111 protein-coding genes and 5 pseudogenes (1 of these 116 cut by a window edge) are annotated in these 115,343 nt (G+C 41.0%); 62 read left to right on the top strand and 54 right to left on the bottom strand.

Translation table 11 applies throughout. The features are described 5' to 3' along the window. Positions 1 to 538 carry the beginning of a TolC family protein gene (locus ACQY3F_RS07655; RefSeq protein WP_428354281.1) on the bottom strand. It extends 794 nt beyond the left edge of the window, so 538 of the gene's 1,332 nt are visible here — the first part of the coding sequence; its start codon is at positions 536 to 538; the stop codon falls past the left edge of the window. Between the two features lie 386 nt (positions 539 to 924). On the opposite strand from ACQY3F_RS07655, the gene ACQY3F_RS07650 reads away from it, so the two are divergent. The 4 genes from ACQY3F_RS07650 (at position 925) to ACQY3F_RS07635 (ending at position 4,688) form a co-directional block, all read left to right on the top strand. Then, the gene (locus ACQY3F_RS07650; RefSeq protein WP_428354280.1) at positions 925 to 1,302 is read left to right on the top strand and encodes a VOC family protein; all 378 of its coding nucleotides are present in this window, start codon (positions 925 to 927) and stop codon (positions 1,300 to 1,302) included. Positions 1,303 to 1,330: 28 nt separating this feature from the next. Further along, the gene (locus ACQY3F_RS07645; protein WP_428354279.1) at positions 1,331 to 1,984 is read left to right on the top strand and encodes a TMEM165/GDT1 family protein; all 654 of its coding nucleotides are present in this window, start codon (positions 1,331 to 1,333) and stop codon (positions 1,982 to 1,984) included. Between the two features lie 754 nt (positions 1,985 to 2,738). After that, positions 2,739 to 4,052 (top strand): group II intron reverse transcriptase/maturase, encoded by a 1,314-nt coding sequence (gene ltrA, locus ACQY3F_RS07640; protein ID WP_428354278.1) that lies wholly within the window; start codon positions 2,739 to 2,741, stop codon positions 4,050 to 4,052. Between the two features lie 378 nt (positions 4,053 to 4,430). After that, a complete protein-coding gene (locus ACQY3F_RS07635) occupies positions 4,431 to 4,688 on the top strand; it encodes a hypothetical protein (protein ID WP_428354277.1) in 258 nt (85 codons plus the stop codon). Between the two features lie 573 nt (positions 4,689 to 5,261). Here ACQY3F_RS07635 and ACQY3F_RS07630 read toward each other — a convergent pair. Both ACQY3F_RS07630 and ACQY3F_RS07625 read right to left on the bottom strand, forming a co-directional pair. Further along, on the bottom strand, positions 5,262 to 6,623 hold the full coding sequence (locus ACQY3F_RS07630; RefSeq protein WP_428352976.1) for an IS1380 family transposase: 1,362 nt from the start codon (positions 6,621 to 6,623) through the stop codon (positions 5,262 to 5,264). 92 nt (positions 6,624 to 6,715) lie between these two features. Then, a complete protein-coding gene (locus ACQY3F_RS07625) occupies positions 6,716 to 8,104 on the bottom strand; it encodes a Fic family protein (RefSeq protein ID WP_428354276.1) in 1,389 nt (462 codons plus the stop codon). A gap of 614 nt (positions 8,105 to 8,718) precedes the next feature. Here ACQY3F_RS07625 and ACQY3F_RS07620 point away from each other — a divergent pair. Both ACQY3F_RS07620 and ACQY3F_RS07615 read left to right on the top strand, forming a co-directional pair. Beyond that, positions 8,719 to 9,936 carry an AAA family ATPase gene (locus ACQY3F_RS07620; RefSeq protein ID WP_428353803.1) on the top strand — a complete coding sequence of 406 codons (1,218 nt, stop codon included), beginning with the start codon at positions 8,719 to 8,721 and terminating at the stop codon, positions 9,934 to 9,936. Next, positions 9,937 to 10,599 carry a hypothetical protein gene (locus ACQY3F_RS07615; protein WP_428353804.1) on the top strand — a complete coding sequence of 221 codons (663 nt, stop codon included), beginning with the start codon at positions 9,937 to 9,939 and terminating at the stop codon, positions 10,597 to 10,599. It begins immediately after the preceding gene. A 574-nt stretch (positions 10,600 to 11,173) separates the two neighbouring features. On the opposite strand, the gene ACQY3F_RS07610 is transcribed toward ACQY3F_RS07615, so the two are convergent. Both ACQY3F_RS07610 and ACQY3F_RS07605 read right to left on the bottom strand, forming a co-directional pair. Next, positions 11,174 to 12,115, bottom strand: a complete 942-nt coding sequence (locus tag ACQY3F_RS07610) for a hypothetical protein (RefSeq protein ID WP_428354275.1) — start codon at positions 12,113 to 12,115, stop codon at positions 11,174 to 11,176. Between the two features lie 114 nt (positions 12,116 to 12,229). Continuing rightward, positions 12,230 to 13,567 (bottom strand): hypothetical protein, encoded by a 1,338-nt coding sequence (locus ACQY3F_RS07605; protein WP_428354274.1) that lies wholly within the window; start codon positions 13,565 to 13,567, stop codon positions 12,230 to 12,232. 235 nt (positions 13,568 to 13,802) lie between these two features. Between ACQY3F_RS07605 and tnpA (ACQY3F_RS07600) the strand changes: the two genes are divergently transcribed. The 5 genes from tnpA (ACQY3F_RS07600) (at position 13,803) to ACQY3F_RS07580 (ending at position 18,392) form a co-directional block, all read left to right on the top strand. Continuing rightward, entirely contained in the window at positions 13,803 to 14,120 is a 318-nt protein-coding gene (gene tnpA / locus ACQY3F_RS07600; protein WP_428352923.1) for an IS66 family insertion sequence element accessory protein TnpA, read from the top strand. After that, a complete protein-coding gene (tnpB, locus tag ACQY3F_RS07595) occupies positions 14,117 to 14,482 on the top strand; it encodes an IS66 family insertion sequence element accessory protein TnpB (protein WP_428353150.1) in 366 nt (121 codons plus the stop codon). The genes tnpA (ACQY3F_RS07600) and tnpB (ACQY3F_RS07595) overlap by 4 nt, the downstream gene beginning before the upstream one ends. Then, positions 14,466 to 16,163 carry an IS66 family transposase gene (gene tnpC, locus ACQY3F_RS07590; RefSeq protein ID WP_428354273.1) on the top strand — a complete coding sequence of 566 codons (1,698 nt, stop codon included), beginning with the start codon at positions 14,466 to 14,468 and terminating at the stop codon, positions 16,161 to 16,163. Before tnpB (ACQY3F_RS07595) ends, tnpC (ACQY3F_RS07590) begins: the two co-directional genes overlap by 17 nt. A gap of 764 nt (positions 16,164 to 16,927) precedes the next feature. Next, positions 16,928 to 18,124 carry an ISAzo13 family transposase gene (locus ACQY3F_RS07585; protein ID WP_428352931.1) on the top strand — a complete coding sequence of 399 codons (1,197 nt, stop codon included), beginning with the start codon at positions 16,928 to 16,930 and terminating at the stop codon, positions 18,122 to 18,124. 142 nt (positions 18,125 to 18,266) lie between these two features. Then, complete coding sequence (locus tag ACQY3F_RS07580) at positions 18,267 to 18,392, top strand: hypothetical protein (RefSeq protein ID WP_428354272.1); 126 nt, start codon at positions 18,267 to 18,269, stop codon at positions 18,390 to 18,392. Between the two features lie 244 nt (positions 18,393 to 18,636). Here the strand turns inward: ACQY3F_RS07580 and ACQY3F_RS07575 are convergent, their stop codons facing one another. From ACQY3F_RS07575 to ACQY3F_RS07540, 8 genes are all read right to left on the bottom strand, one after another. Continuing rightward, the gene (locus tag ACQY3F_RS07575) at positions 18,637 to 18,954 is read right to left on the bottom strand and encodes a CcdB family protein (protein WP_428354271.1); all 318 of its coding nucleotides are present in this window, start codon (positions 18,952 to 18,954) and stop codon (positions 18,637 to 18,639) included. After that, positions 18,954 to 19,199, bottom strand: coding sequence for a type II toxin-antitoxin system CcdA family antitoxin (locus ACQY3F_RS07570; RefSeq protein ID WP_428354270.1), 246 nt, complete (start codon positions 19,197 to 19,199; stop codon positions 18,954 to 18,956). The genes ACQY3F_RS07575 and ACQY3F_RS07570 overlap by 1 nt, the downstream gene beginning before the upstream one ends. A 325-nt stretch (positions 19,200 to 19,524) precedes the next feature. After that, on the bottom strand, positions 19,525 to 20,217 hold the full coding sequence (pdxJ, locus tag ACQY3F_RS07565; RefSeq protein ID WP_428357632.1) for a pyridoxine 5'-phosphate synthase: 693 nt from the start codon (positions 20,215 to 20,217) through the stop codon (positions 19,525 to 19,527). Positions 20,218 to 20,255: 38 nt separating this feature from the next. After that, positions 20,256 to 21,782, bottom strand: a complete 1,527-nt coding sequence (locus ACQY3F_RS07560) for a putative transposase (RefSeq protein WP_428354269.1) — start codon at positions 21,780 to 21,782, stop codon at positions 20,256 to 20,258. 15 nt (positions 21,783 to 21,797) lie between these two features. Continuing rightward, positions 21,798 to 22,802, bottom strand: a complete 1,005-nt coding sequence (locus tag ACQY3F_RS07555) for an IS630 family transposase (RefSeq protein WP_428353111.1) — start codon at positions 22,800 to 22,802, stop codon at positions 21,798 to 21,800. A 43-nt stretch (positions 22,803 to 22,845) separates the two neighbouring features. Further along, positions 22,846 to 23,091 (bottom strand): putative transposase, encoded by a 246-nt coding sequence (locus ACQY3F_RS07550; protein WP_428354268.1) that lies wholly within the window; start codon positions 23,089 to 23,091, stop codon positions 22,846 to 22,848. A gap of 59 nt (positions 23,092 to 23,150) precedes the next feature. Further along, entirely contained in the window at positions 23,151 to 23,534 is a 384-nt protein-coding gene (locus ACQY3F_RS07545) for a hypothetical protein (RefSeq protein WP_428354267.1), read from the bottom strand. After that, positions 23,479 to 23,613 carry a hypothetical protein gene (locus ACQY3F_RS07540; RefSeq protein ID WP_428354266.1) on the bottom strand — a complete coding sequence of 45 codons (135 nt, stop codon included), beginning with the start codon at positions 23,611 to 23,613 and terminating at the stop codon, positions 23,479 to 23,481. The genes ACQY3F_RS07545 and ACQY3F_RS07540 overlap by 56 nt, the downstream gene beginning before the upstream one ends. Positions 23,614 to 24,144: 531 nt before the next feature. Here ACQY3F_RS07540 and ACQY3F_RS07535 point away from each other — a divergent pair. The 3 genes from ACQY3F_RS07535 (at position 24,145) to ACQY3F_RS07525 (ending at position 25,440) form a co-directional block, all read left to right on the top strand. Beyond that, on the top strand, positions 24,145 to 24,423 hold the full coding sequence (locus tag ACQY3F_RS07535; protein WP_428354265.1) for a type II toxin-antitoxin system RelE/ParE family toxin: 279 nt from the start codon (positions 24,145 to 24,147) through the stop codon (positions 24,421 to 24,423). Beyond that, a complete protein-coding gene (locus ACQY3F_RS07530) occupies positions 24,423 to 24,728 on the top strand; it encodes a HigA family addiction module antitoxin (RefSeq protein WP_428354264.1) in 306 nt (101 codons plus the stop codon). The genes ACQY3F_RS07535 and ACQY3F_RS07530 overlap by 1 nt, the downstream gene beginning before the upstream one ends. A gap of 454 nt (positions 24,729 to 25,182) precedes the next feature. After that, positions 25,183 to 25,440: a type II toxin-antitoxin system RelB/DinJ family antitoxin gene (locus tag ACQY3F_RS07525; RefSeq protein ID WP_428354263.1), complete on the top strand. Its 258-nt coding sequence runs from the start codon at positions 25,183 to 25,185 to the stop codon at positions 25,438 to 25,440. Positions 25,441 to 25,535: 95 nt separating this feature from the next. Here the strand turns inward: ACQY3F_RS07525 and ACQY3F_RS07520 are convergent, their stop codons facing one another. From ACQY3F_RS07520 to ACQY3F_RS07505, 4 genes are all read right to left on the bottom strand, one after another. Then, entirely contained in the window at positions 25,536 to 26,645 is a 1,110-nt protein-coding gene (locus ACQY3F_RS07520) for an ion channel (protein WP_428354262.1), read from the bottom strand. Positions 26,646 to 26,648: 3 nt separating this feature from the next. After that, on the bottom strand, positions 26,649 to 26,852 hold the full coding sequence (locus ACQY3F_RS07515) for a hypothetical protein (RefSeq protein ID WP_428354261.1): 204 nt from the start codon (positions 26,850 to 26,852) through the stop codon (positions 26,649 to 26,651). Positions 26,853 to 27,061: 209 nt separating this feature from the next. Next, positions 27,062 to 28,635 (bottom strand): IS3 family transposase gene (locus ACQY3F_RS07510; protein ID WP_428354260.1). Its coding sequence is split into 2 segments (ribosomal slippage): positions 27,062 to 28,161 and positions 28,161 to 28,635, totalling 1,575 coding nucleotides; the frame shifts between segments, so codons are not numbered across the junction. Continuing rightward, positions 28,596 to 29,108 carry a hypothetical protein gene (locus ACQY3F_RS07505; protein WP_428354259.1) on the bottom strand — a complete coding sequence of 171 codons (513 nt, stop codon included), beginning with the start codon at positions 29,106 to 29,108 and terminating at the stop codon, positions 28,596 to 28,598. The genes ACQY3F_RS07510 and ACQY3F_RS07505 overlap by 40 nt, the downstream gene beginning before the upstream one ends. Before the next feature lie 379 nt (positions 29,109 to 29,487). On the opposite strand from ACQY3F_RS07505, the gene ACQY3F_RS07500 reads away from it, so the two are divergent. After that, positions 29,488 to 29,745 (top strand): hypothetical protein, encoded by a 258-nt coding sequence (locus ACQY3F_RS07500; RefSeq protein WP_428354258.1) that lies wholly within the window; start codon positions 29,488 to 29,490, stop codon positions 29,743 to 29,745. Between the two features lie 58 nt (positions 29,746 to 29,803). Here ACQY3F_RS07500 and pdxJ (ACQY3F_RS07495) read toward each other — a convergent pair whose 3' ends face one another. From pdxJ (ACQY3F_RS07495) to ACQY3F_RS07450, 10 genes are all read right to left on the bottom strand, one after another. Beyond that, positions 29,804 to 30,541 (bottom strand): pyridoxine 5'-phosphate synthase, encoded by a 738-nt coding sequence (gene pdxJ / locus ACQY3F_RS07495; protein ID WP_428354257.1) that lies wholly within the window; start codon positions 30,539 to 30,541, stop codon positions 29,804 to 29,806. Further along, positions 30,517 to 31,239 carry a DNA repair protein RecO gene (recO, locus tag ACQY3F_RS07490; protein ID WP_428354256.1) on the bottom strand — a complete coding sequence of 241 codons (723 nt, stop codon included), beginning with the start codon at positions 31,237 to 31,239 and terminating at the stop codon, positions 30,517 to 30,519. The genes pdxJ (ACQY3F_RS07495) and recO overlap by 25 nt, the downstream gene beginning before the upstream one ends. Before the next feature lie 188 nt (positions 31,240 to 31,427). Next, positions 31,428 to 32,624 (bottom strand): ISAzo13 family transposase, encoded by a 1,197-nt coding sequence (locus ACQY3F_RS07485; RefSeq protein WP_428352931.1) that lies wholly within the window; start codon positions 32,622 to 32,624, stop codon positions 31,428 to 31,430. Positions 32,625 to 32,726: 102 nt separating this feature from the next. Continuing rightward, complete coding sequence (gene era / locus ACQY3F_RS07480) at positions 32,727 to 33,608, bottom strand: GTPase Era (RefSeq protein WP_428354255.1); 882 nt, start codon at positions 33,606 to 33,608, stop codon at positions 32,727 to 32,729. Beyond that, complete coding sequence (gene rnc / locus ACQY3F_RS07475) at positions 33,605 to 34,288, bottom strand: ribonuclease III (protein ID WP_428354254.1); 684 nt, start codon at positions 34,286 to 34,288, stop codon at positions 33,605 to 33,607. The genes era and rnc overlap by 4 nt, the downstream gene beginning before the upstream one ends. Further along, on the bottom strand, positions 34,285 to 34,662 hold the full coding sequence (locus ACQY3F_RS07470; protein WP_428354253.1) for a DUF4845 domain-containing protein: 378 nt from the start codon (positions 34,660 to 34,662) through the stop codon (positions 34,285 to 34,287). The genes rnc and ACQY3F_RS07470 overlap by 4 nt, the downstream gene beginning before the upstream one ends. Before the next feature lie 22 nt (positions 34,663 to 34,684). Continuing rightward, positions 34,685 to 35,461 (bottom strand): signal peptidase I, encoded by a 777-nt coding sequence (gene lepB / locus ACQY3F_RS07465; RefSeq protein ID WP_428354252.1) that lies wholly within the window; start codon positions 35,459 to 35,461, stop codon positions 34,685 to 34,687. Between the two features lie 14 nt (positions 35,462 to 35,475). Continuing rightward, on the bottom strand, positions 35,476 to 37,278 hold the full coding sequence (lepA, locus tag ACQY3F_RS07460; RefSeq protein ID WP_428354251.1) for a translation elongation factor 4: 1,803 nt from the start codon (positions 37,276 to 37,278) through the stop codon (positions 35,476 to 35,478). Between the two features lie 114 nt (positions 37,279 to 37,392). After that, the gene (tusC, locus tag ACQY3F_RS07455) at positions 37,393 to 37,749 is read right to left on the bottom strand and encodes a sulfurtransferase complex subunit TusC (protein ID WP_428354250.1); all 357 of its coding nucleotides are present in this window, start codon (positions 37,747 to 37,749) and stop codon (positions 37,393 to 37,395) included. After that, entirely contained in the window at positions 37,746 to 38,279 is a 534-nt protein-coding gene (locus ACQY3F_RS07450; protein ID WP_428354249.1) for an RNA pyrophosphohydrolase, read from the bottom strand. Before ACQY3F_RS07450 ends, tusC begins: the two co-directional genes overlap by 4 nt. A 177-nt stretch (positions 38,280 to 38,456) precedes the next feature. Between ACQY3F_RS07450 and ACQY3F_RS07445 the strand changes: the two genes are divergently transcribed. From ACQY3F_RS07445 to ACQY3F_RS07390, 12 genes are all read left to right on the top strand, one after another. Beyond that, on the top strand, positions 38,457 to 39,140 hold the full coding sequence (locus ACQY3F_RS07445; protein ID WP_428354248.1) for an HAD family hydrolase: 684 nt from the start codon (positions 38,457 to 38,459) through the stop codon (positions 39,138 to 39,140). A 206-nt stretch (positions 39,141 to 39,346) separates the two neighbouring features. Further along, positions 39,347 to 41,428: a glycogen debranching protein GlgX gene (gene glgX, locus ACQY3F_RS07440; RefSeq protein WP_428354247.1), complete on the top strand. Its 2,082-nt coding sequence runs from the start codon at positions 39,347 to 39,349 to the stop codon at positions 41,426 to 41,428. Positions 41,429 to 41,807: 379 nt separating this feature from the next. Then, complete coding sequence (locus tag ACQY3F_RS07435; protein ID WP_428352972.1) at positions 41,808 to 43,169, top strand: IS1380 family transposase; 1,362 nt, start codon at positions 41,808 to 41,810, stop codon at positions 43,167 to 43,169. Positions 43,170 to 43,535: 366 nt separating this feature from the next. Continuing rightward, complete coding sequence (gene hslV / locus ACQY3F_RS07430) at positions 43,536 to 44,084, top strand: ATP-dependent protease subunit HslV (RefSeq protein WP_428354246.1); 549 nt, start codon at positions 43,536 to 43,538, stop codon at positions 44,082 to 44,084. 5 nt (positions 44,085 to 44,089) lie between these two features. Then, on the top strand, positions 44,090 to 45,409 hold the full coding sequence (hslU, locus tag ACQY3F_RS07425; RefSeq protein ID WP_428354245.1) for an ATP-dependent protease ATPase subunit HslU: 1,320 nt from the start codon (positions 44,090 to 44,092) through the stop codon (positions 45,407 to 45,409). Between the two features lie 2 nt (positions 45,410 to 45,411). Further along, positions 45,412 to 45,801: a gamma-butyrobetaine hydroxylase-like domain-containing protein gene (locus ACQY3F_RS07420; protein ID WP_428354244.1), complete on the top strand. Its 390-nt coding sequence runs from the start codon at positions 45,412 to 45,414 to the stop codon at positions 45,799 to 45,801. Between the two features lie 237 nt (positions 45,802 to 46,038). Continuing rightward, positions 46,039 to 46,788, top strand: coding sequence for a bifunctional demethylmenaquinone methyltransferase/2-methoxy-6-polyprenyl-1,4-benzoquinol methylase UbiE (ubiE, locus tag ACQY3F_RS07415; RefSeq protein WP_428354243.1), 750 nt, complete (start codon positions 46,039 to 46,041; stop codon positions 46,786 to 46,788). A gap of 91 nt (positions 46,789 to 46,879) precedes the next feature. Continuing rightward, the gene (locus ACQY3F_RS07410) at positions 46,880 to 47,503 is read left to right on the top strand and encodes a ubiquinone biosynthesis accessory factor UbiJ (RefSeq protein WP_428354242.1); all 624 of its coding nucleotides are present in this window, start codon (positions 46,880 to 46,882) and stop codon (positions 47,501 to 47,503) included. Between the two features lie 9 nt (positions 47,504 to 47,512). Continuing rightward, complete coding sequence (ubiB, locus tag ACQY3F_RS07405; RefSeq protein ID WP_428354241.1) at positions 47,513 to 49,063, top strand: ubiquinone biosynthesis regulatory protein kinase UbiB; 1,551 nt, start codon at positions 47,513 to 47,515, stop codon at positions 49,061 to 49,063. Beyond that, positions 49,064 to 50,404 (top strand): ATP-binding protein, encoded by a 1,341-nt coding sequence (locus ACQY3F_RS07400; protein ID WP_428354240.1) that lies wholly within the window; start codon positions 49,064 to 49,066, stop codon positions 50,402 to 50,404. 13 nt (positions 50,405 to 50,417) lie between these two features. Further along, entirely contained in the window at positions 50,418 to 50,960 is a 543-nt protein-coding gene (locus ACQY3F_RS07395) for a response regulator transcription factor (protein ID WP_428354239.1), read from the top strand. A gap of 5 nt (positions 50,961 to 50,965) precedes the next feature. Next, positions 50,966 to 51,961: a glycosyl transferase family protein gene (locus ACQY3F_RS07390; RefSeq protein WP_428354238.1), complete on the top strand. Its 996-nt coding sequence runs from the start codon at positions 50,966 to 50,968 to the stop codon at positions 51,959 to 51,961. A 165-nt stretch (positions 51,962 to 52,126) separates the two neighbouring features. Here the strand turns inward: ACQY3F_RS07390 and ACQY3F_RS07385 are convergent, their stop codons facing one another. Then, positions 52,127 to 52,756, bottom strand: a complete 630-nt coding sequence (locus ACQY3F_RS07385; RefSeq protein WP_428354237.1) for a PilZ domain-containing protein — start codon at positions 52,754 to 52,756, stop codon at positions 52,127 to 52,129. A 523-nt stretch (positions 52,757 to 53,279) separates the two neighbouring features. On the opposite strand from ACQY3F_RS07385, the gene ACQY3F_RS07380 reads away from it, so the two are divergent. The 4 genes from ACQY3F_RS07380 to ACQY3F_RS07365 all read left to right on the top strand — a co-directional run bounded on the left by ACQY3F_RS07380 (position 53,280) and on the right by ACQY3F_RS07365 (position 56,946). Then, a complete protein-coding gene (locus tag ACQY3F_RS07380; RefSeq protein WP_428354236.1) occupies positions 53,280 to 53,861 on the top strand; it encodes a hypothetical protein in 582 nt (193 codons plus the stop codon). Positions 53,862 to 53,954: 93 nt separating this feature from the next. After that, positions 53,955 to 54,374: an FKBP-type peptidyl-prolyl cis-trans isomerase gene (locus ACQY3F_RS07375; RefSeq protein ID WP_428354235.1), complete on the top strand. Its 420-nt coding sequence runs from the start codon at positions 53,955 to 53,957 to the stop codon at positions 54,372 to 54,374. A 110-nt stretch (positions 54,375 to 54,484) separates the two neighbouring features. Next, positions 54,485 to 56,680 carry a bifunctional 23S rRNA (guanine(2069)-N(7))-methyltransferase RlmK/23S rRNA (guanine(2445)-N(2))-methyltransferase RlmL gene (rlmKL, locus tag ACQY3F_RS07370; protein ID WP_428354234.1) on the top strand — a complete coding sequence of 732 codons (2,196 nt, stop codon included), beginning with the start codon at positions 54,485 to 54,487 and terminating at the stop codon, positions 56,678 to 56,680. Further along, the gene (locus tag ACQY3F_RS07365) at positions 56,671 to 56,946 is read left to right on the top strand and encodes an acylphosphatase (protein ID WP_428354233.1); all 276 of its coding nucleotides are present in this window, start codon (positions 56,671 to 56,673) and stop codon (positions 56,944 to 56,946) included. The genes rlmKL and ACQY3F_RS07365 overlap by 10 nt, the downstream gene beginning before the upstream one ends. A gap of 347 nt (positions 56,947 to 57,293) precedes the next feature. Here ACQY3F_RS07365 and ACQY3F_RS07360 read toward each other — a convergent pair whose 3' ends face one another. Continuing rightward, the gene (locus ACQY3F_RS07360; RefSeq protein WP_428354232.1) at positions 57,294 to 57,740 is read right to left on the bottom strand and encodes a DUF1249 domain-containing protein; all 447 of its coding nucleotides are present in this window, start codon (positions 57,738 to 57,740) and stop codon (positions 57,294 to 57,296) included. 7 nt (positions 57,741 to 57,747) lie between these two features. Then, positions 57,748 to 58,047: a PilZ domain-containing protein gene (locus tag ACQY3F_RS07355; protein WP_428354231.1), complete on the bottom strand. Its 300-nt coding sequence runs from the start codon at positions 58,045 to 58,047 to the stop codon at positions 57,748 to 57,750. Positions 58,048 to 58,604: 557 nt separating this feature from the next. Here ACQY3F_RS07355 and ACQY3F_RS07350 point away from each other — a divergent pair. The 6 genes from ACQY3F_RS07350 to tnpC (ACQY3F_RS07325) all read left to right on the top strand — a co-directional run bounded on the left by ACQY3F_RS07350 (position 58,605) and on the right by tnpC (ACQY3F_RS07325) (position 62,961). Beyond that, the gene (locus tag ACQY3F_RS07350) at positions 58,605 to 59,615 is read left to right on the top strand and encodes a tryptophan--tRNA ligase (protein ID WP_428354230.1); all 1,011 of its coding nucleotides are present in this window, start codon (positions 58,605 to 58,607) and stop codon (positions 59,613 to 59,615) included. 243 nt (positions 59,616 to 59,858) lie between these two features. Continuing rightward, a complete protein-coding gene (locus ACQY3F_RS07345; protein WP_428354229.1) occupies positions 59,859 to 60,140 on the top strand; it encodes a CopG family ribbon-helix-helix protein in 282 nt (93 codons plus the stop codon). Positions 60,141 to 60,142: 2 nt separating this feature from the next. Then, entirely contained in the window at positions 60,143 to 60,445 is a 303-nt protein-coding gene (locus ACQY3F_RS07340) for a type II toxin-antitoxin system RelE/ParE family toxin (protein WP_428354228.1), read from the top strand. A gap of 155 nt (positions 60,446 to 60,600) precedes the next feature. Next, on the top strand, positions 60,601 to 60,918 hold the full coding sequence (gene tnpA, locus ACQY3F_RS07335; protein WP_428352923.1) for an IS66 family insertion sequence element accessory protein TnpA: 318 nt from the start codon (positions 60,601 to 60,603) through the stop codon (positions 60,916 to 60,918). Further along, on the top strand, positions 60,915 to 61,280 hold the full coding sequence (gene tnpB / locus ACQY3F_RS07330; protein WP_428353150.1) for an IS66 family insertion sequence element accessory protein TnpB: 366 nt from the start codon (positions 60,915 to 60,917) through the stop codon (positions 61,278 to 61,280). The genes tnpA (ACQY3F_RS07335) and tnpB (ACQY3F_RS07330) overlap by 4 nt, the downstream gene beginning before the upstream one ends. 46 nt (positions 61,281 to 61,326) lie before the next feature. Next, complete coding sequence (tnpC, locus tag ACQY3F_RS07325) at positions 61,327 to 62,961, top strand: IS66 family transposase (RefSeq protein WP_428354227.1); 1,635 nt, start codon at positions 61,327 to 61,329, stop codon at positions 62,959 to 62,961. On the opposite strand, the gene ACQY3F_RS07320 is transcribed toward tnpC (ACQY3F_RS07325), so the two are convergent. After that, positions 62,944 to 63,123 carry a hypothetical protein gene (locus ACQY3F_RS07320; protein ID WP_428354226.1) on the bottom strand — a complete coding sequence of 60 codons (180 nt, stop codon included), beginning with the start codon at positions 63,121 to 63,123 and terminating at the stop codon, positions 62,944 to 62,946. The two genes, tnpC (ACQY3F_RS07325) and ACQY3F_RS07320, sit on opposite strands and share 18 nt — an antisense overlap. Before the next feature lie 85 nt (positions 63,124 to 63,208). Between ACQY3F_RS07320 and ACQY3F_RS07315 the strand changes: the two genes are divergently transcribed. Further along, entirely contained in the window at positions 63,209 to 63,463 is a 255-nt protein-coding gene (locus tag ACQY3F_RS07315) for an AbrB/MazE/SpoVT family DNA-binding domain-containing protein (RefSeq protein ID WP_428354225.1), read from the top strand. Beyond that, complete coding sequence (locus ACQY3F_RS07310) at positions 63,451 to 63,906, top strand: type II toxin-antitoxin system VapC family toxin (protein WP_428354224.1); 456 nt, start codon at positions 63,451 to 63,453, stop codon at positions 63,904 to 63,906. The genes ACQY3F_RS07315 and ACQY3F_RS07310 overlap by 13 nt, the downstream gene beginning before the upstream one ends. A 371-nt stretch (positions 63,907 to 64,277) precedes the next feature. Here the strand turns inward: ACQY3F_RS07310 and ACQY3F_RS07305 are convergent. Continuing rightward, positions 64,278 to 64,633 (bottom strand): annotated as a pseudogene (locus ACQY3F_RS07305) (hydantoinase B/oxoprolinase family protein). A gap of 398 nt (positions 64,634 to 65,031) precedes the next feature. On the opposite strand from ACQY3F_RS07305, the pseudogene ACQY3F_RS07300 reads away from it, so the two are divergent. The 9 genes and pseudogenes from ACQY3F_RS07300 to ACQY3F_RS07260 all read left to right on the top strand — a co-directional run. Next, a pseudogene (locus tag ACQY3F_RS07300) lies at positions 65,032 to 65,322 on the top strand (Tn3 family transposase); the annotation flags it as partial. A gap of 5 nt (positions 65,323 to 65,327) precedes the next feature. After that, the gene (locus ACQY3F_RS07295; protein WP_428354223.1) at positions 65,328 to 65,495 is read left to right on the top strand and encodes a Tn3 family transposase; all 168 of its coding nucleotides are present in this window, start codon (positions 65,328 to 65,330) and stop codon (positions 65,493 to 65,495) included. Further along, a pseudogene (locus ACQY3F_RS07290) lies at positions 65,482 to 65,796 on the top strand (Tn3 family transposase). Before ACQY3F_RS07295 ends, ACQY3F_RS07290 begins: the two are co-directional and overlap by 14 nt. A 446-nt stretch (positions 65,797 to 66,242) precedes the next feature. Then, positions 66,243 to 67,604: an IS1380 family transposase gene (locus tag ACQY3F_RS07285; protein ID WP_428352976.1), complete on the top strand. Its 1,362-nt coding sequence runs from the start codon at positions 66,243 to 66,245 to the stop codon at positions 67,602 to 67,604. A 283-nt stretch (positions 67,605 to 67,887) separates the two neighbouring features. Beyond that, positions 67,888 to 68,370, top strand: a complete 483-nt coding sequence (locus tag ACQY3F_RS07280) for a transcriptional repressor (protein WP_428354222.1) — start codon at positions 67,888 to 67,890, stop codon at positions 68,368 to 68,370. 114 nt (positions 68,371 to 68,484) lie between these two features. After that, a complete protein-coding gene (locus ACQY3F_RS07275; RefSeq protein WP_428354221.1) occupies positions 68,485 to 70,677 on the top strand; it encodes a TonB-dependent receptor in 2,193 nt (730 codons plus the stop codon). Between the two features lie 25 nt (positions 70,678 to 70,702). Further along, complete coding sequence (locus tag ACQY3F_RS07270; protein WP_428354220.1) at positions 70,703 to 72,070, top strand: hypothetical protein; 1,368 nt, start codon at positions 70,703 to 70,705, stop codon at positions 72,068 to 72,070. Between the two features lie 383 nt (positions 72,071 to 72,453). Next, positions 72,454 to 73,257, top strand: coding sequence for a hypothetical protein (locus tag ACQY3F_RS07265; protein WP_428354219.1), 804 nt, complete (start codon positions 72,454 to 72,456; stop codon positions 73,255 to 73,257). A gap of 347 nt (positions 73,258 to 73,604) precedes the next feature. Then, positions 73,605 to 74,171, top strand: a pseudogene (locus ACQY3F_RS07260) (GTP-binding protein); the annotation flags it as partial. A 31-nt stretch (positions 74,172 to 74,202) separates the two neighbouring features. Here ACQY3F_RS07260 and tnpA (ACQY3F_RS07255) read toward each other — a convergent pair. Next, a complete protein-coding gene (gene tnpA / locus ACQY3F_RS07255) occupies positions 74,203 to 74,412 on the bottom strand; it encodes an IS66 family insertion sequence element accessory protein TnpA (RefSeq protein WP_428354218.1) in 210 nt (69 codons plus the stop codon). Between the two features lie 74 nt (positions 74,413 to 74,486). On the opposite strand from tnpA (ACQY3F_RS07255), the gene ACQY3F_RS07250 reads away from it, so the two are divergent. The 5 genes from ACQY3F_RS07250 to ACQY3F_RS07230 all read left to right on the top strand — a co-directional run bounded on the left by ACQY3F_RS07250 (position 74,487) and on the right by ACQY3F_RS07230 (position 76,868). Further along, complete coding sequence (locus ACQY3F_RS07250) at positions 74,487 to 74,615, top strand: DUF1826 domain-containing protein (protein WP_428354217.1); 129 nt, start codon at positions 74,487 to 74,489, stop codon at positions 74,613 to 74,615. A 13-nt stretch (positions 74,616 to 74,628) separates the two neighbouring features. Next, complete coding sequence (locus tag ACQY3F_RS07245) at positions 74,629 to 74,847, top strand: hypothetical protein (RefSeq protein ID WP_428354216.1); 219 nt, start codon at positions 74,629 to 74,631, stop codon at positions 74,845 to 74,847. A gap of 133 nt (positions 74,848 to 74,980) precedes the next feature. Then, positions 74,981 to 75,385 carry a MerC domain-containing protein gene (locus tag ACQY3F_RS07240; RefSeq protein WP_428354215.1) on the top strand — a complete coding sequence of 135 codons (405 nt, stop codon included), beginning with the start codon at positions 74,981 to 74,983 and terminating at the stop codon, positions 75,383 to 75,385. Beyond that, positions 75,312 to 75,848, top strand: coding sequence for a phosphoribosyl-AMP cyclohydrolase (gene hisI / locus ACQY3F_RS07235; RefSeq protein WP_428354214.1), 537 nt, complete (start codon positions 75,312 to 75,314; stop codon positions 75,846 to 75,848). The genes ACQY3F_RS07240 and hisI overlap by 74 nt, the downstream gene beginning before the upstream one ends. A gap of 12 nt (positions 75,849 to 75,860) precedes the next feature. After that, complete coding sequence (locus ACQY3F_RS07230) at positions 75,861 to 76,868, top strand: CobW family GTP-binding protein (protein WP_428354213.1); 1,008 nt, start codon at positions 75,861 to 75,863, stop codon at positions 76,866 to 76,868. Here ACQY3F_RS07230 and ACQY3F_RS07225 read toward each other — a convergent pair. The 3 genes from ACQY3F_RS07225 to ACQY3F_RS07215 form a co-directional block, all read right to left on the bottom strand. Then, positions 76,841 to 77,128, bottom strand: a complete 288-nt coding sequence (locus ACQY3F_RS07225) for a DUF3299 domain-containing protein (RefSeq protein ID WP_428354212.1) — start codon at positions 77,126 to 77,128, stop codon at positions 76,841 to 76,843. The genes ACQY3F_RS07230 and ACQY3F_RS07225 overlap by 28 nt on opposite strands. An 11-nt stretch (positions 77,129 to 77,139) precedes the next feature. Continuing rightward, complete coding sequence (locus ACQY3F_RS07220) at positions 77,140 to 80,754, bottom strand: hydantoinase B/oxoprolinase family protein (RefSeq protein WP_428354211.1); 3,615 nt, start codon at positions 80,752 to 80,754, stop codon at positions 77,140 to 77,142. Positions 80,755 to 81,112: 358 nt separating this feature from the next. Next, complete coding sequence (locus tag ACQY3F_RS07215; RefSeq protein ID WP_428352972.1) at positions 81,113 to 82,474, bottom strand: IS1380 family transposase; 1,362 nt, start codon at positions 82,472 to 82,474, stop codon at positions 81,113 to 81,115. Positions 82,475 to 82,890: 416 nt separating this feature from the next. On the opposite strand from ACQY3F_RS07215, the gene ACQY3F_RS07210 reads away from it, so the two are divergent. The 3 genes from ACQY3F_RS07210 to lpdA are packed head-to-tail and all read left to right on the top strand — an operon-like array spanning position 82,891 to position 88,396. Then, positions 82,891 to 85,731, top strand: a complete 2,841-nt coding sequence (locus tag ACQY3F_RS07210; protein ID WP_428354210.1) for a 2-oxoglutarate dehydrogenase E1 component — start codon at positions 82,891 to 82,893, stop codon at positions 85,729 to 85,731. Beyond that, positions 85,728 to 86,942, top strand: coding sequence for a 2-oxoglutarate dehydrogenase complex dihydrolipoyllysine-residue succinyltransferase (odhB, locus tag ACQY3F_RS07205; protein WP_428354209.1), 1,215 nt, complete (start codon positions 85,728 to 85,730; stop codon positions 86,940 to 86,942). Before ACQY3F_RS07210 ends, odhB begins: the two co-directional genes overlap by 4 nt. A 14-nt stretch (positions 86,943 to 86,956) precedes the next feature. Then, on the top strand, positions 86,957 to 88,396 hold the full coding sequence (gene lpdA, locus ACQY3F_RS07200; protein WP_428354208.1) for a dihydrolipoyl dehydrogenase: 1,440 nt from the start codon (positions 86,957 to 86,959) through the stop codon (positions 88,394 to 88,396). Positions 88,397 to 88,706: 310 nt separating this feature from the next. On the opposite strand, the gene ACQY3F_RS07195 is transcribed toward lpdA, so the two are convergent. The 8 genes from ACQY3F_RS07195 to prs all read right to left on the bottom strand — a co-directional run bounded on the left by ACQY3F_RS07195 (position 88,707) and on the right by prs (position 95,258). After that, on the bottom strand, positions 88,707 to 89,171 hold the full coding sequence (locus ACQY3F_RS07195; protein ID WP_428354207.1) for a DUF1456 family protein: 465 nt from the start codon (positions 89,169 to 89,171) through the stop codon (positions 88,707 to 88,709). Between the two features lie 383 nt (positions 89,172 to 89,554). Further along, a complete protein-coding gene (locus ACQY3F_RS07190) occupies positions 89,555 to 89,773 on the bottom strand; it encodes a SlyX family protein (protein WP_428354206.1) in 219 nt (72 codons plus the stop codon). Between the two features lie 4 nt (positions 89,774 to 89,777). Beyond that, on the bottom strand, positions 89,778 to 90,092 hold the full coding sequence (locus ACQY3F_RS07185; RefSeq protein ID WP_428354205.1) for a pyrimidine/purine nucleoside phosphorylase: 315 nt from the start codon (positions 90,090 to 90,092) through the stop codon (positions 89,778 to 89,780). Between the two features lie 121 nt (positions 90,093 to 90,213). Next, positions 90,214 to 90,999, bottom strand: coding sequence for a nucleoside triphosphate pyrophosphohydrolase (mazG, locus tag ACQY3F_RS07180; RefSeq protein ID WP_428354204.1), 786 nt, complete (start codon positions 90,997 to 90,999; stop codon positions 90,214 to 90,216). Then, complete coding sequence (locus tag ACQY3F_RS07175) at positions 90,999 to 92,093, bottom strand: AI-2E family transporter (protein ID WP_428354203.1); 1,095 nt, start codon at positions 92,091 to 92,093, stop codon at positions 90,999 to 91,001. The genes mazG and ACQY3F_RS07175 overlap by 1 nt, the downstream gene beginning before the upstream one ends. A 28-nt stretch (positions 92,094 to 92,121) precedes the next feature. Beyond that, positions 92,122 to 92,475, bottom strand: a complete 354-nt coding sequence (locus tag ACQY3F_RS07170; protein ID WP_428354202.1) for a 6-pyruvoyl trahydropterin synthase family protein — start codon at positions 92,473 to 92,475, stop codon at positions 92,122 to 92,124. A gap of 331 nt (positions 92,476 to 92,806) precedes the next feature. Beyond that, entirely contained in the window at positions 92,807 to 94,168 is a 1,362-nt protein-coding gene (locus ACQY3F_RS07165; protein ID WP_428352972.1) for an IS1380 family transposase, read from the bottom strand. A gap of 376 nt (positions 94,169 to 94,544) precedes the next feature. Then, entirely contained in the window at positions 94,545 to 95,258 is a 714-nt protein-coding gene (gene prs / locus ACQY3F_RS07160) for a ribose-phosphate diphosphokinase (RefSeq protein WP_428354201.1), read from the bottom strand. A 164-nt stretch (positions 95,259 to 95,422) separates the two neighbouring features. On the opposite strand from prs, the gene ACQY3F_RS07155 reads away from it, so the two are divergent. Both ACQY3F_RS07155 and ACQY3F_RS07150 read left to right on the top strand, forming a co-directional pair. Continuing rightward, complete coding sequence (locus tag ACQY3F_RS07155; RefSeq protein ID WP_428353676.1) at positions 95,423 to 95,887, top strand: hypothetical protein; 465 nt, start codon at positions 95,423 to 95,425, stop codon at positions 95,885 to 95,887. Continuing rightward, positions 95,884 to 97,680, top strand: coding sequence for a putative transposase (locus ACQY3F_RS07150; protein WP_428357631.1), 1,797 nt, complete (start codon positions 95,884 to 95,886; stop codon positions 97,678 to 97,680). Before ACQY3F_RS07155 ends, ACQY3F_RS07150 begins: the two co-directional genes overlap by 4 nt. A gap of 29 nt (positions 97,681 to 97,709) precedes the next feature. Here the strand turns inward: ACQY3F_RS07150 and ACQY3F_RS07145 are convergent, their stop codons facing one another. Both ACQY3F_RS07145 and ACQY3F_RS07140 read right to left on the bottom strand, forming a co-directional pair. Then, entirely contained in the window at positions 97,710 to 97,895 is a 186-nt protein-coding gene (locus ACQY3F_RS07145) for a hypothetical protein (protein WP_428354200.1), read from the bottom strand. 11 nt (positions 97,896 to 97,906) lie between these two features. Beyond that, positions 97,907 to 99,442 (bottom strand): thymidine phosphorylase family protein, encoded by a 1,536-nt coding sequence (locus ACQY3F_RS07140; RefSeq protein WP_428354199.1) that lies wholly within the window; start codon positions 99,440 to 99,442, stop codon positions 97,907 to 97,909. Between the two features lie 169 nt (positions 99,443 to 99,611). Between ACQY3F_RS07140 and ACQY3F_RS07135 the strand changes: the two genes are divergently transcribed. Beyond that, positions 99,612 to 100,820 (top strand): hypothetical protein, encoded by a 1,209-nt coding sequence (locus tag ACQY3F_RS07135; RefSeq protein ID WP_428354198.1) that lies wholly within the window; start codon positions 99,612 to 99,614, stop codon positions 100,818 to 100,820. A 183-nt stretch (positions 100,821 to 101,003) separates the two neighbouring features. Here ACQY3F_RS07135 and ACQY3F_RS07130 read toward each other — a convergent pair whose 3' ends face one another. From ACQY3F_RS07130 to ACQY3F_RS07105, 6 genes are all read right to left on the bottom strand, one after another. Beyond that, a complete protein-coding gene (locus ACQY3F_RS07130) occupies positions 101,004 to 101,561 on the bottom strand; it encodes a GreA/GreB family elongation factor (RefSeq protein ID WP_428354197.1) in 558 nt (185 codons plus the stop codon). A 169-nt stretch (positions 101,562 to 101,730) separates the two neighbouring features. After that, positions 101,731 to 103,218 carry a hypothetical protein gene (locus ACQY3F_RS07125; protein WP_428354196.1) on the bottom strand — a complete coding sequence of 496 codons (1,488 nt, stop codon included), beginning with the start codon at positions 103,216 to 103,218 and terminating at the stop codon, positions 101,731 to 101,733. 436 nt (positions 103,219 to 103,654) lie between these two features. Continuing rightward, complete coding sequence (locus tag ACQY3F_RS07120) at positions 103,655 to 105,538, bottom strand: cytochrome c peroxidase (RefSeq protein WP_428354195.1); 1,884 nt, start codon at positions 105,536 to 105,538, stop codon at positions 103,655 to 103,657. 394 nt (positions 105,539 to 105,932) lie between these two features. Beyond that, the gene (locus ACQY3F_RS07115) at positions 105,933 to 107,306 is read right to left on the bottom strand and encodes a selenium-binding protein SBP56-related protein (RefSeq protein ID WP_428354194.1); all 1,374 of its coding nucleotides are present in this window, start codon (positions 107,304 to 107,306) and stop codon (positions 105,933 to 105,935) included. A 181-nt stretch (positions 107,307 to 107,487) separates the two neighbouring features. Then, the gene (locus ACQY3F_RS07110) at positions 107,488 to 107,760 is read right to left on the bottom strand and encodes a DUF4242 domain-containing protein (RefSeq protein ID WP_428354193.1); all 273 of its coding nucleotides are present in this window, start codon (positions 107,758 to 107,760) and stop codon (positions 107,488 to 107,490) included. Positions 107,761 to 107,869: 109 nt separating this feature from the next. Further along, positions 107,870 to 108,469: a TetR family transcriptional regulator C-terminal domain-containing protein gene (locus tag ACQY3F_RS07105; RefSeq protein ID WP_428354192.1), complete on the bottom strand. Its 600-nt coding sequence runs from the start codon at positions 108,467 to 108,469 to the stop codon at positions 107,870 to 107,872. 525 nt (positions 108,470 to 108,994) lie between these two features. On the opposite strand from ACQY3F_RS07105, the gene ACQY3F_RS07100 reads away from it, so the two are divergent. The 3 genes and pseudogenes from ACQY3F_RS07100 (at position 108,995) to ACQY3F_RS07090 (ending at position 114,738) form a co-directional block, all read left to right on the top strand. Continuing rightward, positions 108,995 to 110,275: a TolC family protein gene (locus tag ACQY3F_RS07100; RefSeq protein WP_428354191.1), complete on the top strand. Its 1,281-nt coding sequence runs from the start codon at positions 108,995 to 108,997 to the stop codon at positions 110,273 to 110,275. Then, positions 110,268 to 111,605 carry an efflux RND transporter periplasmic adaptor subunit gene (locus ACQY3F_RS07095; protein ID WP_428354190.1) on the top strand — a complete coding sequence of 446 codons (1,338 nt, stop codon included), beginning with the start codon at positions 110,268 to 110,270 and terminating at the stop codon, positions 111,603 to 111,605. Before ACQY3F_RS07100 ends, ACQY3F_RS07095 begins: the two co-directional genes overlap by 8 nt. Beyond that, a pseudogene (locus ACQY3F_RS07090) lies at positions 111,598 to 114,738 on the top strand (efflux RND transporter permease subunit). Before ACQY3F_RS07095 ends, ACQY3F_RS07090 begins: the two are co-directional and overlap by 8 nt. 31 nt (positions 114,739 to 114,769) lie before the next feature. Here the strand turns inward: ACQY3F_RS07090 and ACQY3F_RS07085 are convergent. After that, positions 114,770 to 114,991 (bottom strand): hypothetical protein, encoded by a 222-nt coding sequence (locus tag ACQY3F_RS07085; protein WP_428354189.1) that lies wholly within the window; start codon positions 114,989 to 114,991, stop codon positions 114,770 to 114,772. A 1-nt stretch (position 114,992) separates the two neighbouring features. Beyond that, positions 114,993 to 115,217, bottom strand: coding sequence for a YqaA family protein (locus tag ACQY3F_RS07080; protein WP_428354188.1), 225 nt, complete (start codon positions 115,215 to 115,217; stop codon positions 114,993 to 114,995). Between the last annotated feature and the right edge of the window lie 126 nt (positions 115,218 to 115,343).

Raw genomic sequence — 115,343 nt, 5'->3', positions numbered from 1 at the left:
TACGTTGTTCATTTGCGCTTAAAGAATATTGCGTTTTTAAAATTTTATAATAATTGTCCCTGACTTTTTTAACGATTTCCTGTCGCTGGGCACGAACCTGTTCTTCAGCAATATCTTCTCTGACTGCAAATTGATCAATAGATAAACCTATTTTATATAATTGCGATAAAGGTTGTTTAATGCCGGCAGATAAGACCGTGGTAAAGCCACGTTCCGAGACGATACTTACATCCTCAGTGGGAACAGCCCCAAACACTCCAGCCTCGTAAGTATAGGATTGCGGTGTGAGATTATAGGATTCGGAAAAATCAAAGTGTAACTGTGGGTAGCGTTTAGTTCGTTCAGCTGCAAGCGATGAGGCTGCTTTATGAACTTCCAGGCCAGCATTTTCCAATAACCTGTTTGCGTGTAAAGCCTGTTCCAGAGCCTGATTCATGGTGAGTAGCTCTGCATTGACACTATGACAGCCGAACAAGGCAAACAACAGGAAATTAATAGGCTTGGTTAGAATTTTGTATGGCTCTGCATACTTAAACATTATTAAGTTCCTTGTTCCTGAAAACTGAAAAAAAATTATACGTCACTCTCCACCTACACTGCCAACGGACATAAGGATCATATACCATGCAGTACATTATTACGTTTAATAACATACCAAAAACAATGATAGCTTCAAGATTGTTAAGTATTTTTTAGCAGTGTAATCAACACTGATTAAAAACATCCAAAAAATTGTATCACTCGCTCATTAATCTTGGCTTACAATACATTGTAAGCTAGCTAGACACTAGCCACCTAGCATAATTAAGTGATTGCTGCTTATCATGTGCGTGTTCTATTTTGAACTTCTAAAGTAATACTCAAACGACTAATACTTTTTCCTTGTATGATTATTCGCTACAAGTCTTAATGCAACTATATAAAATGAAAAAATTAAACTTTTTATTACATCACTCCAGTCTAATGATTTCTGATTTAGACGCTTCAATAAAATTTTATACGAAAATTGTTGGCTTGCAACAAATTGAACGGCCTGACCTAGGGTTCCCTGGTGCATGGTTTGAATTAGGAGAAAATCAGCAGCTACACATTCTATTATTAGATAATATAGATCCCACGACCGGACGACCTGAGCATGGCGGCCGTGATCGTCATGTAGCCTTAACGGTAGATGATTTTGATTGCGTACGTGAAAGCCTGGATGCAAATAAAGTTTTTTATACAATGAGTAAATCAGGGCGCAAGGCCTTGTTTTTTCGTGATCTTGATGCCAATGCAATCGAAGTAATCGGTCGTCATTAATTATTAGCCATTTGCGTAGCAATTGCTGATGGACTTTTCGCCTCTACATTCCGTTTTTCTGGACTGGTTTACACCCATTAGCACTAGTTATGTCTTAATTATTGCCGCTGAAATGGGTGATAAAAGTCAATTGGTTTGCATGACGCTAGCAGCACGTTATCGAGCAAAACCGGTGATATTTGGCGCCATCACGGCCTTTGCATTACTGAATACATTGGCTGTATTATTCGGCGTTGTTATTGCCAGCTGGCTTGCTGATTATATTGTCGCGGCTATCGTCAGTCTGCTATTTTTTGCTTTTGGCTTACAGGCTATATTCTTTAATGATGCAGAACAAGAAACAGTAGTACAGGAAAAAAGTGCTCATCATCTTTTCCTGACTACTTTTTTATTAATTACAGTGGCGGAATTTGGCGATAAGACACAACTCGCGGTGGTTGCATTAAGTAGTACCGCCCTACCCGCTGCTATCTGGATTGGCTCTACACTCGCCTTGGCAACGACGTCTGTTTTAGGTGTTATTGCAGGCAGAACCGTACTAAAGAAAATACCGCTACGCTTATTACACCAACTAAGCGGAGTGTTTTTTTTAATATTGGCAATTGTTGCGGCCTATCAAGCTTATCTTGGTTTTACGAAAACATTTGGCTCAACCGAGCAGTTTATATCTACATTACAATAGTGTATGACCCTAATACTGCTTACTTAAGATATAATACCTTAGTAAACAACACCTTATAATCGTAGATTGGGTTAGCTTATCAAGCGAAGCGCAGATAACGTAGTGTGACTGGCATGATAGTCAGCTAGTTGGTGAAAGTCCAGCCTTTGCCCTGTGAGAAGGGAAGAAGTAGGCGAAAGCAAGGGTGTCCAAAGAAACTCTCCATAGCTACCCAACAGGGAACCACGGTTATAGAGAGCCAATGCGGAATCTGAAGGAAGCTCTAGCCAAATCAATCACCTAAGCGAAAGTGAACCTTTGTAAGGCGGCAATCAGGGGGTAAGGTGTCTGCAACCACCAAAGCCCGACATTCTCACCGTAACGGGTTGTCGTATTGAAGGTAGGTAGATTGAGAAACGGGTGACTATCTTACCCAGTGAGGAGCCATCGGATTTGGGTCGGAGTAACTGCGACTCTTTAAGCCCTAAGCGCTACAGCAATGTAGTCGTTATGGACCGAGGGTTTTCAGATGAGGCCATAGTAATCGTAAAGTTCGGTGCCGATGAATCCATGGTGACATGGATGAGGGCAAAACATCGAATCAGCAACAGGGTGTTAGAGGTGAAGGGCGGAACACGTAGGCGGTCACGGCTGTTGATTATAGACTGGTGGTATGACATCTGCCTGAAAGGAGCAACTCACTATTCACAACGTATACTGTGAACGAATGGATTGTGCGAGATGCATGAAAGACCACTGCAAACGAAAGAGTAAAATGAACCAAAGAGACCTATTTGAAGAGGAACAAAGACTTTTCGAAAACCTATGCTCAACATTGTACTTGACTATAGGATTTGAACAGGTAAAGAAGAACAAAGGCAAACCCGGAATAGACGGGGTAAGCATAATGGACTTTGAAGCCAGTTTAGACGAAGAGCTAAGCCAGCTGCGACAGGAACTGACAGACTGGACTTACAAACCCTCGCCCGTACGTCGAGTAGAAATACCTAAGCCGCAAGGCCAGGGAGTACGACTACTTGGCATACCGACGGTACGAGATCGAGTGGTACAAGCAACCATGAAACTACTACTAAACCCTATTTTTGAGCGGGATTTTTCACAGCATAGTTACGGCTTTATCTCAGGACGAAGTCAGCACCAAGCCGTGCAAATGGCTCAACATATAATAAGAAGTGGTAAACCCTATGTGGTAGATATTGATTTATCGAAGTTTTTCGATCGAATCCACCACGACCGGCTAATAGCCCGAATGGGAGAGAAAGTATCGGATAAACGGATACTTCGTCTCGTAGGGATCATGTTGCGAAGCGGTGTTATGATAAAGGGTGTCGTTACCTCAAGCGAAGAAGGGGCGGTACAAGGAAGTCCACTAAGCCCTTTACTGAGCAACATAGTTCTGGATGAACTGGATCAGGAATTGGAAAAACGCGGACTTGAGTTTTGTCGATTCGCAGACGACTGTAACATCTTTGTCAAATCGCAAAAAGCGGCAGATAGAGTCATGGAAAAAGTCAGCCAATTTATCGAAAAGAAGCTAAAACTGAAAGTGAATCAGGATAAAAGCCAAGTGGCCAAATCCGAGAAGGTCAAGTTTTTGGGATTTACCGTGGTAGACGGGACGATTGCGATTGCGCATAAAGCCCTGCAATCCGCCATGGATAAAGTCAAAGAACTGACCCCAAGAGGCACTCATCAGACTCTGGAAACAACACTAGACGAGATCAATCAATGGTACGTGGGTTGGTCAAACTACTACAGTTTGACCTATTACCCCGCGCAACTAAAGAAAATTGAAGCGCATATAAGGCGACGATTACGATCAAGGATAGTGGATCAACAAAAGAGGAAAAAGCACCTGTATCGAAAACTGATCAAACGAGGAGTACCGCGAAAACAAGCAGGGAATGCCGTATTCTCAAACAACAAACGGTGGGTGTTATCAAATGCGCGAGCAGTGACGAAAGCCTATCCGAATAGTTGGTTTATAAAAGAGAAAGGGCAGGAAATACGATCTGACCGAAGGGTGAAACATTGGTTTGAGGTTTCTCAATGGATAAGTCTTGCGTGAGGAGCCGTGTACGGACCCGTACGCACGGTGCTGTGGGCAGACGGAGGCTAGCCTCCTCTGACCCGATGCCCAGAATTTTCATGTATATCAGTGTGTTGTTGGGTTACGTTTTTTTTCTTCGTAAAAAAATCTAACCCAACCTACTTCTCAACTCATTGATATCGAATTAATAAATGCTTAAGTAAGCAGCATTAAATACTGACCCTTTTGGTTGATATTTCAAATTCTGCGTCTCTCTACTGTACAGTAAACTCGTACAGACTGATGTATTTGAAGCATTACTTAAATAAGCTACCTGCAATGAACTCAAGCCATTTATACTACACATTAAACCGTTTAGATTTGGCGCTAAGGTCAGTAATATAAAGGACACAATACATGTACGAATTAAAAGTAAAAAAAGCATCCGCTTCGAAAATTTCTAGTGAAGATTTAGATAATCTTATTGCTGAATTCATTGGCACCATTGAAACTAGCTTATCTGAGGATTCACGTATTAAGGGCAATAAAAGCCGAATCGTGATAGAAACAACAATGACCGAAAAAGAAATTAATGACTGCGTGAAACCCGCACTACACTATTTTAGTGATGACATTCAACTTCACTCACTTACACAGCGAAACAAAGGTCTTTGATTTATGATAATAGGGCTTAAAAGTGAATATTCTTGAATTTCAAGGTATGACATTCTTGTTAAAAATCATAAATCAAAGACCCCAATGTTCTTGACTCCAATGTTCTGGGAATGACGAATATAGCTGAGAGTTTATGGGTAATCAGCATTTTAAGCTTTGCCAGAAAGCCAACCAACTACAAATAACAAAATCATATAAAACAAGTGTTTATGTTTTTGTTACTTAGAAGGAAGGTTTTTTAAATTAAGCTGTAAAAAGTCTCTTCATAAACCTGCTCAGCATAATTAAGACTTACAGCATGAATATGACCTAATACACCTTTTCTTTTTTTTATGCTACCTAAATCCTGCAAGCCCATATTTTGACTCTCATTAACCTGTCTAGCTAAGTGGTTATTAGGTTTTTACTGCCGCTTTGCCAGCCCTCTTTGTCCAACCGATCAAAATATCCAGATTTAAATCATAAATAGAGGAAATTTTTTGTATCGTATGGATATCCCCCGAGCCCAAGGCAATAAACACCCTGCCAACGTGCCATGACCTTTTAATCAAAGTGACTTAACTTCGGTTAATGTTAAGCGAGTAACCCCACCTTAACCCAATCATCCCATTCCTGTGGATAGAGCGGACCTGCAGGTGTTCTGACTCTCAGCTGATTATTGCCTGTGAGTAATTTTCCAGCCACCCGAATCAGATAAGTACGAAGTGTATCCGGCTCCCATTGGCACAACGTTTTGTTGCCACTCAATTGAGCCATCCAGCGCACGGTATTGTAGGCAAGAACGGCGCAATGAAATAATGCGGCATTAGCCAGAAATTGATTCGTTCTGATTTTACCTAAACCCATTTGTGATTTTGCTTCTTCAATCCATGTTTCGCACGTCGCTCGTTCACCATACTTCTTATGTGTTTGCCAAGGCGATAGAGGTTCAGTTGTTACATAACAAAAATAGTCATATTCTGCCGTATCCCAAAGCTCGGACTGAGGTCCTGTCACTTGTTTAGGTTGCTTTATCCTGACCGCGACAAACTGACGAGAGCGAGACCAGCCACCACAACGATATTGAAACTCGCTCTGCTCCCAACCGGGTCGGCCTTGTATGGCTGTCCAGGCCTGTTTGGCCAGCAATGCGTTCAAATTCTTAAGTTTAACCTTTATTAGATACCCATGCCCTCTGGTATCGAGAAATTCAAGCAAATCACCGACAAAATAACCACTGTCACCGCGAAAAATAATGCGCATCCGATTGGGCAAGTGTGCAAGTAACTGTTTGGTAAATTCTACAACACCATTGCTTGTAAAGGCATTGCCTGTCCGGAACCAGGCTTGTAAAATTTCTTTTGTTTCCGCTAGAAAAGCGAGTTGTGGATGGTATGAACGGGCACCTTTCTTTTTGGGGTTGAAGCCTTTGGCACTTCCTTCTTGTCGACCACAAACGGTGTCCACAGTTGAATCGACATCGACCCACTGGACGGATTGTATGCCAGTTTTCGATTTTCCGGAACGAAGCAATCGCCGCCAGTGTTGACCACGCAAAGTATGCGTGAGCGTTTCAAACTGGCTTATCTGCCTATCACTTACTTCTTTAAAGATCCGTAAAATTGTGGTTTCAACAGGAATCTTTATCCAGCCAGCTACTTTGCGCAGTACGCTATCTGCCCATACGGTCGTCACCTTTGCCATTGATGTTGCTCCCCCCATCATGCCAACCAACGTCAATAGAACCACATCAGATAAGTGATGGTCTGCATTTTCACCCCGCCGATGTGGAACGCTTTGTTTTACGGTTTTTTCAAAACCTATCCTGTCTAAATATTTCACGACGGGAATCAGTCCCGCCTGGCTTGTCAATCCATGTGCTGTAGATGTCATTTTTACCGTTCGGGTACGGTTTCTTACGTGAGATGAGGATTTTGATACTTTAGAGGGCTTCATTAAAACAATGAGATAGTGAAATCAGGAAAATGATATTATATCATTGTTTAATAAGGAGTTTTGTGGATTATTATGTATAATGCTTGCAGGATTTAGGTGCTAATCTTTCCCTTGTTATTCATTAAAAGTGTTGTTATTAAACTAATATCTTTATTAGGAAGGTCAATATTTTCTTTTAAATTTTGAAAAATACTATCAAATAATTTAAGCTTTTCCATTTCTTTAGGGACTAACTCTTGAGTGACCTTTTTAGCAATGTTCGATAAAAAAAGCGCGTCTGAATCAAAGCTTAAGTGCCTGTATAAATCTGCGGTGTCGCCGTTTACCGTTAATCCTCCATTGTCATCAAGATGAAAATCAACATATTCCATTATTTTCTGAGATTTTTCATTTAATACATCATAATACTTTTTTAATTCTAACAATAGTCCGCTTGATAAGGGAAGAGAGCATTGTTTATCAATAACGCCCATTCTATATAAGGTATCTTGCATAATATATCGGCTAATGCGACCATTTCCATCCATGAAAGGATGAATAAAAACAAAGCTTGAGGATAAAGCAGCTGCTTTAACTATGGACGGCATATCTGATTGTAAGACTTTATTCCTAACCAAAAACCATTCGTCCATTAATTCATGTGCATCAAATGGCTTAGGGGGGACATAATCAATAGAGCCAATATAATTAAACCCAGAATCGCCTAGATAATTTTGTTCAACTCTGTAATCGAATTCATGATAGTGCTTTTCTTTGATAATATTCAGGGTATCAATCAGCTTTTCTTTTGTTAGCTCTTCATTATTGATTGTTTCCAGTGCAAAGATGAACTTAATCAGTTTGTTTGGACTAATGCTTTCTGCTTCAATTTCATTAGAAGACTTTGTTTCTTTGGAAATTAAGTAGCGAGTGGCTCTATCAAGGAACTCAACAGGATATCCTGAAACTGATTCAATCAGTAAAAGCTTAAGTTCATCATCCTTTAATAGCTTTTCATTTCTATGAATTAGCATGGTTAGCATGCCATTTCCCGTTAAGTTGTTATTAACACGAAATTTTTGTTCTTTTATACTGGGTGCAACATAATAACTGTCTTTATTAACCGCATCGATATAATTACCTGTCAGCAATTTTTGTGTCTGAAGTGATTTGTTTGTCAAAAACTCATAATAAAAGCCAATCAGTCTATTGTATTTGCTACCTGGACTTGAAACTAAAGCTTTCTCAATCTCTTTATCAATATCAGGTTTCTTGAATAAAGCTGATAAGCATCGAAGATTCAATGACTCATATTTTAGTGCAAATTTTAATTGCTCAACAACCGTGTCCTTAGGGCGGTAAGATTCTGGATAGAGATGGCATTGCATATCTTCTTTGTTGATTGAGGAAATTTTTGCGGCAAAACATTCGGTATCAATTTTAATATCGTCAAGAATAAATTGCTCTTTAATCCATGCAAGACCTATTTTGTTTTGATTCATATAAATACCGACTGTTTAAAAACACCTACAAACATAAAAAAATGTTTATAAATAAGTATTATAGTGTAAATTTACTTAAAATTAGTAGATATTATGTAAAAACAATTACATTCGCACCAGCCACGGAGAGCGGATGAGAGGACAGCTAGTCCGCGATCGCTGTAGAACCGGTTATTTTATTGGAGTCGAAACACGAGTTTCGGTAGAGGCAAAATAAACGATTTCTCGACACGGTGTCAAGCCATTTGAGGAGGAAAATGATAGTATAAAACGATAGGGTCTTCGATTTATGATTCTTAACAATATCACTGTCTGAGGCGTAGTCATAAACCAAAGACCTGACCCAAAGACCTGACCCTGGCGTTGTTGTTTGCCAAGCTGGGTACCAAGAAAATAAGCTCGACAGACTGCCAAGGGCTTTGAAAAGAACAAAAACGAAACTCTGATGTTTACCAAACTGAGAGCTGAAAAGGAAATGCGGACGACTACCACGCGATTGAAAAAGCGAAAAAAATATTAGGACTTTACATTAATACGAATAGATCTACTATATTACGTATAATACACGCCATATTAAAGATAAAGGATTCATCTGAAATTGCCTATTCGATACCATGCCCATTAAACAAGTTACTATTAAATCATTTAAATCTATTGTATATCAAACAGTTGAGCTTAGTCAGCTAAATGTGTTTATTGGTACTAATGGAGCAGGTAAAAGCAACTTTTTAGAAGCTATCGGTGTATTGTCTTGCGCTCTAGATGGACAAGTAAGTTATAACAAATTAGCAGATAGGGGGATCAGGCTGTCTGCTCCAGAAGTTTTTAAATCCTCTTTTCGTAACTTATCTCGCAAAAACACCTTTTCCTTAGATGCTGAGTTTGATGACTTTAATTATCACGCAAATATTAGCCCTAATGACGAAACAGAATTTATTTTCTCTGCTGAAAAAATAAGTAAAGGTAATCATAAGCTAGGTGGACGTAGTAACCGTGGTGTTTCCATTAGTTCTTTGGATAATATGCCATTTGAAAAGTTACCAAAACTTCAAAGTGTTATGTCAACACTAGAAGCATTGGGTAGCTTTACTGAAGAAGAGTTAAAGCAATTAAATACAATTAAGAAATATGCCATTTACTCTCTATCGACTCCAATTCTACGAGGAGTTTCACCTGATGAAAGTCGTAAAGAACCTCTAGGGTTATATGGAGGTGGCTTAGCTGTTGCATTAAATGAAGTTATTCAAGATGCCCATAAATCTGTAAAGCATGATTTGCGTCGATTTTTCGAATTATTAGATTGGTTTGAAAAAATTGCTACCACCGAGGAAATTTCTCCCGAATTACAATCCAATCACTTGCATACAGGGAAACGAGTTGTAAGATATACAGATAAGTATATGGGTACAAAATTTAACAATCTTTATGCTTATGATGTTAGCGAGGGAGCCTTGTATATTTTATTTATTTTGGTGCTATTACTTCATCAAAAATCGCCAGATATATTTGCATTAGATAATGTTGATAATGCTTTAAACCCAGGTCTAGTCAGAGAGTTAATGGGTAATATTTCAACTATGTTAGAAGAACACCCAGAAAAACAAATTTTAATGACTACTCACAACCCCACAACCTTGGATGCGATTGATTTATTTAATCCTCTCCATCGTTTATTTGTTGTAAGTCGTAATGACAAGGGGCACACTGAAGTTAATCGCATTCCTCCTCCAGAAGGATTTACTCGCGATGATTGGGTAAAAGAACATGGAGGAATGAAGCTATCTGAAATTTGGTTATCAGGGTTGATTGGTGGCTTGCCAGAAGGGTTTTAAGTGACAAAAAATATACTTCTAGTTGCTGAAGGAGAAACAGATGTTATTATTTTTCAAGCCATAGCTAAACACCTTAGTAATAATGAAATTACTTTTATAGTGATTGCACCTCAAAAAGATTCAACTAGTGGCACTTATAAACAGCATGGTTTCGGTGAGGTTACAAATTGGTGCCAAGCTAATAAAAATAAAATTCAGATGCTAATTGATTTTAATGGAGCCTCTGCTTTATTTGTACAAATGGATACAGATATAGCAGGCCAATTAAATAAAGTTTGTATTGACGCAGGTAGAATGCAAAGACAATGCTGTGAAGAAGCCTTAAATAATAGGTTTTCCTTAGAAAATGAGCCTGAACACTGTTATTACATATTACCAACTGAAAACACTGAGACTTGGTTACTAGCAAGTCATGACCACTTTACTGCTTTAGATAATAGTTTGGGTGAAATTAAAGACTATGAATTAATCATTGATACAGAGCAAAGGTTAATTGATATTGGCTATCCCAGCCGAAAGAAAGTTGGTGATAAAAGAAAGTTAAATAAAAAACCTGCAAGAAAATATAATTCGTACGCTCAACAATTAGTCAAAAACCTCTCTTTGGCAAGACAAAGATGTGATGAATTGAATAGGCTATGCGTTTTGATTCTTAGTGTTTAGTTTATCTAAAGAAAAATAGCTGTTCACGTGGAAAGCAAACCAGATGCTTTCCCTTGTCCAACGTGTGAATCAAAAAGAACAAAGCAAACCTCGGGGGTCACGGTCTTTGATTTAGGCTCTGTCACCGTTAAGTGTGGAATTTAGAAAACCGCTATTATTTTAATGACTTATATAGGCAGTAGAATTCTGCTTCAAGCCTTGTGTTTTGGGCATTAAGAAATTGGATTGTATTTTTCCACACTTAACGGTGACAGAGCCTTGATTTATGATTCTTAACAATATCACTGACTGAGGCGTAGTCATAAACCAAAGACCTGACCCTAATTTTCACACCTTGTGTGTGCAGTATATTTTCAATATTGTTATTTATACATTTGAATTTAGAATATTTATCTAATAAAGGTTAATAGAGAATTATAATCATACTTCATCAAGTATCTTTTTATATGCTAGGTTGGCTTTTCGGCCAACCTTATAGTTGTGTAGCTTAATTACACGTAAGTCTGTTTTTACAGAAACGTATAAAGCACTATATATGGAGAACAATAACATTTTTTCAATGAGCAGAGAATTGCTAATCAAAGAGCTGTTCATCAAACGTGTAGTATATTTCCTTTCCTATTTTTATTGAAACTAAAACAGTAGTATGGCTATTTTGTGGCCCATTATTTTTTTTATCGTAGTTAGAAATATTATTATTCTTATCTTCAATTCCAACACTTTTAAAATCTGAAGCTGTAAAAATTGGCGGAATATTACCTGCCTTAATTTCACATCGAATGTTTTCTGTTAATGTCATCATTTTTCCTGTTATTGATGAGGGCAAAATGCAGTGCTTCGCTTCACTTACACCCAGCAGACCCCGTAGTTGAAATTCACTCTGAAATTTTTTATTGTATTCATTTTTAAGTCTGTCATTTTTTTTATCACCCCAAACTTTATAAATTGAAAATGGAGCAATAATCATAACAAGTGAAGCTGCTAACTCATTATATGATCCTGACATATACGGGGTATCTTGAATGAGTGTATAAATCTCTGTACCTTTCAGGAATATATAAAAAACAGACCAGATGACAATGATAAAAATTGGGAATATAAAAACTGGAGAAAAGGTAATCTTTGCTTCATTCTTTGCCCTATCCCAGTCATGTTTTAACAAAAAAGAAACCTGTAATTCTAATTTTTTAAACTTTTCATAAGTAGGAATATTACATAAACTATTAATAGTCTTTATAATTTCAGAGTCAATGATTTCATTTTCATTTGGGTTTAAGTTTAATTTAAGACAAGTTGATGTACTCCTGATTTTTGCCATATCTATGGAGGGTTCATTAATAGTGAAACTTAATACACTCATTAATTCTTTTATTCTTGCCCGCCATTTTGCACGCTCTTCAGTTATGTACTTTAAGGCTATGGATTCTGCATGTGATGTCCTTGTGAATAGAGCAGTGATTAGAACCGAAATCACACTTGAACTTAATACAATACCTAATATTTTTAGCATTCCCACTGGCTCATCCTAGAAATATAAAAAACCCAAAGGTTTGGAGACATATCCACATGTTTCCAGGGGAAACCGATCATAAAAATAATCCTGCCGATGTAGTAAAAATATATTATAAATTTATTTCATATCCATAAGAATTTTATAAGAATTTTGATAAAAATCTGCATTTTCAATAACAAAAAAATAGCGATCAGGAATGTAGTCGAAACTGCCATGTGTCGATGGAGTAATATCAGTTACAAAGAATTTTAATTTACCACCTTTCATTAAAGCATTGTGAAGCTTTAATGAGTATTCTTCTCTAAAGGTAAATCTATCAAATTGATTGCGTGATGATATTTCAAATTTATTGCCATCATTATCTTGGATCTTAAATACAAAAAGCTCACTTTTCATAATACTTCCTCCTCCTTGAACAAGACTATAACCATATTGATAAATTTTAATAGAAATTTCTGACGCATTAGAAATTAATATTCTAGCTTTCATTGTTGAGTTATCAGACACTGAATTACTAAACCTTCCATCTATGTCGGTTGTATTTACAATGTATCCTTCTTTTAAATCTTCTCCAAACTCATCTACATAATATTGGACACTCCACATTCCAGTTTTTTTAAGATTTTCCAGCCTTATTCTTTCTCTTTCTTGTTCTTTTTCTTTATTTATTTTTTCCTCTTCTCTTTCTTTTTTCTCAATCTTTTTTAGAAGTTTTTTAAATTTTGCATTATAAGGGGATTCAGGGTGCTTTGAAGAAAGCCAAGCAATATTTTGTTTGGCACGAGCATAATCTTTTTCGTCGTAAGCTTTATTAACTTCTGCTATTGTTCTTTCAGCCCCATATTTATATTCATCTAATTCTCTTTTGAGTGCCTCTTGATCTTTCTGCAATATTTCATACCTTGCTTCTAATGTAGCATTTGAAACGTCTAAAGCCTTATGACTAGCTTGTGCATCATTAGCTATCTTTGTTAAACGCTGCAAACCAGCTTCAGCATCTCGTGGAAACACAAGGCCATCACAATTATTGATAATACCATCACAGTTATATGCGTCAGCTAGTGCCAATTTATAGTATGTTTGCGCCGCAAGGTAATAGCCCAAGCCTTCAGCAGCTCGACCAAGATAATAGTACTCTTGATCACCTTTATGGCCAGAAATAGCTACAACATTAGCAAGATCATCCCATAGTTCATTTTCATAAAAACCTTTTAACTCATTTCGTTTAGCCCCATAAGAGCCCGAACAAGATATCCCACAAGTTAGTCTGACATTACCCTTTTTAAATGCTGACTCTATATTAGAGATGGAATCACCTGTTGAAGTTACACTGCCTGTTGAAGCACACCCGACAAGCATTGTAATGAATGAAAGTATTAAAATACTTTGAAGCCTTTTGTTGATTTCTGCAAAAAATGAAGTTGATTTTATTATGTACATCTCATTTCGTATCATTTATTTAATCTCGGTAGTAAGTCGTGTAATATTACTTTTAAAATACATTATTATTATCATTATTATCATTATTATTTTTACAAGCCTATAGTTTATATAAAATCATAACCTTAATTTGTTTACTGCTCAAAGCTGCAATGGCTTTGAGGGTAAGCGCTCAATAGTCAGCGTACTTCACGGCAACTCAGATTAATGCCAAACTATCCCCATTGTTAAATACCACGGGGAATTTTAAATGGCAGCGTTAGAAAAAATACAGGCAAAGACTTTCTGGCCTATTCACATAGAGCACTGGCAGGCATCAGGCCAATCACAGGTAGCTTATTGTCGACAGCATGATTTATGTCCGCAAAAGTTAGGCTACTGGAAACGTAAATCGACTGTAAAGCCGACTACTTCCCCTACAGGGTTTACACGTATTCGGGTTGACGGGGATCGTTCATCTGCGCCAGTCCCAGGATTATCTTTGCAATTTAATGATGGTATTCGGTTGGAAGGTATTACGCAGGATACTATGCCGTGTATTCAACCACTGCTTGAGCTGTTGCGATGACGGTTGTTATGCGTCCCTCTCTGTCTTTGACAGAAGTGTATCTGTATCGGCAGCCCATTGATTTTCGTAAGTCACATCGGGGCTTATCGGCGATTGTTGAATGTGAGTTAGGGCATAATCCTTTTGAGGGGGCTCTCTATGCCTTTACGAATAAACGGCGGAATAAGATTAAATGCCTGTTTTGGGAAGATAATGGTTTTGTCCTTTATTACAAGTCATTGGTAGAAGAAACATTTAAGTGGCCTAAGGGTGAGGAAGAGACATTAACCTTAACAGGCCAGCCGTTAAACTGGCTGCTGGATGGCTTTGATATTAGCGCGATGAAAGGTCATAAAAAACTTCAATATGAGTCTGTTTTTTAGCTGTTTTTGTGTTCATTATTGCCACTATAAATGCTATAATAAAGCCATGATTTTAGCCGATATTTCAAATATAAAACAACAAGATAAAGCCGGTTCTTTGCTGTCGGAGAGTGTTGCTTTGTTGCTTGAAAAAAAACAGGCTATTGATGAACTGACGCGTGTGATTGAAGTTAAGTCTGGGGTGATTTCCGAACAGAAAAAACGCATCCTTATTCTGGAAGAGGTACTACGCTTATCTAAAATAAAACGCTTTGGATCATCCAGTGAACAATCTCATCAATCCTCTTTGTTTGATGAAGCAGAGAATGAAGCGGATAGCGATGAGGAGCTAGACCTGGAGGCTGATGAAGCACCTGAGGACGAAAAACAAACAAGTTCTACTGGCACCAAGAAAAAGCCGGGACGCAAACCCTTCTCAGATAAGTTACCTCGCGAGCAAATTTTTATTTATTTAACCGATGAAGAAAAAGAAGGTGCTATTGATACTTTCTTTACTAAAGTGAAAGAAGAGCTGGATATTATTCCTGCTAAAGTACGTGTTCTTGAATACATGCAGGAAAAAGCGGTCTTTATCAAACAGATTGAAGGCGAAAAACAACGCCAGGTTAAAGCCGCACAAATGCCCAGACACCCTATTGCCAGAGCAATGGGAAGCATCAGTTTAATGTGCTTTGTTATTATCGCCAAGTATGCTGACGGCTTACCTTTATATCGGCAAGAAGGCATCTTGTCTCGTTATGGGGGTGACATCTCCAGAGCGACATTAGCAAACTGGATGATCGCACTGGCTAAACAACTTCAGCCCCTGATTAACCTGATGCGAGAGCATCAACACACAGGGGCAGTCATACTCGCTGATGAAACGCGGGTTCAGGTATTAAAAGAACCGGGGCGGCCAGCGACCTCAGATAAATATATGTGGGTGACGCTTGGCGGGCCACCGGGTGAAAAAAGCATCCTGTTTGAATACGATCCCTCTCGTAGTGGAGACGTCCCCATGCGCCTGCTTGACGGCTTTAGTGGCTATCTGCAAACCGATGGCTATGCGGGGTACAATGCCGTGTGCCAAAAAAACAGCATCACCCAGCTGGGGTGCTGGGATCATGCGCGTCGTTATTTTAAAGATGCCCAGAATGCACAGCCTAAACGCAAAAAGGGACAAAATAACAAACCCTCAAAAGCAGGTAAAGCGCTGAGCCTGATCAATAAACTGTATGTCATTGAGCGAGAAATTAAAGACCTGTCAGTGGATGAAAAATATCAGCAGCGCCAGGAGAAGAGCATTCCTGTATTGAACCAGCTCAAAGCCTATCTGGAAGAAAACCAGCATAAAGTACCTAAAGATAGCCTGACAGGAAAGGCAATGACTTACCTGAGTAACCAGTGGGAAAAACTCAATGTGTATTGCACCCATGGTGAACTCAATATTAGCAACATCCTGGCAGAAAATGCGATTCGCCCGTTTGTGATAGGGCGCAAAGCCTGGTTATTTTCTGATACCCCTGCGGGTGCTCGTGCCAGTGCAATACATTACAGCCTGATAGAAACAGCTAAAGCAAATGGGCTGGAGCCTTATGCATATCTTAAGCAGGTTCTCACTGCTTTACCTTATGCTGATACGGTTGATAAAGTGGAGGCTTTGTTGCCCTGGAATATTAAAAAATCAGATACGCCTGAATAGGGCAAGTACGTGCTTCGTTGAGCGCTTACCTTTGAGGCGTTGGTCATGTTCTGTAAGTGCTTAGTATAGACAAGCGCATTTCAATCATTATAACTTTAGCACAACGCTGGAATGGTTGTTTTTTTGTGTTGTTTTAATCATTGTCTTGCACAAGTCAAAATCTTAAAAAATAATATTTCAAGTCACTTCTTCAAGTCCTTTCCTCAATTCAAATAAACAGCCCCCCCCCCCTTAAATTCAGGAGACTGTTCGAGGACTTGAGAGTTGTCAAATTCCTTCAAGTTGTTGCGAAATCAATAGGGTGTGCGGCCGAGCAAGGTCGATAATTCCAGCGGGTGAAAATCCCGTTCCGGCAAGGTAGGTCAACCACCGGATAGTAAACATCGGGCAGGCGGAGGTAACTCCAAATGTTAAGCACGATGGGCGTAAGCCAGCAGGCCGTAAGCGAAAGTTGAAGTGATTTAGCATCGAAATGATTTTACGTAAGCAGGACGACAGAGTACCCTTTCTGGAAGTCCCTATTCTATGACGCGCATGACAAGTATCATAGGGCTGCTTCGGGGTTGTAAAGCATGGCATGCTGGACATTGGGAATAATCGGCAACTCGGGAGATCCTGAGTCGTCTTTCAAAGAAGAGAGAAGGTTGAACAAGTGATAATAAGGGAGATGGAAAGAAATAATCATCCAAACGAAGTAAGCTTGTGTCTCAATAATTTATAATAATGAATTCTGAATTTATTCTCACACTAGGCAGATAAGCTTGTTGATATTAACAGATAGCATTATAGGTTGGATTATAAATACAGCCCATCGTTTAAAAGGCTCGGTACGTCGTATATTCATGGCTGAAACGGTGGAGCTACTAGGCTCAGGTGGTGCAAGTATTGCTGAAGAAAAACTAGGATGGAATAGAGGCACTATCCGAAAAGGACAATATGAACTTGAAACTCAGCCCATAGAAGATAATTTTTCAGCGAGAGGGCGTAATAAAAGTGAAGAGCATTTTCCTCATCTACTTGATGACATAAAAAAAATTGCTGAACCGGAGTGTCAAACGGATCCCTCTTTTAATTCCTGTCGATTATATACCCGGCTAACGGCTAAAGAAGTTAGAAAACGTTTACTGGAGATTGATTATTACGATGAAAAAACATTACCTTGCTCAAAAACTATCAATACAAAATTAAATGACCTGAGTTACCATCCAAAAAAGGTACAAAAAACAAAGCCTCATAAGAAAATCAAGGAAACGGATGCAATTTTTGAACAAGTTCATTCAGTCAATGGAATGGCAGATATCAACCCAAAAGAGATTCGTATATCAATTGATGCCAAAGCAAGAATGAATATAGGAAATTTTTCACGGGGAGGACGAAATCGGGTTTTAACAAAAGCAGAGGATCATGATTTAGATGTTAAGGAAAAGTTAACTCCTTTTGGTTTTTATCTGCCTGAACATGATGATTTTTTCCTTTTCTTTACAGCAGGCTATGCCAGCAGTGATTTCATCGTTGACCGATTGGAAGAAATTTGGCCAGAAATTCAAGAAAAATATGGAGTAGATATTCTGACAATTAACGCTGACAATGGTATGGAGAACAGTAGCTCCAGAACTCAGTTTATAAAAAGGCTTGTGGAGTTTGCTGAAAAAAGCAACATAAAGATAAAACTGGCCTACTACCCTCCTTATCATAGTAAATATAACCCAATTGAACGAGTATGGGGAGCCTATGAAAATCATATTAGTGGCGACATAATGGATACAGTTGAAACAACTTTAAAATTTGCCAAAAGTATGACCTACAATGGCAAAGCACCTATTGTTAAATTAACAGAAAAAATATATGAAACAGGAGTAAAGGTAGGTAAAAAAGCAATGAAGACGTATTATCAGTTTGTTGACCGAATGCCATCGTTGGAGAAATGGTTTTTGACCATTTCTCCTGGTTGTTCTGGATGATTATTTCTTTCCATCTCCCTAAAACAAGAACAACCGAAGCGGTTCAGGAAGTCGGATGGTGGCATAGTACCGATGAAAGTGCGTAATGCATCTGGAGGGAAGGCCATCACGACAACAACAGCGAAGCAAGGACACACGTATCATGCACAGTAATGTAGAAAGCGTGCCAACAAAACTGCAACGCATAGCCAGGAAAGCCAGCACAGACAAGGACTGTCAATTCACCAGTCTGTATCACTTGATGAATAAAGAACTACTGCTGGAATAACACCTCGGGGGTCAGGTCGCATAACACCTCGGGGGTCTAAACACCTCGGGGGTCAGGTCTTTGATTTATGATTCTTAACAATATCACTGTCTGAGGCGTAGTCAAAAACCAAAGACCCTGGCGTTGCTTGAAGTGGGCGAGGAAGTAGAGGGTCAGGTCTTTCCTTGCCACACGTACAATAATGTAATGGGTAGTAATGCACTATGAAAAGACCTATTCTTTTGATACTTTTTTGTACTTCTCATTAAATCCCTGTGATAGCAAAATCTAAGGATGCAACAATTTCACTTCTAAAATGATTTAATGTTCCAACTGGTTTTTTTAGTATTTTTGCAGGAACTGATGCAATCTGCGGTGTTAGTAGCAATAGCAGTTCCCCGCTATAGTTTATTTCTGGTGTAAGTCGATTTATTTGTTCATTTTTAAAATGACTCAACTTGCCTAATGGAATAACAATTCTTGTTGCTAATTCTGAAATTAATGGACTTTGGATATCAACGATATACGGGTAGGCACTCTGTGTATTCTTATTTGGGTTTTTATAAACATCAAACTGGGCCATTAAAAGCTCCTGTATTCGTCACCAAAACTACCCTGTTCTTCTATAAATTCATTGTAAGCTTTAATCGCATTTTTATTTTCTTCTAGCCATTGTATAGATTCAGCTTGGGCCAGTTTTTCTCTCAGTGCCTTCTCTAATGTTGCTGATAAATTAATGTTCAACTCTTTAGATTTTTTAATAAGGTCACTATTTAAACTAAGGTTTGTTGCCTTTTTTGGAGCAGCATAATCATATAAGTGTTGCATAATAATATCCTCTCAAATTACTTTAGCTTATTATGCGTAATACTATGCGCATTGTAAATGCTTTAACTTCTATATAACTATATGTAGTATATCGACTGAGGTCATTTATTAGCCTGTTTAGCAACACCGCACATTTTAGTGCGCAATTCTTAAATAAATCAGGCTCACAACTACGTTGCTGAAACCGTTACGTAGCCTATTATGCGCCAGTTTCAGCGCCCCCGTATCAAGTACGGGGCAGGCTTTGCTATCGACAAAAATCAGCTCACTATATTCTCCGCATCCGTAACCGCACGAAGTATACAATACAAGATTGATTTTTAGGCTAAAGCCTAGCATTGCGCATGATTTTCTTCATATCCCTTACTGCTGTTTCCAGGCCTGATATAACTGCCTGAGCAATTAATGCATGTCCGATATTTAACTCTACCATCTCAGGTATTTTACAAATATCTTCAACATTGTATAACGTTAAACCGTGGCCTGCATTAACCTGTAAGCCAGCGCTGTGGGCATAACTTGCAGCTTGCTGAATACGCTCCAGTTCAGCTTTGCGTTGCTGTTCATTAACGGCACCCGCATAACGGCCAGTATGTAATTCTATAACGGGTGCACCCGCGCTAACAGCGGCATCAATTTGCCTTTCATCAGGATCGATAAAGAGAGAGACTTGTATATCAGACTCAACCAGGTGGGCACAAGCATGCTGCATTTTAGTAAGACTTGAAGCAACATCTAAGCCCCCTTCTGTTGTTAGCTCCGCTCTTTTTTCAGGTACCAGACAACAAGCATAAGGCTTAACTTTGCTGGCAATATCAAGCATTTCATCGGTCACGGCCATTTCTAAATTTAAGCGGGTATGAATCATCTCTTTTAACAGGAACAAATCCCGGTCCTGCATATGCCGGCGGTCTTCACGCAAGTGAGCAGTAATACCATCGGCTCCAGCCTGTTCTGCTATGAGTGCTGCCTGTATTGGTTCTGGGTATTGTGTGCCCCTTGCCTGTCTTAATGTCAGACATCTTGATTCAGACGAAACTAATTTGAGACCATTTCCTAATTTTTTGCGGATGAAGTCAGCTCATAAATTAAGCGCAGATCGGTTCCTGGATAATTGAGTTCCGTTTGATTGAGTTGTTCAAATAACTTTTCTATTGCTTTATTACTTGCAGGTCGGGAAGTACTATGCACACGTATCCGAAGTTGTTTTTTTACTTCATCGGGTAATATATCTGCTTCTGTCACAAACAGCGTTTGTAATAGTTGCCTTGCCATCGGAAAGTCGATTGTCGGTGAGGTTAGCAGAGCGGCCATTGCTGTTTCTGCCCGATAAGCGATCATGTTGACAGTATCTATCAGCCGCTTTTTCCCTGGCAGAAGCTGTTCGAACTTATCTTCGTCTCTCAACTCTTGCCAGGTAATGTGTTTGGGCGTTTGGCTTAGTTTTTCCTTGATGGTTTTTAGTTCATTTTCATAATGCTCTATTTCTTCGAGTAATTCTGCTCGTTTTCTTTCCCATTTCTTGTATTTCACATCTTCCGTTTCATCTTTTTTAATCACCGGATGAAGTTCCATCGCTGCAAATCGAGATAGACGGTAATTGAGTTTGGATTGTATCGAATTACGCTGTCCTTCCTGTTGGCGCCTATCAGGGTTGACCACCTTTTGGGTATCGGATAGTGGCTCTATTCCATACTCCTGTAGCATATCTAGCCCATAGTGGTGCTTCATATATCTAAAAAAGTTCTCTTGGCACCACCGGCTAAACATTCGCCCAGAAACAGCCGTCAACTCTAGTTCATAGGCTGTGGTAATAATACTGGTTTGGTGACCAGAATCAGTCAACTTGCGCACTTCTCTCATCCACATCGCCTGTTTTTTGGTTCCAACCAGACTGCCTCGTTCGGCGAGTTTCATGATGACTTTTTCACCACTCGGTAGGGTGATCTCCTGACTGGAAAAATTGTCCAGTGGCCAATTTTCGGTGGGAAATTTATGATAGGTCATGCAAGCGACACGATGCTTGTCCCACATCTTTCTAAAGAATGCGGGGCTATAGCCTTCTCTATCAAACACCAGGATAAAACGACAGGCTTGTTTGTTTTGCTGTAATGCTTGTGCACTCGGTTGATTCGGAATGTCTTTGAGTAATCGGGGGACGATATCTTCTTCCAGCGTTTTTAGTAAGCCCGGATCCACCGTTTTTTCAACGACAAAGAAGGGACGCCCCGTACCATCATTAACCCAGTAGTCGGTGATACCCCGTAAGCAGAGTTTTTCGCGTGAAACATGCCGTTTGGGAAGTTTAGTCAAGTGTCCATGATAGACACGGACATGACCATCTATGTAGAGTGTTCCTGCTGCCTCTGGTTCATTTTCCATCCATTGTCGACTGAGGTCGGCCGCCCAGCTTTCGACTGATTTTGGTTCAGCCAGTCCTTTTACTTTGGATCTTAAACAACGCACTTCGGGAGCCCGATCCAGGCCAAGTAGTTTTCCGAATTCACCCGGTGCATGCTCGCGAAGTTGTTCGGCATTTTTGATGCGACATAGCCCCATAAAGGCGAGTAAGTACCCATGCAAAATTAATTTAACCTTTTATGCAAACTCTACTTTGTAATTCTTTCCAATATTAGACAGCACCTTAAATAATTCTTCCTGAAGAGAGGCATAGGATTCATAAGCTGAAAAAGGAAGCCATTCGTATTTTATTTTACGCCATATAATCTCGATAATATTTAACTCGGGTGAGTATGGCGGTATACGGTAAATGGATAGGTTTTTTTCTTTCCACCTTTCAAGGTTTTCATTAAATTCATTACTCGTATGAGTCGATGCATTATCAATAATAAGAGTTGTTGGTTTTTTAATCTGTTTAGCAAATTCATCAATACAAGCCACAACAACCGAAGTGTTTACACTCCCTTCAAAAACAAAAGAATCAAACCTGCAATCTCTGTTAACAAAACCTAATACATTAAGACGCTTGCTGTTTGAGCTTGGTATTTCAATCGTCTCACCTGACTGTTGCCAAGCATAAGGAACACAGGGTTCTAGTGTAAACCCCGACTCATCAAAGTAGCACAAATCAAGTTCATTCTCTTTATGTTGTTGTATTAATTCTTTTATTTCATCGGTTGCCAAATCAAATTTATCTTGATTACGCTTTATCCTTAAGGATTTTCTAACTCGTTTCCAAACAAGATCAGCTTGTTTACAAATACGTTTTATAGTATCAATGCTAACTGAAATGCCTAGATCTTCTTCAAATTTTGCTAGTACTGATTTTAATGATCTAGGAGATTTTTCAACTCTCTGGACTAAGCTTATTTGTTGTTTTTCAGTTAAAATACCTCGCCGTCCTCTTCCCTGACAGTCAACCAATCCATCGATTCCATTCTTTTCCCAGTTAGAAAACCAAGTGGAAACAGTTTGGCGGCATACGTTATAAATAGAACAAATCATGGGAACAGAATGCTCTTTGAAACTTAATAAAATAGCATGAGCTCGACTTCTACTTAAATGAAGTGGATGGTTTTTATGCATCACATTTAAAGCAGTAATTTCTTCTGGGAGTAGGTGTTTTATATAGAGCACAAACATTTAGAGTCAGCAAAATAATTGTTTATTATGACACCTTTTTTCGTTAAATTAATTTTGCGTAAGTACTTAGCAATAGAATATGAAAGGTTTGATAGTAACCTGTCAGTTTGCCCAGGTGGCGCTCAATGTCATTTAATAAGCCATTGCCAAGTAACGCGGGCAATGCACATAACACACCGCCTTTAGGAACATCTAAACAGGATTCGAATTCGATTGAGGCTCCCTTTTCCTGCTCACCCAAAGCAGCCTGGATTCGCTCTTCTACTCGAGTGCAGGCCGTACCAAGCACATCGGCTGCATTGGCATCTATAATATCACGGGCTGATTTGGTACTGCCATCATTGGGGTCTATTGATGCGGCAGACTTTTTTTTAAACGTCCATCACTGATCGCCTTGCGAAAGGTATCTGCCCGGATGCCTAATTCTTTAGCGGCTTCGTTAGGCGTCATACCTTGATCCAGATATTCCTGAGCTTGCTGCAAAACCTCAAGCGTAAAGAGTGGTCCTCCCTTGCGAGTCGGGCGAGGTTCAAAAAACGAATCAGCCCCTTTTTCTCGTAGTTGCCTTAATGAGCGCATAACACTACTTTTAGAGACACCAAAGGTTGTAATAATATCGATTGAACGACAGGAACCGGTATTGGTGAGTTGAGAGGTGTGAAGTCTAAATAATCTCTTATTGTCCCTGGTGAGAATAGATCGGGATACCGCCGAGGAAATAAAACCACTCATCATTTCGGTTATCAACACTGACCTGACCATTTATAATAGTCGTACCCTGAGGAATTATTGGGAGCATGAGTTGCTGCATTAATTGAATACCTCGTATGATATGAGGGCTTAGTTTAACCTAAATGAGTACCATTTTCATTTCTTTAGCTGAAAATATCAATCATTGGACAATAATTCCCTAACCCTTTAATTATATTGCCTAGTTTAAGTTTTAATGGATTTCTTTCAGGATAGCGAATCAAGATGTCTGAATGTAGCAATATGGTCAATATTGACCCCTAATAAGATGAGTTGTTCTTGCATGATTCTTTTTGTATAAGTTTTGTAATTAAGGCACGGCTTTTCAGCGGCTTACCTTGCAGATAAAAATCTATCACCTGGCGCATCAATCGTTTTGCTTCACTTAACTGACGAAACCTCGGGGGTCGCGAAACCTCGGGGGTCGGGTCTTTGATTTATGATTCTTAACAATATCACTGTCTGAGGTGTAGTCATAAACCAAAGACCTGACCTTGGCGTTTCTGATGAGGCTAGCCATCTTGGCGAACCAGAATAACGGAAGCTCTACATGTTCCTTGTTGCGTAATACGGTATTTGCTATAATAAAACTATGATTAACAGCTTTAAGCACAAGGGATTAAAAAAGTTTTTTATAAAGGGTGACTTGTCTGGAATCCAGGCAAATCATGCTGAGAGACTCAGTGATAGATTAGCTTTTTTGAATGTGGCAGTTTGTATTGAAGATATGAGAAAACCAGGCTACCGATTGCACGAATTGACAGGAGACTTAAAAGGTCGATGGTCTATTAGCGTATCAGGTAACTGGCGAATGACTTTTGAATTTGAAGACGGTGATGCGTATATCGTTGACTATGAGGATTATCACTAATGACCATGCAACAACATAACCCACCTCATGTAGGAGGCTTAATATATAGAACCTACATTGAGCCTTTTAATGATATTTCTGCAAATAAGATTGCAGATTCTTTAGGAGTCGCTCGTAGTACGTTCAATCGACTTATAAACGGTGTATCTGATTTATCACCAGAAATGGCTATAAGGTTATCTGCTGTATTAGGTGGAAGTCCTGAAAGCTGGTTGCGATTACAGGAAAACTACGACTTATGGAAAGCAAAGGGAAAAGTTAATACTGAAAAACTTAATCGTATTGACTTTGATGTGGTTGCTTAATTTAACTGTAACAAAAAAAACGGGGTCAGAAAAAAATGAAAACTGTAAAATACCGTAAATTGCACGGTATCGGATGAAATAAGATGATACTTGATGCAAGATGCAAGAAAAGCCCATGAAAGTCCGCACTGTATGACTTTCGGAGCATTATGGGGCTTGTTGGAACAAATTTGTGGTACGAGGGTCGGAATCGAGCCGGCACTTCCGAAGAAACCGGATTTTGAATTCGGCGTGTCTACCAGCGAAAGATGCGTTTCGTTCCTTAACGCATCCTATATAACGCTCTTAACTTAATGGCTTTGGGAGCGCTATCCTTTTCTTTGGCTTGAATCTCTTTTTTCAATGAAAGAGGCCCCTTTACTTGCATAGGCATTTTCTACAGCTAGGCATTGCTAAAATATTATTATTTGATATATGGTATATTGTAGCCCAAACGAGAAAAGCAGGTAAAGCCATGAAAACAGCAACAATTAGAGCCAGAATAGAACCTGAACTAAAAGACAGTGTAGAGAACATTCTAATAAGCCTTGGTTTGAGCACTACTGAGGCTATTACACTGTTCTATAAACAAATTGAACTGAACCAGGGTTTACCTTTTAAGGTGGAGCTACCTAACAAAGAAACAATTGAGGCTTTAAACGATGCTACCCAAAGGCAAGGCTTGACTGAATGCGGCAATGCCCAAGATATGTTTAATAAGCTAGGTATCTAAGTAGTTACCTTTTTCTTAACTTTTTAAGGGGTGGTTTTGATTTAAAGGATACCCATAGATAACGGCCTTATTTATAACCGGTCATTTATTGCAAGTTACTTAATATTAGCTAATGCTTGCTGAATTGCCACCGTGGTTGGTGCATTATCATCATTTGCCATAATAAATAAACTCTGTGTTGTGATCTGACTATTAGCATGAGGGTTGGTTTCACACTGCCCTGTCTCACTATTAATATAAGCCACGGCAGTCCCCAGATCTTGCTGTATTAATTGACACACAATATCTTTCCAGCTGAGATTATTAATATTCACTTCATAACGTAAATACTGGTCACCTAATGAAGAAAATAGATTTTCTATAATTTGTTCCGACCCAGGTGCGACCAGACTTCGCACTAGCATTTCTGGATAGGCCCGCATAGGACGAATAATGACATTGGCGCCTGCTTGCTTAAAACGCTGGCGATTTTCATCGTCCACACATTCAGCTAATATCAGAACATCGGTTCTAAGCTGTAATTCTTGTAGACGATACAAAATATCAAAGGTACGGCTATCAGAGTCACGCTCATTTTCTTGTTTTGCTAGGATAATAATATATTTTGCTTGCGGTGCATTAACGGTAGCCAAATCTTCAGGGAGTGTTCCACTACCTGTGTAATGAATCAACCCGGGCATTTCTGATAGTTGACTGGGTAAGCCATTAGGAAATTGATTGGTTAAAATCTGTACCGTTTGTGATTGCAGCCCACTACTATGTCTTATATGCTTAAGCAATCGTACAAAAAACTGCTCACCTTGTTGCGAAGGTGTGTTGATCACTAATATATGACCTGACATATTCCACTCCCAATAGCCTTGCATTTTTTGAACTCTAATATTAGAACGATACTCAAAATAATCCCCTGCTGCTTTCGCTAAAATAAAAATTCCGCCTAAATACAATAATATGACTGTCGCCGTTTTCCCTTCCATAGTGGTTGCACTGATATCACCATAACCAGTAGTTGATAAAGTGGTAAGCGTCAACCATAAAGCATCCTGCCAGCTGAATGCTTCAAACACTGTCATGAGATAAACGTGCACAATAATAATGACCAGCAATAGTAAAGCTGATCGTATTAGAGAGAGCTTTAAAATATCATCTTTGAATGATAACTGGGTATTGCGTCGCCAATTAAGAAAACGATAAAAAAAATTCATTGTTTAATCTTGCTTAGCAGGCCATAAGGAATCAATTTTTCGTATTGGCAGATAAGCGCATAAATGTGCTTCAGTCCGCCCACCATCGAATACTCTAAATTCTCGGTCATCAGAAATCAACCAAGCAAAATCACAGCCCTCTTCACTGCCATCCACATGAGCTGGCAGTGACTTATCTCGATAATCATCGTCATAACGATAAGCCAAATCAAAGCCTTCCTGCCGCTATATGTCAACCAACCTGTCGCATTTTTGTGATATAAAACTTGCTACGCAAGTTCATGGGGGCTTTGCCCCCAAACCCCCAAGGTATTTAAGCAAGGGTAATGATATAATATTCTTACAGTACAGGCTGAGGAGCCGATGACTGTCAAGGGTAATGGGCGGCTTATGTCGCCGATTGCTTTACTGTTAACTTAAGCGATATTTTTCAACTGTAATTCGTTTTCTGCCGAGCTGATTTCATCCTTATCAGGATTCAGAAAAACAGTTTTTATAGGGTCTAAATTCCTTGTGTTACGCCCATTCCAGCGCTCAGGATGACATTCCTTCGCTTGCTCGATAACACTCTTTCTCTTCTCTAGAATTGCACTATCTAAGTCCTTATGGCGTTGATTAGGTGTTACATATTTAATCGTACTGTGTTGATGCTCATTGTTATACCAATCTACAAACTGTTCCACCCAGTGCCTTGCTTCGTGTAGGTTGACAAAGGGGGCTTCTGGAAAGGTGTAATGGTATTTGACCGTTTTAAATAGAGACTCCGAATAGGGGTTATCATTACTAACACGTGGCCTGCTGTACGATGGACTGATTTCCAGATCTATCATTTTTGCTCTTAACGTTGCACCTTTCATCGGGCTTCCATTGTCGGAATGAATTACCAACTGGTTTTTATCTATTTTTTCTCGGTAGACAATATCTTCTATTAAATCAGCAGCATGAGAACTTGATTCACAATCATGAGCCTGCCAGCCAACTATTTTTCGGCTATAAATATCCATCACCATATACAAATAATAGTACTGTCCCTTTACCGGGCTTAATAAATAGGTAATATCCCATGAATAGATTTCATTGGCTGCAGTCGCTTTTAGTGACCGGGGTTTCTTGCGCTGAGCTGCTGTCCCTTTACCTCTGTGTTTAAGTAGATTATGCGCCTTCATTACTCGGTAAAATGTTGATTCTGATGCAATATAGTGACCTGAATCTAATAAAGTAGGTACTATTTGATAAGGGGTTAACGTGCTATATTCTGGCAGGTTAATGACCTTTAATATTTCTTGCGTAACGGCCTCTGATAGCTTGTTGTGTGCAGGGGTATCATTATAAATTCTTTGGTCTTCTGATAATTTCTCACCCTGATTCCATCGTTGATAAGTACGGGCAGTAATGCCAACAAGCTCGCAAGCCAGCTGTTGTCTTGCTCCATTTTGTACCGCCTCATTAACGAGTGCACAGTATTGTTTGCGATCTGGGTAGGAGATTAATCGACCTCCGTTTCCCCCCAGATCGCTTGGCACTTTTTTGATAACACCAGTAAAGCCGCCGTTTCAGAGAGAGCTCTGTCCTTACGATTGAGCTCTTTCTGTAGTCGTTTATTTTCTTGTTTGAGTTTTTTTTGTTCCTGCCTGGAGGTAGAATTAGATGCTTGATGTTCTGATAAAAAATCTGATTTCCATTCCTGAACATGATGCGGGTAAATTCCATTTTCTCGGCAGTAAGAGCTAAGATGCTCATCGTTCAGGCCGTGACAGTCCATTACAGCCTCAAGACGTTGTGCTTTAGTCCAGCTCTGTGGGCTTTTTTCAGTTGACATATTTGTTTCAGGATTTTCTAGTTTATTTTCCTTGGCTAATCGGATCCATCTTTGAAGTGTTGAATAACCAATATGTAAATTATCGGCAATATCGTGAAGCGTTTGTTCGTCACGTTTGGATAATGCTTTTTCTACAGATTGTACTTTAAATTCTTGGCTATATATGGCCATTTCTGTCTCCTAATATTAATTTTTACAGGCGACAGGTATGTTGACATAGGGGGCTGCCGATATTTTTTAGTCACCCAGCCAACTAATTCTAGCGGTAAATCATTCATAGCAACCGTGGCTTTTAAGTGATGATTAACACCTGAATCAGGATCTAAAATAGAGGTAATATCGTCTTCAGAAAAGACCTCAAGCAAGGTTTCTGGATAAACCTCTAAACTCAATTCAATCGACTCATTATCAACCACTCGCAACCGGGTATTACTGTCGACATCATCTAATTGAAAATATATACGCTTATGTTTATCTCCCCCTAAATCTAAAGTCCAAACTTTAGAGACCTGAAAACTTTTATTGCTTAACCCTGATTGACTCATCAAAGCAAATTCCACCATATCACCTACTAATAAATCTCGTGGATAATCTAATTGCCGTGCAGCCGTCTGTTTTTCTTTAAATCGGTCAAATAATCCCATGTTATTCCTTCATTGTGTATAGATGCCCATTTCTTTTTGCCAATCAGGAAAAAATAGCAGAAAAAATAGAAGAGCATTCGGGGTCACACAGCATTCGTAAACAGCATTCGGGGGCTTTGATTTATGACTATATCTCAACCAGTGGCATTGTTAAGAATCATAAAATAAAGGCTATGTCACCGTTAAGTGTGGAAAAATACAATCCAATTTCTTAATGCCCTAAAACACAAGGCTTGAGGCAGAATTCCACTGCCTTTATAAGTCCTTAAAATAATAGCAGTTTTCTAAATTCCACACTTAACGGTGACATAGCCTAAATCAAAGGCCCTTTTATCCTGCTGTAGGTAAAGATATCATTATCGAGTACCGATTTGATAAAGTGCCCTTAGCGCTTGCACTTACTCAGGGTTTGTTTAAAGATGGATTGGATTTCGATAGACTTGCTGTTTTACGTGGTACAGGCTCACTGTGGATAAATAATCAAAAAGTCGCCGAACAAAAATTGGAATACCCCATTTTTGCCGTTTGGGAAGGCTTGGATATAGGCAGAGATCAAATTACTTCTGTTTCCCCCGAATATCAATCACCCTATAGCTTTAGTGGCACATTGAAATCATTATCTTATCACCTAGACTAGACTATGCAATTAAGCATAGTTTGATGAAAAGCTCTCACCACAAGATTGATTTTTTAGGTTAAAGCCTAGCATTGCGCATGATTTTCTTCATATCCCTTACTGCTGTTTCCAGGCCTGATATAACTGCCTGAGCAATTAATGCATGTCCGATATTTAACTCTACCATCTCAGGTATTTTACAAATATCTTCAACATTGTATAACGTTAAACCGTGGCCTGCATTAACCTGTAAGCCAGCGCTGTGGGCATAACTTGCAGCTTGCTGAATACGCTCCAGTTCAGCTTTGCGTTGCTGTTCATTAACGGCACCCGCATAACGGCCAGTATGTAATTCTATAACGGGTGCACCCGCGCTAACAGCGGCATCAATTTGCCTTTCATCAGGATCGATAAAGAGAGAGACTTGTATATCAGACTCAACCAGGTGGGCACAAGCATGCTGCATTTTAGTAAGACTTGAAGCAACATCTAAGCCCCCTTCTGTTGTTAGCTCCGCTCTTTTTTCAGGTACCAGGCAACAAGCATAAGGCTTAACTTTGCTGGCAATATCAAGCATTTCATCGGTCACGGCCATTTCGAAATTTAAGCGGGTATGAATCATCTCTTTTAACAGGAACAAATCCCGGTCCTGCATATGCCGGCGGTCTTCACGCAAGTGAGCAGTAATACCATCGGCTCCAGCCTGTTCTGCTATGAGTGCTGCCTGTATTGGTTCTGGGTATTGTGTGCCCCTTGCCTGTCTTAATGTAGCAATATGGTCAATATTGACCCCTAATAGGATGAGTTGTTCTTGCATGATTCTCTTTGTATAAGTTTTGTAATTAAGGTACGGCTTTTCAGTGGCTTACCTTGCAGATAAAAATCTATCACCTGGCGCATCAATCGTTTTGCTTCACTTAACTGACGTGTATCACTATAGTTTCCTTGTTGCATGGCAATTAAAGTCGCACCAAGGATATTCCCTTGGGCATTTACCGTTGCACCCTGCTGTATATCGTATTGATAATTTTCAGTTGCCTGAATGGTTTGGTGTGTCAGGTAATCTATTTCTAGTTGTAAGCCATAGCCTAAAGCTTGAAGTAGTTGAATTTCAAAGGTACGTAAAGCAGCTTCAATTTCCTGGCTGGTTTTTAACTGCTGTAAACAAACTAGGTAATGCAGGAATACATCAGGGTATGGCTCTCCTACAGGAATAAAGTGTCTAAGTAGTTCATGCAAATAAAAGCCGCAGTAGGTATTAAGCCCGGGAAGTATTGCATCTGAATGGCCGGTTTCCACATGAGTCAGGATTTTAAGGTTACCTGAGCCTATGTAGGTAATATTTAAGGGGATAAAGGGTCGTAACAAACCCAGATAGGATGATTTTTGGCGCTTAACGCCTTTTGCTATCAAAGCAACCCGACCAGATTCGCGGGTAAATACATCAATGATCAGGCTACTTTCCTGATAATTCTGCTGATGTAATAAAAACCCCGCTTGCAGGTTTTGCGGCATAAGGGAACCCCTATATATTCTGTCTGAGCAGGTATGCGTTTAAAATGTTTGAGAACAAGGCGAAGATTGCAGTTAATAGCAAGCTATTAACAAGATTTTCAACGCAGTTATCGAATATTTTAAACGTATAAATGCCAGTCATGAATTAATAGGGGTGCCCTTTAACTTAGGGAGATGGAAAGAAATAATCATCCAGAACAACCAGGAGAAATGGTCAAAAACCATTTCTCCAACGATGGCATTCGGTCAACAAACTGATAATACGTCTTCATTGCTTTTTTACCTACCTTTACTCCTGTTTCATATATTTTTTCTGTTAATTTAACAATAGGTGCTTTGCCATTGTAGGTCATACTTTTGGCAAATTTTAAAGTTGTTTCAACTGTATCCATTATGTCGCCACTAATATGATTTTCATAGGCTCCCCATACTCGTTCAATTGGGTTATATTTACTATGATAAGGAGGGTAGTAGGCCAGTTTTATCTTTATGTTGCTTTTTTCAGCAAACTCCACAAGCCTTTTTATAAACTGAGTTCTGGAGCTACTGTTCTCCATACCATTGTCAGCGTTAATTGTCAGAATATCTACTCCATATTTTTCTTGAATTTCTGGCCAAATTTCTTCCAATCGGTCAACGATGAAATCACTGCTGGCATAGCCTGCTGTAAAGAAAAGGAAAAAATCATCATGTTCAGGCAGATAAAAACCAAAAGGAGTTAACTTTTCCTTAACATCTAAATCATGATCCTCTGCTTTTGTTAAAACCCGATTTCGTCCTCCCCGTGAAAAATTTCCTATATTCATTCTTGCTTTGGCATCAATTGATATACGAATCTCTTTTGGGTTGATATCTGCCATTCCATTGACTGAATGAACTTGTTCAAAAATTGCATCCGTTTCCTTGATTTTCTTATGAGGCTTTGTTTTTTGTACCTTTTTTGGATGGTAACTCAGGTCATTTAATTTTGTATTGATAGTTTTTGAGCAAGGTAATGTTTTTTCATCGTAATAATCAATCTCCAGTAAACGTTTTCTAACTTCTTTAGCCGTTAGCCGGGTATATAATCGACAGGAATTAAAAGAGGGATCCGTTTGACACTCCGGTTCAGCAATTTTTTTTATGTCATCAAGTAGATGAGGAAAATGCTCTTCACTTTTATTACGCCCTCTCGCTGAAAAATTATCTTCTATGGGCTGAGTTTCAAGTTCATATTGTCCTTTTCGGATAGTGCCTCTATTCCATCCTAGTTTTTCTTCAGCAATACTTGCACCACCTGAGCCTAGTAGCTCCACCGTTTCAGCCATGAATATACGACGTACCGAGCCTTTTAAACGATGGGCTGTATTTATAATCCAACCTATAATGCTATCTGTTAATATCAACAAGCTTATCTGCCTAGTGTGAGAATAAATTCAGAATTCATTATTATAAATTATTGAGACACAAGCTTACTTCGTTTGGATGATTATTTCTTTCCATCTCCCTTATTCTTTAAAGCCCAGGCTTTGTAAAGCGCGCTCATTATCAGACCAGCCAGATTTTACTTTGACCCAGAGCTGTAAATAGACTTTAGAGCCAATTAAATTTTCTATATCTTTTCTAGCTTCCATACCGATGCTTTTTAGAAACTCGCCATGCTTGCCAATCACAATATTTTTCTGCGTTTCACGCTCTACCCAGATCAAGGCATAGATTTTTGTGATATGTGGCAGTTCTTCATATTTCTCAATTTCCACCGTCAGCGCATAAGGTAATTCATCTCCCAGGCGGCGGGTTAATTTTTCTCGAATAATTTCTGCTACTAGAAATCGTTCGGGTCGGTCGGTAATCTGATCTGCAGGATAGATAGTTTTGCCTTCAGGCAATAACTGCATAATTAGATTATCCAATAAATCCAGATTAGTCTGCTTTAAAGCCGAGATTGGCACAATCTCTTTAAAAGGATATTTTTCCTGTGCATCGGCAAAAAATGCAAAAATATCTTCCTTATTTTTGACTCGGTCAATTTTATTAACGGCGAGAATAACGGGAATCCCTGCTCGTTCTAGCTTTTTAAAAATGATGTCATCATAATCCTGCCATGCTAAACCATCAATAAGCCATACCACCAGGTCTACACCTAATAAAGTGGTATCTGCAGTTCTGTTGAGATAGCGATTAAAGGCTTTTTTATTACTCTCATGCATACCAGGGGTATCCATATAAATAGCTTGGCCTTTATCACTGGTTTTAATCCCTAAAATCTGGTGTCGCGTCGTTTGCGGTTTACGTGAAGTAATACTGATTTTCTGACCTAATAAATGATTCATTAGGGTAGACTTGCCCACATTGGGCTGGCCTATAAAGGCAACATATCCACAATTCATTTTGAATTCCTGGCAATTTGTTCAAGCATAAGTTCGGCTGAGTGTTGTTCGGCTTTTTTTCTGGAGAAGCCACTGCCAACATATTTTTTGTCGAATAAGCTAATAGCACATTCAACTTTAAATGTTTGCTCATGTGGCAAACCAGATTGACTGGTAAGAGTATAGCTGGGTATGTCTAACTGCCTGGCTTGCATATATTCTTGCAAGCGCGTTTTGGGGTCTTTTTGCCAATTATCCAAACGTAGGGCAGCGATACGTTCGGCGAATAATTTTAGAACCCAGGTCTTACAGTTCTCTACACCTTGATCTATTATAATTGCGCCCATAATCGCTTCAACTGCATCGGATAAAATAGAGGCACGCCGGTAACCGCCACTTTTCAGTTCACCTGAACCTAGAATTAGATAATCACCAAAATTATGCTGGCGTGCCAGTTCAGCCAAGGACTCCTGATTTACCAGGCTAGCTCTAAGTCGGCTTAAGACACCTTCTGGAGCCTGCGGAAATTTTTCAAATAATGCTTCTGCTATAACAAAGCCTAAAATAGAATCGCCTAAAAATTCCAGTCGTTCATTATTTTTTGCTCCCATACTACGGTGCGTCAATGCTAAAGCAAACCTTTCGGGCTGATTAAAGATCAGGCCTAATTTTTTGCTTAAAAGCTCAGGTTTTTTGGTCACTTAGTACCTACTTCAATGGAGTCATCAAAATCCACCCAGACACTTAAATTACCAATAAACGGCTCTTTTACATGATAGGCAATCTGAACTTTTAAATAACCACCTCGAGAGGTAATTTTTACATCCTTCTTTTTGACAGTATAAACATAGTTCATATTAAATTGCTTGGCAAGTGATCTCCAAACTTCAGTCTTGCTTTTTTTCTCTATATCCGTACGGTTTTTCAGGGTTTCCAGAGCATGGACAACTTTACTGTGGTTCATATAAATAGGACTTACTTTTAATACAATTAAAGTAAAAAATGCAATTAATCCCAAAATAAGAATCATGGAAATCAGAGTGATTCCTTGCTGCTTTTTATGCGTAGTATGCATGTTACCCCCCCCCCCCCCTCGCTTATTGAATAATAGTACCAATGCGACTAAAACCTATACCGGTATTTTCCCAGTCCCAGTTCATCCAGATAAAAAAAGCGCGCCCCACCAGGTTAGCTTCAGGTACTGTTCCCCAATAGCGGCTGTCATTACTATTATCGCGATTATCTCCCATTACGAAATACTGCCCCTTAGGGACAATAAAGGTACCTTTTATATTCGGCGCATGTGGATTGATTAAAATTTCATGTTCGACTGGTAGTAAATCTTCCTTTATAAGTTCAGCTCCATCCATGGTTTTTCCCTGCCCCACTCCCTGATAGACCCCTAATGAAACCTGCTTCATAGCAATACCATTGATGGTTAATTTTTTATCTTTATAAGTAATACGATCGCCAGGTAAACCTATCACTCGTTTTATATAATCCACTGCAGGATTTTTTGGATACCGAAAAACCACGGCATCGCCACGTTCGGGTTCATTCATTTCGATTATTTTTTTATTGATAACCGGGATGCGTATTCCGTAAGTGAATTTATTGACTAGAATAAAATCTCCAATCAATAAGGTAGGCATCATTGAGCCTGAAGGAATTCGAAAAGGTTCGGCAATAAAGGAACGCAGGATAAATACAATTAACACGACCGGAAAAAACGAGCGTGCATATTCAACTAAAAGAGGTTCATTGGCTTCAACATATTCAGTATTACTGCGTTTGAGATAAAATAAATATCCCCCCCAGATAATGCCAGTCACCACGCTTGCTGAAAATAAAAAAAACGAAAAATCAAAATTCATATCTGTGTTCTACCTTAAGATTCTTTATTAACTTGTAAGACAGCCAAAAAGGCTTCTTGCGGGATTTCAATATTGCCTACTTGTTTCATACGTTTCTTTCCTGCTTTCTGCTTCTCTAATAGTTTTTTCTTGCGGCTAATATCTCCGCCATAACATTTTGCGGTAACATTCTTGCCCATTGACTTAACAGTGGAACGAGCAATAATTTTTCCACCAATAGCGGCTTGAATCGCAACTTCATACATTTGCCGCGGAATTAACTCTTTCATTTTCTCAACTAATTCACGTCCGCGAGTCTGGCTTAAATCTTTATGTACAATAATCGAAAGTGCATCGACTCTATCACCATTAATCAAAACATCTAATTTAACCAAAGCCGCTTCATCAAAGCGTTTAAACTCATATTCAAAAGAAGCATAGCCCCTGCTAACGGACTTAAGACGGTCAAAGAAATCCAGTACTACTTCACTTAAGGGGAGTTCATAATGTAATGAAACTTGATTACCCATATATTGCATATCGACTTGAACACCCCGTTTTTCAATACACAGGGTAATGACGCTCCCCAAGTATTCTTGAGGAACCAGAATATTCGCTTGAATAATGGGCTCTCGAATCATTTTTATGGAACCCACATCGGGTAAATTGGCCGGATTATCAACATATAATACCTCGCCTTTATTGGTTTCGACTTCGTAAATAACGGTGGGTGCTGTGGTAATTAAATTGACATCATATTCGCGTTCCAGGCGCTCCTGTATGATTTCCATATGCAACATGCCCAGAAAGCCACAGCGAAAACCAAATCCTAAGGCTTGGGATGATTCCGGTTCAAATTGCAATGCAGCATCATTTAAACGCAATTTATTGAGTGATTCGCGTAAATCTTCGTAATCATCAGAACTCACTGGATACAGCCCGGCAAAAACTCGTGGCTGGACTGTCTTGAACCCAGCTAATGCCTTGGCACATGGATTACCAGTCAGGGTAATCGTGTCACCTACGGGTGCGCCAAAAATATCTTTAATAGCGCCGACAACAAAACCTACCTGCCCTGTTTTTAATTCTAGTGTATCGAGTCGTTTAGGGGTAAAGATGCCAATTCGTTCGGCAATAAAACTGTTCCCCGTGGACATAATGGTAATTTTTTGCTTCTTACGTAAACTTCCATTAACAATTTTTACTAACGATACAACACCTAAATAATTATCAAACCAGGAGTCAATAATAAGCGCCTGTAATGGACCGTCTATATCGCCTTCAGGTGGAGGAATAACATGCACAAGTTCTTCTAAAACTTCAGCAACCCCCAAGCCTGTTTTAGCACTAATTCGCAAGGCTTGTTCTGCCGGGATACCAATGATGTCTTCAATTTCTTTAATGACTTTTTCAGGGTCCGCTGAAGGCAGATCAATTTTATTTAACACGGGCATAACTTCCAGGCCTAGTTCAATAGCGGTATAGCAATTAGCGACACTTTGCGCTTCAACACCCTGTGCTGCATCAACAACCAGAATAGCCCCTTCACAAGCGGCTAATGAACGCGAGACTTCATAAGAAAAATCGACATGCCCCGGTGTATCAATAAAGTTCAGCTGATAAGTTTCACCGCTTTTTGCGGTGAAATTCAGAGTGACACTCTGCGCTTTAATAGTAATCCCTCGTTCTCTTTCTATATCCATAGAATCGAGAACTTGCTTATTCATTTCACGGTCAGATAGGCCATCGCATAATTGAATAAAGCGGTCAGCTAACGTTGATTTCCCATGGTCGATATGAGCAATAATCGAGAAATTTCGTATATGTTGTAAATCCATTGTGTATAAATAAAAAAGGTGATCGGCAACAAGCTTATAAGTATCTGGTCGCTATTAAAACAAGTATTTTAGCAGAAGCCTGCATGACAAGTGCTAGAATTAAAGAAGTCGTCATCAAGCACTGAGCACACAGTCAAATTTATTGAGTGTCGTCGCAAGGTCTTTTCTGCTAATTAGCGTCACAGGAATTAGCAGCTCAGATTGTATCAGCCCTCGCTGGATTAATGATTCCTGCTCCACATAGATTTGCTCAATATCATAAATTTCCAAAGATCGATAAATCGCTGCAATATCCTTACACGCGATCTGTTCATTGCGCTGATTTTTATAGAAATGAAAAACAGCGTCATCTAGTAGCAAGAGGCTTACTGATTGATCAAAAGCAGCGGTAATTAACACCTGATCTAGAGCTTCCTGTATTTTCAGCCCCTGGTAAGCATCTGTTTGCATAACAAACAAAAAAGAACTCACTGATGTTCGCTCATATTATTATTAGATAAATAACTTGAGGCACTTACATTGACGCTATTCAGTATTAAAAAAGCACCTAGCTCCATCATCGCTTTGCGATAAACTTTACGCTTAAAGTAAACGACCGATTTTAAAGGCTCCCAATATTCCACCCATTGCCAGTCATCAAACTCAGGTTTGTTATGGAAATCCAGAGCGACTTTTGAATCATTCGCGACGAGTTCCAGCAAATACCAGATCTGTTTTTGGCCCACACATAAGGGATGGGAATTACGTCGAATATACTTTTCGGGTAATTTATATTTTAACCAGTACCGTGTACGGCCAATTATTTGCACATGCTTTGCATCTAGGCCCGTTTCTTCCTGGAGTTCACGGAACATTGCCTGTTCAGGATCTTCCCCTTTTTCTACTCCACCCTGAGGAAATTGCCATGAATTGACACGTGACCGCTTTGCCCAAAAGACATGTCCCTGCGCATTACAAAGGATGATGCCGACATTGGATCGGTATCCTTTTGAATCAATCATTGTATAAAACCTATTTATTTCTGTTCGCGGTAAGACCTCTAGTGATAAAATCTATACTCTTGAACTTATAGGAACCCTACTTATTCGGTTCCTATGCATTACTTGTGCGTCCATTGTTCCATAAATACCTAAGTGATGCTATTGACTAATTAAAAATTGACCAAAAATGAATTTACCATGGGCTTAGCACTCTTTGATCTTGACAATACCCTGCTTGCTGACGATAGTGATTATCTATGGGGGAAATTTTTAGTTGACCAGAAAATTGTTGATGCAGACTATTATGCTCAGGAAAATAAACGTTTTTATGAGCAGTATAAACAAGGCCAATTAGATATTCTGGAATTTCTGAATTTTTCTTTAAAGCCGTTGGCTGATAATTCTATTGAAGATTTACATCATTGGCGGACGCAATTTTTGGCGCAAGTAATACAGCCCTTATTATTGAAACCCGCACAAGAATTAATCAACCACCATAAACAACGTGGTGATACCTTGCTGGTTATCACTGCAACTAACCGTTTTGTTACCGAACCTATCGTTAATCTCTATGGTATTCCACATTTATTAGCCACCACACCCGAGTTGGTAGGTGATCGATATACGGGGAAAGTGGTAGGCACCCCCTGCTTTCAGGAGGGCAAAGTGACTCGCTTGAAGCAATGGTTGCAAGAAACGGGACATAACCTCCAAGACAGCTGGTTTTATAGTGATTCGCATAATGATTTACCCCTTTTAAAACTGGTTGATCATCCGGTTGCCGTCGACCCGGATGACACACTTAAGCAGCATGCCGAGAAAAAAAATTGGCCAGTCATCAGTTTGCGGGAAGAGCAAATGCCAGTACACCATTTTAAATAATGCTTTATTGAAGAATGTCCATTGTTAACGGTTCTTAAACAAGCTAATTCTTTTTAAGTTATTTACTGGACATTAGTGGCGTAGCTGATTATTATGAAATATTATTGCCTATGGAAAACTACACTCTCTCTATTAGCGCTAATTTACTCAGCTCTCAACCAGTCTAATTAGCAGATTTAACTTAAAAAAAAACAATAACAGTTTCCGTGAAAAAGACCTTTAAAGCTTCTCCTGGTTCACCCTATCCTATGGGTGCAAAATTAAAACGCGACGGTGTCAATTTTTCCATATTCAGTCGCCATGCAACGTCTGTTGAGCTTTTACTCTATGAAAACGCCGATAGCCTAGAACCCATTCAGGCTTTTCATTTAGAAAGCCGCATTAATAAAACATTTTATTCATGGCACATTCTAGTACATAAAGTACTTCCCGGCACATGGTATACCTGGCGCATGGATGGCCCGGATAACACGTCAGAAAGCGGCTTACGCTTCGATAAAGAAAAGCATTTACTTGACCCACTAGCTCGGGTAGTGAGTGATAGATTATGGAATAGAGGTAAAGCCTGTCTACCCGGCGATAATGGTCATACTGCCATGCGCAGCCTAGTTGCCGATGAAAGTTATGACTGGGAAGGCGATACACCCTTTTCATTTAAAAGCGAAAATGCCATTATTTACGAGTTACATGTGGGCGGTTTTACGCGTAGTGAATCATCGTCTGTAAAAAAACCCGGAACTTTTTCTGCTCTGATCGAAAAAATCCCCTACCTGAAAGCCCTCGGTATCACCCATGTTGAACTCTTGCCCATTATGGCGTTTGATGAACAGGATATTCCGCGAGGAACGGCAGCCCTTGGCTTAAAGAATTACTGGGGCTACAGTACCCACAGTTTTTTTAGTCCGCATCCCGGCTTTTGTGTCACTCCTGAAAAAGGCACGCATATTCAAGAGTTTCGTGATCTGGTAAAAGCCCTACATAAAGCAGAAATTGGAATCATTATGGATGTGGTTTTTAATCACACATCTGAGGCAGGAGCTGATGGGCCGGTAATTAATTTCAGAGGCATAGGCAGCAGTATTTTTTATCATCTGGAAGAGCACGATAAAAGTAAATTTCGTGATTACACCGGTTGTGGTAACACGGTTAATGCAAACCATCCCGTGGTCGCTAACTTTATTATTAGTTGCCTGGAATACTGGGTACGAGAAATGCATGTCGATGGTTTTCGCTTTGACCTGGCAAGTGCACTTGCTCGTGGTCAGAATGGTGAAGTACTTCAAGATCCGCCCGTTTTATGGGGCATCGAACTCTCGGAACAACTCGCTAAAACCAAGTTGATTGCTGAAGCATGGGATGCAGCCGGCCTGTATCAGGTGGGTAGCTTTCCAGGCTACCGCTGGGGAGAATGGAACGGTAAATACCGCGATAGCATGCGGCGTTTTATTCGTGGCGATAGAGGCCTAACAGCGGAGGTTGCGACACGGCTTTGTGCCAGTAGTGATCTGTATAAACAACAAGACCGCTTACCCATTAATAGCATTAACTTCATTACTTGCCATGATGGGTTTACCCTATATGACATGGTTAGCTACCACCATAAGCATAATCTTGCTAATGGCGAAGATAACCGTGATGGTGGCGACCACAATATGAGTTATAACTGTGGAGCAGAAGGCGCAACGGATGATGCCAATATACTAGAGCTACGTAGAAAACAGGCCAAGAACAGTATCGCTATCTTGTTATTAAGCCAGGGTGTGCCAATGCTACTCGCGGGTGATGAAGTGCTTAACACCCAAAATGGCAATAACAATGGCTACTGTCAGGATAATGAATTAACCTGGTTTGACTGGAGTTTAACCAAAAAAAATGTAGATATGCTGCAGTTTGTGCAGCAAATGATAGCATTACGTAAACGCCATACCTCACTAATGCGCCGCCGCTTCCTTACCGGTGAATGCGCTCCCGGGCGACATATCCCTGATATTCAGTGGCATGGCGTGGATCTAGGAGCACCACAGTGGCTAGACTCTGAGTCACAGGTTCTAGCATTCACTCTTGCGGGCTTTATAGATAATGAAGCTGATTTGCATGTCATCTTAAATATGTCAGAGAATGAGCTCGACATGCAATTACCCATAGATGAAGATCGTAATTGGCATCTGGCTATTGATACTGCTTTAAACCCTGTTCTGGGTATTATCACACCCGAAAATCAGATCCCTTTAGGCGAAAACAAGTATTCAGTGCCATCAAGGTCAGTGGTTGTGTTTGAAGGAAGATAGTAACTTATCACTGGTTTGTTTTTTCAGTTAAAAATGATGAAAACAAAACCTAACCGCAGCCGCTTTTTGTGCAGTAGAGGTGAATCATAAACATACTTTGCGCGTTACGGTTACGGATGCGGAGAATTAACGACCACGTTTGAGAAGCGTGGTCGTTAATTTCTATCTTAAACCTAAAAAATCAGTTGCCCACAATTTCTAGTACAAGTTGTTAATTTCACAGCACTTAAAAATAATACCCACTTAAGCTATGGGTAAAGCTAAAATTTTTTTAAAGTGTCACCTAAATCCTGCAAGCATTATACATAATAATCCACAAAACTCCTTATTAAACAATGATATAATATCATTTTCCTGATTTCACTATCTCATTGTTTTAATGAAGCCCTCTAAAGTATCAAAATCCTCATCTCACGTAAGAAACCGTACCCGAACGGTAAAAATGACATCTACAGCACATGGATTGACAAGCCAGGCGGGACTGATTCCCGTCGTGAAATATTTAGACAGGATAGGTTTTGAAAAAACCGTAAAACAAAGCGTTCCACATCGGCGGGGTGAAAATGCAGACCATCACTTATCTGATGTGGTTCTATTGACGTTGGTTGGCATGATGGGGGGAGCAACATCAATGGCAAAGGTGACGACCGTATGGGCAGATAGCGTACTGCGCAAAGTAGCTGGCTGGATAAAGATTCCTGTTGAAACCACAATTTTACGGATCTTTAAAGAAGTAAGTGATAGGCAGATAAGCCAGTTTGAAACGCTCACGCATACTTTGCGTGGTCAACACTGGCGGCGATTGCTTCGTTCCGGAAAATCGAAAACTGGCATACAATCCGTCCAGTGGGTCGATGTCGATTCAACTGTGGACACCGTTTGTGGTCGACAAGAAGGAAGTGCCAAAGGCTTCAACCCCAAAAAGAAAGGTGCCCGTTCATACCATCCACAACTCGCTTTTCTAGCGGAAACAAAAGAAATTTTACAAGCCTGGTTCCGGACAGGCAATGCCTTTACAAGCAATGGTGTTGTAGAATTTACCAAACAGTTACTTGCACACTTGCCCAATCGGATGCGCATTATTTTTCGCGGTGACAGTGGTTATTTTGTCGGTGATTTGCTTGAATTTCTCGATACCAGAGGGCATGGGTATCTAATAAAGGTTAAACTTAAGAATTTGAACGCATTGCTGGCCAAACAGGCCTGGACAGCCATACAAGGCCGACCCGGTTGGGAGCAGAGCGAGTTTCAATATCGTTGTGGTGGCTGGTCTCGCTCTCGTCAGTTTGTCGCGGTCAGGATAAAGCAACCTAAACAAGTGACAGGACCTCAGTCCGAGCTTTGGGATACGGCAGAATATGACTATTTTTGTTATGTAACAACTGAACCTCTATCGCCTTGGCAAACACATAAGAAGTATGGTGAACGAGCGACGTGCGAAACATGGATTGAAGAAGCAAAATCACAAATGGGTTTAGGTAAAATCAGAACGAATCAATTTCTGGCTAATGCCGCATTATTTCATTGCGCCGTTCTTGCCTACAATACCGTGCGCTGGATGGCTCAATTGAGTGGCAACAAAACGTTGTGCCAATGGGAGCCGGATACACTTCGTACTTATCTGATTCGGGTGGCTGGAAAATTACTCACAGGCAATAATCAGCTGAGAGTCAGAACACCTGCAGATCCGCTCTATCCACAGGAATGGGATGATTGGGTTAAGGTGGGGTTACTCGCTTAACATTAACCGAAGTTAAGTCACTTTGATTAAAAGGTCATGGCACGTTGGCAGGGTGTTTATTGCCTTGGGCTCGGGGGATATCCATACGATACAAAAAATTTCCTCTATTTATGATTTAAATCTGGATATTTTGATCGGTTGGACAAAGAGGGCTGGCAAAGCGGCAGTAAAAACCTAATAACCACTTAGCTAGACAGGTTAATGAGAGTCAAAATATGGGCTTGCAGGATTTAGGTGTCATATTAATTCAATAACTTGCACTATAAATCCGCATTCAACCGATTTTTCTAGGTTAAAGGCTATCAAGGGAAACATTAACCATGTAAAATTGAACGATTTATTTTCAAATATACAGGTAAGTTATAAGTGGATTTTAGAGGTACAACAATTCTTTCTGTGCGTCGCGGCGATAAAGTCGTTATTGGTGGTGATGGTCAGGTTACCTTAGGTAATACAGTCATGAAGGGTAATGCGCGCAAGGTACGTCGCTTATACCATGACAAAGTGATAGCAGGATTTGCAGGAGCTACTGCCGATGCTTTTACGCTATTTGAGCATTTTGAAGGGAAACTAGAAAAGCACCACGGCAACCTTACTCGTGCTGCAGTGGAAATGGCTAAAGACTGGCGTACTGAACGCGCGTTACGCAAACTAGAAGCATTGCTTTCCATTGCAGATAGCAAAACCTCGTTAATTATTTCAGGTAATGGTGATGTAATTGAGCCTGAATATGATCTTATTGCCATCGGCTCAGGTGGTCCTTATGCGCAATCAGCAGCTAGAGCATTGCTGGAAAACTCTGATTTAAGTGCTCGCGAAATCGTCGAAAAATCTCTTAATATAGCCGCTGACGTCTGTATTTATACCAATCACAATTTACGTATCGAAGAGCTAGACGCCGAGCCAAAGGATTAACGCAGATGACACAAATGACTCCCAAAGAAATCGCACACGAACTGGATAAGCACATTATTGGCCAGGCTAGTGCAAAACGTTCTGTTGCTATTGCCTTACGTAACCGCTGGCGCCGCGCCCAGGTTACTGGCACCATGCGCGATGAAATCACGCCGAAGAACATTCTTATGATCGGCCCAACAGGGGTTGGTAAAACCGAGATTGCACGCAGACTGGCACGACTTGCGAATGCGCCTTTTATTAAAATTGAAGCAACAAAATTCACTGAAGTAGGTTATGTCGGCCGCGATGTCGAATCCATCATACGGGACTTGGCTGAAACTGCCTACAAAATGACCCGCGAAACAGAAATGGAAACAGTACAGCATCGAGCCATGGACGCTGCTGAAGAAGAAGTGCTGGATATTTTGCTGCCTCGTGCCGATGGAGGCATGCTCTCAGAAACCGAGCAGAGCACACGTCAAAAAATGCGCAAAAAATTACGCGAAGGTGATTTTGATAGTAAAGAAATTGAAATAGAAATACAGGCCTCTCGTGTTGGCGTTGAAATCATGGCTCCTCCTGGCATGGAAGAAATGACTAACCAGTTACAGGGCATGTTTCAGAATCTTGGTAGCCAAAAAACCAAAGATCGTAAATTACCTGTCAAGGATGCACTTAAATCATTAACCGAAGAACATGCCGCTAAATTGGTTAATGAAGATGAAATCAAGTTATCAGCAGTCGAAGCGGTAGAGCAGCAAGGTATCGTTTTTCTGGATGAAATCGATAAGGTTTGTAAACGCTCAGACTCGGGTGGTGGTGATGTTTCGCGTGAAGGCGTGCAACGAGATTTATTGCCATTAGTTGAGGGTAGCACTGTTAGCACCAAATATGGCATGATTAAAACCGATCATATTTTATTTATCGCTTCAGGTGCTTTTCACTTAACCAAGCCCTCCGATTTGATACCTGAATTACAAGGCCGCTTTCCTATTCGTGTTGAACTGGATGCCTTGAGCACTGCAGATTTTGTGCGTATTCTCACAGAACCTGATGCCTCTTTAACCGAGCAGTATCAAGCATTACTGGCAACCGAAGGCCTTAATCTTACCTTTACTGAGGCTGGCATTCAGCGTATTGCCGAACTGGGCTGGGAAGTAAATGAGAACACTGAAAATATTGGTGCCCGACGTTTACATACTATATTAGAGCGCCTGTTAGAATCAGTTTCCTTTGATGCACCTGATTTAGTTGATAAAAATATTGTGATTGATGCAGATTATGTTAATCAGTATCTTTCTGAATTTGTTCAGGATGAAGACTTAAGCCGTTATATACTATAATTATGCGTATTAAAGCAGAAGAGATTGATACTCACCCTACGGAAATAAAATTACACAAAGTTTCACGTATTCTTGAAGTTAGCTTTGCAGATGGCAAGACCTTTCACCTACCCTGCGAGTACCTGCGTGTATTCACACCATCGGCTGAGGCGCTCGGACATGCGCCAGGGCAGGAAATTTTACAGACTGGAAAGGAAGCAGTCTCGATTGAAGACATAAGGCCGATTGGTAATTATGGTATTTCACCTGACTTTAGTGATGGGCATAGTACTGGCATTTATACCTGGGAATTACTGTATAAACTGGGTAATGAATATGATGTAATCTGGACTGACTACCTGGAAGAATTAAAAGCTGCCGGGCATAGTCGCGTTGAAATTGCAAAAAATTAAACACATAATAAATAATCAATTTGTAGGTTGGATGAGATTTTTTATTGCGCAGCATTAAAAAACGAAATCCGACATGTCAGGGTGCTCCGACATGTCGGGATGCTCCAAGATGTTGGATTTCGTTATCTGCGCTATGCTAGATAATCTCATCCAACCTACGTTTAGTAGATTAATTACAATATATTACAAAGATCAAGGCGGGTTACAAAACCAGCCTCAAATATTCAAGATAAACTTATGACAACTGAAAACACCACCCACTTTGGTTTTAAACAAGTCGCTGAAGAAGATAAGGTTAATCTGGTGCGCGGAGTTTTTGACTCTGTTGCCAGTCAGTACGACATTATGAATGACTTGATGTCTCTGGGCATACACCGTATCTGGAAACGTGTTGCCGTGCAGTTAAGCAATGTACGTGAAGGCGATCATGTATTGGACTTAGCGGGTGGCACGGGTGACTTAACAACCCTTTTTGCTAAGCGCGTCGGTAAAAATGGCAAGATTGTTTTAGCCGATATTAACTCTGAAATGTTACGCACGGGTCGGGATCGTTTAATTGACCGCGGGCTGATTGAAAATATCACTTATGCCCAGGTTAATGCAGAGTGCCTACCGTTTGAAGATAATAGTTTTGATTGTGTTTGTATCGCCTTTGGCTTGCGTAATGTAACCGATAAAGATGCCGCTTTACGGTCTATGTATCGTGTATTGAAGCCTGGTGGGCGGGTTATTGTTTTAGAATTTTCTCACCCGATCGACAAAATCACTGAAAAGGTCTATGATTTTTATTCATTCAAGCTACTCCCTAAAATTGGTAAGTTCATAGCAAAAGATGAAGACAGCTATCGTTATTTAGCAGAATCAATACGCATGCACCCAAAGCAGGATAAACTAAAATCTATGATGCAGGAAGCAGGTATGGAGCGTTGCGAGTATTTCAATATGTCACAGGGTATCGTTGCAGTACATAGAGGCTATAAGTTTTAACTGTTTCAGCTCTCTTACTTACCGGTTAGTAACGCCATAGGGTGTCTCTAAAGCGCCACCCTACCCTACTCTTTTCCCTCATGGTCAAATAATGACGCTCAAACCTCTGCTTATAAACGCTTTCGAAAACGCACTGAATAAATACCTGAGTCTTGATGAAGATGTGGCAGTTTTTTTACAGCCACTTATAGGTAAAGTTATTGCTGTTAATATTCAGCCTTTTAATGAAACAATGTTTCTTTGCCCGAATAGCGACAATATCCAGATCATCGATCATTATGTGGGGGAGGCAGACACGACTTTAACAGGAACACTACCCGCGTTTGGATTAATGGGGCTAAGCTCTACTCCGGCACGTTCTTTTTTTTCTGGTGAAGTTTCGATTACAGGTGATCTAAGTATAGGCCAGCAGTTTCAATGCTTATTTCAGCAGCTAGACATAGACCTGGAAGAACAGCTTTCTCACTACACTGGTGATGTACTGGCACATAAAATAGGGCATTTTTTTCGTAATGCCAAGCTATGGCACCAGGATAGTTTGCACACGGTGCAACTCAATATCAGTGAATTCCTGCAGGACGAAACGCAGGACTTACCACCCGCTCCTGAGGTCAACATACTCAACCAGCAAGTCGATCAGCTAAATGAAGATTTTGATCGACTGAACGCACGATTAAACCGTTTAGATTCTAAATTAAATGAACAGCAGGCTTAGGACCCTATCGTGAAACACCCAAAACTGATATTAAGAATAATACACATTAACTGGGTATTAATTACTCACGGACTGGACGACCTGATTCTGAAAACGCATTTATTCAGGCCGCTACGATTTTTAGCTGTTTTCTCACCCAATTTCTGGCGCAAAACTGATTTTGGTGCCCGTGGCGTACGAATTCGTAGAACGCTAGAAGATTTAGGCCCCATTTACGTTAAATTTGGCCAGGCTCTTTCCACGCGTAAAGATATATTACCGGATGATATTGCTGATGAACTAGTCAAGCTACAAGATAAAGTCCCGCCTTTTTCTAATCAGCAAGCACGCGAGGTGATAGAAAAAGAATTAGGTATGTCTATCGACACTGCCTTTGCGGAATTCTCTGCCAGCCCATTAGCCTCTGCGTCTGTAGCACAAGTCCATGCGGCTGTTTTACACACTGGCGAGCAAGTCGTTGTCAAAGTATTACGCCCTGATGTAGAAAAATGGATCCACTCAGATATAGGCTTACTTTACGAACTTGCTTATTTTGCAGAAAAATTCTGGGATGATGCCAAACGTCTGCATGCCAAAGAGATCGTTGCTGAATTTGAAAAAACCTTACTCGACGAGCTGGACTTAATCAGAGAAGCAGGGAATGCATCTAAATTACGACGCAACTTTGAAAATTCCGAAGCGATTTATATACCAGAAATTCATTGGGAATTTACACGTAAAAAAGTACTGGTTATGGAGCGAATTTATGGTATCCCGGTGGGTAATATCGATGAATTACGTGAAAACAATGCCGATTTCAAACTCCTGGCAGAACGGGGTGTAGAAATATTTTTTACTCAAGTTTTTCGAGATAATTTTTTCCATGCTGATATGCACCCGGGTAATATATTTGTGGAATTGCCCGGCAAATATATTGCCGTCGATTTTGGTATAGTCGGTACCCTGTCTCCTTCTGATCAGCGCTATTTAGCAGAAAATTTCCTGGCTTTTTTTAACCAAGATTATCGCCGTGTTGCAGAGATGCATCTCGCTTCGGGCTGGGTTCCAGCGGATACTCGAGTTGAAGAATTTGAATCAGCGATACGCAGCGTCTGTGAACCTATCTTTGATAAACCGCTGAAAGATATTTCCTTTGGTCTGTTATTACTGCGTTTGTTTCAAACCGCACGCCGCTTTGATATGCAAGTCCAGCCACAGTTAGTCTTACTGCAAAAAACCTTATTAAATATCGAAGGTCTGGGGCGTCAGTTGTACCCGGATCTGGACTTATGGCAAACCGCCAAGCCATTTCTCGAAGACTGGTTTAAAGAACGCTTAAGTCCTAAAACGAAAATCAAACAAGCGCTGCAGAAGTTTCCTGAATTAGCAGAGAAATTTCCTGAAATCCCCTCTTTGCTTTTTCAGGTGTTAGATGATGCAGCGCATACGGGCGAACGTGCTGACCGGCAATCGCAACAATTAGAAAAAATGCGCGCACAAATACAAGATAATCAGCGCAGCACTCTATATGCTCTCTTAGCCAGTGCAGCAATGATTTGTGTCGCCATATTGTGGTCATAAATGTTAATTAATTTCATTCCCAAAGCAGAAATTTCGGCAAAAGAAAACCTGGAATGGCTGTTTATTCTTAGGAATTTAATGATCGGTGGCGAGTCACTATTATTATTAATTTCTATTGATATCTTAAAAATTCAGTTACATCAAGATGCGCTATGGCTCACAATTATAGCTATTGGTTCAGTCAATCTCTATACCTGGATGCGCCTGAAAACCGACACACCTGTTTCGGAAATGGAAATATTTTCGCAATTAGCCATCGATGTGTTTGCGATTGCAGCCCTGTTATATTTAACAGGGGGGGCAACCAACCCCTTTACCTGGATTTTTTTGCTCCCGGTCATTCTTACCGCCATTATTCTCCCACATACCTATACCTGGTATATGGTGATATTAACGACGACTCTATATACTTTTCTGATACCCTACCATGCAACATTGACGACTGTTGAACCGCATTTAATGCATATGGACATGGCGAGTATGTCTGAACAAATGCATACCATGCAGGATGAGGAATTCTTTAATTTTCATATCTTTGGTATGTGGTTTGGTTTTGTCTGTAGTGCCGGGCTAGTGGCTTTTTTTGCCCTGGAGCTGTCCAATACCATTAAGGCGGGAGAGCGAACTCTTGCAGAAGCGCGTGAAAGAGCATTGCAAGATGAACGTATTATTTCCTTAGGCACTTTGGCAGCGAGTGCCGCGCATGATATGGGCACACCTTTAGGCACGATGGCCATCATTGCTCATGAATTAAAAGATGAATATAGCCAAGAGGTACATGCAGAGTTGCATGATAAAATGATTATCATTCAAGAACAGATTGATCGATGCAAACAAGCGCTCTCCGTTATGTCTGCCTCGGCTGGTGAATCACGAGCTGAATCGGGGCATATTACAATGCTCTGCGATTATCTGGATGAAGTGTTGGTACATTGGCGTAGCCAGCAGCCTGGGGTGAAGTTAAATTTGCATATCAATCCATTAGCACCAATGAATCAGTTTATTTTAGCAGATCTTACCCTAAGCCATTCTTTAATAAACATATTAAATAATGCTGCAGAAGTCACTGATACAGAAAAAGGCATTGATATCGCTATCAACCCTTGCACAGTGAAGAACTTTATTGGCTTAAGAATACGTGATTATGGCCCAGGCATACCAGAGAAACTCATTGATAAAATAGGTAAAGCTCCCATTGCTGGAAGTAAAGAAGGTTTAGGTGTCGGGTTGTTCCTTACTTATTCTACTATCGATCGATTGGGCGGCAAGATTGATATCAGCAATCCCTCTACGGGTGGCGCTTGTATTGATATTATTTTACCGCTAGTGGAACCTAAATAATTTTATATTGCTTATGTCAGAACAAAATCAAGAACAATTATTATTAGTAGATGATGACCTGACTTATTGTTCGGTGCTTAAATCTGCACTTGAAAAAAGAGGATTCTCCGTCTCAGTAGCACATGATGTTAAAAATGGTCTTACATTAGCAGAGCAAATAGAACCTGAATATGCCGTTATTGACCTACGTATAGGGCATGAATCGGGACTTGAGTTGGTACAAAAACTGATTTCGCTGGATGATAATACTCAAATCATCATGTTAACGGGTTTTGCCAGTATAGCGACAGCGGTTGAAGCTATTAAACTAGGCGCAAAACATTATTTAACCAAGCCGGCTAACGCCAGCGAAATTATGAACGCCCTGAAAAACAACACTGGGGATAGCTCGGTAGCGATTAGTGAAAACCCTCTTTCCGTCAAGCGTCTTGAGTGGGAGCATCTGCAAAAAGTCCTAATGGAACACGAGGGTAATATTTCAGCTGCTGCACGAGCACTGAATATGCACCGCCGTACTTTACAAAGAAAACTCGATAAACGGCCTGTAAAAGAGTAGCCATAATGACCAGCAATAATATTGAACACCCATTTGCAGAATATATTCGTATACTGGGCAAAGGAAAGAAAGGCTCACGGCCACTGACTCAGGATGAAGCTTACCATGCGATGCGCATGATTTTGGCAGGTGATGTTGAAGAGATTCAATTAGGTGCCTTTTTAATGCTTATGCGAGTCAAAGAAGAAACACCTGAGGAGCTAGCGGGTTTCGTCACAGCCGTGCGTGAGACCTTGCCCAAAATCGACACTGCAACAGCCGACCTGGACTGGTCTGCCTATGCCGGTAAACGTAGCCATTTGCCCTGGTTTATATTGTCCAGTTTATTACTGGCAGAACAGGGTATTAAAGTGTTAATGCATGGTTCCAGTTCACATTCGCATAAGCGTGTATTTGTGCAGGATATATTGCCTGTATTGTCCTTAGCTAAAGCAGAGTCATTTGCAGACGCTGAGCAGCAATTAAAAACCCAAAATTTTGCTTATCTTTCCCTGCAAGAATTTTGCCCCGCGCTGGATAGAATGATCCATTTACGCAACTTAATGGGCTTGCGCTCTCCTGTGCATACTCTGGTACGATTAATTAATCCGTTCAATGCTCCCTATAGTATTCAGGGCATCTTTCACCCTGGCTATCGTCCTGTACACCAAGAGGCCGCCTTACTATTGCAACAACAGCATATGACGGTTATCAAAGGTGAAGGCGGCGAAACTGAACGTAACCCCGATATGCAATGCTTAGCCCAAAGTGTTCACCAAGGAGTATTGTCCGAAGAGATATGGCCCCCTTTATTTTCCAGACGGCATGTTAAACCCAAAACACTAGATTCGAAACAACTTATTCAGCAATGGCGTGGTGAAGTCAATGATGAATTTGCAGAAGCCAGTATTATTGGCACCACCGCTATTGCTTTAAAGCTAATGGCGAAAGCTGACTTGCAAGAAAATGCGCAACAAATGGCAACTGATTATTGGCACAGTAGAGATAAAAGCAGGTATTAAAGGCGGGGTTATGTATGATCCTAGAAAAATCAGTTGCTCACGGTTTCTAGCACAAGCTATTGATTTCACAGCACTTCCAAAAAACTCCCGATTAACCTACGGGTGAATCTAAAATTTTTTTGAAAGTGTTATATTAATTCAATATCTTGCACTATAAATTCGCGCTCAACTGATTTTTTCAGGATGATAAAACTGCGGAATTGTATTTATTTCTGACTTTTCCATATGTAAATATTCCAGACCAATTAAGGTGCCGTCTAGATCATCATGCTCAAACCAGACTACACGACTTTCTCCATATAAGCGTAATTTGTCAAATTTAAACTCAATGACCATATTTACCTGTAAATCGACAAATTCAGCTATACGAATCAAAATACCTTCTACTGAAACATTGCGCGTCATAAAGTCGTGAAATTTTTCCTCAATAAGAATTTGTCCAGGCGCAGTCATGCTTTTTCTATAAGCTTTTCTCTTATATAAAATGTTTTGTGAGTCATAAGATATCTGCTTAAATTCTAGGCCTAACAGGATACGATTACCGTCAATATCAACCCTGACAATTTCAGCTTCCCCTGCTAAATGTAACTTTTCTATATAAATATCTACCAGGCTAGATTGCTTAATCAACATAAAAACATCTCGTTCATCGACTATGTTTTCTGTCGTCTCAACTGCAGCCTGCAGTCCAGAGACAGATAAATTCTGCACCTGCATTTCATGTTCTACGCCACCAATAAACAGCAAACCTTTCAGAGAAAGATTTTTTCGATAATACCCTCTGGAATTTGTCATATGGATAAATGTTATTAACGACGGGTTATTAACTTATGATTTATACTTCGCGCGGTGACGGTTGCGGATTTTATAACGAGTCGATTTTTGTTGAGAGCTCTGCGCTGAAATAAGCGCATAGCTGGCTACGCAACTGTTTCAGTAACGCAACTATCGGCAAAAATCGGCCGTTAAAAAACCGCACCCGTGGCCGTACGAAGTATAATACCTATTTACACAGGCTTTATCCTAGAAAAATCAGTTGCTCACGTTTTCTAGCACAAGCTCTTGATTCCACCGCACTTCCAAAAAATGCCCGCTTAACCTATGGGTGAAACTAAGATTTTTGAAAGCACTGTGTAGCCAATATCTTGTACTATAAATTCGCGCTCAACTGATTTTTCTAGGTTTATACAGTAAGATTAGCCCATCTTAAACTAAATACAATCCTGTATGCTAACTTTTTAAACTCCAGTTCAGACGAGATAGGACCATGTTATTTATCAATAGAATATTCAATAAATACACAGTCTATCTTTCCCCATTGATATTATTGGTATTACTCAGTGCTTGTACTGCTTCGCAACCCAAAAACACAGAGAATATCTGTGCAATTTTTCGCGAGAAAGACAGCTGGTTTGATGATACGCAAAATACCTTTGATAAATGGGGTGTGCCCATCCATGTGCAAATGGCCATTATTCATCAAGAGTCCCGTTTTGTAGCCGATGCACAACCTCCAAGGCCTTGGCTACTCGGCTTTATCCCCTGGTTTAGAAATAGCTCGGCCTATGGCTATCCTCAGGCACAAGATGGAACCTGGGACTGGTACTTAGATGATGCTGGAAGCTGGTCTGCTGATCGCGATGACTTTGCAGATGCCAGTGATTTTGTTGGCTGGTATTGTAGTGTTAGCCATAAAAAACTAGGCATTTCAAAGTGGGATACCCCTAAACAATATCTGGCATATCATGAAGGACATACCGGTTATAAGCGAAAATCCTATTTGAAAAAACCGTGGTTATTAAAAGTTTCTAAAAAAGTAGCACGTCAGGCTCAGCGGTATAATCAACAATTAAAAGCGTGCAGAGCAGAATTAGAAAGTTCTGGCTGGTTTTTTTGGTAAAATAAGTAGCTTACTACTTTTAAGGAGTTATTCATGGGTAGAACCCAACTCGTTATCTTCGTTATCTTCATCATACTATTTATAGGTTTTTATATGTTTACCAAATCCGACCCTGAACTTGCAGGCAATAACAAACAAACGGGTGAAGCATTCTTAGCTGAAAATGCTGGCAAAGAAGGCGTCATCACCACTGCAAGTGGTTTGCAATATATGATATTAACAGCGGGTGAAGGTGAAAAACCAACAGCGACTGCTAATGTCACGGTACATTACCAAGGTACGACATTGGATGGCAAAGAATTTGACAGTTCTTATAGCCGTAATGCTCCTGCAACCTTCCCATTAAATCGCGTGATTGCTGGCTGGACTGAAGGCGTACAACTCATGCCTATCGGTGCAAAATATCGCTTCTTTATTCATCCCGATTTAGGCTATGGTGCAAAAGGTGCCGGCGCTGCTATTGGCCCGAATGAAACATTGGTCTTTGAAGTTGAGTTACTAAGTATTCAATAATCAAGGAGTACATAAGCTTTAGCTTTTTTTGTTGCTAGTGACAAAAAAAGCTATTCCACTCCTTATCAGTAAGATATCTAACCCCCCTACTTTCCTACAGAATATACCCAATGACTGACTTTAATTTTTTTGCCACCACACCTAAAGCCATGGAAGATATCCTGGTCACTGAATTAAAGCAGCTGGGTGCTAAAAATGTTAAGGCCGCTATGGCTGGTGCTTATTTTGAAGGGTCCCTGGAAAGTGCATATCGAGTTTGTCTTTGGTCGCGTATTGCCAATCGCGTGCTATTAACCCTAAGCAATTTCACGGTCACTAGCCAGGAAGATTTATATGACGGAATTTATAAAATAAACTGGTTTGAGCATATGGGACCCGATGATAGCTTTGCTGTCTCATTTAATGCGAAAGGCTCCAAAGCTATAAATAACACACATTTTGGCGCGATTAAAGTCAAAGATGCAGTCGTTGACCAGATGCGTAAGAAATTTAATAAGCGCCCTGACATTAATACCACACAGCCCAATATACGCATTAATGTGTATTTACATAATGAACAGGCTACGCTCAGTTTAGACCTGTCAGGAGAAAGCCTGCATCGTCGGGGTTATCGTGATATTAGTATTACAGCGCCTATTAAAGAAAACCTTGCGGCAGCGATTTTGTATCGTAGTCAATGGCTGGATATAGCACGCCAGGGTGGTAGCCTAATTGATCCAATGTGTGGTTCGGGGACTTTGCTACTAGAAGCGGCAATGATAGCGGCAGATTATGCACCGGGCCTACAGCATAAGCATTTTGGCTTTATGCATTGGAAGAAGCATGATGCAGCACTCTGGCAGTCTTTGCTAGATGAAGCGCAACAGCGCAAAGAGGCAGGATTAACCAACATGCCTACAATTGTCGGGTTCGATCAAAGCCGTCGTGCAATCAATGCTGCCTTATTACATATAGAAAACGCAGGTCTGCAAAACCAGATCCACGTTGAGCGACGAGATATTACTGAAGCAAGCCCCGCTGAAAGTTGGCAACAGGGCATAGTGGTCTGTAACCCTCCCTATGGCGAACGCTTAGGTACTAGCGCAGAAACTGCACAACTCTATCGCAGCTTTGGTGAAGTCTTAAAAACACAGTTTACTCATTGGCAGGCAGCGATGATCATTAGTGATCCTGAGCTGGGATTCCGTTTAGGTATACGCTCACAAAAGCCTATTACGCTGTTTAATGGGCCTTTAGAATGTAAATTATTGCGCTTTGCTATAGAAGAAAAGAATTTCTTTACTCCTAAAGCAAAAACCGAGCAAGAACGCATAGAACATATTAAGGCAGAACCTATTAGCGCAGATCCAAACGCAGAAATGTTTGCCAATCGCCTGCAAAAAAATATTAAGAAAATCGCCAAATGGGTTAAGCGACAGGATATACACTGCTATCGGGTTTATGATGCTGATTTACCTGAATACGCAATCGCTATTGATGTTTATCAAGGCGATAAGACTTGGCTTAACGTACAGGAATATCAAGCCCCCAAAACAATTTCACAAGAAAAAGCCATGCTACGTTTAAGTAGTGCCGTGAATGAAATCGCCAGAATCTATGCGCTACCTAAAGAACAAATTTATTTAAAAACCCGGAGCAAGCAAAAAGGGTTAGATCAATATGAAAAGCTGGCTAGTCAGGGTACTTTTGAAAAAATCCAAGAGCATGGCGCATTATTATATGTTAACTTCGAAGACTATCTAGATACTGGGCTTTTTCTGGATCACCGCCCTATGAGACTAAAAATTCAGCAGCAGGCAAAAAATAAACATTTCCTAAACCTTTTCGCTTACACGGGTACGGCATCAGTGCATGCTGCCATCGGCGGTGCCATATCAACAACGACCGTGGATATGTCTAAGACTTATCTAGACTGGGCACAGCGCAATATGGCATTAAATAATAACGCTGCTAATAATCGTTTTATTCGTGCCGACTGTACTGAATGGCTTAAAGACGAGGCAAGCAAAACCAGGCCTGAACAGCGCTATGATTTAATCTTTCTGGATCCGCCTACGTTTTCCAATTCCAAGCGCATGGAAAATAATTTCAGCATTCAGGATAATCATGTTGAGCTAATAACCAATGCAACAAAATTATTGAGCACTGACGGTATACTTTATTTTTCTACTAATTTTCGTCGCTTCAAGCTTGATACGGTAGCGCTAGAACAGCTCGAAATAAATGATATCAGCGCCCAAAGCATACCCGAAGATTTTTCCCGTACACCTAGAATTCATTATTGCTGGGAAATTAAATGCCTCTAGAATGCTACAAACTAACGGTTAAAGGTCGCGTGCAAGGCGTATTCTTCAGGGCCTCTACACGGAAAAAAGCCCAGCGCTTAGCTATAAACGGCTTCGTTAAAAATACGCCAGCGGGAAATGTTGAAATTATTGCCGCTGGGGAACAGTTGGCCATGCAGGAATTTATCCAGTGGTGTCATAAAGGTCCCATAACAGCAAAAGTGGCTGAAGTAATAGTTGAACCTTACACGGGTTCAGTAGAGCATACTGGCTTTGACATTGAATAAACCTAGAAAAATCAGTTGAATGCGAATTTATAGTGCAAGAAATGGAATTAATATATCACTTTCAAAAAATTTCCTGATTACCCATAACTCTCAGCTATAATTCGTCATTCCTGCATGCTTCTAGCGGGAATCTAGTTGGTTAAGCATAGATTCCCGATAAAAGACTTCGAGAATGACGAGTTTGTTAACATGCTGATTATTCACGTTTATTTTACTATGGCTGAGAGTCATACGTAATCAGGAAAGATTTTAGCTTCACCCATAGGTTAAGCGGACATTTTTGCAAGTGCAGTAGAATCTAGAGCTTGTGCTAGAAAACGTGAGCAACTGATTTTTCTAGGTTAAAGCTATGCTGTTATAGTATCGCTGACAAAACTGTAATCGGCTTTAAGACAATGATCTAACCATTTTACTAAAAAGTAATTCAGGCGCCATTTATAATCCATAATATCTGAACTAAGGCCTATATCAGCAATAGCTTTAGTGACCTCAACACGTTTATAATCACGTAAGACCTCTGCCGTACAAACATCGAAATAGATACGAATTTTAACGGCAGGTTCCAGTACAACTTCAGCCGCACTGTTCTCAAAGTAATAACTCAATTGAATGGTTTTGGTATACGGTGACTGTTCAAGAATTTGCAAATGTAACCTAGGCTTGTCATCAGCATAGCCCTGCGCAGATTCATCTATGCCCCTAAGATTAGGTATCAGAGAAAACAGTTTATTAAAATTTGATTCGCAAATATTCTGCAAACAAAAAGACTTATTGAGCGGAGAAACCTTGGCCATAGTCTGATTAATATTCCCTAATACCTTTTATTTCAGTCGCAACTTCATATTGCTCTGACTCGACTTCCTTACTACTGATCACTTCTACATAGGCTCTTAAGGGAGTTGTTAAATCATTTCTAGTTGCAATAGCCAGCTCTAAAGCCATGCCCCTTTCCAGCCTATGCTTTCCTCTAAACAATATTCCGGATCCGCTAATATTTAAACATTCCCCTACATAAGACTCTTCTGCATCAGGAAATTTATAATCGATAGCACAGAATACATCCATACGATTAAATTGCCTGGATTCTTCTTGATTTAGCATGGTTACTCCAACATTGTAAACGCATTGCCAAGACCCTACGTATAACTAGGCACCTGGAAACACACATCATCCAACTTTGCTGGTCTTTTTGTCCGTCATTAGCACTGTAGCAATAGTTACGTAGCTAGCTATGCGCCTTCTGCTACAGCACTAATGACAAACAAAAATCCTGCCCAAATATTGGACGCTTATTTATTTCCAAGTGCCCTACTAAAGGAGCGAGAATTCAATAATACCCGAGTTTGACTTGTTCCTGCCTACGCAGGAATGACGTTTCTTTTGACTCCACAGTCGCACTAGAAAAGCAGTTGCGTAGCCTCACTGCGCCTGTTTTCCTAGCACGCCTATGATGCCAAAACCCTGCGTCATATTTGCGGATATTATTAAATCCTCGCTCCTTACTGAAAATTAAACTGTCATTATATACATTACCGGGTTTCTTTGCGGTAAGAATATCGTAAAATAGTCAGCATCAAACAAAATCGACTATAGCCTTTTTTTAACAGGCTCAGATCACTCTAAAAATAGCTATTTCACATCATTACTTAATACCAAAAATGACTAAATCGACCATATTGACCGGCATCACCACAACAGGAACACCCCACTTAGGTAATTATGTCGGTGCTATTCGTCCAGCAATTGAGGCTAGTAAAGATGCAAATGCCAGGCCCTTTTATTTTTTAGCTGATTACCACGCCTTGATCAAATGTAGTGAACCTGCAAAAGTACGCCAGTCCAGCCTGGAAATTGCGGCAACCTGGCTAGCTTTGGGCCTGGATACAAAAAATGCGACATTTTATCGTCAATCAGATGTTCCCGAAATTATGGAACTCACCTGGATGCTGACTTGTGTTACAGCAAAAGGCTTAATGAACCGTGCTCATGCCTATAAAGGCGTGGTAGCTGAAAATGAATCAACTGCAAATACGGATCCGGATAAGGGTATTAACATGGGCTTATTCAGCTACCCTATTCTGATGGCTGCAGATATTCTAATTTTTAATGCACATAAAGTTCCAGTAGGAAAAGACCAGATACAGCATATAGAAATGGCACGAGATATAGCCTCACGCTTTAACCATATCTATGGCGAACATTTTGCTATGCCTGAAGCAATTATCGATGATAATGCCTCTATTCTATCCGGCCTGGATGGGCGAAAAATGAGTAAAAGTTATAATAATACAATTCCGCTATTTGTCCCGGAAAAGAAACTGAAGAAACTGATAAATAAAATTAAAACCAACTCCTTAGAGCCAGGTGAGCCAAAGGACCCTACAGGTTGCACATTATTCAGTACCTATCAGGCCTTTGCCAGTGAGCAGGAAGTTGCAGATATTCGTCTACAATATGCAGAGGGTATTGCCTGGGGAGAAATGAAGAAGGTTTTGTTTGAAAAGATTAATGCAGAAATTATTCCAGCAAGAGAACGCTATGACGCATTAATACAAGAACCCGCCCATATAGAGCAGCAACTACAGGAAGGCGCTGTAAAAGCCCGTGCGATTAGCGCGCCTTTTTTACTGGAACTACGTAAAGCAGTTGGTATTCAAAAAATCATATAATAGCGATTTCAGACTCCAACACTGCTTTATTATGGTGTAACTCCTTTTTCTTCTTAGAGCAAAAATATTAAGAAAGATGATGATTCATGATTTTGCAAACAATTTACTGTTGATAATATGAATTATCAACAGTAAATGTGAACACACAAAACAGGCTTTCACCTGTTTTTTTTTGACTTAAACTGAAAAGTACTTACAATGTAAGTGAATACATTACATTTTAATTAACAAGGTATGAATACTATGGCTATGACTCAATTTTCTATGCGTTTGCCTGAAGAACTAAAAAATAGTTTAAAAGAAATTAGTAGTATTACTCATCGTTCTCAATCTCAAATAGCAGCTAAAGCTATTACTGAATATGTAGAGAGAAATGAATGGAAAATTAAAGCCATTGCTGATGCTGTAAAAGAAGCTGATAAAGGTGTTTTTATTTCACATGAATCAATGGAGGCATGGGTTGATTCTATTGGAACTAAAAATGAATTAGAACCTCCCAAGGCTGATATATTTCCTAACTCTTGACTATGAAATTAGTTTGGCTTGAAAAAGCTCAATATGATTTAAGAAGTATTGAGGCTTATTATTCAGATATAGCCAGTAAAGAAGTATCAGCAAAAATACTTCAAAAAATTGTTAAATCTGCAAAGATATTTTTAGAACAACCCTATCTAGGTCATTTATCTGAAAAAGACAGTAATATTTTAGAGTGGCATATACCTACCACTTTTTATACTTTGGTCTACCAGGTAATCAATGATGAAATACAAGTTCTTCGTGTTTTCCATGAATCACAAAACAAACCTAGTAAATGGGAAATCAATTGCTAGTAAATTAAATGAGTTTTCTTCTCAATCGTATTAACTGCTATCTTTTTAAAAAGCTGTTTTTGTTCATCTGTAAGCGCTCAATAGTCAGCGTACTTCACGGCAACTCAGATTAATGCCAAACTATCCCCATTGTTAAATACCACGGGGAATTTTAAATGGCAGCGTTAGAAAAAATACAGGCAAAGACTTTCTGGCCTATTCACATAGAGCACTGGCAGGCATCAGGCCAATCACAGGTAGCTTATTGTCGACAGCATGATTTATGTCCGCAAAAGTTAGGCTACTGGAAACGTAAATCGACTGTAAAGCCGACTACTTCCCCTACAGGGTTTACACGTATTCGGGTTGACGGGGATCGTTCATCTGCGCCAGTCCCAGGATTATCTTTGCAATTTAATGATGGTATTCGGTTGGAAGGTATTACGCAGGATACTATGCCGTGTATTCAACCACTGCTTGAGCTGTTGCGATGACGGTTGTTATGCGTCCCTCTCTGTCTTTGACAGAAGTGTATCTGTATCGGCAGCCCATTGATTTTCGTAAGTCACATCGGGGCTTATCGGCGATTGTTGAATGTGAGTTAGGGCATAATCCTTTTGAGGGGGCTCTCTATGCCTTTACGAATAAACGGCGGAATAAGATTAAATGCCTGTTTTGGGAAGATAATGGTTTTGTCCTTTATTACAAGTCATTGGTAGAAGAAACATTTAAGTGGCCTAAGGGTGAGGAAGAGACATTAACCTTAACAGGCCAGCCGTTAAACTGGCTGCTGGATGGCTTTGATATTAGCGCGATGAAAGGTCATAAAAAACTTCAATATGAGTCTGTTTTTTAGCTGTTTTTGTGTTCATTATTGCCACTATAAATGCTATAATAAAGCCATGATTTTAGCCGATATTTCAAATATAAAACAACAAGATAAAGCCGGTTCTTTGCTGTCGGAGAGTGTTGCTTTGTTGCTTGAAAAAAAACAGGCTATTGATGAACTGACGCGTGTGATTGAAGTTAAGTCTGGGGTGATTTCCGAACAGAAAAAACGCATCCTTATTCTGGAAGAGGTACTACGCTTATCTAAAATAAAACGCTTTGGATCATCCAGTGAACAATCTCATCAATCCTCTTTGTTTGATGAAGCAGAGAATGAAGCGGATAGCGATGAGGAGCTAGACCTGGAGGCTGATGAAGCACCTGAGGACGAAAAACAAACAAGTTCTACTGGCACCAAGAAAAAGCCGGGACGCAAACCCTTCTCAGATAAGTTACCTCGCGAGCAAATTTTTATTTATTTAACCGATGAAGAAAAAGAAGGTGCTATTGATACTTTCTTTACTAAAGTGAAAGAAGAGCTGGATATTATTCCTGCTAAAGTACGTGTTCTTGAATACATGCAGGAAAAAGCGGTCTTTATCAAACAGATTGAAGGCGAAAAACAACGCCAGGTTAAAGCCGCACAAATGCCCAGACACCCTATTGCCAGAGCAATGGGAAGCATCAGTTTAATGTGCTTTGTTATTATCGCCAAGTATGCTGACGGCTTACCTTTATATCGGCAAGAAGGCATCTTGTCTCGTTATGGGGGTGACATCTCCAGAGCGACATTAGCAAACTGGATGATCGCACTGGCTAAACAACTTCAGCCCCTGATTAACCTGATGCGAGAGCATCAACACACAGGGGCAGTCATACTCGCTGATGAAACGCGGGTTCAGGTATTAAAAGAACCGGGGCGGCCAGCGACCTCAGATAAATATATGTGGGTGACGCTTGGCGGGCCACCGGGTGAAAAAAGCATCCTGTTTGAATACGATCCCTCTCGTAGTGGAGACGTCCCCATGCGCCTGCTTGACGGCTTTAGTGGCTATCTGCAAACCGATGGCTATGCGGGGTACAATGCCGTGTGCCAAAAAAACAGCATCACCCAGCTGGGGTGCTGGGATCATGCGCGTCGTTATTTTAAAGATGCCCAGAATGCACAGCCTAAACGCAAAAAGGGACAAAATAACAAACCCTCAAAAGCAGGTAAAGCGCTGAGCCTGATCAATAAACTGTATGTCATTGAGCGAGAAATTAAAGACCTGTCAGTGGATGAAAAATATCAGCAGCGCCAGGAGAAGAGCATTCCTGTATTGAGCCAGCTCAAAGCCTATCTGGAAGAAAACCAGCATAAAGTACCTAAAGATAGCCTGACAGGAAAGGCAATGACTTACCTGAGTAACCAGTGGGAAAAACTCAATGTGTATTGCACCCATGGTGAACTCAATATTAGCAACATCCTGGCAGAAAATGCGATTCGCCCGTTTGTGATAGGGCGCAAAGCCTGGTTATTTTCTGATACCCCTGCGGGTGCTCGTGCCAGTGCAATACATTACAGCCTGATAGAAACAGCTAAAGCAAATGGGCTGGAGCCTTATGCATATCTTAAGCAGGTTCTCACTGCTTTACCTTATGCTGATACGGTTGATAAAGTGGAGGCTTTGTTGCCCTGGAATATTAAAAAATCAGATACGCCTGAATAGGGCAAGTACGTGCTTCGTTGAGCGCTTACGTTCATCTAACCTTTCTTTTGAAATAGGAGTATAAATTCCATTTTCAACATCATCTTCCAGTTTTCTAAAAAGTTCTAATTTTTCAGTAGAATAAATATTATTTATTCCCAAATTTTGGGATTTTTCTTTCATTATTTTTGACTTATTAGTAAAAAATAATATACTTAGTAGGAAATAGTTTTATTTTTCTTACTTCCTACTTATGGAGACAACTCATATGCCTATGGTAAAAATTCGCCCCAAAGGACAAATTACAATACCCTCTGAAATCTTACATGCCTGGAAAATACACACTGAAGATAAAGTGAATGTTAATCTTATTAATGGAATCGTAACCTTAACGCCAGTTAAACGCTTAGAAAATAAAAAATCTATTCTTTCTTATGCTGGTATAGCAAAAGGAATGTGGGGGAAAACAGCTGAAGATATTGATCATTTTATTACTAATGAAAGAGAGTCATGGGAAAAATAAAGCAACACATTGATAAAATTGCAGGGCAATCTGTGTATATTGATACAAACTTGTTTATCTACTTTCTTGATCAAAATACAGAATTTTTTCCTATTTCTGCCGACATTTTAGAAGCCGTTGAACAAGGAAAATTTTTTGCTTTTACCGGTGACTTAACCGTTGCAGAAGCTCTTGTTAAACCTTATCAGCTCAATAACCTTTCACTCATATCTACTTTTAAAGCATTCTTTTTTGCAGATAATTTTCTTTCAATAGCATCACATAATGCAGATACATTTGATCTATCTTCTCAAATTCGTGCCAAATATAAAATGAAGTTTGCAGATGCTCTACATTATGCAACAGCCATAAAATCCGGTTGTCAGTTTTTTATTACCAATGATAAAGGTATTCGCTCAACTGATGATATGGAAGTTATTTTAATAAAAGATTTGTTAAAATAATAATGTTAATGTGACGACACTCTTTAGGACATAAAAACTAAAATTTTAACCACTAATAATAACATCTGATTTTTTTGTACAAATAATGTATCCCGTTTTTTCAGTACTTAATAATTCCCTCTATTCCTTTCTATAATAATTTGTAACTACTCAGATACGCTGAGTAGTTACAAAAGCCTTAGATTTTTCCGCACTGAAGCTATTCACTCCACCCGATTTTTTGAACACCAACGATGCTAAAAACACCCTTCTAGGGTGCCATAAAACCACGTTCTTAGAACGTGGATATTTAATTAATTCAATATCTTGCATTATAAATTCGCGCTCAACTGATTTTCTAGGATAATTAAAATATAGATAATTCTACATTATTATGTTTGTTTTCCATACCCTCCACCACCGGGTGTTTTAACAATCAAACTATCGCCTGGCTGCATGTTAACTTCCGCACAACCTGCTAATTCCACTATCTCCCTCTCGAATCGAAGTACAGTGTTTTCCCCTGTACTCCCGCAAATCCAAAGCCTGGTTTTATACGGTGACTGGATAACAGGCTAACAGTTATCGGCTTTAAAAAGCTAATTTTTCGGATAACGCCATTCCCTCCTTTATATCTACCTGGCCCACTACTATTTGCGCGAATTGAAAATTCTTCCAGGACTACCGGAAAACGTCACTCTAACACTTCAGGATCAGTGATTATCGAATTGATCATATGTGTATGCACGGCATCACAACCATCAAAATTCTCGCCTGCTCCTGTGCCTCCAAAAATCGTTTAACAATACTGATATTCCTGATTGCCAAAGGTGAGATTATTCATGGTTCCCTGCGAGCTGGCGAGTATACCTAAAGCGCCATATAGACAATCAACACTAATTTCGGTTTATACAAATAACTAACATTTCTGATCGTTCATTCAATGATTTACGAGCCACACTGGCTAGTTACTTGCGCCTAGAGATTTTGAGAGCTACAAACGACTTAATTTCAAACAAGACAGCCTTTTTACCAATATTCGAGTACTACCAAATAGATGAGCGCGGTTAGCACGGTAGTATTAATGGGCAGAAGTTTGAATGTCGTTTTAGTTCATTAATTGCGAGGTATTAGCCAAAATACTTCGGCCAAGAAAAAGAAGTATCAGCTGTGACATTAGTGCTCATCCACATACCGGAAAATAGCAAAACCATTAGTGCAGATGGCCACGAAAGACATCACATTTTTGATTTACTCTATAACAACACTTCTGAAGTTAAACCTGATATTTTGTCGAGAGATACCCATGGGGCAAATAGATATAATTTTGCCATACTCCACTTTTTAGTTATCAATTTGCGCCACTATACAAAACCTTCAAAGATCATTTTGAGAAAATGTTTCAGGTCGAGAAATCTAAAGATGTCGAGTAGCTGATCTCTTTGAGGATTCCGATTGATTGGGAGCTAATTACAAGGGAATGGGAGGATATTTGTCGATTGATGATTTCACTAGGGCAGCACAAAACCAGTCAAAGTGTATTAATCAAGAAGTTGTGCCGGTATAAATCGAACACCGTGCATATTAGAACCCATCATGAATACCTCTAGCCTTAAGGCTTTGGCGGAATATGACAGAGCAATAAAAGCGCTATACATACTGGATTATATTGATAGTGAAACACTTCATTGGCATGTTCAACGCGCTCTCAATCGAGGCTAATCATTACACCAGTTAAGGCGTGTATTAGCTGAAACTTACGGTAAGAAATTCAGGGGTAGTCATCATGCAGAGTTAACACTCTGGAATGAGTGCGCGCGTTTGATTGCAAATTGTGTTATTCACTATAACGCTCAAATTCTCTCAGAACTAAAAGAATTCAATGGCACGAAGGGCGTTCGGCAAATCTAGAGGGTTAAAGCGAATATCGCCTGTAGCTTGGTTTCATATCAATTTTTCAGCATTTTATTCCTTTGCTGACTCTGAAAACAGCATGATTTCTCAGCCTAGCTAGAAAAATTCATTTAGAAGCATAATATATCAAAATTTAAGGCGATTTTTTGCAGCCGTAAATTACGGAGGAGAAGTGGAGCTAAGCTTCGTAAAAACGTAGTACCTCTGTAGAGTGCGTATTGTAAGGTTTACAGTGCGTTAAGCGAAAAATATCGAATTTATGCACAAAAGACCTAGAAGCTAGCGGGACTTTTCGTAACGTTGGACTTCAAACCCCATTTACAACATTTGTTAAATTTCAATTATACCTAAATCCTGCAAGCATTATACATAATAATCCACAAAACTCCTTATTAAACAATGATATAATATCATTTTCCTGATTTCACTATCTCATTGTTTTAATGAAGCCCTCTAAAGTATCAAAATCCTCATCTCACGTAAGAAACCGTACCCGAACGGTAAAAATGACATCTACAGCACATGGATTGACAAGCCAGGCGGGACTGATTCCCGTCGTGAAATATTTAGACAGGATAGGTTTTGAAAAAACCGTAAAACAAAGCGTTCCACATCGGCGGGGTGAAAATGCAGACCATCACTTATCTGATGTGGTTCTATTGACGTTGGTTGGCATGATGGGGGGAGCAACATCAATGGCAAAGGTGACGACCGTATGGGCAGATAGCGTACTGCGCAAAGTAGCTGGCTGGATAAAGATTCCTGTTGAAACCACAATTTTACGGATCTTTAAAGAAGTAAGTGATAGGCAGATAAGCCAGTTTGAAACGCTCACGCATACTTTGCGTGGTCAACACTGGCGGCGATTGCTTCGTTCCGGAAAATCGAAAACTGGCATACAATCCGTCCAGTGGGTCGATGTCGATTCAACTGTGGACACCGTTTGTGGTCGACAAGAAGGAAGTGCCAAAGGCTTCAACCCCAAAAAGAAAGGTGCCCGTTCATACCATCCACAACTCGCTTTTCTAGCGGAAACAAAAGAAATTTTACAAGCCTGGTTCCGGACAGGCAATGCCTTTACAAGCAATGGTGTTGTAGAATTTACCAAACAGTTACTTGCACACTTGCCCAATCGGATGCGCATTATTTTTCGCGGTGACAGTGGTTATTTTGTCGGTGATTTGCTTGAATTTCTCGATACCAGAGGGCATGGGTATCTAATAAAGGTTAAACTTAAGAATTTGAACGCATTGCTGGCCAAACAGGCCTGGACAGCCATACAAGGCCGACCCGGTTGGGAGCAGAGCGAGTTTCAATATCGTTGTGGTGGCTGGTCTCGCTCTCGTCAGTTTGTCGCGGTCAGGATAAAGCAACCTAAACAAGTGACAGGACCTCAGTCCGAGCTTTGGGATACGGCAGAATATGACTATTTTTGTTATGTAACAACTGAACCTCTATCGCCTTGGCAAACACATAAGAAGTATGGTGAACGAGCGACGTGCGAAACATGGATTGAAGAAGCAAAATCACAAATGGGTTTAGGTAAAATCAGAACGAATCAATTTCTGGCTAATGCCGCATTATTTCATTGCGCCGTTCTTGCCTACAATACCGTGCGCTGGATGGCTCAATTGAGTGGCAACAAAACGTTGTGCCAATGGGAGCCGGATACACTTCGTACTTATCTGATTCGGGTGGCTGGAAAATTACTCACAGGCAATAATCAGCTGAGAGTCAGAACACCTGCAGGTCCGCTCTATCCACAGGAATGGGATGATTGGGTTAAGGTGGGGTTACTCGCTTAACATTAACCGAAGTTAAGTCACTTTGATTAAAAGGTCATGGCACGTTGGCAGGGTGTTTATTGCCTTGGGCTCGGGGGATATCCATACGATACAAAAAATTTCCTCTATTTATGATTTAAATCTGGATATTTTGATCGGTTGGACAAAGAGGGCTGGCAAAGCGGCAGTAAAAACCTAATAACCACTTAGCTAGACAGGTTAATGAGAGTCAAAATATGGGCTTGCAGGATTTAGGTTATAATGTTATGTTATAACAAAACATTAATTTAACAATATGATTCCAATGAATAAGACAGATAACCCACCTTCCGATCATGTAGTTGATCATGATTGTGCGTGCAAATCGGCTTTACAATCCGCTGAAAATCATTGTAAAAAACAGGGAGTTCGATTGACAGCCATTCGAAAACAAATTCTTCAATTAATGTGTCAAAGTCATCATGCAGTTAAAGCCTATGATTTGTTGGAAGACATTAAATCCGATTTTAAAAATGCAAAACCTGCGACCGTTTATCGTGCATTGGACTTTCTATTGAAGGAAGGTTTTATTCATAAAGTAGAAAGTCTCAATGCATTCATTGCCTGTAACCAAGGACACTGCAACTATGAATGTGTGCTTTTAATTTGTACCCAATGTCATGAAGTTGAGGAGCAGACTGGAAGCAATATGAGTAAGACGGTTACCACTGAACTACAACAATCGAGTTTTATCTCTCATATAAAAACCATTGAAATTCAGGGGATTTGTGTCAATTGTGTTTCGTAACAAGGAAAGAAAATTTGTAATGGACGTTAGGATACAACATGCCTTGGTTACGAGTAAATATTGCTCATCACTACCCGCTCAGGGTTCATATTTTGAATCCAAACTGACCCTAAAATGAAAGCTTCATTTTTTATTAACTTAATCAATATAACTCGGTATATGGTCTTGTTAGGCATGTTTGGAATTGTCTCAAAGTCTTTTGCGCAGCCAATAGATTTGGAAGCAATGGAAATCCTTAGCGCCCCCATCAGCGACCCGCAATCTTCTCAGACAAACTTATTGCAGGGGGATTCTTTACGATTAAAACAAAGTGATACCTTAGGTAAATTATTGGAAACGGAGTTAGGGGTCAGCAACGCTTCATTTGGCCAAGGTGTGGGCGTTCCTGTTATTCGTGGTTTAACCGGATCACGTATACGCATATTACAAAACGGTTTGGGTAGTCATGATGCTTCCAGCTTGAGTCCTGATCATGCGGTAGCCATAGAACCGATTTTTGCGGAAAGCATTCGCATTTCACTTGGATCAGAAAGCATTCGTTATGGCGGCAATGCCATTGGCGGAATTGTTGAAGTCAAAGACTATCGCATTCCTGAACAACGCATGGATCAGCTCCTAAGTGGTTGGCTTGAAAGCCGCTATGATACCAATGGAGAAGGTACGAATTCTGCCTTTAGAGTCAATCTGGAAAAAGACTGGTTAGGATTGACCATGGGTGGTTTTCATCGGCATCGCAACGATACACAAATTCCTGGCCTAGCGATTGACACCGACTTTATTACCCAACAATTTGATTTAACTGATTTCAATAATGCTGAAGGCACTATCCCTAATAGCGATAGCAAAAGTTACGGCGGCTTTGGCGGTGCTTCCTGGTTAGGTGAGCAAGCGATGGCCGGTATGTCGGTCAGTTACACCGAAAACCAATACGGTATTCCTAAGGGCAGTCACGGCTTAGATCCTAATCATCTGGATGGACTGGAGTTCATTCTGCCGCAACTGGATGACATAAAAGGATTTGAGGATATTCTTGGATCACAAGCGTTGTTTCCGAATATCCGTATCGCCATGCAAAACATACGTTATGACTTTAAAGGCGAGTGGTACGATCCTGTGGAAGGTATTGATAACATACGGTTTCAATACGCTTACGTTGATTATCAGCATACAGAAAACGAAGGTGGATCACTGTTTACATTAGTGAGTAATGATACCGGTGAAGGTCGATTTGAAATAGATCATCATTTTGGTGAAGGTTTTACGGGCAGTACTGGCGTGCAATGGGTCGACCAGGATTTTTCTGCGTTGGGTATTGAAACCTTTGTGCCGGAAACGCAAAAACAGTCCTGGGGAATCTTCACCACTCAAAATTACTCTTGGAAAGACTGGGTCATCACCGGTGGTGTCCGTTATGAACAAACATACATCGATCCCAATGCCACAACGCTGCGTTTACGAGGCAGCGCATTGCCACCGGTTTCATTGCCCGATAAACTAAGCTATGACGCTGTATCTGGCGCGTTTTCCATACGTTGGAATTTCATACCAGAAGCCAATGTCAACTTGTCATTCAACTATGGACAGCGCTCACCGGATATTCAGGAACTGTTATCATTTGGTCCCCATTTATCAACCCGAACCTTTGATATTGGCAATGTCGCTTTAGAAAACGAAACCATGAAACGCATTGATTTAGGCGTGGATTGGCAATCCGATGGGCTGTCTTTCAAATTAAACGGATTTTATAACCGGATAGACGATTATATTTATCAACAAAACACCGGGGTTTTCTACGAAATCGATAATGAAGTGATTCGTCAACGCTGTGTCAGTGAAGCAGGATGTGTTCCGATATATGCCTATAATCAACAAAATGCTGAGTTTTTTGGTTATGAAGCAGAAGTGAGTATGCCACTTTATGAATCATCCTACGCCAATCTATCACTCACGCTGTTTTCCGATTATGTCCGCGCGCGTTTCAAAACGGATGATGTGCCGCGCATTCCTCCTCTGCGTTATGGCGCAGAACTAGGTCTCGGTCAACACATCTGGAATGCAAACTTACGTTATTCACGCAGCGAAGCACAAGACCATAGTGGCGCATTTGAATCAGAAACGTCTGGCTATAACTTGTTAAGTGCCAGTGTTGATTACCACCTGGATATCACTGAAAAAATTGAATTATGGTTGTTTGCCAAAGCCAACAATTTATTGAACGAAGAAATACGCAATTCCGTGTCTTTTCTAAGAAATTATGCGCCGGAACCGGGACAAAGCTTTGTCTTTGGTTTTCGAGCCAGTTACTAACCTGAATGATTATTTTAAATTAAACATGATAAAAAACACTTTAATTATCAAAATCACCCGGTATTTTTGCTTTACCGTGATGTTCATTTTTCCCTCTATTGCTGCAGCCATCCATCTGGATGTTGAAATCTGGGGGGAAGACGACACCTTATTTGCTGGCTATTGCCGAACCCCTGGCGTAGTGGGTTGCGACACAGATGGCTTGCTTGAACATTTTTCTTTACCAGCCAATGTTTTACCGGTTGAAGCAGCCACCGGTAAATTTATTTTTCTGACCGATTTTCAGGATTTGTCAGGTGGACAATTTAAAACCAAAAACCCAGGTTTTCAATCCATTCAAAGTGCTTTATTGCCCAATGAATTAATCAGTTATCGTGCTTTAGGCCATTTACGCTATTGGGATCCCGCTATATCTACTTGGGTTCAGGCTCCGCCGGATGTTCGTATTGCTGTTTATGGTGGCTTAGAGGCCAGCGCAGGGCTATCAACGGATTACAATGCCTGCGCAGGACAATTGCTTTGTTTTAATGCGGATAATTTTAGTACAGAAAGTAACACCCTTTTTTCCGCTCAAGGTGTTTCAGGAAGTAAAGAAATGGTCATCGACATCACCAGTGAGTCAGGTATTTTACACACCCATTTGAGTTTTTTTCTGGAAAATCAGCAGGGCGATTTAGGCGGTCCAGCCGGTGCTTATCTCATTGAAATTCAAGCATTCTCGAATGCCCGCCCTATATCCAGTGAACCCTTTTTAATACTGTTTAATGCCGGTTTGGATGACAATCAATTTTCAAACGCGCTATTGAGCTTAATTGATCAGACAAATGGTAATGGTCAACCCGGCTCTGTGCCAGAAAATCCGGTTTTTCCTCTTTCCATTCTAGGGGATGTTGATTTGGATGGCGATGTGGACCGACTCGATGTGGCTTTAATTTTATTGGCTGCACAAAATCAAGATGCTGTGCAAGCCGAAAATGTGATGTTTGATGTCGACAATGATGGCCTGATTACGCGTCAGGATTCCCATTTAGCAAAAAGCTTATGTAGTTTAAGGTTGTGTCAAATACCCAGTGCCGTACAAGCTGAACTCATCCAAAAAGTTGCCGTATTTGAGAGTACCGAGAAGCAATTGATATTAAATGACGTTCGGATCGATAGCCAGCAATACCGGACTATATTACAGCAATCAGAAGATAATATTTTCACTCTGCAATCGGCTGTTCCGGCCGAACTACCCTATGCCTTTCCAGCGTATTATAAAGCCAGTAACGGCTTACTTGAAATACCTGTGTTATCGGTAGACAAGCAATATTACCGTGTCACTTTGCGAAATATTGGCGATTTTAACTTCCGTTTGGAAACCATTAAAAAAATAGACCATTTACTTAATTAATAAGGAGAAAACACTATCGAACTACCCTAGGTAACACGCAATAAAAAAACCACCTATATTGCGCAGGATTTTTGTTTGTCTTCAAAGCCTGCCCCGTACTGGATACGGGGGCGTAGAAATAGGCACATAGCCAGCTACGTAGCTATTTCTACAACACTGAAGACGGACAAAAAGACTAGCAAGATGGGGGCGGGTTATTTGTTGCGAGTTGCCCTACCTTTCCTACGCATTATAAAGCCAGTAAAGGTTTACTTGAAATACCTGTGTTATCAGTAAACAACCAATATCACCGTGTCACTTTGCGAAATATTGGCGATTTTAACTTCCGTTTGGAAGCCATTAAAAAAATAGAACATTTACTTAATTATTAAGGAAAAAACACTATGTTAAAAAAAGCGATCATTCCATCTTTGTTGGTAGCATTCAGCTTTCCTGCTTTTGCTGCAGACGACCATTTACATGCAGGCGATTTGCAACCTTGGCGTCAAGGTGCCGAAATTTTTCTCAACAGTCAATTATTCGAAGTTGACCTAGGCGATTTGGGCGGCGGCCCTTTTGCAACGGATGACCCCGGAATAGATGTCAACATTGAAAAAGGCGCCTTTAATCCAGATAATTGGTTGCAATTCCAGGCTGTTGCCCCCTTACAATTCTGGGACGGTGACGAATGGACGACTTCAATGCCTAATGGTGAACACATCAATATAGTGGATGCGCTGGATCAAACTATTCGTATTGATGGACATGACATTTCCAACAATTTAGCCGTGATTGGTGAATTTGAAGCCGACGGCGGGTTACATACCCATATCGATTTTTCTCTACAAGATGCCAGCAATACTCTAAGTGGCAGCCAAGGTGCTTACCGGATAGAACTCAAACTATTTGAATCTGCAGCCAACAGTGAACTATCGGTTTCTTATGCTGCAAAACCTGTGGTGATTGTTTTTAATCAAGGATTAGCTGAAGCAGAATTTGAACATGCGGTTGAAGCCTTGGAAGACGCACATGAAGGCGCACATGAAGGTGCAGAATATGACGATATAACCGGTATTTTATCCATTCCGGAAGTTGAAGCATTCGGTAAACACTACACAATCCAATTAAATGATCAGGGCAATTTCCTGTTTCAATTAAGTGAAGCTCATGAAGTTGAGGATGATGACGAACATGCTCACGAACAATAACTGTTATTTCTTGAACTTTGCACAAAAAAACAGAGCTCAAACTATACTTCGCGCGGTTACGGATGCGGAATTTATAACGCGCTGATTTTTGTCAAAAGCAAGGCGCTGAAACAGGCGCATAGCCGGCTACGCAACTGTTTCAGAAACACAGCTATCGGCAAAAACTCAGCTGTTAGAAATCCGCAGTCGTGGCCGCGCGAAGTATATGTATCAAGCCCTTTTATAGTGAATAAAAGGGCCACACTGATCAATAACTATTTAATTATGATGTGTGGCACGCCAGTCTCTTAGACTTATGCTCGAAGACGCGCCTGCCACGCTCATGCACTTATGTTGCGAGATTTTCTATGGAAAAAACAAAAGGACTACCCGTTACCGTACTTTCAGGGTTTCTGGGTGCTGGAAAAACCACTGTACTCAGTCATATCCTGAATAACAGACAAAACAAAAAAGTCGCAGTCATTGTCAATGACATGAGCGAAATCAATATTGATGCCTCGATTGTGCAAAGTGAAATATCACTCAATCGCAGTGAAGAAAAATTAGTAGAAATGAGCAATGGCTGTATTTGCTGTACTTTACGTGAGGACCTGTTACTCGAAGTCAGCAAACTGACAAAAGACGGTCGCTTTGATTATTTGCTTATTGAATCAACGGGCATATCAGAGCCACTTCCGGTTGCAGAAACCTTCACTTTTACAGATGAAAATGGCGTGTCTTTATCCGATATTGCAACGCTGGACACCATGGTCACTGTTGTCGATGCTGTTAATTTTTTAAACGATTACGAAGCCGCACACTCCCTACAGGAAAGCGGTGAATCACTAGGTGAAGACGATGAGCGTAGTGTCTCGGATTTACTGGTCGATCAGGTGGAATTTGCAGATGTCATCCTGATCAGCAAAGCCGATCTGGTTAGTTCTGCCGACATCGAACGCTTGACCGCTATATTGAAAACGCTGAATATGATGCACAAATCCTGCCGATTACACAGGGGCATGTGGATATTGATGCGGTACTGGGCACTGGACTGTTCAATTGCGGACATAAATCATGCTGTCGACAATAAGCTACCTGTGATTGGCCTGATGCCTGCCAGTGCTCTATGTGAATAGGCCAGAAAGTCTTTGCCTGTATTTTTTCTAACGCTGCCATTTAAAATTCCCCGTGGTATTTAACAATGGGGATAGTTTGGCATTAATCTGAGTTGCCGTGAAGTACGCTGACTATTGAGCGCTTACGCACTATTGAAAGGCGAACGTTGGGAGGGCAATGAAAATGCCGGGCTGGTTCACCGCTCACCTGCTATAAACGAAGGTGAAAGGCGATTGCTGTTAACTCTGGATTTTATGAATTAAGGCCTAACAATCTATGCTAATCAAACTTGAAAACGGTTCGATATACGATCCAGACCTGAATTGTCATGGCGACATTGGCAACCTGTTCATTCAGGACGGCATTATTATTGCCGATGCCGCCCTGCTGTTTAAAAATGGCCAGATGGTAGTGCAGGATGGTGTCGTCATTAATAAACTGACTGGGCTAGCTCAGACTATCGCTATGAAAGCCTGGCAACCTTGTCTTCAATAACTGTTGCCCAGTTTGATGTATTTCCAGGCATTCATCAAGTTCATGCCCTATGGATCACTGAAAACAACAAGGTGGTAAAACACTGGACGCTGAAAACAGAATAATAAATTTAAGGGGATAAGAGGTCACAAAAGTGGAAACAACACAGAAAATCACGGATAAATTATCGATCAGTTTATCATTGCTATGCGCGGTTCATTGTCTGGCTGTGCCAGTCATGTTGGCGTTACTGCCAAGCATGGCGGCTTTGCAACTTGATAACGAAGCGTTTCATTACTGGATGCTATTGGCTGTCATACCGACTAGCATCTACGCCTTAAGCATGGGATGTGAACGGCATAAACACTTCCGTTTACTTATTGTGGGAGGCACGGGGCTCGCGCTGCTTGTTCTGGCTGTGATGTTAGGTGAAGAAATCATCGGGGAATCTGGAGAAAAAATCTTGACGGTAATAGGCGCCAGTTTTGTTGCGGCAGGACATTTTTGGAATTTTCGCCTCTGCCGACAGCTGGATTGCGCTTGCCCGGATCATCACTAAGCCAATGCTGCGTGATTATTTTAAAAGTCTTGAGCAAAAGGCACCTAGTGACCCACCGCTTGAACTCAATAAGATCATCGACAAACTTGCCTATAACGAGGCAGGGTTGATTCCAGTTATCACCCAGGATGCCGCTAGCAAAACAGTGCTTATGTTAGCCTGGATGAATAAACAAGCGCTTCTCCTGACGATATCGACTCAACGCATGACCTATTGGTCTCGAAGCCGAGAGCGATTATGGAAAAAAGGTGAAACAAGTGGGCACGTTCAAGCCCTTGTCTCGATGTCTTTCGATTGTGATGGTGACGCGATACTCTGTCAGGTCGACCAGACTGGCGCCGCCTGTCATACAGGTCGTGCGGATTGTTTTTATCTCAAGGTCGATGTCGAAAAACAACAAATTTCCATCAAGACTCAGGCTAAAAAAGTCCCTTATCCTGATGAAAAAAATACCCATAAATAATAAACATCAACAATGAAGACTAAATCAAAAAACATTAACGCGGTTCCCACCAATATTATCACCGGTTTTTTAGGTGTCGGGAAAACCACTGCCATTTTACATTTACTTAATAACAAACCGTCTGACCAGCGCTGGGCGGTGCTGGTCAATGAATTTGGCGAGATTGGCGTGGATGGTAGTTTGTTTGAGGGGCAACACGCAAATGAGGAAGGCGTCTTTATTCGTGAAGTACCGGGCGGTTGCATGTGTTGTGCCGCTGGTTTACCGATGCAAATTGCCTTAAACGAATTGTTGACCCGGGCAAAACCGGATCGCTTGCTGATTGAACCGACGGGGCTGGGTCATCCCGAAGAAGTTTTGCAGGTTCTGTCTGCCGAACACTACCGGGAGGTATTGTCTTTACAAAAAATTCTGACTTTGGTCGATGCACGCAAACTGTCCGACCCACGTTATACAACACATGAAACCTTTAAACAGCAGATTGCCATTGCAGATATTGTGATCGGTAATAAAACGGACTTGTACCGGGATATTGACAAGCCTATGCTTGAAGAATATTTTGCGCTATATGCACCCCCTAAAAGCCGGGTGATTTTTACCCAGAACGGGCAAATATCACCTACAGAATTAGAAGGCGCCACAGCGGCTGTTGCAGCTATTGCAGATGCTCATCACCATCATGCAACGCAGCAAAAACCCCTAATATCCGAACAGCCTTTCCCGGACTCTGGTTATATTAAAGCGCACAACCAAGGCGAAGGCTTTCAAAGCATAGGCTGGCGCTTTTCCCCCAGGCATGTGTTTGAACACAAAAAGCTGTTCGATTTGTTAAACGGCATCAACGCTGAAAGAATGAAAGCGGTATTTATCACCGACAAGGGAGTGTTTGCCTACAATCTGACCGCTGACGCCTTAACCGAATTCGTGCTGGACGAGTGCATGGAAAGCCGGATTGAAATCATATCTGAATCTCTGGATGACTCATTGGAAGATCAATTAATGGGCTGTATCGTCAGTTGACAACACTCTTCCGTATAAATTTCATAAGACTGCATCTGCATGGCGTAGGAGGCTGTTGCTGTTTCATTCTTGACAACAGAGGTTTTCAAAATGTCTGAAATCCAGAACGGATCATACAATGAATCAAGCTTCAGTCCATTTGGATAACTGACAAAAATGATTTGATTGGACGGCGGTGGAAGCACATGAATACAGGCGTCAAAATAGGGAACCAGGAAAAACTGAGTCACGGATCGTTCATCATTAAATTCCAAAGGCACAATTATTATGTTTAATTTCCAAACCCGCCACCACCGGGTGTTTTAACAATCAAACTATCGCCTGGCTGCATGTTAACTTCCGCACAACCTGCTAATGCTACTACCTCCCCTTCAAATCGAAGTACAGTGTTTTCCCCTGTACTCCCGCCCATACCCCCTTGTAATCCAAAGCCAGGTTTTAATCGGTGACTGGATAACAGGCTAACAGTCATTGGCTTTAAAAATTTAATTTTCCGGACAACGCCATTCCCTCCTTTATACCTACCTGGCCCACCACTATTTGCGCGAATTGAAAATTCTTCCAGGATTACCGGAAAGCGCCACTCTAACACTTCAGGATCAGTAATTCTCGAATTGGTCATATGTGTATGCACGGCATCACAACCATCAAAATTCTCGCCTGCCCCTGCGCCACCACAAATCGTTTCATAATATTGATATTCCTGATTGCCAAAGGTGAGGTTATTCATCGTTCCCTGCGAGCTGGCGAGTATACCTAAAGCGCCATATAGACAATCAACAATATATTGTGAAGTTTCAACATTACCTGCGACAACGGCTGCCGGATACTGAGGGTTTAACATGGAATTTTCTGGAATTATGATATTCAAAGGTTGCAGACAACCTGCATTGAGTGGGATGTCATCTTTAACTAAGGTACGAAATACATATAAAACCGCAGCCTTGCACACTGCAGCGGGTGCATTAAAGTTACTCTTTAATTGTGCGCTGGTACCGGTAAAGTTAATGGTTGCGCTTCTTTGTTGTTGATTAATCGCAATGGACACCACGATCTTAGCGCCGTTGTCCATAACATTTGTAAAACACCCATTACTTAAAGTTCCCAGTATTTGGCGTACCGATTCTGCCGCATTATTTTGCACATGCTGCATATAACTCAAAACGGTTACCAGTGAGTAATGTGCAACCATTTGCTCTAGTTCTTGACGGCCTTTATTATTTGCTGCAATTTGCGCCTGCAAATCAGCGATATTTTGCTCTATATTACGTGCTGGGTGGCTGCTTGAAGATAACCACTCGCGAATCAGTTGTTCCTGAAACTCACCATTGATAACGATAGGCATGCCCGCGCTGATAACCCCTTCTTCAACTATACTTTGGCTATGTGCCGGCATAGAGCCCGGGCTAATACCGCCCACATCAGCATGATGCCCCCTGGATGCGACAAAAAACAATAGTTGCTGCTGTTCGAAGACAGGCGTTACCACGGTAATATCCGGCAAATGCGTGCCACCATGATAAGGTGAATTAATTAAATACACCCCATCAGCCTGAATATTGACTGCCTGGTTATTCAATAAGGACAGCACGCTTTCTCCCATAGACCCTAAATGCACCGGTATATGCGGGGCATTGGCAATAAGCTCGCCCTGCGCATTAAACAGCGCACAGGAAAAATCCAGGCGCTCTTTAATGTTCACCGAATAGGCCGTATTTTGCAGCACGAAGCCCATTTGTTCGGCAATCGACATAAATAATTTATTAAATATCTCCAGCATTACCGGATCCACCGTAGTCCCAATAGCAACCTGCCCTTGTATTGGACAATACCGCGTTAAAATCAGGTTACCGTGCACACTCACCTGCGCTTGCCAGTCTGGTTCAATAATTGTAGTTGCGGTCGCTTCGATAATGATAGCTGCACCCTGAATGATCTGACCTATTGCAAGTTCATTGCGTTGGTAGACGGGCGTTGCATGATACGCATTATTACTAAACATGCGGGTGTGCATAAAGGCACTAGCGTTTTGTTCTTGCTGACTATTATTTAATAAAGATACTTGTATAGGCGATTCGTTTTTGGCGATGACTTCCAGACTGATCGACTCAATAATCAGTGGTTTATCTTGATACACAAAACCGAACTGCTTTCGATAAGCCTGTTCAAATGCGCACTGCATCAATTGTTTATCTGCAAAGGCTACAACTAAGGCTGTATCTGTTCCTAAGTAACGCAAGTGTAAAGAGGCGATAAACTCTATCGATTGAAGTTTAGGAGATTGCTCCAGCATTTCCTGCTTGCCTAGATCTCGCAATGCTGCAAACAAGTCTTCCAGTTGAGTGTAACTCACTTCATCCCAGGCTTGTTCTAAGGCTTTATCCTTTAATAATCTATAATCAGCTAGCCCCATGCCATAAGCCGATAACACACCAGCAAAAGGATGCAACATAACCTGTTGCATACCAAGTCTATCAGCTACTTTACAGGCATGTTGCCCACCTGCAGCGCCATAGCAGCATAAAGTATATTCAGCGACGTTATAGCCTTTTTGTACCGAGATTTTCTTGATTGCATTAGCCATATTTTCAATGGCAATACTTATAAAGCCTTCAGCTACTTGCTGTGGGCTCTTCTGCACATCAGTTGCAAGCTGGATCTGCTCTGCTAATTCAGCAAACAGCTGTTTTACTCTATCGATATCTAGAGATAAATCTGCATTCTCGCCAAATACGGCCGGAAACACCGGTAACTTACCTAACAACAAGTTGGCGTCCGTAACTGTTAAAGGCCCGCCCCTGCGATAACTGGCAGGCCCTGGATTTGCACCCGCAGAATCAGGCCCAACCCGATAACGCATGCCATCAAAAAATAACACAGATCCCCCACCCGCAGCTACGGTATGTATATTCATCATGGGCACACGCATTCTTACCCCGGCAACTTCAGTTTCAAAACTGCGTTCTAGCTTACCTGCATAATGCGCGACATCGGTTGAGGTTCCACCCATATCAAAGGCGATAATTTTACTAAAGCCAGCCTGCTCTGCTGTAGCAATAGCGCCGACTATGCCACCTGCAGGTCCGGATAAAATACTATCTTTGCCCTGAAAGCTGTTTGCATCTGTTAAACCACCATTTGACTGCATAAACAACAGCTGAATTGCATCATTAGAGTGCTCTGAATATTGCTGTAAACCATTGCTAACTTGCTCTACATAACGTCGTAATAAGGGTGATAAATAAGCATCCACCACAGTCGTATCGCCACGGCTAACAATTTTTATAAAGGGACTGACTTGATGTGAAACCGAGATTTGCGTAAAACCTATTTGCTTAGCTAATGCGGCCAATTGCAATTCATGCTCAGGGTATGCCCAGGCATGCATTAAGACGATAGCTACGCTACGCAGGCCATGTTGATAGACTGCCTGTAGTTGTTGTTCTGCATGCAGTGTATTTAAAGGGGTTAATACTTCACCCTGCGCATTCAGCCGTTCTTCAATTTCAATGACCTCCTGATATAGCAATTCAGGTAATTGTATATTTAAGGCAAAAATATCAGGGCGATTCTGATAGGCAATGCGCAAGCAATCTTTAAAACCCTGAGTAATCAATAATACAGTGGGTTCACCCTGACGCTCTAATAAGGCATTAGTGCCCACCGTGGTGCCCATTTTTATCGTTGAAATTTTTTTAGACGGCTGCTTAACATCCTGAGCTAGCAACTCATTTATACCCTGCAGTGTTGCATCCTGATAGTGTTGCGGATTTTCCGAAAGTAGCTTATGGCTGATTAACTGACCATCTGGTCTACGCGCGACTATATCAGTAAAAGTACCGCCTCGGTCGATCCAGAATTGCCACTGTTGATCAGAAATTTTCATTATAGTTAGCTATATTTATAAAATAATTAGGGCGCAAAATTAGCTAGATGATTATGCCATAGCAGCAGGCTAAAGCCACGTCCTGTAAGCTTTTTCTTATGTGCCGTCGACTTATTAATGCTACCTAAATCCTGCAAGCCCATATTTTGACTCTCATTAACCTGTCTAGCTAAGTGGTTATTAGGTTTTTACTGCCGCTTTGCCAGCCCTCTTTGTCCAACCGATCAAAATATCCAGATTTAAATCATAAATAGAGGAAATTTTTTGTATCGTATGGATATCCCCCGAGCCCAAGGCAATAAACACCCTGCCAACGTGCCATGACCTTTTAATCAAAGTGACTTAACTTCGGTTAATGTTAAGCGAGTAACCCCACCTTAACCCAATCATCCCATTCCTGTGGATAGAGCGGATCTGCAGGTGTTCTGACTCTCAGCTGATTATTGCCTGTGAGTAATTTTCCAGCCACCCGAATCAGATAAGTACGAAGTGTATCCGGCTCCCATTGGCACAACGTTTTGTTGCCACTCAATTGAGCCATCCAGCGCACGGTATTGTAGGCAAGAACGGCGCAATGAAATAATGCGGCATTAGCCAGAAATTGATTCGTTCTGATTTTACCTAAACCCATTTGTGATTTTGCTTCTTCAATCCATGTTTCGCACGTCGCTCGTTCACCATACTTCTTATGTGTTTGCCAAGGCGATAGAGGTTCAGTTGTTACATAACAAAAATAGTCATATTCTGCCGTATCCCAAAGCTCGGACTGAGGTCCTGTCACTTGTTTAGGTTGCTTTATCCTGACCGCGACAAACTGACGAGAGCGAGACCAGCCACCACAACGATATTGAAACTCGCTCTGCTCCCAACCGGGTCGGCCTTGTATGGCTGTCCAGGCCTGTTTGGCCAGCAATGCGTTCAAATTCTTAAGTTTAACCTTTATTAGATACCCATGCCCTCTGGTATCGAGAAATTCAAGCAAATCACCGACAAAATAACCACTGTCACCGCGAAAAATAATGCGCATCCGATTGGGCAAGTGTGCAAGTAACTGTTTGGTAAATTCTACAACACCATTGCTTGTAAAGGCATTGCCTGTCCGGAACCAGGCTTGTAAAATTTCTTTTGTTTCCGCTAGAAAAGCGAGTTGTGGATGGTATGAACGGGCACCTTTCTTTTTGGGGTTGAAGCCTTTGGCACTTCCTTCTTGTCGACCACAAACGGTGTCCACAGTTGAATCGACATCGACCCACTGGACGGATTGTATGCCAGTTTTCGATTTTCCGGAACGAAGCAATCGCCGCCAGTGTTGACCACGCAAAGTATGCGTGAGCGTTTCAAACTGGCTTATCTGCCTATCACTTACTTCTTTAAAGATCCGTAAAATTGTGGTTTCAACAGGAATCTTTATCCAGCCAGCTACTTTGCGCAGTACGCTATCTGCCCATACGGTCGTCACCTTTGCCATTGATGTTGCTCCCCCCATCATGCCAACCAACGTCAATAGAACCACATCAGATAAGTGATGGTCTGCATTTTCACCCCGCCGATGTGGAACGCTTTGTTTTACGGTTTTTTCAAAACCTATCCTGTCTAAATATTTCACGACGGGAATCAGTCCCGCCTGGCTTGTCAATCCATGTGCTGTAGATGTCATTTTTACCGTTCGGGTACGGTTTCTTACGTGAGATGAGGATTTTGATACTTTAGAGGGCTTCATTAAAACAATGAGATAGTGAAATCAGGAAAATGATATTATATCATTGTTTAATAAGGAGTTTTGTGGATTATTATGTATAATGCTTGCAGGATTTAGGTGCTATTGTTTGCTATTAAAGTTTTAGTGAGCTAAATTTTAATTCACTTAGTCTTTCACCAAGCCAAGCTTTCTTGGTAATATACAGCTTAGGCAACTTGCAATAAATAACCCACCCACCTTGCTGGTCTTTTTGTCCGTCTTCTGCGTTGTAGAAATAGTTACGTAGCTAGCTATGCGCCTATTTCTACGCCCCCGTATCAAGTACGGGGCAGGCTTTGAAGATAAACAAAAATCCTACGCAATATGGGTGGGTTATTTATTGCGCGTTACCTTACAGCCCAATATACTGCAACTTGTACGATTAACTGGATTTTTTCATGAGTAACTTGCTTAAATTTTTTCAAGATACCTCTGCTCTATATGGAAGTAATGCACCTTATATAGAAGACTTGTACGAACAATTTCTGGAAAACCCTGATTCTGTTGAAAATACCTGGCGTGAAAAATTTGCCCAATTACCGCAAGTACCCAATCGACGCGATATCGCTCATAGTCCTGTTGTAGAACGCTTTGCTTTACTTGCCACATCAAATTCTTCGCGCATAGCCGAATTACAGGGCTTTACCGAAGAAAGTGTCAAAAAACAATCTTCTGTTGCACGCTTGATTACCCATTATCGTTCGCATGGACATGAAATGGCGACCAATAATCCGCTGGGTAAAATTCATAGAAATGTGCCTGATCTAGATCCGAATTATTACGGATTATCAGAGCCCGATCTGGAAACTTTATTTGATACCGGTACCTTATATGGGGTAGATCGCTTACCATTAAAAGAGATTATTGCTACCTTAAAAGAAATTTATTGCGGGAATATTGGTACTGAATATATGCATATATTCGATGCTGATATTAAACGCTGGATTAAAAACCGCCTGGAAGGCTCCAAACCAGGTGAAAATATTGATAATAAAAAAAGAATCTGGTTATTAGAGCAATTAACCGCAGCTGAAGGCATAGAAAAATATTTGCATCGAAACTTCGTCGGTCAAAAGCGTTTTTCGCTAGAAGGCGGGGAATGCCTTATCCCCATTCTGGATGAGATTATTCAGCGCTCGGGTAAATATGGTACTAAAGAACTCGTTATCGGCATGGCGCATAGAGGACGCTTAAATGTGCTGATTAATATTCTAGGCAAAAGTCCTGCACAACTTTTTAGTGAGTTTAAAGGTACTGCGACAACAGATCGAGGTGTCATTTCCGGAGATGTTAAATACCATATGGGGTTTTCATCTAACATGGAAACCGATGGCGGATTTGCACATGTCACCATGGCCTTTAATCCTTCTCACCTAGAAATCATCAACCCTGTGGTTGAAGGCTCTGTCAAAGCGCGCCAGGATAGGTATGGAAAAGGCAGTACCGATACCGTAGTGCCTATTCTTATCCACGGAGATGCTGCATTTGCCGGACAGGGAATCGTGATGGAAACCTTGAATATGGCGCAAACCAGGGCGTTTGCAACGGGTGGCACAATTCATGTGGTTATCAATAACCAGATAGGCTTTACTACCAGCGATCCATTCGATGCGCGGTCTACTTTATACTGTACCGATGTTGCAAATATGATTCAGGCACCGGTGTTTCATGTGAATGGCGATGACCCAGAGGCCGTGCTGTTCGTTACGCAAATGGCGATTGATTACCGTGCGACTTTTAAAAAAGATGTGGTTATTGACCTTATTTGTTATCGTCGCCGGGGACATAATGAGGCAGATGAACCATCGACCACTCAGCCGATGATGTATAAAAAAATCAATTCCCTGGATACTACTTGCACTCTCTATGCAAATCACCTTATAGAGCAAGAGGTGTTAAGCGAACAGCAGGTACAGGATATGGAGCAGAATTATCAGGATTTGCTGGATGCAGAAAAACCGGTTTCACGTCCTATTATCGATTCACACTACTCTTATTCCAAATTATGGGATAAGTATGTAGGCCAGCAGTGGGATATATCCTGTGATACGCGTGTTCCACTAGAGCGCATACGTTTTTGCAATAATCAGTCGCAGCGTTTACCTCCCGGATTTGAATTGCATGCCCGGGTGACCAAAATTATGGAAAACCGGCGTAAAATGGCTGCCGGAGCGATGCCGCTGGATTGGGGCTTTGCTGAAAATATGGCTTATGCCACCTTGCTGATGGACAAATTTAATGTTCGATTGGTGGGGCAGGATGTCGGTCGCGGTACTTTTTTTCATCGCCACATTATCCTCCATAACCAGCTTAATGGTGAATCGTATATCCCTGTTAAGCACTTGGATGTGGATCAGGGGCGTGCACAAGTTTTTGATTCAATTCTTTCTGAGGCCGGCGTACTCGGTTTTGAATACGGGTATAGCTCTACCGTGCCTGAAACCTTAACTATATGGGAAGCCCAGTTTGGTGATTTTGCCAATGGCGCCCAAGTATTAATCGATCAGTTTATTAGCTCGGGTGAAAGCAAATGGGGTCGATTATCGGGACTCGTCATGTTGTTACCGCATGGCATGGAAGGCCAGGGACCCGAACATTCATCTGCGCGTCTGGAACGTTATTTACAATTATGTGCTGATCAGAATATGCAAGTTTGTGTGCCCTCGACTCCGGCACAGATCTTCCACTTATTGCGCAGGCAGGTGGTACGCAACTATCGTAAACCGCTTATCGTTATGTCACCGAAAAGCTTGTTAAGACATAAAGCAGCTGTTTCGACGCTAGAGGATCTGGTTGATGGGCATTTCCAGACCGTTATTTCTGAAACGGACCCCGCCATAGATAGAGAAAAAGTTACCCGCCTCGTACTGTGCTCTGGGAAAGTTTATTATGATCTACTCGAAGCTCGCACACGTGATAGTTTGCCTAATGTTGCCATTGTAAGGATTGAGCAGTTATATCCTTTCCCAATTCGAGACTATTCTACTGAATTTACCAAATACCCCAACCTTGAAAGTTTAGTCTGGTGCCAGGAAGAACCGCAAAACCAAGGGGCCTGGTATCAATCACGGCATAATTTTTCTATATTTAAACCTGACCATCTGGAATTAACTTACTGTGGCCGTCAAGCTTCAGCATCTCCAGCAGTAGGTAATTTAGCCAAACATTTAGAACAACAAAAAGAAGTCGTACAAACAGCACTTTACGGCCCAGCTGCTTCAGCAAGGAAACCATCATGAGCATAGAAATCCGCGTTCCAACTTTACCCGAATCTGTTGCAGATGCGACTTTAATCACTTGGCACAAGCAAGTCGGTGATAGCATTCAGAAAGATGATAATTTAGTCGACCTGGAAACTGATAAAGTTGTACTTGAAGTCCCATCCCCTAAAGCAGGCGTACTGAGTGAAATTATTGTGCAAGATGGCAGCACTGTCGTCGGTGGTGATTTGCTGGCTAGAATTAGCACCGAAAATGAAGAAATAACTCAAGCGCCCGCCCCTGAAGTTGCAAACACCGAACCAGCCAGTACTGAAATCCCGTTAAGCCCTGCAGTACGCCGAATTATATTTGAGAATGACCTTGATCCCGCGCTGGTAACAGGTACCGGTAAAGGGGGCCGCATCACTAAAAGTGATGTGCAAAATTATTTAACTCAACATGCGACTCCTGCACCGCAAACTGAAGAAAAATCAGAGCCTCCACCCACAATAGAGTCTAGCTCTAATGTCAGCTCTACACTTAGCAATGGCAGGTCAGAACAACGTGTCCCAATGACGCGTTTACGCGCGAAAGTAGCAGAGCGTTTATTACAAGCTCAGCAAAACGCTGCCATGTTAACCACCTTCAATGAGGTCAACATGCAAAGTGTTATTGATTTACGCAAGCAGTATCAAGAGCGCTTTATTGCGAAACATGAGGTTAAATTAGGCTTTATGTCTTTTTTTATTAAAGCCTCGATTGAAGCGCTTAAACGTTTTCCTGCTATCAATGCATCGATTGACGGTGAAGATATTATCTATCATGGTTATTATGATATAGGTATCGCGGTTTCTTCACCCCGTGGCCTGATTGTTCCTGTGTTACGCGATGCCGACCAGCTGGATTTTTCAGGGATAGAAAAGAATATTGTCGATTTTGGCCAGAAAGCAATATCAGGTAAGCTTACTTACGATGAGCTTAATGGCGGCACTTTCACCATTACCAATGGTGGAATTTTTGGCTCTATGCTGTCAACACCAATTCTGAATCCACCACAATGTGCCATTTTAGGTATGCATGCGATTACCGAACGTGCCGTTGTTGAAAAGGGTGAAATTGTTATACGCCCTATTATGTATCTTGCTTTATCTTATGATCACCGTCTAGTAGACGGACGAGACGCAGTGCAGTTTTTAGTCGCGATTAAAGAAGGTTTGGAATCGCCTGCACATTTATTACTTAATATTTAAGTCAGGATCAGCTCATGTCTCAACAAAAAAATGATTTCGATGTAATTGTCATAGGTGCCGGCCCTGCAGGCTATGTTGCGGCGACTCGTGCTACTCAATTAGGCCTGAAAACGGCTTGTATTGATAATTGGGTCTCAAAAAACTCGACTCCTTGCCTAGGCGGCAATTATGTTAATGGTGGCTGTATCTCTGCTGTCGCGCTATTAGAGTCGGCAAAATTATTTAATTTAGTTAATCACGGTATCTCCGACCATGGTATTAGTGCAGACAATATCCAGGCAGATATTCCACAAATGCAAAAACGTAAGGAATCTATCGTTGCTTTATTAAACCAGCAGGTCGAGAAAATATTTATCGATAATAAAGTTGAGATTATTAAGGCCGATGCTCAACTTATCAACCCTAATCGGGTAGAAATCATTCCTTTCAGTGATAACCTGCCCAAGGTGATAACCGCAGATAAGATAATCCTTGCTGCAGGCTCCAGCCCGGTCGAGTTGAAATTTGCACCGATCGATAATGAATTTATTATTGATGTGCAGACCGCTCTGAATTTGCAAAGTGCACCTAAAACGCTGGGGATAATTGGTGCTGGGGCGATAGGCATCGAACTTGCAGGTATCTGGAACAAGTTAGGCACAAAAGTCGTCATACTCGAAGCACAAGGCTCATTTATGACCATGGCTGACCAGGAAATATCTGATGAAGCTTTTAAACTTTATAGTCAACAGGGGATGGATATTCGGCTCTGCGCACGCGTTATTTCTACACAGATTGAACAAGACCAGGTCAATGTAGAATACGAAGATAGCCAGGGACGACACCAATGCTTATTTGAAAAACTAGTCGTCGCCTCAGGTAGGAAACCTAACACGGAGACACTGATAGCGGCCTCTGCCGATCTATTATTAGATGAAGATGGTTTTGTGCATGTCGATGAAAACTGTTGCTCTACACTACCAGGGGTTTATGCTATTGGTGACCTGACATTATCAGGGCCCATGCTTGCGCATAAAGGCATAGAAGAAGGGTTTTTTGTCGCTGAACTCATTGCGCAGCAGCAATCCCCGATTAACTATCATACTATTCCAAATGTTATTTATACTGATCCTGAAATAGCCTGGGTAGGGCAAACAGAGCAAGACCTGCTTGCGATAGGTGAAAATATCAAAACCAGTATATTCCCATTTAGCTCAACCAGTCGTTCGCTAATTAAAGGCACGACCTCGGGAATGGTTAAAATGATTATGCAAGCGGACACAGAAATCATTTTAGGGGTACATATTATTGGCGAACTCGCGTCCGAATTAATTGCCGAAGTGGTCCTGGCGATGGAGTTCTCTGCGACCGCTGAAGATATCGCACGAACCATTCATGCTCACCCGACGATTTCTGAAGCAATTCATGAAAGTGCGCTGGCTTTAAGCGGACGCTCTTTGCATATATCTGTTTAGAATATTAAGTTTGGAGCGAGAATTATCATAAAAACCTAAGATTTCCGTAACGACTCAGCGTATCTGATAGTTACGAAATTAGATTGTATATTTCCAGCCAGGCACTAGAAAAGCAGGTATTTGATAAAAAATACCCTGATGGCACAAGCGTTTTGTAGGATGGGCAAGGAGGTGCGACGTGCCCATCATGTTTCGTTGATGGGCACGGATGAAGCCCTTTGCCCATCCTACAGTGTTTATTTTGCTGTAACTACTCAGCTTGTCTGAGAGTAGTTACAGCTTTCCTTACTAAAAGGCAAGCAAGGCACCCTCAGTCATTTTTTCTGTATTTATTTTGCACGCCTGTTAAGAAATTTCGCAAAATCTGATTTTTACACTCGCGGTAATTCTTATGACCTGGCTTACGGAAAAATGCACTGAGTTCGTGCTTACTTAGTCGAAAGTCAACTGATTCCATTATCACTAAAATGTCATCGTCTTTTAGATCCAAGGCAATTTTTAATTTTCTAAAGATAAGATTGTTAGTCAAAGACTGCTCGGGTTCGACTTGTGAACCCTCTTTTTTCCCACGCTTCTCGTTAATGAATCCATTCAGAAAAATAGCCATATCAGCATCCTTGCATTCCTGATAATCAGTGTCATCATCTTTTTTAAGCCAGTTGCTAATCTGCTCCCGCGAAACCTGAGAGTCGACCTGTGCAAAGACTGCGATCATCTTGTTGTCATCGAAGTCGAAAGTGTAGCGAATGCGACGCAAAACATCATTATTGGTCATACTTTTTTTATCCTGTGAAAAAATTAGCAGTTGATTGCCCTTTGACTAAACCGCGCAAATATCTATGCTTTGCTTCGCGTGGCCATGGATGCGGTTGTATAGTACTGATACATAATTATGTTAAGATTTGCGTAGGATGGGTAGAGCATGTTTTTGCGAAACCCATCATTTTACGTGGGATTGATGGGTTTCACTGCGCGCTCTTGCGAGTCACTGCGCACCTAAAAAAACAGGTGCTACGTTCTACCCATCCTACAGAAATATTAAATTAATTCACCACATATACTTAACTGGCTACGTAGCTATCGGCAAAAACTCAGCCGCTAAAAATCTGCACGAAATAACTGAGTCAACCTGGAAGCTGGATCTTTATTTCGAAAACTTTAATAATGCGGTGGCCTTTCATCTGCCGCTGAAAATGCACTCGCTGACTGTGCTGTTGCTGCTGATAAATCGCGAACTCGGCCGATTAGTTGCTGCGTAAGACGTTCTAATGCATCAATTTGAGTTTGTTGCGTGCATATAACATCATTGAGTTGTGCAATGGTATCTTCCTGATAGGCAATTTTTGTTTCTATAGAGATTAAGCGTTGCTCGGTCATGATATTACTTTATGTATGAACAACAATAATCTGTCGGGGTGTTTATCTTGACTTGAAATTTCGAATCTCCCGAAACTTCAAAAGATTCGCCAGCACTAATACTTTGCCACTGCTCTGTTCCAGGTAGTAATACTTCTAGCTCACCCGCCATGATTTCCATCGTTTCTTTTGCGCCGGTTGCAAATGTGTATTCGCCTGGTAACATAAAGCCCAGAGTTTTTTCTGTGCCATCAGCAAACTGAATCGTGCGACTGCTAACTTGTCCAGCAAAATAAATATTTGCTTTTTTTACGACGGTTACATTTTCAAAGCTTGTCATTTTATGTTTTTATCTCTCTTGTTACTTTTGTTGGGAACTATAAAGACTGATACCTTAGGTAGGGCGGACTTTAGTCCGCTACTTTCAATCAAAAATAGCGGACTGAAGTCCGCTCTACAGACTATTTATTCTTCAGTGCGATTTTAGCTTCATCCCATAAACCATCTAATTCATCGAGTGTGCACTGCTTTACTTCGCGTCCAGATTGCAATACTTTATGCTCTATATATTCAAAGCGCCGGGTACTCTTTTTTAAAGCCTGTTCTGGCTCAACCTGCATGTGTCGGGCGAGATTTACGGCAACCAGTAATAAGTCACCTATCTCTTCTTCTATATGTTGCTTATCACCAGATTCCCAGGCTTCTTTAACTTCGTCTAATTCTTCTATCACTTTTGCATATACCGGCTCAATTTCAGTCCAGTCAAAACCATGATTGGCAGCCCGATCCTGAATCTTTTTACACTGTACCAAAGCCGGTAGATTTTTTGCCACACCGGATAAAATAGTATGGTTTTCAGCTTCTTTTTCTGCTCGCTCTGCGGCTTTTAAAGTTTCCCAGGCCTGATGTTGCTCTGTTTCATCAGTATACTGAACATCAGAAAAAACGTGGGGATGCCTACGCACTAATTTATCTGCAACGCCGGCTGCTACCTGTTCAAAATCAAATAAGTCCTGCTCTTCTGCGAGCTGAGAATGAAATACCACTTGAAACAATAAGTCCCCTAATTCAGACTTTAAATCCTGCATATCATTGCGTTCGATCGCATCGACGACTTCGTATGCTTCTTCCAGCGTGTACGGAATCAGTGTGCTAAAGTTTTGCTTTTTATCCCATGAGCAGCCAGTTTCTGGGTCTCTTAACCGCTGCATAATCTGTAATAACCGCTGCGTATTTTTCATCGTCATTACATTTCAAAAGTGTCCATTTTATCATCCAGGCGTGGCCAGGCTGAAGTTACCGCTTTTACTAAGGTTGCTAAAGGAATAGCAAAAAACACGCCCCAGAACCCCCAAAGCCCACCAAAAAATAAGATGGCAACAATAATAGCGACAGGGTGCAGATTAACCGCTTCCGAGAAAAGTAAAGGGACCAGAACCACGCCATCGATGGCTTGAATAATTGAATAGGCGATGACTATGTACATAAATTCATCGTTGCTAAATCCCCATTGAAAAAAAGCAACACCTAACACCGGAAAAGTAACCAGAGTTGCTCCAACATAGGGGATAATGACAGACAAGCCCATAAATACTGAGAGCAATACCGCATAATTTAGCCCTAAGACAGAAAAAGTCATAAAACTGGCTAATCCTAGAATCATAACTTCAACAAATTTACCGCGTACATAATTGCCCAGCTGCATATCCACTTCTGCCCAGACGTTGATAGATAATAACCTGTCTCTGGGCATAAATTTCGCAAACCAGTCCAATAAAAGCCTTTTATCTTTCAAACAAAAAAGGATTAACACCGGAACCAGAATAAGGTATACCAACGCACTGATAATACCTACGACCGATGAAGCAGAAAAACCTAGTAGATCCTGTCCGTAATTCAAGGCTTCCTGTTGTATGGCAAACATAAATTCACTCAGTTTATCAGCAGAGATAAATTGCGGGTAAGCTTCGGGTAGTTTTAAAATCTCGGCCTGAGAGCTCTTAATAATATCTGGTGTATGTTGCAAGAGTTGCTTTAATTGCTTATACAACATAGGCATCAAGCCGAATAATAAGTAACTAAAAGCTCCCATAAACCCAGAAAACACAATAAATACAGCGGGCAGACGTTTAATCTTATGCTCTAACTTTCTTACCATACCTTCTAATAAATAGGCTAACACTATGGCAATAAAAACAGGCATTAAAACATCTGATAAGGATGTAATTAATAGAAAACCTACAATTAAAATGATTGCTAGAGCGATAGCCTGAGCATTTGGAAAAATTCGTTTTATGCTATCTTTTATAAACTGCAGGTTAGACGTTTCATTACGCGGCATGATGACTTATTATTATTATTTTTAAATGTCAGGGGCGATAGGTAGCATTCGTTTTCGGTGTTTCACTTACGCTGACAGAGATAACTTCCTTCCATATCTGCTTAGCATGTTCATAAAGATATTTAGCGATGCTTTCAGCCGTGGTTGGCCCATCCAATACATCATTTAGATGACGATGATCCAGAGTCTCATCAATCATTTTCTTGAAAACAATAAGTTCATTATAATCGACCACAAACCCTGTAGCGTTAAGTTCTTCTGCTGCTAACACCAGTTCTACAACATAATTATGGCCGTGCAAGCGGCTGCAAGGGTGCAGATCTGGTAATCCTTCGATGATATGGCTTGCACTAAAATCAAAATGTTTAGAAATTGTGTACACGCTACTTTAATACCTTATATTTGTGTAATAAATAAAAAAAACCGACAAATATAGTCGGCTTTAGAATTGATTCATTTTAACATGCTTTAGCTGTTACCTAAATCCTGCAAGCCCATATTTTGACTCTCATTAACCTGTCTAGCTAAGTGGTTATTAGGTTTTTACTGCCGCTTTGCCAGCCCTCTTTGTCCAACCGATCAAAATATCCAGATTTAAATCATAAATAGAGGAAATTTTTTGTATCGTATGGATATCCCCCGAGCCCAAGGCAATAAACACCCTGCCAACGTGCCATGACCTTTTAATCAAAGTGACTTAACTTCGGTTAATGTTAAGCGAGTAACCCCACCTTAACCCAATCATCCCATTCCTGTGGATAGAGCGGATCTGCAGGTGTTCTGACTCTCAGCTGATTATTGCCTGTGAGTAATTTTCCAGCCACCCGAATCAGATAAGTACGAAGTGTATCCGGCTCCCATTGGCACAACGTTTTGTTGCCACTCAATTGAGCCATCCAGCGCACGGTATTGTAGGCAAGAACGGCGCAATGAAATAATGCGGCATTAGCCAGAAATTGATTCGTTCTGATTTTACCTAAACCCATTTGTGATTTTGCTTCTTCAATCCATGTTTCGCACGTCGCTCGTTCACCATACTTCTTATGTGTTTGCCAAGGCGATAGAGGTTCAGTTGTTACATAACAAAAATAGTCATATTCTGCCGTATCCCAAAGCTCGGACTGAGGTCCTGTCACTTGTTTAGGTTGCTTTATCCTGACCGCGACAAACTGACGAGAGCGAGACCAGCCACCACAACGATATTGAAACTCGCTCTGCTCCCAACCGGGTCGGCCTTGTATGGCTGTCCAGGCCTGTTTGGCCAGCAATGCGTTCAAATTCTTAAGTTTAACCTTTATTAGATACCCATGCCCTCTGGTATCGAGAAATTCAAGCAAATCACCGACAAAATAACCACTGTCACCGCGAAAAATAATGCGCATCCGATTGGGCAAGTGTGCAAGTAACTGTTTGGTAAATTCTACAACACCATTGCTTGTAAAGGCATTGCCTGTCCGGAACCAGGCTTGTAAAATTTCTTTTGTTTCCGCTAGAAAAGCGAGTTGTGGATGGTATGAACGGGCACCTTTCTTTTTGGGGTTGAAGCCTTTGGCACTTCCTTCTTGTCGACCACAAACGGTGTCCACAGTTGAATCGACATCGACCCACTGGACGGATTGTATGCCAGTTTTCGATTTTCCGGAACGAAGCAATCGCCGCCAGTGTTGACCACGCAAAGTATGCGTGAGCGTTTCAAACTGGCTTATCTGCCTATCACTTACTTCTTTAAAGATCCGTAAAATTGTGGTTTCAACAGGAATCTTTATCCAGCCAGCTACTTTGCGCAGTACGCTATCTGCCCATACGGTCGTCACCTTTGCCATTGATGTTGCTCCCCCCATCATGCCAACCAACGTCAATAGAACCACATCAGATAAGTGATGGTCTGCATTTTCACCCCGCCGATGTGGAACGCTTTGTTTTACGGTTTTTTCAAAACCTATCCTGTCTAAATATTTCACGACGGGAATCAGTCCCGCCTGGCTTGTCAATCCATGTGCTGTAGATGTCATTTTTACCGTTCGGGTACGGTTTCTTACGTGAGATGAGGATTTTGATACTTTAGAGGGCTTCATTAAAACAATGAGATAGTGAAATCAGGAAAATGATATTATATCATTGTTTAATAAGGAGTTTTGTGGATTATTATGTATAATGCTTGCAGGATTTAGGTGTTACACTTACAAGACTTACCAACAAACGGCAATTAGATTTACTAAATCATCTGTCATTTTAAATATTAGTTTGCATCACAAAGTAACCAGCACAATGGCTCTTTAAGTTTTTTCACTTAAGCACCTGGATATAAATAAGCGTCCAATATTTGGGCAGGATTTTTGTTTATTATTAGTGCTGTACAGTTAGCGCATAGCTGTTTACGTAACTATTGTTACAGAGCTAATAACGGACAAAAAGACCAGCAAAGTTGGATGATGTGTGTTTCCAGGTGCCTTATACAATTTCTCGTATTGCCTGCGCCAACAAACGCTCCAGGTGAATGCAAGAGCTAGAGTGATTTATGCTATCGGTACTCCAGAACGCCTGTATTCCTGACTGCATAATATGCGCCTCTGCATCATCACAAAATAAGGGGTGGGTAATCACTGCGTAAACCTCACTTGCACCTGAAGCCCGAACTAAAGTGCTCGCCCTTGCCAAAGTTCGACCAGTGCTAGCCATATCATCAATAATCACCACGGTTTTGTTCAGAAAATCATGCTCTGCCAGGGCCATTTTTACTTGCGTATCACCTAGACGTACTTTTTCAGCAACCGAATATTCAAAGCCTAATTTTTTGGCAATAGCGGCAACCCATTGCTCGGATTCACTATCGGGTCCGAGTAACACGGCATGATTAAATTTTTGTTGCAGAAATTGAGTAATTTCCTCGGTCGCAGTCAGGCTAATCGCATTAGCTATCGGGATTGCCTGGTTTAATCTGGAAATACGATGCAGGTGCGGATCGACGGTAATCACATCATCAAATAACTCTGCCAGCATTTGCCCGATTATACGCTGACTAACTGCTTCTCCAGGTTTATTTGCAATATCCTGACGCATATAACACAAATAGGGTGCAACCAAGGTAATTCGTTTAACGCCCTGCTGACGTGCTGTTCTGACACACAGAAGTAGTTCAATGAGCTTATCATTAGGTTCAGACATCTTGATTCGCTATCCTGAAAGAAATCCATTAAAACTTAAACTAGGCAATATAATTAAAGGGTTAGGGAATTATTGTCAAATGATTGATATTTTCAGCTAAAGAAATGAAAACGGTACTCATTTAGGTTAAACTAAGCCCTCATATCATACGAGGTATTCAATTAATGCAGCAACTCATGCTCCCAATAATTCCTCAGGGTACGACTATTATAAATGGTCAGGTCAGTGTTGATAACCGAAATGATGAGTGGTTTTATTTCCTCGGCGGTATCCCGATCTATTCTCACCAGGCTGACAATAAGAGATTATTTAGACTTCACACCTCTCAACTCATCAATACCGGCTCCTGTCGTTCAATCGATATTATTACAACCTTTGGTGTCTCTAAAAGTAGTGTTATGCGCTCATTAAGGCAACTACGAGAAAAAGGGGCTGATTCGTTTTTTGAACCTCGCCCGACTCGCAAGGGAGGACCACTCTTTACGCTTGAGGTTTTGCAGCAAGCTCAGGAATATCTGGATCAAGGTATGACGCCTAACGAAGCCGCTAAAGAATTAGGCATCCGGGCAGATACCTTTCGCAAGGCGATCAGTGATGGACGTTTAAAAAAAAGTCTGCCGTATCAATAGACCCCAATGATGGCAGTACCAAATCAGCCCGTGATATTATTGATGCCAGTGCAGCCGAGTCACTCGGTACGGCCTGCACTCGAGTAGAAGAGCGAATCCAGGCGGCTTTGGGTGAGCAGGAAAAGGGAGCCTCAATCGAATTCGAATCCTGTTTAGATGTTCCTAAAGGCGGTGTGTTATGTGCATTGCCCGCGTTACTTAGCAATGGCTTATTAAATGACATTGAGCACCACCTTGGCAAACTGACAGGTTATTATCAAACCTTTCATATCCTATTGCTACTCGCCTTTATGGGACTATGTCGCATCAAAAATGCCGAACAACTTCGCGAGCATGCACCGGGTGAATTCGGCAAACTACTTGGCCTGGATCGGGTTCCCGAAGTGCGCTGTTTAAGAACCAAAGTAAAAGGACTGTCTGATCCAGAATCAGTTGAAAGCTGGGCGGCCGACCTCAGTCGACAATGGATGGAAAATGAACCAGAGGCAGCAGGAACACTCTACATAGATGGTCATGTCCGTGTCTATCATGGACACTTGACTAAACTTCCCAAACGGCATGTTTCACGCGAAAAACTCTGCTTACGGGGTATCACCGACTACTGGGTTAATGATGGTACGGGGCGTCCCTTCTTTGTCGTTGAAAAAACGGTGGATCCGGGCTTACTAAAAACGCTGGAAGAAGATATCGTCCCCCGATTACTCAAAGACATTCCGAATCAACCGAGTGCACAAGCATTACAGCAAAACAAACAAGCCTGTCGTTTTATCCTGGTGTTTGATAGAGAAGGCTATAGCCCCGCATTCTTTAGAAAGATGTGGGACAAGCATCGTGTCGCTTGCATGACCTATCATAAATTTCCCACCGAAAATTGGCCACTGGACAATTTTTCCAGTCAGGAGATCACCCTACCGAGTGGTGAAAAAGTCATCATGAAACTCGCCGAACGAGGCAGTCTGGTTGGAACTGGAAAACAGGCGATGTGGATGAGAGAAGTGCGCAAGTTGACTGATTCTGGTCACCAAACCAGTATTATTACCACAGCCTATGAACTAGAATTGACGGCTGTTTCTGGGCGAATGTTTAGCCGGTGGTGCCAAGAGAACTTTTTTAGATATATGAAGCACCACTATGGGCTAGACATGCTACAGGAGTATGGAATAGAGCCACTATCCGATACCCAAAAGGTGGTCAACCCTGATAGGCGCCAACAGGAAGGACAGCGTAATTCGATACAATCCAAACTCAATTACCGTCTATCTCGATTTGCAGCGATGGAACTTCATCCGGTGATTAAAAAAGATGAAACGGAAGATGTGAAATACAAGAAATGGGAAAGAAAACGAGCAGAATTACTCGAAGAAATAGAGCATTATGAAAATGAACTAAAAACCATCAAGGAAAAACTAAGCCAAACGCCCAAACACATTACCTGGCAAGAGTTGAGAGACGAAGATAAGTTCGAACAGCTTCTGCCAGGGAAAAAGCGGCTGATAGATACTGTCAACATGATCGCTTATCGGGCAGAAACAGCAATGGCCGCTCTGCTAACCTCACCGACAATCGACTTTCCGATGGCAAGGCAACTATTACAAACGCTGTTTGTGACAGAAGCAGATATATTACCCGATAAAGTAAAAAAACAACTTCGGATACGTGTGCATAGTACTTCCCGACCTGCAAGTAATAAAGCAATAGAAAAGTTATTTGAACAACTCAATCAAACGGAACTCAACTATCCAGGAACCGATCTGCGCTTAATTTATGAGCTGACTTCATCCGCAAAAAATTAGGAAATGGTCTCAAATTAGTTTCGTCTGAATCAAGATGTCTGAGGTTGATTAAGGCTACGGCAAATAACTATATGTTCCGGTAATTCAACCGGTAAACGCAACAAGCTTTCACCATCGGGAAATTGATGCAGATATACTTGTTGCAATTCAACATTCAACTCAGAAGCCAGACGTTGCGCCTGGGGTAAATATTCCGGAAAGCCTAGTACCAGCATTTATTACACCTCTAAAATGCAATCAAGGGTTTTAAAACCTGCTCATGCTCGCCTATACTGTATGCGTTGTTTTGCAGGGCCAGATTTTTTGCGAAATTAAAATCAGCCTCAAATTCAGCATGAATTTGATATAAAGGCTCTCCTTTTTCTACTTGATCGCCTAATTTTTTAAAAAGATCGACACCCGCTTTTTTTTCCATGGGCGCACCGGCAATCCGTGCAATTTTTGCTGTCTGGAAATTATCGATATGGGTAACAATGCCGTCACGCTCGGCACAGACTTGATAACATAATTTCCCCGGCTGTAAATCTATTTCCTTCTCACCTTGCGCCTTTATGATATCGTTCATCTTTGCGCAAGCCCTCCCCGACTCAAGAATGTCCCGGGCAATAGCATAACCCTGCCCACCACGAACATCGGGATCGAACTCGATAATTCTGCCTGCCAATTGTAGAGACTTTTGACGTAAATCTGTGGGTGCTTTCGGATCGTTATTTAAAACCTGCATTATATCTCTAGCTTCCAGCACTGGACCAATGCCCAGACCTATTGGTTGACGGCCATCGGTAATCATAACTTCCAGATGAATATTTAGTTGGTCACCAACAAATTCAAATAACTTACGCAAGGCCAGTGCCTGGCGCATATGTCTAACTTTCGCGGTGGGTCCGACTGGAATATCGATGATCAAGTGCGTTGATCCCGCTGCGAGTTTTTTGGATAAAATAGAAGCGACCATTTGTCCTTGCGAATCTATCCCTAAGGGTCGTTCCACAGAAATTAACATATCGTCAACCGGCGCTAATTTTGCAGTCCCTCCCCAAACCAGACAACCTCGCTGCATATGCACAATATCGAGTAGTTGTTGCGGTGCAAGATTAATATTAGCAAGGACTTCCATAGTATCTGCTGTACCAGCGGGTGAGGTAATCGCACGACTGGATGTTTTGGGGATTAACATGCCATGCGCGGCAACAATGGGCACGACTAACATCGAAGTACGATTTCCAGGAATTCCGCCAATACAATGCTTATCAGCAACTAATGATTCCTGCCAATCTATGCTCTCGCCAGATTGCAACATTGACCGTGTTAGATAAAGCAGCTCATCCCGATCTAGGTTATTTTGCCCAGTAGCCACCAGAAAAGCAGCCATTTCCATTTTCGAATAGCGGGTTTCGACTATATCATTGCTAATATCATCAAAGTCTTCCTGGCTAAGTCGTTCACCGTTAATTTTGCGTCGTACAGCGTCCATCGACTTGGGAGGTTCAGCATGGTTAACAGTAATCAGCGTTCCTTCATCGACGCATAAATGTTTAAATGCTTGTTGCGATAAACCCAGCTCACCAGGCAGAACAATAGAATTATCATCAACCACATTGAGCACAGCCAGTAACCGTGTGCCATTCACACTGACTTCAATTTTAGACAAGGCCTGAAAGCCCTCTGCTCTATATGTGCTGCAATTACGATTTAAATAAGCAACATTCTCATGGTAGGTGTCTATTTCAACCCGGCGGACAGTTAAGGTATCAATACTCATATTTTTTTTAGGTTTTATTATTGATGATGCTTAAAAGATGTTATCTTGTCAACTCTCAGCTTTCAACCGAGGCTTCCTAATCAGTTTTGCTTACAAAGTTATGTCATACAGACCTAATCAATATCTACAAACTATCATTCCTATTATCACTCTAATAATATTGACTAGTTTGCTGACATCGACAAATCTAAAAGCCGCTAGCAGTGCAAAATCACAAGTTTCCAATCAGGTTACTCTGTCTTATTTCTGGTCGCGGTATTGCCCCCATTGTGAAGATGCCAAGCCGTTAATTAATAACCTTCCTAAGTTATACCCCTGGTTAACAGTGCATAGTTATGATCTTGTGGATAGCCGCATTAATCAGAAGCATTATTTACTCATGGCGCAGCAATTACAACAACCCGCAAATTCAGTACCTGCCTTTATCTTCTGTGGTCAAATGATAGTCGGTTATGACCACGCAGAAACCACGGGCCAGGAACTCAAAGAAAAACTCCTCGCCTGCCATCAACAACAAAGCACTCCGGAAGTACAAGAAAATTTTAATATACCTGGATTGGGAAATATTCATTATCAGGACTTTTCTCTACCTGTATTTACCTTGATTATAGCTGCTCTGGATGCGTTTAACCCCTGTGCTTTTTTTATTCTGCTTTTTTTACTCAGTTTAATGGTGCATCATCGGAGTCGCGCTAGAATGCTAGTCATAGGCTGCACTTTTGTAGTGTGCTCTGGAGTCATGTACTTCCTGTTTATGAGCGCCTGGCTGAACCTGTTTCTTATTACTGAAGAGCTGATCATTATTACTTCTGCAGCAGGACTGATTGCCATCAGCTTTGGCTTGATCAATATCAAGGATTATTTCTTTTTTAAACGCGGTATTTCCCTATCATTGTCTGATACTAATCGATCCAGACTGTTTACCCGAATACGCGCTCTCACCCAAAGCGGTAACTGGGTGACAATGATTTCTGCAACCATAATTCTCGCGATTGCTGCCAATAGTTATGAATTAATCTGCACCGCCGGCCTACCCATGGTATATACCCGCGTATTAACCCTGAATGAACTTAACTCAACGCAGTATTACCTATATCTAGCCTTATACAATATTGTCTATATTATTCCTTTATTAGCGATAGTCATAATTTTTACGCTAACGATGGGGCAGAGAAAATTATCTGCTGAAGGTGGACGCTTATTAAAACTACTCTCGGGTAGCATGATGTTCGGACTAGGAATTATATTACTGCTAAAACCAGAATGGCTTAGTAATATGCTGGTGTCTGTGGGGGTGATTACAGGGGCCGTAATGTTGACGGCTTTGGTTGCAATCATACAAAAATTAAAATTTGCAAATAAAGAACAAGGAAGGTGAATAAGTCACCATTAAAAACATAGGTTCGTGACAAAATTTCTTTAATTTCTTTAATTTCTTCAATTCCCATTGTAATCCACCCTAACTAGAATTTTTTAATCTAATTTTACTGATTTATTCATTATAAGACTGAATGTGACCTCTGTTTTGTAAGCTTATAAATCATTCCCATTGTCAGCATATTTACTCATTCTCAAATTCAAGCCCATATTGAATATCTATTACCGTATATTGAGTCTCTTGAAACTCGTTTCTAATGAGTATCTGATCATCAAAGGTCTTTTTTAGTAAGGCCTGAGCTAGCGGCGAATCAAGGCTAATATAGCGTTTATCCATTTCAAACTCATCGGCACCTACAATACGATATAACACTTCCTCGTTTTTATCAGTCTCTAGTAATATCCAGGCAGAAAAAAAGATTTTTTCTTGATCAGCGGGCATAGCTGAAATTATATTCAGCGTTGGCATGCGTTTTTGTAAAAAATGAATGCGCCCGTCTATCCCTCGCAACTCCTTTTTGCGATAAATGTATTCAGCATTTTCAGATCGATCACCTTCAGCGGCGGCTGCAGATAAAGCTACAACTACATTTTTACGTTTCAGCCATAAGTTTTTTAATTCCTGCTCTAAGCGTTGGTAGCCAGCGGGAGTGATGTATGGCGATGATATAGGTCTAGGGGCTTTCCAGCGTGACATATGAATATTTAATAGAAGATATTTGAACAGTTCATTGTTTAACATTTCCGTAGGATGGGTAGAGCGTAGCATCGGTTTTTTTGGTGCGTAGCGAAACCCATCGATCCCACGTAAAATGATGGGTTTCTCTTCGAGCTCTTACGAGTCGCAAAAAAGACGTTCTACCCATCCGACCCCCTATAGAATGTCTATAGCATAGCGTGAACCTACAAGCTTATTTCTTTGCTTTGCCAAACATTTTTTTAAGAGCTCCAGGCATCTTAAAATTAGATGTACCGTAGTCGGTTTCTACAGGAACCTCTTCTACTTCAGGCTCTTTAAAATGTTCGCTAGTAAAGGTCTCAATTTGCTGTTCTACTTCAGGAACATTGGTGTCTTCGACCGTAAATGAATCAACCTGTTGCTCCGGCTCGGTTTTGGTATTGGTTTTTTTGGCTTTACTTAACAAGCTCTTAAATTTCCCAGATACCTTTGTAGATTCGCTTTTAATTTCATTGCTAACAATTAATTCATCAGCCGTAAGGGTTTGAGGGCTAGATTCGGTTTTATTTGTTGCATCGGACTTTTTAACCTTTCCCAATAAATTTTTGAATTTACTGGCGATATTCGAGCTGGATTTAGTCTCCTCCGATACCTTATTACCAGTATCCCTAGGCTCATTTTCTATCGCTGTGCTGAAAGTAGGTTCTGCGATATTCAACAGGTCTTGAACTAAATTGTTAGGTTCACTATCAACATCAATTTCAGGATCAAGCGGAAGCTCAGTTGAACTTGTTCCATCTTGATCTTCATTCTGTTCCCTTTGTTCCAGGATGTTTTCTAATTTAGCTACACTCTCCAGAATCTCAGGAATCGCTGTCGTTTCATTTTCCGCATTAATATCATTCACTGGTTCAATTGCACTAAACTCAACGATTTGTTGCTCAGCAATATGTTCTTGCTTAGTTACTTGTGACTGGCTTACTTGTGACTGACTTGTTTGTTCTGATGCTTGTTTATCCTGTTGTGAGTTATCAATAGCTGGTAATTTATTTTGCACGGTTTCAATCAGCTGAGTGAAATCCAGCTGATGTTTTTCCAAAGTATTGCTTAATTGTTGTTGAACTTCTTTTTGGTGTTCTTGCTGCTCTTGTTTTTGCACTTCAATGGCCTGCTCTAACTGGGCAAATTGCTTAGTTTGCATATCCAAAGAATTTTGCAAGTTAGTAATCAAAGAATCTTTTTCACCCGTTTGTGCAATTTCCTGTTGCGCAGCATTCAGACGGTCACCTAGTTGTTGAATAATATTATCTTGTTGTTGCCAGATAAATTCGTCTTTCATGGTTTTTTCGGAATCAACAAGCTGCTCACTTAAATCAAACCGGGTTGCAATAGCTCGAATATTAGCAACGACCGCCTGATTACGTGCTGATATTTTATCTTCGGTATCTGTCATAAATTGCTTATCTTTAAGCATTTGTTCTGTATCGCTAGTCAGTTTATCTTCCTGTTGTTTAGCTAGTTTCTCAGCAGCTGATAGTTTTTCTTTTACTTCAAGATGTCCTTGTTCAGCTGTTTTTAACTGCTTTTTTATGCCCAGCATTTTTAAGTTATACAATACTGCGGCTAAAAACCATACAACGAGTACCAAGGCGCCAACAAATAAAGGATTATCCATGGCAAGCAAAGACCCGTCAGCAATAAATTGTTTAATTTCAGACATATTAGTTGGCATATACTTATTCTCTCTATAATGGATATTGGCAATTACGCCAAATATCTGAGTTCAAAAAGTGGACAAAGCGAATATCAATCAGTTCTACGCTAGTCGTGCTTGTATCAATATATTATCAATCAAGCCAACAATTGCCAATAAAAAATTTCATGATGGATTGAATTATCTACAGGCTATAAACACTACTTTGCGCTCAAGGTAGACTAATTTCCGGCACCTTTCATTTTTCTGTTTACACTTTTATCCACGAAAATTACGAAAGACACGAAAATTGACGGCATCCTCCATATTCTTTTGAAGGTAGCGTATAGCATGGTCACCCGTTAAAAATATTTTCGTGCTTTTCGTGTCTTTCGTGGACAGTTTTTTAAGATGGGCTTATCGTTGTATATGTAAACTACTTTTGGCTTTCTATGAAGGATGCCTAATTCCCCACTGGCGCAGCATAAGCGTCGGCTACCAGTTGTTGTACATTTCCTCCCGTTAGCGCTTGTAAAAAGGCAACTAAATCATTAATTTCGTTGGCGTTTAAATGCAATGGCTTAATTAAAGGATCTAGCGTTTCATTACTCACCCCACCCTTGTTATAAAACATGACTACATCAGTCAAAGTTGATAATGAGCCATTGTGCATATACGGTGCTGTTAAAGCGATATTACGCAAGCTCGGGGTTTTGTATTTCCACCTGTCTTGTGGATCCTGGGTAATTTCATAGCGGCCTAAATCACCCGGTTTGGGTTCTGCAACAGCAGTAATCTGCTTGCTCTCTACGTCTATAAATACGCCCGGTGCTACTTGTATTTTTTGCTTTTCGGGTGTTTTTTGCATGGATTCTCGATAACCGATGCCTGTATTATGCATTTGATTATCAGTAAATAATGCAAAGTTTTTCTCAACGGTATGACACAGACTACAAGTGCCCTTGCCTTTAAACAGGGCAAAGCCACGTTTAATTTTTTCACTGACCGCGCTATCCTGTTTAGCATAATACCAGCGATCAAATGCTGAATCGGCTGATACCAGGCTACGTTGATAACTGGCCAATGCCTCGCCTATCGTGCGCATGTCCGGGCCGGTGTTAAAGCTTTGTTCAAATTGCTCTTGATAATCATCTAAGGCTTTAATTTTATCAACCACATAGCCTATAGAGGGATTACCCATTTCATTATGTGCCAGTAGTGGTCCCCAGACCTGTTGCTCTAGCGTATTTTCCCGGCCATCGTGAAACAACAAGGTCGCATAGGCGACATTATAGATAGTCGGACTATTTCGCCGCACGCTACGTCCTTCTATGCCAACAGCAGTTGTCATTTCATTACTGCTAAAACCTTGCTCCGGGATATGACACATAGCACAGGAAAAAGTATTATTTAGTGAAAGGCGCCGATCAAAGAACAGTTTTCTACCCAATGCTATTTTTTCAGCATTCACAGGATTACTGGCGGGAATGGGTACGGCAGGCAAACCTAAAGGAACTGTCTTGATATAACTGAGTAAATCAGCCTCTTGTCCCTGACGTTCTAGCAGTGAAATAGTTTGAGTTTGATAGTTTTTCTGAGCATAGTTTTGCTTATTATAACCTGCTTGAAATGGCAGAAAATTAACCGAGGATGCTGTTTCTTTTTCAATACTAGCTTCATTAAGCAAAGTTTTTACATCATTAATCAATGTATCCGCATGCAGAAAAGAAACGCTATAGATATTGCGTATTTGTTTATCTGTATCTATCAAATAAACACGCAGAATATGTGAAAACGTTCCAGTAAACGCCCCATTTTTATCATATATTTTTAGCACTGCCTGCTGGTATTGATCCAGAATAGGCTGCAGTTGTCGCTCTGACTGAGTGGTAAGAAACCGCCAATCCACTTTAGCATTGGTAAAACCAGATGCATACCGGCTCATTGCTGCTGGCGTATCGTGCTCAGGATTAAAGCTTAAGGTCAGTAAGCGCAATTTGTCGGCTAAACCAGGCTCTTTTTGTAAACGCCGGTTAATTTTATGAAATACCTGTGTCGCTAATGGGCAACCATTAACATCACTACAGGTAGAATAGATAAAGCTTAATAAGGTAATTTTATCGCCCATTAATTCGTATAGGTGACGAACCTGACTCGCTGTTGTTAACACTTCTCCATCCGTAGCCATACTAATAACAGGTAGATCGTAACTACCTGCCTGTGGGATTTTAAAGGCTAAGGGACTATAGCCCGGTGCCAATGCTGGGGGTGTATCAGCATAGAGTGAGGAGCAAGGTAACAGTCCTAGAAAAAACCAGACATAAAAAATCTTCATAATAATTGTCATAACTCGTGCACCTTTTTATTTACATAGCACTGTGCAAATTCGCTAATAAAAATCATCCTGATTACATACAAGTCACAGCCATATTAAACCTATAAAACGTAAGCAACTGATTTTTACAGGTTAAAAAACGTTTAAAATAACAGCATGTTAAGAGTCACGTTATTCCCGAAGTCTTTTGTCGGAAATCTGTGCTTAACCTAAGAGATTCCTGCTAAAGCATAGGATGACGAAGTAAAGCTAAGAGTTCTGGGAAATCAGGTATTGTTTCGTCAACAAGATTCCTGCTAAAAGCGCGCAGGAACCTTGTTATAAGAAATTTCTCTGTCTTGCAAAAACAAAAATAACAGAGATGTTTAAATATGACTAAAGGTTGCAGGTCTTCATAATATATTGATTACTGATTTAACTCTGCAACTAGATTGTTATCAGTTTTAGCGGCATAAAGCGAATAAGCCCCAAAACGCATCTGATGTGCACGACCTAGTTTTTCTTTAATAAAATCAATCGTAAATTGCTCTGTTAATTTTTTTCCATCCCAACTATATAGCTTCAGATATTGCTCATTATCCTGGCCTTTTTTATCCCAATTTGCCAATAATGAAGAAGTATAATACAAGCGCTTGCCGTCCCAGCTGGATGACACCATATTGACCTGAGAACCAATTTTTTGCTCTAAAATCTGTTTGGGGTTGAACGGATCAGATATATCAAAGCCACGTGTTTTACCGTCCATAAAAGTATTAACCCAAAGCATGTTATCGTCGCTTTGAATGGAGATATCCACAGGCAGTGGGATTTTGCTAGGATCACCAATATCAGCTACTTCCTTTGCCTGCCACTCGCCTTTTTTATCTTCATAGATCAACCAGATTTTTGAAGTCAACGCCGTTGTAGTAAAGCAATAATTATGGTTTGGGTCCCATGCACAACGGATTTCCAGAGGAGCTCCTGGCACATCAAATATTTTTTTGGGCTGACGCGCATGTAAATCCCATTGCACAACGGTATTACCAAAGTGTTTCATGGCTTCAGGATCGCCCAGCATTTTGCCAAAGTCCATCATATAATTGTTCCAGCCCGTAAACGACGAGCTAATCATTACATTGCGTCTAGGCAGTACGCGTACATCATAACCATAGCCATCAGCATATTTACCGGTTTTTATCGCGCCACGCAAGTCGCTATCAGTCGGCGTCCAATGCGTAGTAATATATTCTCCACTATTGTTGTACTCTACCAAAGCAGTACGCCCGCCATGATCTTTATTATTTGAAAGTCCGGTAATTAACATTCTACCCGGTAAAGCATAAGTCGTATGCGGCCCCACTACGCCACCACTTTTAGCTACGAAATCAGTAATCACCTTATGTAAGGTTGGTTTAGCCGGATCTGTGTGGACATCAAAAATAAATATTTTGTTAGTATCCAATCCACCAGCCCATAAATACTTACGGTCATCCGTAAATCCAGAATGATGCGCTTCATTGCGGCCACCCACCGACAAGCTATTTATAACTTTGCCATACTTGGCTGATTTGGGATTAACATCCACCGTCACTAATTTATCCTGTTCATCCCCTACGCCGTCCATACCTAAGGTCCAGACATAAACAAAATCCTCCTGGCCGACAATTTTAGCCATATACGGAGACTGGCAGGTTTCATCAGCATAGACTGGTGTAGAAATAAACAGTGTAGCTATTGTAAATACACAGGCCTGTAACCATTTAGACCCTATATTTTTTGCTTTACTAGAATAAATATTCATCGTTCTTCCTCAATTATTTAATTTTTGTGCAATTATTCAGTGACTCTATAAAGAACCATTGTAGGGCGTGGCTTTAGCCCGCCTTATTCAACTTGCGGGCTAAAGCCACGCCCTACAATTCTTTCTGATGACAGAGTTTTTAATAATGACTTTTATTATTATGATGGTGTAGTGGTAGTGATTATTCTCCTGTCGTTGGGTCTATGATAGTTGTTATTTCAGCAATAGCATTTGCTGGAAAACCTCCTCGTTCAGCATGTGTACGGATAGCTGCTTTATTGGGGGCAATGTAGATACAATACACCTTTTCCGCTGTAATAAAGCTTTCTAGCCACTGTATTTGTGGCCCCATATCCTGCAAAACACAGCTAGATTTCTGTGAAATTTGCTGTAATTCATTCCCGGTTAATTGCCCTGCCCCCGGAATTTCTCGTTCAATGATATATTTTGGCATATTAGCCCCCTAGATGACCAGTCGTCTTGAAAATGTACAGTGCACTACAGGTTAATTGTGTTTATCCAGTACAGCACCCTGCAGGACTGATTAATAAATAGTAATTTGATTATTTTTTTAAAAAATAATCCTCCAAAAATGTCTCTACAAACTGCTGCAAAGGGTGTACTGATTGTTCAATTTTCATTCTTAATAAAGCACCTTGCCAATGATCAACTAATAAATTAGACATAATGTCTGCATCAAGATTTTTAGTAACAGTACCTTCATTTTGCGCGCGTAATAAAGCGGTTTTTTGTAGATTTCTATAACGCTCAATAGCTGACTTTAAAGAACGCCTACAAATTTCACTGGTGTCTCCTACTTCACCCATTAAATTTCCCATCAGACACCCTCCCTTGTAGCCTATACGTTCCACCTCGCAAATTAATTCTGCATAATATCGCTTTAATGCTGTCAATCCATCCAGCTCCGGGTTTTGCAAATGCCCCTCTAAGCGTATTAAAAAAGGTTCAATGTAATGGCTAATAGCTTCAGCAGCAAACACTTCTTTACTGGCAAAATAATTATAAAAAGAACCCTTGGGTATGCCTACAATATCCAGAATTTCTTTTAAACCTGTGCCATGATAGCCTTGATCCATAAGCATTTGCACACCTTGATCCAGCAACCTGTCACGTTTAATTTGTTTTGCGGATGTTTTTAACATGGGCTTATTATGCGACCGGTCGTCTTATTATGCAATTTTTATTTTATCTTATATTTCACGCGGTCACGGCTGAGGATTTCTAGCGGCTGAGTTTTTTGCCAATAGCTACGTTTCTGAAACCCTTACGTAGCCAGCTATGCGCCAGTTTCAGCGCCCCGCATCAAATACGGGGCAGGCTTTGCTATCGATAAAAATAAGCTCACTATATTTCCGCATTCGTGACCGCGCGAAGTATAATTGCACTGGGCTTAGGGAGGTGGAAACAAATAATCATCCAATCTCTCTGGTCTTTTTTTTCCTGTTTAAATCTTCTCAATCGTCGCGTAGAATAACGATGCTCCTCTTGAGAAGATTTAAACAGAAACAAAAATCCTGGGTGATTTTTGGACGATTATTTATTACCAACTCCCTGATCGTCATTTAGTACAATCAGGGGATGATTTAATTCCTGATTGATATTAAACCTGACTTATACTGTATTTCATGGCTACCCTAGTGAATCAGTAATTTCAAATAAGAGGATCTATGAAATTAGCGATTAAAATAGCACATTGTATAGTGTTACTGAGTTTATCTAACACTAGCATTGCAGAACAGACAGAATTATTAACATTACAGACCGCACTAAAAATCGCTGTGCTAGACAACCCTAATCTGGCTCAAATGCAAATGCGCTCCCAAGCTATGGCAGCTATTCCATCACAATTAGGCAGCTTGCCAGATCCTGTTATCAGTTTTAATGCTTTAAACCTACCCGTTAATACCTTCGATCTCGCACAGGATAATATGACGCAGTTACAAGGCGGCATCTCTCAGGACATTCCTTTTCCGGGCAAACTTGCTTTGCGAGAACAAACTGCTGTCTACCAAGCTGAAGCGGCCGTGCTAGATGTTACAGAAGTACGCTGGCATTTACTGCGAGATGTAAAAAAACTCTGGTGGACGCTGTTTTACATAGATCGATCGCTGGAGATTATTCTGGCCAATCAGGAACTTTTACGCCAGTTCGTTAATATAGCCCGCACTAAATACGAAGTCGGCGAAGGTTTGCAACAGGATGTATTATTGGCTCAGTTAGAATTATCTAAGCTACTTGATACTGATATCAGATTAAAGGGTGCCAGAGATATAAGTTGCGCACAATTGAACGCGCTACTGGATAGGTCGGCTGATCAAGCTATTGAATTAGATAATGAATTTTTCGGCGCCTTGCCAGCCTTGCTTAACCAATCATCTTTGTTTCAACAGGCGGAAGATTCCCGGGCTATGCTATCCGCACAACGTAAAACCATCAATGCAGCACAATTACGCCTCGATCTTGCAAAAAAAAATTATTATCCAGATTTTAAAGTCGGTGCATTTTATGGCGGGCGTAGCGATACGCTTTCCGGTCAAGAGCGCGCTGATTTATTGACCCTAAAACTCAGTATGAGCGTGCCGATTTTTGCTGCAAGCAAACAACGTCATGCTGTCGATCAACGCAGTAGTGAGTTAATGCAGCAACGCTATATTCTCCGAGATCAGTGGAACCAGGTACGCACTGAAATTTCAACGGCCTATAGTGAATTTCAGCAAACTAAAAAACAAGTCGTATTATTTAACAGCGGCATTATTCCACAGGCAAGACAAACCGTCGCGTCTATGCTGGCAGGTTATCAGGTAAACAAGGTCGATTTTTTAAACCTAGTGCGTAGCCAAATCACTTTGTACAATTACGAAACGCAATACTGGAAAGCCTTAACTCAGGCTAATCAAGCTCTAGCACAACTGATTGCAGTTGTCGGCAATGAGGAAATTTATGAATAAACCTGCACTCTTTATTGCTCCATTGATGCTAACTATTGGTTTTGTTATTGGCTATGGATTGGCCAATATTAAAAATAATGAAGAACCATTCGATAAACTAGTCACTACAAAAAATCAGTCCCCTACAATACTTTATTACCGCAACCCCATGAATCCGGAAGTCACTTCCCCTACACCGACTCAAGATGCTATGGGAATGGCCTACATTCCAGTATATGCAAAGGATGAAAATGTTGCTACAAATACGCTAGCAATTGATGGCGTCACGGTGCAAAATATTGGTGTACGTACCGCAATTGCACAAAAAACCTCACTTTCACATACGGTGCGAGCAGTAGGTCGAGTCACCTATAATGAAGAGCGCATGGTACATTTACACCCTAAAACCGAAGGCTGGATAGAACACCAAAATGTGGATAAGACCGGCCAATGGGTGAAAAAAAATACTGATCTATTGAGTATATACTCACCGCAGTTAGTTGCTAGCCAGCAGGAGTATATTCTTGCAATCAATAATTTGAAAGCTCTAGAAAATAGCCCAATAGAGGATATTCGCAAGGGAGCCGAAGATCTGGTACAAAGTTCACGTGAACGTTTAAAATTACTGGATGTCCCTCAACACCAAATCCTTGAATTAGAACACACTCAAAAAATAAAAAAAAGCCTACATATTCATGCACCTAGTAGCGGTATTGTGATGAAAATAGGCGCACGAGAAGGTCAATTTATCACCCCCGCCACCGAAATCTACATGATAGCCGACTTAAGCAAGGTCTGGGTTCTAGTTGATATCTATGAATACGAATTACCCTGGGTAAAACAAGGCGATCCAGTAGAAATGCAACTGGCGGGTATCCCCGGCAAAACTTTCACGGGCCATCTTGCCTATATATACCCTTATGCCGAAGCCAAAACACGTACTATAAAAGTACGCCTGGTTTTTGATAACCCTGATTTACTACTAAAGCCAGAGATGTTTGCCGAAGTAACAATTCAGGCAGGCATACAATCAAATATCATCGTAATTCCAGCTGAAGCAGTCATTCGTTCGGGTGTACGCAACCAGGTTTTTGTAGTCCGCGCGCCTGGCAAATTCGAACCACGACTGGTAACGCTAGGGCTGGCATCCAATGGAAAAGTACAAATTTTAAAGGGTATTCAAACAGGTGATGAAGTCGTTATTTCTGCACAGTTCCTACTGGATTCAGAATCAAAATTACGCGAAGCAACAGCAAAAATGCTCGAACCAACTAAGCCCCTACCTCCACCGGAGGAAGTAGGACAAAACACGCCTGTAAACAATTTGCACACCGGCCATCAACATGATTAAGGCTTTAATTGACAGTGCTATCAAAGATCGCTTTATTGTCCTATTAGCCGCCATGGTTCTGGCAGTAGCCGGATTATGGTCGTTTCAAAACATGCCATTGGATGCCATACCTGACTTATCAGATGTACAAGTCATCGTATTTACCAAATACCCGGGGCAAGCTCCGCAAGTCGTTGAAGACCAGATCACTTATCCATTAACAACTGCAATGTTAGCCGTGCCTAAAGCCAAGGTGGTACGAGGTTATTCGTTTTTTGGCTTGTCATTTGTCTATATTATATTTGCTGATGGTACCGATATGTACTGGGCACGTTCACGGGTACTAGAGTACTTGAATTATGCCAGTAACCGTTTACCCCAGGGAGTTAATCCATCCCTGGGGCCAGATGCTACCGGCGTCGGTTGGGTTTTTTGAATATGCGCTGATTGATAAAACCGGCCAACATGACCTGGCACAATTACGTTCTATACAAGATTGGTACCTGCGTTACCCTCTGCAAACAGTGCCCGGCGTTGCAGAAGTTGCCTCGGTTGGCGGTTTTGTAAAACAGTATCAGGTTGAAGTGGACCCTAATGCACTACTCGCTTATGGCATTCCTTTAGCTAAAGTTAAAACAGCTATTCAACGATCTAATAATGATGTCGGTGGACGCCTGGTCGAAATGGCAGAAACAGAATATATGGTACGTGGCCTTGGATATATAAAAGGCATAGCTGATATTAATAGCATTCCACTGGGGGTAGATAGCAATGGCACCCCGATTCGATTGCAAGACGTGGCACATGTACAAATTGGTCCTGAATTACGCAGGGGCTTAGTGGAATTAAATGGCGAAGGGGAAGCTGTCGGGGGCGTGGTTATTATGCGCTTTGGTGAAAACGCCAAAGCGACCATAGCTGGGGTTAAAAAAAAATTGCATGAACTGAGTGCAGGCCTTCCTAATGGCGTAGAAATAATTCCCGTTTATGATCGCAGTGATTTGATTCAACGTGCTGTGCAAACTTTAACTAAAGCCTAAGCCAGGAATTGATCATTGTTTGCCTTATGGTAGGTTTATTTCTACTGCACCTACGCTCATCACTGGTTATCGTTATTACCCTGCCATTGGCTGTACTGATGGCCTTTATCGTTATGAAACTGCAGGGGATAAATGCTAATATTATGTCTCTGGGTGGCATTGCAATTGCCATAGGCGATATGGTTGATGGTGCTATTGTTATGGTGGAAAATGCACATAAACACTTAACCGAAGCACGCGCACAGAAACAAACTGATTTGACACAGAAAGAACGCTGGCAAGCTATCACTAACGCATCTAAAGAAGTAGGGCCCGCGCTGTTCTTTTCCTTGCTGATAATTACTGTCTCATTTATACCCATTTTTGCAATGCAGGCTCAGGAAGGCCGGTTGTTTGGCCCGCTTGCCTATACAAAATCCTACGCGATGGCTGCCGCTGCAATATTAACAATTACCCTCGTACCCGTATTAATGGGGTATTTTATTCGTGGCAGGCTGATTCCCGAAAACAAAAAATCCGGCTAATCGTTTACTGCATTTAATTCACACCCCTTTGCTAAAAATAGCTATGCGCTGGCGTCCGGCGACCTTAATCATAGCAATCATATTATTGGCCTCAACGGCCTACCCATTAAGTAAAATCGGTAGCGAATTTATGCCTCCATTAGATGAAGGAGATATACTTTATATGCCTAGCACCTTTCCGGGAATTTCTATAACAAAAGCTAAGGAACTGTTACAGCAGACTGACAAGATCTTGAAGACCTTTGCTGAAGTTCAATCTGTTTTTGGTAAAGTCGGTCGTGCCGATACAGCAACCGACCCCGCTCCTCTTTCGATGGCTGAAACCACCATACGCCTTAAACTAAAAATCAATGGCCTGATCCAGAAAAAAGTACTCAACAATTAATGACTGAAATGGACAAAGCTATTAACTTTCCAGGCGTGGCCAACGCCTGGACTATGCCCATTAAAGCCCGTATCGACATGCTCTCTACCGGTATTAAAACGCCTGTAGGCATTAAAGTATCTGGGCCGGACTTAAACGTATTACAGCATTTATCGATAGTAATAGAACAAGTAATGAAAACCCTGCCAGAAACACTTTCAGCCTTTGGAGACCGTGCAGTTGGAGGTTATTATCTGGACTTTGATATTAACCGGGAGGAAGCCGCTCGTTATGGGTTAACGGTTGGCGCTGTACAAGATGTAATTCAAATTGCTATCGGCGGGATAAATGTTACTGAAACTATAGAAGGCTTAGAACGCTACCCGGTCAACCTGCGTTATCCACGCGAACTACGAGATAATCTAGAAAGCTTGAAACGGGTTTTGATACCCACACCAACGGGAGTACAAATACCACTCACCTTAGTGGCAGAACTAGAATTAAGGCGTGGCCCTCCGGTTATTAAAAGCGAAAATTCGCGTCCTAACGCCTGGATTTATGTGGATATTAAAACTTCCGATATAGGGGGGTTTGTCAGCCAGGCCAAAAAGACTCTGGCTGAACAAGTAGAAATTCCCGATGGATATACGCTCAACTGGTCAGGGCAGTTTGAATATATGCAACGTGCTACTGAGCGTCTGCGGACTGTGGTCCCGCTAACGTTGCTACTAATCTTTGTATTGTTATACTTCACCTTTCGCAACCTTATTGAACCGACTATCGTAATGCTAACCATTCCTTTCGGTCTTATTGGAGGCATCTGGACGATTTTCTGGTATGACTTTAATTTATCGGTGGCAGTTTATGTTGGTTTTATAGCCCTGGCCGGCACTGCTGCTGAAACGGGCGTTATGGTGCTAAACTTTATTGATATCGAAATTGCCCGACTCAGGCAACAGAAACAAGCGCCACTCAGCGCAGAGGAAATTCAACAATCCGTCGAATACGCCACGGCTCTACGTGTCCGCCCTGTTGCCATTACCGCCTTTACCACCATGCTAGGCTTGATTCCTATTATGTGGGCGACAGGCACCGGTGCAGATGTTACTCAGCGTATCGCTGCCCCGGTTTTAGGCGGTATGGTAACGGTATTGATAGTAAGTCTACTGGTGTTTCCAGTGATATATAGCCTCGCATTGCAAGTTCAGGAAAGACGGCATTATTAATTATTGTACGCCCGAATAATCACATACACTTTTATGGATTCATAAATTTGTAAACTGCCACTCCTATGACGATTAAAGCAACCACTGCCCAGCCAATAATATCCATATATTGACGCAGTTTGCTTTCAAAGCGCTCTCCGCCCCAGGCCAGCAAGCCTGCCACCAAAAAGAAACGCGCTCCACGCCCGACAAAGGAAGCGAGTACGAAAGGCAAAAACATCATCGACAAAGCACCTGCTGCAATGGTAAACACTTTATAAGGTATAGGGGAAAAACCAGCGACAAATATAGCCCAGAAAGGTGGTAATCATTGCCAGACGTAAAGCTTTAGACTGTTGTGCCAGCACCATTGGAGCAAGCATAACATCGGGTGGCACAGGGAAAAAAGAAGATTCAGCAAAGCTTAGGCACGCTAAATATTTAGTGGCATGGCGGTGCTTAGACCATTGAATGGCCTGATCATAGAGTTTTTTAAACATGGAATAAATAAAAAATGAATCTGCTTAGGAGCGAGGATTTAATAATATCCGCAAGTATGACGCAGGATTTTGGCATCACAGGCGTGCTAGGAAAACAGGCGCATAGCAGGCTACGCAACTGTTTTT

The organism is Methyloprofundus sp. (assembly GCF_965251085.1).
Lineage (GTDB): Bacteria > Pseudomonadota > Gammaproteobacteria > Methylococcales > Methylomonadaceae > Methyloprofundus.
The sequence above is the reverse complement of the archived record's forward strand: the minus strand, read 5'-3'. Positions and strand labels throughout refer to the sequence as shown.

What these genes read in the sequence shown, in the direction of transcription:
- ACQY3F_RS07650 (WP_428354280.1), top strand. Translation starts at nt 925, where the DNA reads ATGAAAAAATTAAACTTTTTATTACATCACTCCAGTCTAATGATTTCT.
- ACQY3F_RS07645 (WP_428354279.1), top strand. Translation starts at nt 1,331, where the DNA reads ATGGACTTTTCGCCTCTACATTCCGTTTTTCTGGACTGGTTTACACCC.
- ltrA (WP_428354278.1), top strand. Translation starts at nt 2,739, where the DNA reads ATGAACCAAAGAGACCTATTTGAAGAGGAACAAAGACTTTTCGAAAAC.
- ACQY3F_RS07635 (WP_428354277.1), top strand. Translation starts at nt 4,431, where the DNA reads ATGTACGAATTAAAAGTAAAAAAAGCATCCGCTTCGAAAATTTCTAGT.
- ACQY3F_RS07630 (WP_428352976.1), bottom strand. Translation starts at nt 6,623, where the DNA reads ATGAAGCCCTCTAAAGTATCAAAATCCTCATCTCACGTAAGAAACCGT.
- ACQY3F_RS07625 (WP_428354276.1), bottom strand. Translation starts at nt 8,104, where the DNA reads ATGAATCAAAACAAAATAGGTCTTGCATGGATTAAAGAGCAATTTATT.
- ACQY3F_RS07620 (WP_428353803.1), top strand. Translation starts at nt 8,719, where the DNA reads ATGCCCATTAAACAAGTTACTATTAAATCATTTAAATCTATTGTATAT.
- ACQY3F_RS07605 (WP_428354274.1), bottom strand. Translation starts at nt 13,567, where the DNA reads ATGATACGAAATGAGATGTACATAATAAAATCAACTTCATTTTTTGCA.
- tnpA (WP_428352923.1), top strand. Translation starts at nt 13,803, where the DNA reads ATGGCAGCGTTAGAAAAAATACAGGCAAAGACTTTCTGGCCTATTCAC.
- tnpB (WP_428353150.1), top strand. Translation starts at nt 14,117, where the DNA reads ATGACGGTTGTTATGCGTCCCTCTCTGTCTTTGACAGAAGTGTATCTG.
- tnpC (WP_428354273.1), top strand. Translation starts at nt 14,466, where the DNA reads ATGAGTCTGTTTTTTAGCTGTTTTTGTGTTCATTATTGCCACTATAAA.
- ACQY3F_RS07580 (WP_428354272.1), top strand. Translation starts at nt 18,267, where the DNA reads ATGCACAGTAATGTAGAAAGCGTGCCAACAAAACTGCAACGCATAGCC.
- ACQY3F_RS07575 (WP_428354271.1), bottom strand. Translation starts at nt 18,954, where the DNA reads ATGGCCCAGTTTGATGTTTATAAAAACCCAAATAAGAATACACAGAGT.
- ACQY3F_RS07570 (WP_428354270.1), bottom strand. Translation starts at nt 19,199, where the DNA reads ATGCAACACTTATATGATTATGCTGCTCCAAAAAAGGCAACAAACCTT.
- ACQY3F_RS07555 (WP_428353111.1), bottom strand. Translation starts at nt 22,802, where the DNA reads ATGTTTGTGCTCTATATAAAACACCTACTCCCAGAAGAAATTACTGCT.
- ACQY3F_RS07545 (WP_428354267.1), bottom strand. Translation starts at nt 23,534, where the DNA reads ATGAGTGGTTTTATTTCCTCGGCGGTATCCCGATCTATTCTCACCAGG.
- ACQY3F_RS07540 (WP_428354266.1), bottom strand. Translation starts at nt 23,613, where the DNA reads ATGCAGCAACTCATGCTCCCAATAATTCCTCAGGGTACGACTATTATA.
- ACQY3F_RS07535 (WP_428354265.1), top strand. Translation starts at nt 24,145, where the DNA reads ATGATTAACAGCTTTAAGCACAAGGGATTAAAAAAGTTTTTTATAAAG.
- ACQY3F_RS07530 (WP_428354264.1), top strand. Translation starts at nt 24,423, where the DNA reads ATGACCATGCAACAACATAACCCACCTCATGTAGGAGGCTTAATATAT.
- ACQY3F_RS07525 (WP_428354263.1), top strand. Translation starts at nt 25,183, where the DNA reads ATGAAAACAGCAACAATTAGAGCCAGAATAGAACCTGAACTAAAAGAC.
- ACQY3F_RS07520 (WP_428354262.1), bottom strand. Translation starts at nt 26,645, where the DNA reads ATGAATTTTTTTTATCGTTTTCTTAATTGGCGACGCAATACCCAGTTA.
- ACQY3F_RS07505 (WP_428354259.1), bottom strand. Translation starts at nt 29,108, where the DNA reads ATGGGATTATTTGACCGATTTAAAGAAAAACAGACGGCTGCACGGCAA.
- pdxJ (WP_428354257.1), bottom strand. Translation starts at nt 30,541, where the DNA reads ATGCAAGAACAACTCATCCTATTAGGGGTCAATATTGACCATATTGCT.
- recO (WP_428354256.1), bottom strand. Translation starts at nt 31,239, where the DNA reads ATGCCGCAAAACCTGCAAGCGGGGTTTTTATTACATCAGCAGAATTAT.
- era (WP_428354255.1), bottom strand. Translation starts at nt 33,608, where the DNA reads ATGAATTGTGGATATGTTGCCTTTATAGGCCAGCCCAATGTGGGCAAG.
- ACQY3F_RS07470 (WP_428354253.1), bottom strand. Translation starts at nt 34,662, where the DNA reads ATGCATACTACGCATAAAAAGCAGCAAGGAATCACTCTGATTTCCATG.
- lepB (WP_428354252.1), bottom strand. Translation starts at nt 35,461, where the DNA reads ATGAATTTTGATTTTTCGTTTTTTTTATTTTCAGCAAGCGTGGTGACT.
- lepA (WP_428354251.1), bottom strand. Translation starts at nt 37,278, where the DNA reads ATGGATTTACAACATATACGAAATTTCTCGATTATTGCTCATATCGAC.
- ACQY3F_RS07450 (WP_428354249.1), bottom strand. Translation starts at nt 38,279, where the DNA reads ATGATTGATTCAAAAGGATACCGATCCAATGTCGGCATCATCCTTTGT.
- ACQY3F_RS07445 (WP_428354248.1), top strand. Translation starts at nt 38,457, where the DNA reads ATGGGCTTAGCACTCTTTGATCTTGACAATACCCTGCTTGCTGACGAT.
- ACQY3F_RS07435 (WP_428352972.1), top strand. Translation starts at nt 41,808, where the DNA reads ATGAAGCCCTCTAAAGTATCAAAATCCTCATCTCACGTAAGAAACCGT.
- hslU (WP_428354245.1), top strand. Translation starts at nt 44,090, where the DNA reads ATGACACAAATGACTCCCAAAGAAATCGCACACGAACTGGATAAGCAC.
- ACQY3F_RS07420 (WP_428354244.1), top strand. Translation starts at nt 45,412, where the DNA reads ATGCGTATTAAAGCAGAAGAGATTGATACTCACCCTACGGAAATAAAA.
- ubiE (WP_428354243.1), top strand. Translation starts at nt 46,039, where the DNA reads ATGACAACTGAAAACACCACCCACTTTGGTTTTAAACAAGTCGCTGAA.
- ACQY3F_RS07410 (WP_428354242.1), top strand. Translation starts at nt 46,880, where the DNA reads ATGACGCTCAAACCTCTGCTTATAAACGCTTTCGAAAACGCACTGAAT.
- ACQY3F_RS07400 (WP_428354240.1), top strand. Translation starts at nt 49,064, where the DNA reads ATGTTAATTAATTTCATTCCCAAAGCAGAAATTTCGGCAAAAGAAAAC.
- ACQY3F_RS07395 (WP_428354239.1), top strand. Translation starts at nt 50,418, where the DNA reads ATGTCAGAACAAAATCAAGAACAATTATTATTAGTAGATGATGACCTG.
- ACQY3F_RS07390 (WP_428354238.1), top strand. Translation starts at nt 50,966, where the DNA reads ATGACCAGCAATAATATTGAACACCCATTTGCAGAATATATTCGTATA.
- ACQY3F_RS07385 (WP_428354237.1), bottom strand. Translation starts at nt 52,756, where the DNA reads ATGACAAATTCCAGAGGGTATTATCGAAAAAATCTTTCTCTGAAAGGT.
- ACQY3F_RS07375 (WP_428354235.1), top strand. Translation starts at nt 53,955, where the DNA reads ATGTTTACCAAATCCGACCCTGAACTTGCAGGCAATAACAAACAAACG.
- rlmKL (WP_428354234.1), top strand. Translation starts at nt 54,485, where the DNA reads ATGACTGACTTTAATTTTTTTGCCACCACACCTAAAGCCATGGAAGAT.
- ACQY3F_RS07365 (WP_428354233.1), top strand. Translation starts at nt 56,671, where the DNA reads ATGCCTCTAGAATGCTACAAACTAACGGTTAAAGGTCGCGTGCAAGGC.
- ACQY3F_RS07360 (WP_428354232.1), bottom strand. Translation starts at nt 57,740, where the DNA reads ATGGCCAAGGTTTCTCCGCTCAATAAGTCTTTTTGTTTGCAGAATATT.
- ACQY3F_RS07355 (WP_428354231.1), bottom strand. Translation starts at nt 58,047, where the DNA reads ATGCTAAATCAAGAAGAATCCAGGCAATTTAATCGTATGGATGTATTC.
- ACQY3F_RS07350 (WP_428354230.1), top strand. Translation starts at nt 58,605, where the DNA reads ATGACTAAATCGACCATATTGACCGGCATCACCACAACAGGAACACCC.
- ACQY3F_RS07345 (WP_428354229.1), top strand. Translation starts at nt 59,859, where the DNA reads ATGGCTATGACTCAATTTTCTATGCGTTTGCCTGAAGAACTAAAAAAT.
- ACQY3F_RS07340 (WP_428354228.1), top strand. Translation starts at nt 60,143, where the DNA reads ATGAAATTAGTTTGGCTTGAAAAAGCTCAATATGATTTAAGAAGTATT.
- tnpA (WP_428352923.1), top strand. Translation starts at nt 60,601, where the DNA reads ATGGCAGCGTTAGAAAAAATACAGGCAAAGACTTTCTGGCCTATTCAC.
- tnpB (WP_428353150.1), top strand. Translation starts at nt 60,915, where the DNA reads ATGACGGTTGTTATGCGTCCCTCTCTGTCTTTGACAGAAGTGTATCTG.
- tnpC (WP_428354227.1), top strand. Translation starts at nt 61,327, where the DNA reads ATGATTTTAGCCGATATTTCAAATATAAAACAACAAGATAAAGCCGGT.
- ACQY3F_RS07320 (WP_428354226.1), bottom strand. Translation starts at nt 63,123, where the DNA reads ATGAAAGAAAAATCCCAAAATTTGGGAATAAATAATATTTATTCTACT.
- ACQY3F_RS07315 (WP_428354225.1), top strand. Translation starts at nt 63,209, where the DNA reads ATGCCTATGGTAAAAATTCGCCCCAAAGGACAAATTACAATACCCTCT.
- ACQY3F_RS07310 (WP_428354224.1), top strand. Translation starts at nt 63,451, where the DNA reads ATGGGAAAAATAAAGCAACACATTGATAAAATTGCAGGGCAATCTGTG.
- ACQY3F_RS07285 (WP_428352976.1), top strand. Translation starts at nt 66,243, where the DNA reads ATGAAGCCCTCTAAAGTATCAAAATCCTCATCTCACGTAAGAAACCGT.
- ACQY3F_RS07280 (WP_428354222.1), top strand. Translation starts at nt 67,888, where the DNA reads ATGAATAAGACAGATAACCCACCTTCCGATCATGTAGTTGATCATGAT.
- ACQY3F_RS07275 (WP_428354221.1), top strand. Translation starts at nt 68,485, where the DNA reads ATGAAAGCTTCATTTTTTATTAACTTAATCAATATAACTCGGTATATG.
- ACQY3F_RS07270 (WP_428354220.1), top strand. Translation starts at nt 70,703, where the DNA reads ATGATAAAAAACACTTTAATTATCAAAATCACCCGGTATTTTTGCTTT.
- ACQY3F_RS07265 (WP_428354219.1), top strand. Translation starts at nt 72,454, where the DNA reads ATGTTAAAAAAAGCGATCATTCCATCTTTGTTGGTAGCATTCAGCTTT.
- tnpA (WP_428354218.1), bottom strand. Translation starts at nt 74,412, where the DNA reads ATGGCAGCGTTAGAAAAAATACAGGCAAAGACTTTCTGGCCTATTCAC.
- ACQY3F_RS07245 (WP_428354216.1), top strand. Translation starts at nt 74,629, where the DNA reads ATGCTAATCAAACTTGAAAACGGTTCGATATACGATCCAGACCTGAAT.
- ACQY3F_RS07230 (WP_428354213.1), top strand. Translation starts at nt 75,861, where the DNA reads ATGAAGACTAAATCAAAAAACATTAACGCGGTTCCCACCAATATTATC.
- ACQY3F_RS07220 (WP_428354211.1), bottom strand. Translation starts at nt 80,754, where the DNA reads ATGAAAATTTCTGATCAACAGTGGCAATTCTGGATCGACCGAGGCGGT.
- ACQY3F_RS07215 (WP_428352972.1), bottom strand. Translation starts at nt 82,474, where the DNA reads ATGAAGCCCTCTAAAGTATCAAAATCCTCATCTCACGTAAGAAACCGT.
- ACQY3F_RS07210 (WP_428354210.1), top strand. Translation starts at nt 82,891, where the DNA reads ATGAGTAACTTGCTTAAATTTTTTCAAGATACCTCTGCTCTATATGGA.
- odhB (WP_428354209.1), top strand. Translation starts at nt 85,728, where the DNA reads ATGAGCATAGAAATCCGCGTTCCAACTTTACCCGAATCTGTTGCAGAT.
- lpdA (WP_428354208.1), top strand. Translation starts at nt 86,957, where the DNA reads ATGTCTCAACAAAAAAATGATTTCGATGTAATTGTCATAGGTGCCGGC.
- ACQY3F_RS07195 (WP_428354207.1), bottom strand. Translation starts at nt 89,171, where the DNA reads ATGACCAATAATGATGTTTTGCGTCGCATTCGCTACACTTTCGACTTC.
- ACQY3F_RS07190 (WP_428354206.1), bottom strand. Translation starts at nt 89,773, where the DNA reads ATGACCGAGCAACGCTTAATCTCTATAGAAACAAAAATTGCCTATCAG.
- ACQY3F_RS07185 (WP_428354205.1), bottom strand. Translation starts at nt 90,092, where the DNA reads ATGACAAGCTTTGAAAATGTAACCGTCGTAAAAAAAGCAAATATTTAT.
- mazG (WP_428354204.1), bottom strand. Translation starts at nt 90,999, where the DNA reads ATGACGATGAAAAATACGCAGCGGTTATTACAGATTATGCAGCGGTTA.
- ACQY3F_RS07175 (WP_428354203.1), bottom strand. Translation starts at nt 92,093, where the DNA reads ATGCCGCGTAATGAAACGTCTAACCTGCAGTTTATAAAAGATAGCATA.
- ACQY3F_RS07165 (WP_428352972.1), bottom strand. Translation starts at nt 94,168, where the DNA reads ATGAAGCCCTCTAAAGTATCAAAATCCTCATCTCACGTAAGAAACCGT.
- prs (WP_428354201.1), bottom strand. Translation starts at nt 95,258, where the DNA reads ATGTCTGAACCTAATGATAAGCTCATTGAACTACTTCTGTGTGTCAGA.
- ACQY3F_RS07155 (WP_428353676.1), top strand. Translation starts at nt 95,423, where the DNA reads ATGCAGCAACTCATGCTCCCAATAATTCCTCAGGGTACGACTATTATA.
- ACQY3F_RS07145 (WP_428354200.1), bottom strand. Translation starts at nt 97,895, where the DNA reads ATGCTGGTACTAGGCTTTCCGGAATATTTACCCCAGGCGCAACGTCTG.
- ACQY3F_RS07140 (WP_428354199.1), bottom strand. Translation starts at nt 99,442, where the DNA reads ATGAGTATTGATACCTTAACTGTCCGCCGGGTTGAAATAGACACCTAC.
- ACQY3F_RS07130 (WP_428354197.1), bottom strand. Translation starts at nt 101,561, where the DNA reads ATGTTAAACAATGAACTGTTCAAATATCTTCTATTAAATATTCATATG.
- ACQY3F_RS07125 (WP_428354196.1), bottom strand. Translation starts at nt 103,218, where the DNA reads ATGTCTGAAATTAAACAATTTATTGCTGACGGGTCTTTGCTTGCCATG.
- ACQY3F_RS07120 (WP_428354195.1), bottom strand. Translation starts at nt 105,538, where the DNA reads ATGACAATTATTATGAAGATTTTTTATGTCTGGTTTTTTCTAGGACTG.
- ACQY3F_RS07115 (WP_428354194.1), bottom strand. Translation starts at nt 107,306, where the DNA reads ATGAATATTTATTCTAGTAAAGCAAAAAATATAGGGTCTAAATGGTTA.
- ACQY3F_RS07110 (WP_428354193.1), bottom strand. Translation starts at nt 107,760, where the DNA reads ATGCCAAAATATATCATTGAACGAGAAATTCCGGGGGCAGGGCAATTA.
- ACQY3F_RS07105 (WP_428354192.1), bottom strand. Translation starts at nt 108,469, where the DNA reads ATGTTAAAAACATCCGCAAAACAAATTAAACGTGACAGGTTGCTGGAT.
- ACQY3F_RS07100 (WP_428354191.1), top strand. Translation starts at nt 108,995, where the DNA reads ATGAAATTAGCGATTAAAATAGCACATTGTATAGTGTTACTGAGTTTA.
- ACQY3F_RS07095 (WP_428354190.1), top strand. Translation starts at nt 110,268, where the DNA reads ATGAATAAACCTGCACTCTTTATTGCTCCATTGATGCTAACTATTGGT.
- ACQY3F_RS07080 (WP_428354188.1), bottom strand. Translation starts at nt 115,217, where the DNA reads ATGTTTAAAAAACTCTATGATCAGGCCATTCAATGGTCTAAGCACCGC.